The sequence below is a fragment of the uncultured Selenomonas sp. genome, assembly GCA_905372355.1.
Classification (GTDB): Bacteria; Bacillota; Negativicutes; order Selenomonadales; family Selenomonadaceae; genus Selenomonas.
Window position 1 is genome coordinate 1 of the sequence record CAJPOT010000004.1, and the last position, 113,877, is coordinate 113,877.

Consider the following 113,877-nt stretch of genomic DNA (forward strand, 5'->3'; position numbering starts at 1 on the left):
CCTCTGACCTTCGGGTTATGAGCCCGACGAGCTACCAACTGCTCCATCCCGCGATGTTTTGTCACACCGTAAACCATCGGCTGACAAGAAACAATTATACTATAGTGGAAGAGCTTTGTAAAGGGCGCAAAAGGAAAAAGTCGCCGAAACATGCGGCATCGGCGACTTTTTCATCAAAACCTCATCTCAATCACTCAAAAAGATAGGCGTACCTCTCCTTGAACTCGTCCTTTTCCATATGATAGGCATTGGCGAGGCCGGGATCGTCGAGATCCTCCTTTTCCATGCGCATCATGAAACCACGCGCAATTTTGTAGTGGACAGACTCGATATTGACCTTGCGCACCTTCGTCTTGCCCGTCTCAGGATCCTTGATCTCGTCGAAGAAGAGCGGCTTCGCCTGGTTGTCCTGCAGAGTGATGAGCGCCCCCGTCTCGCCGCGCATGAGAAACTGCACGGCCTCGTAGCCCAAGGAGCGTGCATAGTCGATGTCGTAGGCGATCGGCGTGGCACAGCGAAGCTCGTAGCCGATTTCCTTGTCCACGATGGCGATCTTGATGCCGATCTTCTTGACCTCGGCGAGTACCGCCTGCTTCAGTATTTCGCCGAAGTCCAGTTCCGCGTAGCGAATATGGCCATGTTCGTCGAGTACGAGATTGCCAAGCTTTTGGAAGTCCTCCTGCGCGATCTTCTCGATGACACCCTCGGCGATGACGGCGACGCCGTAGTTGTGCCCCGTCAAGTAGCGCTTGACAATCGATCCCGTGATGATGTCGACGACTTGCTGCAAGGGAATCGACTCCGCCGCGAACTCCTCGGGAATGATCGTCAGAGCCGCGCCTGCCGAGCGCCCCATACCGAGCGCCAAGTGTCCCGCAGTGCGTCCCATGGCGATCGTGAAGTACCAGCGGTTGTTGCTCGTACGTGCGTCCTCCATGAGGTTTTCAATCTCCTCCGTGCCGAAAGCGCGCGCCGTCTCGAAACCGAACGTCGGGATGCCCTCGGGCAGCGGCAGGTCGTTGTCGATGGTCTTTGGCACATGGACGACGTTGATCGTCTTGCCGATCTGACGCGCGTAATTCGACACCGCCATAGCGCTGTACGCCGTGTCATCGCCACCGATCGTCACGACGTGCGTAACGCCAAGTTCCGTCAAAGTATCGACAACTGTGCGCAGGTCGGATTCCTTCTTCGTCGGGTTATAGCGCGACATCTGCAGGATGCAGCCGCCTGTCAGATGGATGCGGTTCACGCGCTCCATGTCGAGGCGCACATATTTCTTCTCGCCGCGCGCGAGGCGCGAAAAACCATCGTAGATGCCGAGTACGTCCCAGCCATGGCGGTCAGCCTCGATGGTCACGGCGGAAATGACGCTGTTGATGCCGGGCGCCGGCCCGCCGCCACAGATAATGGCAATGACATTCTTGATTCCGATCATGAAAAAGCCCCCTCTTCCATTTCGCGCATAAATTTTATTGCTTCATATTGAACATACTTCCTTTATTCTGTCAAAAAAGCGAATTTCCTGCCGCAAACGAGGAGAAGTCGAAAGAAAGTTCCCACGCGAAAGAGAAGAGCGGCGGCATCGTCAGCCGTCGCTCTTTCGCATGTTCCAATAAAACTACCGTTTGCCGAGGTGCGAACGCCTGCCGGCGTTCGTCTTCGTACCGCTCTTGGAGCGTGCCGCAGGACGCCCCGCGCGCTTCTTGGCGACACGGCGTGCACGCTGCGCCGCCTTGCCGCGCTTGGGCGTCGGTGCGCTCTTCGCTGGCGCTGTACGCTCTTTGTCTGCATTCTCCTGCTTCGCCGCTGCCGCTTTCGCCGCTGTCTTCCGTCGTACGTTCTTGCCGCCGCTTCTCTCCGACTTTTCCTTGGTGAGGCGAGCTTTGATGCCCGCCTCAATGCGGCGCAGCTGATCGTACTGATGCGCATTGACGAAGGTGACGGCAAGCCCCTTTGCTCCCGCACGCCCCGTCCTGCCGATGCGGTGAATATACCACTCCGTATCCTGCGGCAGATCATAATTGAAGACGTGCGTGACGCCCTCGATGTCGAGTCCGCGCGCCGCGATGTCGGTAACGACGAGGATCTGCAGCTTCGCCTCGCGGAAACGGCGCATGACGAGGTTGCGCTGCGTCTGCGTGAGGTCGCCGTGCAGCTCGTCGACGAGGTAGCCGCGCCCCGCGAGTTCCAGCGTCACATGCGCGACCTTCTGCTTCGTATGGCAGAAGACCATCGCAAGGTACGGCTGATATTTGTTCAGCAGCTCACAGAGCTTGTCGAGCTTCGTATCCTCGCGCGTGTCGACAATGACCTGCTCGATATTCGCGAGCGTCACGCACTCGGGCTGCACCGTAATCTCGCGCGGCTCCTTCATGTAGCGGCGCGTGAGCGCCCGTATGCGCTCGGGCATCGTCGCCGAAAAGAGCATGAGCTGGTGATCGCCCGCCAGTGCTTCGAGCATCGTTTCCACATCCTCGACAAAGCCGAGACGCATGAGCTCGTCGGCCTCATCGAGGACGACCTTGTTGACCTGTGAGAGTTCGACCGAGTGGCGGCGCAGGTGATCGAGAAGCCTACCGGGCGTCGCGATGATGAGCTGCGGCTTCTGTCGGAGCTTGTCCTTCTGCCGCTCGATGTCCTGCCCGCCGTAAACGAGCGCCGTTCGTATGCCGACCGCATCCGCGAGCGTCTTGGCGACGCGCGCCGTCTGCATGGCCAGCTCGCGCGTCGGGCTGACGACGAGAGCCTGCGCGACCTGGGCATTTCCCTTGATGCGCTCAAGCAAGGGCAGCAGGAAGGCGAGCGTCTTGCCCGTGCCCGTCTGCGCCTGCACGATGGCGTCGCGTCCCGAACGCACGGCAGGAATCGCCTGCTCCTGCACGGGAGTCGCCTCGCGTATGCCCTGACGCGCGAGAGCGTCGACCAACACTTCCGGGCAGTGAAGTTCTGAAAAATTCAACTCGAAAGTACCTCCGTTCCCATCTCCGTGATGAGAATCGTCTTTTCCCACTGCGCCGAGAGCGAGCCGTCCTTCGTGCGCACCGTCCAGCCATCCTTCTTGTCGACCGTCACCTTGTACTTGCCTGCGTTGATCATCGGCTCGACCGTCAGCACCATGCCCGGCACGAGCAACATGCCTGTGTCGACTTCGCCCACATGCGGCACGAAAGGCTCTTCGTGGAAGTCCTTGCCCACGCCGTGTCCACCGAGCTGCGTCACGACGGAGCAGCCGTTGGCGCGCGCGTGCGCGTCGCACGCCGCACCGATATCGCCGAGGAAGTGCCACGGCCTGGCCGCCTCAATGCCGAGGTTCATGCACTCCTTCGCCACCTCGACGAGACGCGCCGCTTCCGGCGTCGTCCTGCCGCCGACGATGTACATGCGCGACGCGTCGGCATAGTAGCCGTCCAAGATCGTCGTGATGTCGACGTTCACGATGTCGCCTTCCTTCAAGATCGTTTTCTTCGACGGTATGCCGTGGCAGACGACGTCGTTGATCGAGATGCAGACGCTCTTTGGGAAGCCCTCGAAATTCAGGCACGCGGGAATGCCGCCGTGATCGATGATATAGTCATGCGCCGCCTTGTCGAGCGTCGCCGTATCGATGCCCGGCTGCACCATCTCGCCCATGAGGTCGAGCGCCCCATCATTGACGACGCCACTCTTTCGGATGCCCTCGATGTCCGCCGCATTCTTGATGATACTGTGCGGCGGACGCACCTGCCCGCGATAGATGTCGAATTTCATCGAGCGAATACGCTCATCGAAATCCATGTGGCATTTCTTGTACTTCTTGCCGCTGCCGCACCAGCACAAATCATTTCTCGTCATTTCATTGCTCCTCGCACGCATGACGCAAAGCGTCATGCAAAATCATGGCGCACCAAGGCTATGTCCAGTACACCCTTTAAAAAGTCCTTCCCATTATAACACATTCCGTCCTGCACTGCGAACCATTATCTCTAAAAAACAGATGCCGCAATCCCCTCTCGTGAGGGAAACTGCGGCACCGGATGAAAATGCTGCCTTTTTCACGCAAGGCAGGCGTCAAGTCGTCGCAACAGAAATATCAAGCTCGACGATATGACCGCCGAGATCCATATCGACGGCAAGGTAGCCATCACTGCTGATCTTGATCTGGAAGTCCTCACCGATGGAAAGCGACGGCGTGGAGATATCGACCTCCAAGCCGAGTCCTGCGATATGCGTCGCCGTGTTCGCCGTCAGCATGTTGCTGAGCTCGGAAATCGCACTCTGCGCCATCTCATCGAAGTTCTCGACGGGCATGCCCATCATCATCGTGGAGGCGATAAATTTCGCCGTATCCTCCGTCATGTTGTAAACGACATTGCCGCGAATCTGCTTCGTGAAGCCAACGATGACAGAAACGCCGAGACTCACGGCGTTCTTCTGCTTTACCGTGACCTTGGCACGCTTCGGCTCGGGGAAGCCGATCTGCGGCATGACAGCGGTGAAGGCGTCAATAAAAGGGTTGACAAGTTTTGCATCCATCTTTCTTTATTCCCCCTCCGCAAATCCAAGATTCAAGCAGATGTTTCCGATCTCCGTCTTCGCGACGACCTCGAACGAGGTGAGCTTCGGATTGGCAATGCGGATGTTCGCGCCGCTGATCGTCCCCGGCGGAGTCAGGCGCATTTCCTTGTCGCGGAAAATATCATTGACATTCGATACGCCGCGGCCGACGATGATGTTCGCCGCCTCCTCGACCGAATCGTTTATCTCGTCCTCCTCGATGTCGTCATGCTCATCCATCGCGAGCATGCGCAGAGCAAAGTGGCGCATGGTATCAGTATCCATGTGGACGACGGCGCGTCCTATGGGCGAACCCGTGAGTCCGATGATGACCGCGATGCCCTTGATCGTCAGATAGGGGCTTTCATCAACGGAAATCTCGATCTCGCTCTCCATGCCAAGAAGACTAAACAGACTGCGCTGAAGCCCTTGCGCAAACGTCGCCACATAAGAGTCGCGCAGCATCGTGACGGCGCTCCCCTTCTTCTGGCACAGGATGATCAGCATATCGACGATCTCATTGGGCTTCACAGGCTTCTGCAGGAAAGCGTGGATGCCCACCTCGCGCCCCTGCGTCATGAGGCTCGCATCCTTCATCGCACTGATCATGACGATCGTGGCTTCAGGATCGAAGGCGAGGATGCGGCGGCTCGTCTCAATGCCGTTGGCATCGGGCAGGTTCATGTCCATCGTCACAGCGGCCGGACGCGTCTCCTTATATTTCTCGACGGCCTCGGCAGCGTTGCTCGCTATGGCGCAGACCTCGAAGCCCGCCTTCTTGAGGATGCCCTCAAGCATCGCCTGGCTGACGCGCGAGTCGTCGACAATCATGATCTTGATTTTATTCACTAAGCTCACCCTATTCTTTCCGTCCAATAAGATATTGCCTGAAAAAAGAACATACTCCCTTATATTATCCTATCGGCCAAAGTCACTAAAAGATTAAGCACTTTCTCAACCTGCGCCCATGCGCGAGAGTATGACGCGGGCAACGTGCACGCCGCTCGCGCCCGCCTGCGAAAGGCCGCGCGTGACGCCGGCGCCGTCGCCGACGGCAAAGACATTCTTGAGGCGCGTTTCCAGCTCATTGGACAGCACGATGCGCGAACTGTAGAACTTGACCTCGACGCCGTAGAGCAGCGTGTCGTCGTTCGTCATGCCCGGTGCAACGGCGTTGAGCGCCTGCACCATCTCCATGATGTTGTCGAGATGGCGCTTGGGCAGGATCAGCGAGAGATCACCGGGCGTCGCATGAAGCGTCGGCTCCATGAAGCTGTGACTCATGCGGTGCGCGTTCGTGCGCCTGCCCTTGACGAGATCGCCGTAACGCTGCATGATGATGCCGCCGCCGAGCATATTGGAAAAAGACGCGATGCTCTTGCCGTACTTGTGCGGCTCGTTGAACGGCTCCGTGAAGTGATTCGACACCAGGAGCGCAAAGTTCGTATTGTGGCTCTGCATTTTTGGATCGCTGTACGAGTGACCGTTGACCGTCATGATGCCGCCCGTATTCTCCATGACGACATGACCGTGCGGATTCATGCAGAAAGTTCGCACGGAATCGCCGTAGCGCTTCGTGCGATAGACGAGTTTCGCCTCATAGACCTCCGACGTGATGTGGTCGAAGATCTCGTCGGGCACTTCGACGCGCACGCCGACATCGACCTGATTGTTCTTCTGCTCGACGCGCAGCCGCCGACACTCCTCGGAAAACCATTCGGCGCCCGAGCGCCCCGGCGCAACGACGAGATACTCGGCGGCGATGCGCTCGCCGCTTTCCAGTTCCAAGGCGTTTTCTCCCTCGCCGTCGGAAAGGATATTCCTGACGGGTTCATGGAAGCGGAACTCGACGTGATCCTTCATGTACTCATACGTTTTTTCGAGCATCTTCAAGTTGTTTTCCGTGCCGAGGTGGCGCACGCTCGCTTCCAAAAGATGCAGATCATGCTCCAAGGCGAGCTTGCCGATGCGGCTTCCCTTCGTGCTGAACACCTTCGCGGGAGCGCCGTGGCGCATGTTGATCGCATCGACGTATTCGATGAGACGCATGACCTCAGCGGAACTGATGTACTCGCCGAGCCAGCCGCCGAACTGCGTCGTGAAATTGTACTTTCCGTCGGAAAAGGCGCCCGCGCCGCCGAAGCCGCGCATGATGCTGCAAGGCTTGCAGCCGATGCAGCTCTTGACCTTGCCCGCCGCAATCGGACAGCAGCGATGATATATGTCGTTGCCGCTCTCTAAGACGACGATGGAAAGGCCTGGCTTCTTCTCCGCCAACTCGTACGCCGCGAAAACGCCCGCCGGACCCGCGCCCACAATGGCGACATCGTATTTTTTCACCTCGCCGCCTCCCATCCGCTCACTCTTCTACAATTGGTATTATATAGGAAGAAGTTCCTTTATGCAAGGGATTCGTTGCATAAAGGGCGGCTTTTCATTATAATAGGAAAGTATATCCGTAGAATTCATCCGTACTTCCTTTAGGGGGACTTATCTTGACAAACAACATGGCGATCATCATCGCATTCATCGTCTACCTCGGCCTCATGATGCTCATCGGCATCTACTACTATCGGCGCACGCGCTCCATGGCGGACTACATTCTCGGCAACCGCAAGCTCGGCGCATGGGTCACGTCCTTGAGCGCCGAGGCCTCCGACATGAGCGGCTGGATGCTCATGGGGCTGCCTGGCTTCGCCTACATCGCGGGACTCAATGCGGGCTGGATCGCCTTGGGGCTTGCGCTCGGCACCTATGCGAACTGGAAGTTCGTTGCCGCACGTCTTCGAAAATATACGGAGCTTGCCAACAATTCGCTGACGCTGCCCGATTTTCTGCAGAATCGCTACGAGGACAAGTCGAACCTCCTGCGCATCATTCCCGCCGTCTTCATCTTGCTCTTCTTCATCATCTATACATCGTCGGGCTTTGTCGCGGGCGGCAAGCTCTTCGAGACGATCTTCGCGCTTCCCTACACGCAGGCGCTGTTCCTCGGCGCTTTCGTCGTCGTCTTCTACACGCTCGCGGGCGGCTTCCTCGCCGTCTGCTGGACAGACTTCATCCAGGGCGTCATGATGTTCTTCGCCATCCTGCTCGTGCCCGCCGCCGCCTCCTATCTGCTCGGCGGTCCGTCCGTGACGCTCGCTGCCATCTACACGATGGAGCCGTCGTTCTTCAATCCTTTCCAGAAACCTGACGGTTCGACGCTCGGTTTCATCGAGTTCATCTCGCTCATGGGCTGGGGACTCGGCTACTTCGGTCAGCCGCATATCCTCGTACGCTTCATGGCAATCCGCTCATCCGCCGAACTCGGACGCGCCATGCACATCGCCATGACGTGGGTCGCCATCTCGCTCGCCGCTGCCGTCCTCGTCGGCATGGTCGGACGCGCCTACCTTACCGAGCCGCTCTTCGGCACGGCAACGGAGACGGTTTTCCTCGTGATGACGGATTCGATCTTCAACCCCTTCATCGCTGGACTCATCCTCTCCGCCGTCCTCGCCGCCATCATGAGCACGGCATCAGCGCAGCTTCTCGTCGCAGCTTCAGCCTTCGCACAGGATTTCTACCGTTCGCTGCTTCATAAGAACGCGAGCCAAGGCGAACTCGTCTGGGTCAGCCGCCTCTCCGTCCTCTTGATTGCCGCCCTCTCTCTGACGCTTGCCATGAATCCCGAGAGCCTCATCCTCGACATGGTCGCCTACGCATGGGCAGGCTTCGGCGCCGCCTTCGGCCCCGCATTGCTCGCCTCGCTCTTCTGGCGCCGCGCCACGAGAAACGGCATCCTCGCGGGTATCATCACGGGCGGCGTCACCGTCCTCGTATGGAAGCAGTTCGCTCTCTTCGGCCTCTACGAGATCATCCCGGGCTTCATCCTTGCCCTCTGCGCCATCTATGTCGTGAGCCTCTTGGATAAAGAGCCTGCAAAGAGCATCACGGACACGTTCGATGCTGTGGGAAAGAGCGAGATATAGATAAAACGCTGACTTATCTTTCATCATCGAGGAGGTTCCTTCATGCAGTACCTTTTTGTAATCGCGATCATCATCGCACTCATCCTAAGTGCAGGAATGTGGGTCGCAGCTCCATATTATTATTTTTTCCACTTCTTACACATTCCTATTTCCGTTGAATACGCATTCGTCCTCGGCATTGTTCTTGCCATCGTACCTGCGCATATGGCAAAAGAGAGAGGAGAAAGCTTTAAGAAATGGTATATTCTAGGATTGCTTTTTTCCATCTTACCTTGTATTTATCTCTACTATTATAAGACACCGAAATGGCAAAAATCGCAAGACAAATCCGCTGATATTGTTGCCGTTACCAATGGAGGAAATCCTAATTCTCTTAGCAGTCTGCAACACTCTTTAGAAAACATGATTGGTCTTAAGAGCGTCAAAAAGGATCTAACTTCCGTAATCAATGCCCAAAAAATTGACCAAATGCGAAGACAGCGAAATCTAAAAGTAAACAATCAACGATCTTTGCACATGGTCTTCACGGGAAATCCAGGGACAGGAAAGACGACCGTCGCCCGTTTACTCGCTCAAATCTATCGCGAACTTGGTGTATCACGCACAGGAAAGTTTGTGGAAACAGATCGCTCAAAGCTCGTCGGTCAATACATAGGACATACTGCAAAAATCGTTCAAGATACCGTACAGGATGCTTTAGGCGGCGTATTGTTCATCGATGAGGCCTACACATTGATTCCTGAAGATAGTTCGCGCGATTTCGGACCAGAAGCCATCGATACATTACTGAAGGAAATGGAAGATCATCGAGATGACTTGATTGTAATTGTTGCAGGTTACACAAAAGAGATGGAGCGATTTATCCATGCAAATCCAGGCTTAAAATCGAGATTCAACAAGTTCATCGAATTTCCCGACTATACTGGTGATGAAATGTATGAGATTTTTCAATTGTTCTGCAAGCAGCAGCAATGTTGCCTTGCAGACGATACTGAACCCTATCTGCGTGACTTCTTTCAACGTCTTTATCAAAATCGAGGAGATAACTTCTCTAACGGGCGCATGGTACGCAATCTTTTTGAGAAGGCTGAACGTGCTATGTCAGATCGTCTCGCACAAAACGTCAACCTCTCTTATATGACGAATGAAGAGCTCCAAACCATCCTTTTAGAAGATATCAAAGCGGCCTTCGAATAAGGATGACTCAAAGCAATTATTCAATCAAAGAACAAACGACATGTCTTAGGAACGACATGTCGTTTATTCTTTGATTGACATTTCAATGTTTCGCCGCATAGCGAGCCATGGCGATGCGGACGGCTACGCGGGCAGCAGGCGATGCAGTCGGGGCAGCGGTGCCGGCAATCTTGCCCTTGTCTTTTCCATCAGCATCATCGGTGTCGGCATCTTCCTTCTGCTTCTTTTCAGGCGGCAGAGGCAGAAGACCTTCTTTCATTTTCGCGATTTCCTCGAGCTTTTTCTGCTCTTCCTTCATCTTCTCGGTGGCCTCATCCGAGTCTTCCTGACGACCGCATTCGGCAAGCTTCAGAAGCGTCCACTCCAGATCTTCCGCCAAAGCCTGTGTGTCCTCAAGCCATATATTGAGTTTGGAAAAGCTGGCATCGAGTTCATCAAAGTCTCTCTGTTCTCTGCCCCGCAGCCCTAGAGGATCCTCTATACGCCGGCCTGCCATCCGCGCCTCCTCTCTTTTATTTATCTTCTCAATCATCTTTTCCACTTCTTCGTGGCTGGCTTCAAACCAATTGAAATCCTCGTCCTCATCCTTCGGCAAAGGCGCACACAGGCGGTCTTCCTCGACTTCTGCACGCGCTTCAGACACCTTCTTCTCCAACTTTGTTTTAAGGTCATAAATCATGGAGATCTTGTCGTCGTACGAGGTCGCGACGATGTGTGACAAGAGCTTTTCCTTCTCCTCCTTGAGCACCTTTCTTTCATCGTCGGTCAAAGTATCATCCTTGAGCAGTTCTTTGATGGCAACGATGCGCTCCTTCTCCGCCTTGACGACATCTCTCGTGTCCTCCACGCTTTCGATTCTGCCGCGTGCTGACATGTCGTCCCGCTCCTCGGCATCGCGCAGAATCTCCTTCGCATCCTTTTCCCCAAGCTGCAGAAGTCGCGCCTTCCTGCTGATCAGCACCTCAGCCGCGCTGCCGAGATGCGTCTTCTCCTTCTCCTTGCCCTTCAATGCCATGGCAGAGGATGGCGCAGATACAAAAGAAGCGCTCGCCTCGCGCCCGCGCACGACAGTTCCGATTCTCATGCCCATTTCCTCATCCCTTCCCTGTGCTGAGAAAACAATCTTCCGCTGTTCTTCTTTATTTCATCGAAAATTTCTTGTTGTTTCTTAAGCTGCAAACATGATACGATAGATGTACAGAAAGGAAGGAGCGAATCCTATGGCACAGGCAGTTGTAAATTTTTCTATGGATGCAGTCTTGAAAGAGCAGATGGAGCAAACATGCCATGCGATGGGTCTGACAATGGCATCCGCCTTCACGATGTTTGCTGCAAAAGTCACGCGAGAGCAGCGCATTCCTTTTGAAGTATCCGCCGACCCCTTTTACAGCGAAGCTAATATGGAGCGGCTGCGAAAATCCATCGCCCAAATGGAAGCAACCGGCGGTACAAATGACCATCTTACAGCAAACAAAAGGGGCTGTCGCACTTAGATCATGTGCGGCAGCCCCTTCTTTTCCATAGAGAAATATCTATCCTCGTCCCGAAATCATCAGGATTCTTCTCACAGAAGTTCTGTCATGCGCTTGAGCGGCTTCGACGTGTCGAGATGACCGGCCAGAGAGTCGACTTTCTTTCCTTCGAGGAGGATCTGCACGGACTTCACCTCGGGGAACTCGGTCAGGGTGTTGACGATGGAGCCGACGAGCATTTCTTCGCCCGTCGAGCCTCCTGCAAAGTTCTTGACGAGGTCTTCGCTGAAATCGACGGTAGCAATGCCGTCCTTGACAGCGACGCTCTTGAGCTTCGTCTTCTTGGGGATGATCGTGACGACGCCCTTCGCCTTCGTGCCCGAGAGCAGAGATTCCATCGCCGCCTTGTACTTGCCGTCCTGCGTCGTCTCGACCGTGCGCGTCTCGGCTACGAGCTTCATGCCGTTGTCGTCGGGATAGTAGACCTTGATACCGATCTTTTCCGCCTGCTTGGCCGCGCCGTTCTTCGTCCCCGCGTCCTTCTTGTCCGTCGCCGCCGGCTTGTCTGCCGCCGGCGTGTCCGCTCCCTTGGATTTGTCGTCTGCGCCGCAGCCCACAGCAAGGAGAAGCGTCAGAAGCATGAGGAGCGCGAGCATGGATTTCATGATTTTCATTCTAAAAAACCGCCTTTCTTTTCGCTTATCCGCCCACAAAGAAGCGGCTCAGCCCCTTTGCTATGGCAAATGCCATCTTGTTTTGAAATTCCTCCGAGGTCAAGAGAGCTTCTTCGCGTTCATTCGAGATGAAAGCAAGCTCGACAAGAGAGGCAGGTATGCTCGAATGCTTGAGCACGTAGAGGTTTGCCTCCTTCGCACCGCGATCCCGCAGGCCGCCTGCTGCAAGAAGCTCTTCCTGCAGGATGGCGGCGAGCCTGCCGCCCTCGATCGAGCCATAGTACGAATACGTTTCCGTGCCGTTCGCCGTCGGGCTGGAAAAAGCGTTGCAGTGGATGCTCAAGAACAGCTCCGCTCCCGGCGTGCGCTCGGCGACGTCGACACGCGCCTGCAGTTCCTGTCCGTTCGAAGCGTTCGGGCCGTAGACGTCGCGATCCGTCGTGCGCGTCATCACGACGTGCGCACCTGCACCTTCCAAGAGACGCTGCACCTTCTGCGCCACCTGGAGAGCCACATCCTTTTCACGCACGCCATTCGGGCCGACCGCGCCCGAATCGCTGCCGCCGTGCCCAGGATCAAGCACGATCGTATGCCCGGCGACGCCTTCGATGCCATCGGGTGCGACGAAGGCCGGCACAGGAGCAGCGACGGGCGTCATCACGTCGATAACGAGGCGATCCGGCTTCTTCGCGCTGCGATCGGCAGGCAGCGTGTAAACGGCGTAATTCTGCTCCTCCACCTCCGAAGCGAAGGAAACCATGATCTCCACGCCGCGCCGTCCCTCCTCGCGCAGCGTCATGAAGCGTCCGAGTGCGCCGTCGAGCGTCGCATCCGTGCGCATGGCGCCGAGTTTCGCATCCTGCACGGCCACGATCAGATGCTTGGGCTTCGACGAATCTTTCTGAACCGTATAGGAAACATCCGCACGACTCATGCCGATCTCGATGCGCAGCACGCTGCGTCCATCCTCCTCGACCACCTGATACTGGAGGTCATTGAGCTCAAGCGCCCGCGCGGCGAAAGCCTCGGGGGCAAAGAGTATGAGCGCCATAAGGAAAAGGCTGACGGACAAAAAAAATCGTTTGAACAAAAAAACCACTCCTATCGTCAATCTCATAAGAGCGTCAAGCTCCGAATTTCCATCTCACTTCTCAATCTCCCTTGAGGCTTCTTAAGAGCGACTCCGCTTCTTCACGCGCCTCTCTCGTACGCTCTTCGTCAAAGGAAATCTCCCAGCGGATGTAATCGCCCTCCGAAAGCCCTGCGGGCAGTTCATCCGCAGGAAAGACGACCTTCTTCTCTTCCTCTCCCACGAGGAGAACCGCCTTGTCCTCCTCGAAGCGATCGATGACGGCAAATGCCATTTACTTTTCCTCCTTCACGCTGTAGGTCTTGCCGTCCGAGGTTATGGCGATCGTGCCGCCTTGGTCGGTGCGATAGACCTTGATGTTGAACTTCTTGTATCTTTCGAGGACTTCCTTGTGCGGATGCCCATAGTCGTTGCCCGCGCCGCAGGAGATCGCGACGACCTCGGGCGCCGTCGCCTTCAAAAATGCCGCCGTCGACGAAGTCTTGCTGCCGTGGTGCGGCGCCTTGAGGACGAGGCTCTTGAGATCGGCCGCGCTGTGACGCGAGAGTGTCGATTTCTCCGTTTCCTTTTCTGCATCGCCCGTGAAGAGCATCGTGAAGTCGCCGTATTCGAGCCTGCCAACGATCGAGTTGATATTGAGGTTCGGCTTGCCGTTTTTCTTGCCGCCCTCCTTCACCATCTCGGCCGTCGGACTCAGAACGTGAAACGAGACGCCGCCGCCGAAGTCGAGCACATCGCCGTCGACGAGCGCCTTGTAGGGAATGCTCTTCGATTTGATGGTCTTCAGGTAGTCGCGGTAGAACTTCGCCGTCGTCGGCTCGCCGTTGTCATAGACCGCCTTGACCTCGCAGTTCTTGAAGAGGACGGAAGCGCCGCCCAAATGGTCGGCATGAGGGTGCGTGATGATGAGCTTGTCGACCGTCTTGATATTTTCTTTCTTGAGCGCCGCTTCGAGCTTCGGATGCTCGTCGAGGTCGCCCGTATCGATGAATATGGTCTGATCCGCCGTTCGTATGAGGATGGCGTCTCCCTGCCCGACGTCGAGCACCTTGACGTTTAGAGCGCCGCCCTTCGCCTGCGCCGCTTCCTGCGCCGCGTTCGGTGCTCCCATGCAGCCCGTCAGCAACGTGCAGGCAAAAACGAGTGCGGCGAGCATGCCCAGCATTTTCTTCATAAGGTTTCTCCTATCGTTCGTCTAAGCTGTCACACTTCAATCGTCCTGCAAGATGCAGTGTTCGATTCCCCACGCTGCGCCGTCTTCCAGCACCGTGGGCACGACGGTCTCAGCATGTGGCAGCAGCCTCTCGTTGGCGTTCCCCATGACGAGGGCGTGCGCGACAGTCTGCATCATCTCGATGTCGTTCTCGCCGTCGCCGAAAGCGTAGCTTTCTTCCACGGGAACGCCGATGTGCTCGAGTGCATGAAGGATGCCCGTGCCCTTCGATTCGTGCGCAGAATACAGCTCGAAGTTCCTGCCGTGCGCCGCATCGACGAGCCCCGTGACGCCCGGAAGCTGCAGAAAGTCCGCAAAGGACGTGCGCTCTGCAGCATAAAACTCCATCTTGTAGGTCACGACATCGCGCCAGGAAAAGTCGCGGCGAAAGAAGTCAAGCGGCACATCGAAGCTCTTGAAGAAGGCTTCCAGCCCCTTGCATTCCGCGCCCATGTAGGTGAAGTCCACGCTCTCCTGGCAGAAGTCCAAGCCCTTTTCCTGAGCCAGGCGCACGATGCGGCAGACGAGCGAAGGAGGCAGAGGCTTCTGGAAGATGATTTCACCGCCGACCATGACGACGGCGCCGTTCATGAGCACGAAACCGTCGAAGCCGAGGTCAAGCAGCCCCTGCTCGATGAAGCTGTACGGACGCCCCGTGGCAACGAAGGCATAGTGCCCCGCTTCCTGCAGACGGCGAATCGCCGTGCGCACCGCCTCGGCAGGCAGCGGCCTCTTGTGCGTGACATCGATGATCGTGCCGTCGAGGTCGAAGAAAACCGCCTTTCTCATTTCTCTTCGCCGACCTCACTCTTCTTCTCATGCGGCAGATCGAAGACGACGCGCATGATGAGGAACACGATCCACAGCGCCATCGAAACGAGATAGGCGATGTCGATGGTCTGCAAATTGTCATAGTCAAGCGTGGCCATGAGCCAAACGGCCACGACGAGGATGAACCAATCGAGCTTGCGTATTCTTCTCAGTTTTTCCATGCATTTCACCTTTCTCCTTGCTTTTCCTGTACGCTTTTGCATCGGAAAGCTCACGCGAATCCACCGTCAAGAGCCGCTTGCCGCCCAATTTCCGAGCGCCCTCCCCCTGCATGTGAAAAAGCCGCTCCCATGCCAAGCGCCTTGGCTGAAAGCGGCTGCCCTCTCTATTTCCGCTGCATCTGGGCATCAAGGGCGTCGTGCATACGATGATTGATCGTGCTCAAACCTCGGTAGACCGTCGTGATGTCAACCTCGTCCCCGCGGTTTTCCATGTAGCGCTCCAGCTTGCGCTTCACGCGCTGCAGAGCATTGTCGATGGACTTGACATGGCGGTCGAGATCGACGGCGATCTCCTGATACGACTTGCCGTCGAGGTAGCTCATGAGCACGCGCCATTCGAGATCGCTCAGGATCTCTTCCATCTTTTCCTCGATATCGACGAACTCTTCCTGACTGATGACGAGCTCCTCGGGATTTGAAACGCGTGCTCCCGGCAGAATATCGAGGAGTGTGCGGTCAGAATCCTCATCGTAAATCGGCTTGTTGAGCGATATGTATGAATTCAGCGGGATGTGCTTCTGGCGCGTCGCCGTCTTGATCGCCGTGATGATCTGGCGCGTCACGCAGAGCTCAGCAAACGCGCGAAAGGACGAAAGGCGGTCGTTGCGGAAATCGCGAATCGCCTTGTAAAGGCCGATCATGCCTTCCTGCACGATGTCCTCGCGGTCAGCGCCGATGAGGAAGTAGGAGCGCGCCTTCGCGCGAACGAAGTTGCGATACTTGTTGATCAAGTAATCCAGAGCGATGTTGCTGCAATTTTCCTTGATCCTGGAAATGACTTCCTCATCCGTCAGGCCGTCAAATCCTTCAAACCGTGTATCATTGCCGCTGTCTCTCATTTCCGCTTCCATAGCATCGACCCCATTCGTGTTGTTTTCCACTTCTGAAGAAAACGATGTCCCCCAGAGGGGCTGCCGATCCTTCGGCTTCCCCTCGACTGCTTTGATTATACTCCACAGATGCCCGAAACGTCAAGCGCGGCGCGGCTTTTTCCACCTTTAGCGCGTTTTGCTGCGCATATTTCTCATTTGTCCGTGCCTTTTCCCGTACATTTCAGCGGCTTCGCTTTCGCAGAGCGTCGAGCTTCGCCGCCGTGCGGCTATCGATGCGCGAGCCGACTTCGTTGCGCGAAAGGGGCAGCGTCACTTCGCCCAAGTACTCGTCGGCAATCTTTTTCTTCGTCTTCTTCACGCGCCGCCAAAGCTCCGCCGATGAGATGCGATAGGCGCCCGCGCCAAGGATCGCCGACTGCTCGGCGCCGTCGGAGGTCACGACGTGCACCTCGCGCGAGGTGCGCACGGATTCATAGGCAAGGCGCTCGATGCAGCTGTCCGCCGTCACGCCTTCGCCCGTGTAGATGACCTCGAAGTGCGGCGCGACCTGTTCTCTGTGCTCTTCGCCGCTTGCAAAGAGAGCATCAAAGACGACGGTCATATCGTATTTTTCGTAAGCGCCGTATTCCATGAGCAGGTGAAGCAAGCGGTCACGCGCTTCTGCAAGGTCGCCCGCGCAGGAGGCCAGCTCGGGCAGCGCATGGATGACGTTGTAGCCGTCGATGATGAAGTGTTCACGCTTCTTCGCCATCGCCTTACGCCCTTCCCAAGAGGCGCGCGCGTCTCGCCTCGTACATGAGGAGCGCCCCGGCGACGGAAGCGTTGAGAGAGTTGATCGCCCCATGCATCGGGATGCGCACGAGAAAGTCACACGTCTCCTTGACGAGGCGGCCGAGTCCCTTTCCCTCGCTGCCGATGACGATGCACAGAGGACCCGTCAAGTCGGCATGGAACATGTCCTCATCGCCCGCCATATCGGCGCCGACGAACCAGAGGCCGCGCTCCTTGAGGCGCTTCATCTCCTGAACGATGTTGCCGATGCGCACGACGCGCACATGCTCGACGGCGCCTGCCGAGGTCTTGGCGACCGTCGCCGTCAGCGCGCAGCCGCGGCGCTCGGGCACGAGCACGCCGTGCACGCCCGCCGCGTCCGCCGTGCGCAGGAGCGCGCCGAAGTTGTGCGGATCTTCGATCTCATCGAGCAGCAGGAGGAGAGGCGGCTCGCCCTTTTCCTCGGCGCACGCGAAGACGTCATCGAGCGAGGCGTAGGCGACGGGCGCAGCGTAGGCGATGACGCCCTGGTGGCGCATGTCGGGCGCGAGCTGGTCGAGCTTCTCTCGCTTGCAAGTGCGCACGGGCACGCCCTGCTCGCGTGCAAGCGAGAGAAGCGGCGCGAGCGCCGCCTCCTTCGCGCCCTGCGCGACGAGGATGCGATTGATGCCGCGCCCCGCCTTCAACGCCTCGAAGACGGCGTTCCTGCCGACGAGAATCTCATCGGCAGAAGGCGCATCGCGCCGCTCTTCCTGCCTCCCGCCGCACTTCAAGACCGTCCGCTCTTCCTTCGCAGGCCGTTTCTTCTGCTTCGTTTCCATCGCTTCGCACCATCTTCCGCTCTTCATTCAGCGCACTCCGGGCTTCACGATATACCTCGCGAGCCACGGCTCTTCTTCGACGAGGAGGTCGCGCATCTTGAGCATCATGTCGCGGATCTCCCACTGTGCGCCCGGCGTCGTCACGCGCTTTTCGTAGACGTCCATGAAGGAACGCAGGTTGAGCGTCGTCACGAAATTCGTGCATGCCGCGCCCGGCAGCACGAAGCGTGCGTCCTGCTTCGCCACGCCGATCGCGAGAAGATCGTCGTAGGCCTTTTGAATCACCTGCATCGTTTCCATATAGCGCACATACGCCGCTTCCTTCTCACGAATCGTCTCGGGCACGACGTGGGCGAAGATGCCGTCCGCCTGCTTTTCCGACTGCTCCGAAACGTAGCGCTGGCTCTGGACACTCAACGACACGCCGATGCGGTGGCGCGAATACTGCGCGAGAAGCGTGCGCGAGACGCCCTTGACGGCAAACGTCATCGAGCAGTGCTCGACGACCGAGAGGTGCTTGCTCGTCATGATGCGTTCCAACAGGCGCAGCATATCCGCCTCGCTCTTTTCCTCGGCCAGAAGCTCGATGGGCGAATCCGCGCTGTAGCAGGTACGCGCTGCCGTCCAGCACGTTTTGAGGTAATTCGGCGTCTTTGCAATCAACTGTATTTCCAAGGCTCTTTTCCTTTCATCTTCGTAAGACGTGCCGTCATTCAGCCGCCCCTTTCTTCACGCGCTGTCCGCGTTTAGCGGCAATCTCCGCCATCATGCCCTGCGCGATGGCCTGAAACGCCCATTCGGCGATCTCATCCAAACGCTCCGTATCTTTTTCCAAAAACAGCGTGCCAAGAAGCGCCTCGAAGCCCGTGCTCGCATGGTACTCGGCGACGCTCGCGCGGCGCGGCGCATGGCTCTTCGCGTTCCTGCCGCGGCGGAAGATGCCGCGCTCGCGCTCCGTCAGACGCTCCTCAATCGCGTGATATGCCTTCGCCTGCCAGACCGCCGAGACGATCTGCGCGGCGAAATCGCTCAGGACGTGCACCTGCGACTGCTCGAAGGATAGAAGGCGCGTGCGCACGAAGAGATGGAAGTAGGCGTCGCCGATGTAGGCGAGCACAAGGGGGCTGGCGAGGCGCACATCAATTCCTTCGTAGCGCTCGGCGATGCCGCCCTCGCCGTCGGGCGTGAACATTGAACCGACGATGGCGCGAAAGCGATCGAACCTCATGCGCGCTTCCACCGTGCGCCCTGCGGCGTATCCTCGATGACGACGCCGCGAGCCTTGAGTTCGTCGCGCAGATGATCGGCGAGCGCCCAATTCTTCTCCTCACGCGCCTTCTGGCGCAGATTGAGGAGAAGTTCCATAAGGCTGTCGACAAGCCCGTCCGCCGCCTTTTCTTCCTTTGCCTCGAAGATGCCGATGACTTCCGCCATCTCGGCGTAGACGGCACGAACCTTGGCGAAGTTCGCCGCGTCGAAGGCAGCTGCACCCGTCGTGACCTCGTTGTAATAGATATTGATTTCCTTCGATAGGGAGAAAAGGTGGCTGATGGCGAGCGCCGTATTGAAATCGTCGTCCATCGCTTCGTAGAACGCCGCCTTGGCTTCCATCGCCGCTGCCAAAAGCGACTTCGCGCTGCCTGCGCCCTCGTCCTTGCGCGACGAGAGTTCCGCGGCATTGTCCCACGAATTCTTGAGGCGCGCGAGGCTCGTCTTCGCCTCCGCCAAGCGCTCGTCGGTGAAATCGAGCGGACTGCGGTAGTGCGTCTGCACGATGAAGAAGCGCACGACCTCTCCCGCGTATTTCTCCAAAATGTCCTTGACGGTGAAGAAGTTGTTTTTCGACTTCGACATCTTCTCGTCATGGATCGTGATGAAGCCATTGTGCAGCCAGTAGCGAGCGAAGCTGTGGTCGTCGCCCGTGCATGCCTGCGCCTGTGCGATCTCGTTCTCGTGATGCGGGAAGATGAGATCGCTGCCACCGCCGTGGAAGTCGAACGTCTCGCCCAGATACTTCATCGACATCGTTGAACACTCGATGTGCCAGCCCGGACGCCCCTTGCCCCACGGACTGTCCCAAGATGGCTCTCCGGGCTTCGCCGCCTTCCACAGCGCGAAATCCATCGGATGATGCTTGCGCTCGTCGACGCCGACGCGTGCGCCCGCCTGCATGTCGTCCAAGGAGCGGCCGCTGAGCTTGCCGTAGCCCGCGAAGCGCTCCACGCTGTAGTAGACGTCGCCGTCGAGCGCATAGGCATAGCCCTTCTCGATGAGCTTTTCGATCACGGCGAGCACGTCCGCAATATGCTCCGAAACGCGCGGATAGGCGTCGGCGCGGCGCACGTTGAGCGCGTCGATCGCCTTGAAGTATTCCGCGATGTAGTGGTCGGCGAGCTCCTTCCACGTCTCGCCCGCCTCCTTTGCACGGCGGATGATCTTGTCGTCGATGTCCGTGAAGTTCTGCACGTAGCGCACGGCATAGCCCTTCTTCTCCAGATAGCGGCGCACGACATCCCATGTGACAAAGGGACGCGCGTTGCCGATATGCGGGTCGTTGTACGGCGTCACGCCGCAGCAGTAGATGCTCGCCTTGCCCGGCTCAAGGGGCTTGAATTCCTCTTTCTCGCGCGTCAGCGTATTGTAAACCCTCAGCATTTATTTTTCCTCCATTCGCTCCAAAGAAGCGACAGCGTAGGCGGATATGCCTTTCTCCTCGCCCGTAAAACCGAGCTTTTCTTCCGTCGTCGCCTTCACATTCACCTGATCCAGCTCCAAATCGAGCTTTTCGGCGATGTTCCGGCGCATTTCCTCGATGTAGGGCGCGAACTTCGGACGCTGCGCCACGATCGTCGCGTCGATGTTGCCGACGCAATAGCCCTTCGCACGAATCATTTCCGCGACATGCTCCAAGAGCTTCATGCTCGACACGCCTTTCCAGCGATCATCACTGTCGGGGAAATGCCTGCCGAGATCGCCGAGCGCCGCCGCGCCCAAGAGGGCGTCCTCGACGGCGTGCAGCAGCACATCGGCGTCCGAATGTCCCAGAAGCCCATATTCATGCGGGATGTCGACGCCGCCCACGATGAGCTTGCGCCCTGTCACCAGACGGTGCACGTCGTATCCCATGCCAAATCTCGTCATATCGTCACCTTCATTTCATCCGCAATTCCTGCAGGATGCGCCAGAAGCGACTCCGCCATCCACAAATCTTCAGGTGTCGTGATCTTCAAATTGCCGTAGTCACTCTCAACGACGAAGACCGCCTCGCCGATTCGCTCGACGAGACTCGCGTCGTCTGTGCCAAGAAAGCCGTCCTGCGCCGCCTTCTCGTAGGCGCGTTCCAAAATCTCACGGCGAAATCCCTGCGGTGTCTGCACCTCCCAGAGACTTGCACGCGCCGGCGTCGCCTCGACGCGTCCATCCTCACCGACAACCTTGATCGTGTTCTTCGCACGCACGGCAGTGATGGCCGCGCCCTTCTCACGCGCCGCAAAGATGACCGCTTCGATTGCAGCAAGGCTCACTAAAGGCCGCGCCGCATCGTGCACGAGCACAACGTCGGCATTTGCGGCGAGATGCGCCATGCCGTTCGCGATCGAATACTGACGCTCAGCGCCGCCTTGAACAACGCGCCAAGGCTTCAATCCCTGCGCCTTCTCCAGCATCCCCTCGACAAAAGCGATCTCATCCTTGGCGACGACGACGATCAGTTCGGCGACTGCAGGCACGGCGGAAAAGCGCCGCAGCGTGCGAAGCAGGATCGGCACGCCGGAAAGTTCCAGAAGCACCTTGTTTCTGTCCGCCTTCATTCGCCTTCCTGCACCCGCCGCCGGAAAAATCACGGAAACCATAAAGCCTCCTTGCATATACTGCTTTATAAACGCGCCGCCGATAAGTCGCATGACCTATCGGCGGCACTCTCATTCACCAATGTCTGGGCTTTGCAAAAATCATGCGTCCGGCTGCTGTCTGCAGCGCCGACGTGACCTCCACTTCAATCGTATTGTTGATATGGCGGCGGCCGTTCTCGATGACGATCATCGTGCCGTCATCGAGATAGGCGACGCCCTGTCCCGGCTCCTTGCCTTCCTTGACGACGGAAACGCGCATCGTCTCGCCCGGAATGACGACGGGCTTCACGGCATTGGAAAGCTCGTTGATGTTGAGGACGGGCACGTCGCGCAACTCTGCAACCTTGTTCAGGTTGAAATCATTCGTGATGAGCTTGCCGCCCACGACCTGCGCGAGGCGCACGAGCTTCGAGTCGACCTCGGCGATGTCGTCGAAGTCCTGGCTCGTGATCTCGACCTCCATCTTCGATTCCATGCGTATGCGCTGCAGGACATCGAGTCCGCGCCTGCCGCGCACGCGTTTCAACGCATCTGAGGAATCGGCAATATGCTGCAGTTCTTCCAAGACGAACTCAGGGATGAGCAATGTACCGTCAATGAAGCCCGTCTCACATATATCGGCGATGCGTCCATCGATGATGACGCTCGTATCGAGCAGCTTGTAGAGCTTGGACGATTTCTGTTCCTTACCGATTTGCCCCAGCGCTTCCTTTGCCTTCGCCTGCGCCTTCGCCTCGCGGCTCTTGCTGATCAGATTCGGCAGCGTGCCGAAAAGATCGCCGACTTCCTTGCGCTTTTTGATCGTGATATGAATGCCGAGATAGCCGAACACGATGCTGAAAACGACAGGAAAATATGCACCGACGAGCGGGATCTTGGAAAACGCCGCTCCCAATAAATTTGCAATGATAAGTCCGATGGCCAGCCCCGCTGCGCCTGCGATGACATCATGAATCGGCATCTTGTTCAGCTGCGTTTCGACCCAATAGGTGAAGCGCTTGAGCGTAGCCGTGAAAAGTGGCGTCGTGATGAAGCCGAGAACTCCGCCCAAAACAGCACCGACAAGAATGCAGACGAGCGAAGCGAGCGTCAGGCCGAAGAGTCCGAGATCCAGTTTGAGAACTTCCGTGCTCAGAAACAAGGTCAGAAGCGGACTGGCAAGTTGCATGAGCGCTCCGCCGAGAATGGCGAAGATCAGCGTGATGAAAAAACGCAATACTTTTTCGAGCAATAAACATCCCTCCCCATATAATGGAAATGACAAAGCCAAACAGATTTATCATACTAAATCTATTCGGCTTTGTCAAAAGAAATCACTCTCGAATCGCTGGGGTCTTCCCGGCAATCGTCAGCATCAGGCAAAATCGTTTTCCGCAAGGATGCCATCCATCCACGACTTGACTTCCTCGGGCGATTTGCTGCAGGCATAGACAAGCTCACTGACGATAATCTGCCGCGCGAGATCCAGAAGGCGCCGCTCGCCGCTCGAAATCTTGCGCAGGCGATCCTGCAGGACGAGATTTCGCGCGACAGCCGCCACATCGCAGATGTCACCGCTCTTCATGCGCTCAAGATTCGCATGAAAGCGCTTGTTCCAGCTTCCCGTCGCACGCTCGGGAGCCATCTGCAGAATGTCCTTGACCTCTTCGACCTGCGTTTCGGGAATCACGTCTCGAAGACCCATATTATCCACGTTGTCCGTCGGTATCATGACCTTCATGTTGCCCAATGGCATTTGAAGCACATAATAGGATTTGCCCTCGCCGAGCACCTCGCAATCCTCTATGCCGGAAATCACGCCCGCCCCATGCATCGGATAGACAACTGTGTCACCAACCTGAAGCAATGCTACACCTCCTGCCCTTTCCCCATGCAAAACGCACGGAATTAAAAAACTATCCGCATACATTATAGCACAAATCTTCATAAGTTGAAAGAAAATAAGTAGTTTATCATATCCCTCATTTTATGTCAATCAGGTTTTATCATATTTAGGATAATTCTCTTACATTATGAATCCAGATCATGTCCATGCCTATGCCCCAAGGCCGCCGCCCATTCGTGACTGATGAGTCCGCCATGGGCAAAAAGTTCGACGATGTGCGCATTCGTCTCACGAATCGCCCGCGCTTCTTCTTCCGTGCCGCCGTTTCGGATGCGGGCATGGTAAGATTTTTTCAGCTGACGGTTGATGCGGTAATACTGCTGTGTGCGAAAATACATGAGTTTTCCCCTCTCTTCTGCGCTTCTTACTAGCGCGGCAGTCGGCATGTCCTTCCAAGACGCACCGATAAAGTCAGTACTTCCCTTTTAGTATAGCAAACTACACGCACACGCGTCCACTTTTTGGACATTGTACGCCGCCCTTACATGAAAAAGCAGCCCGATCGACCAAGCGAAAATAAATTTTCTCCAAATGCTTGACAACCTTCTTTCCGAGGAGTATATTATGCTTCATCGAGGTTACAACTTAACAAACCACGATACGAAGAATACATCGCCAAAATTCTATGACGGGAAAGAGTATTCGTGATACGCTGTCTTACAGAGAGCCGCTCCTGTGCTGAAAAGCGGCAGAAAGCCTCGCGAAGAAAATCCTCCCCGAGAAGCAAAGCTGAAATCGAGTAAGCCGAGCCGTTCCTTCCGCGTTAGAGGAAGCGCGTATGACTGTACGCGGCAAGCGCCCGCTTCATGCGGGAATCTGGGTGGTACCGCGGATAATCCTCCGTCCCTTTCGAGGGGCGGAGTTTTTGTTTATCATCCTGCATTATTTTAGGAGGAATCATTATGGAAAATTTGGATCTCGCCCGTCTCAGACGAAAGCGCGACCTGCGCATCATCCTGCCCGTCTTCCTCGTGTCCATCATCGCCTGCATCGACCGCGTGAACATCGCCTATGCAGCGCTGACGATGACGCAGGATCTCGACTGGATCACGCCCGAAATCTTCGGTGCAGGCGCGGGCATTTTCTTCATGGGCTATCTGCTCCTGGAAATCCCCGGCGCACTCATCGCCGCCCGCTTTTCCGCCGCGAAGTGGATCGCACGCATCATGTTCACATGGGGACTTGTCTGCATCTTCATGGCATTCATGCAGACGCAGACGGAGTTCTACCTTTGCCGTTTCCTGCTCGGCGCCTCGGAAGCGAGCCTATATCCCGTCATCTACTCCGTGCTCTTCGCACGCTGGTTTTCCGAAAGGGAGAGAGCACGCGCCAATTCCCTCATGTTGACGTCACTTCTCATCTCAACGATCATCGGCGCGCCGCTCGCGGGCTTCCTGTTGCAGACCTCTTTCTTTGGCATGCACGGCTGGCAAGAACTGTTCATCTTGGAGGCAGGGCCCGCCCTCCTCTTCGCCGTATTTTTCTTCTACTTCGTCAAAGACAAGCCCGACCAGGTTTCCTGGCTCAGTGCAGAAGAAAAGGAATACTTAAACCGCCAGTACGAAGAAGAGCAAGCGCGTATGCAAAGCGTCAAGAAATACACGATCTTCCAGGCTTTCTCCGATCCCAAGGTCTTGAAACTCTGCTTCATCTACTTCATGTGGGTCATCGGCTTCTGGGGCTTCAACTTCTGGATGCCGACGGTGCTCAAGGGGCTTTCGGGCTGGTCAACCGGATTCCTCGGCGGCGCCATCGCCATTCCGATGACGGCGGCACTCATCGTGCAGGTCATCATCGGCAAAACCTCGACGAAGACGGGCGACAAGGTCTGGCACGTCGCGGGCGCTCTCCTCGTCGGCGCCGTCGGCCTAGGACTCAGCCCCTTTGCTGATGACATGTACACGGCACTCTTCCTCGTCTGCCTGTCCGCCATCGGCATCTACGCCGCCATGGGCGTCTGGTGGACGATCCCGACGAGCTTCCTCTCCGGCTCCGCCGCTGCCGGCAGCGTCGCCCTCATCAACTCCTGCGGCAATCTCGGCGGCTGGGTCGGCCCCTACATGATGGGCTGGCTCAAGACGGAGACAGGCTCCTTCGACACGGGCTACTTCCTCATGGCGCTCTTCATGTTCATCGCCGCGCTTACGGTGCTGACGATCCAATACCGCTGGAACGGGGCGCGAAAAACAGCACAGAGAGAAAGCGAACATCCGGTTCCTCTGCAGCAGGAAGCGTAAACCAACCAAACAAAAACCGCCCTTGCAGTCGAAAATCGACTTGCAAGGGCGGTTTCTTATGCAGCTTCTGCTACGCCCAAATTACTTGAGCTCGACCGTTGCGCCGGCCTCTTCGAGCTTCTTCTTGAGCTCTTCTGCCTCTGCCTTCGCGATGTTCTCCTTGATCGGAGCAGGAGCGCCGTCAACGAGCTCCTTCGCTTCCTTCAGGCCGAGACCCGTAGCTTCGCGGACAGCCTTGATGACGTTGATCTTCTTGTCGCCGGCAGCAGCAAGAACGACCGTGAACTCGGTCTTCTCTTCACCGCCCGCAGCAGCCGGAGCAGCGCCGGCAGCAGCAACAGCAACCGGAGCCGCAGCGCTGACGCCAAACTTCTCTTCCATATCCTTGACGAGTTCGGAAAGTTCGAGGACGGTCATGCCCTCAATGGCCTGCAGGATTTCTTCTTTAGTCATGATTGTACCTCCATAAAATTGTTTTCTTCAAATGTATTCAGCCTGCAAGCGGCGGACGTCTGCCCAACCGCTGCACTCTATAAGGTTCAGGCGGAAGCCTGCTCCTCCTTTTGCTTGCGGATCGCCTCAAGCACATAGACCGCGTTGCGGATGACTCCTTGGAGCACATTGACCGTACCCGCAATCGGAGACTGCATGCTGCCCAAGAGCTTTGCGAGAAGAACCTCGCGCGACGGCAGATCGGCCAAAGCCTTGACCTCAGCGACGTCGATGACGCGTCCGTCGAGAAGACCTGCTTTGAGCGTCAGGATGCCGGCTTCATCGAGCTTGTTCTTCTTCATGAACTCGCAGATGACCTTCGCCGGCGCCACAGCGTCGTCAGTGGAAACGGCAAGAGCCGTCGTCCCCTCCAAGTGATCGCAAAGTTCGTCGAGCCCGAGTTCCTTCGCGGCGATGCGCGTCATCGTGTTCTTGACGACATGATACGAAACGCCTGCCTCACGAAGCGCGCGGCGAAGCGCCGTGTCCTGCGCTACCGTCAAGCCTTTGTAGCTTGTAAAAACGGCTCCCTTCGCCGTCTGAAGCCTTTCCTTCAGCTCAGCGACAACCGCTTCCTTCTTTGCATTTACCTTTGCATTCATTCTTGCACCCCCTCTCAATGAGATTCAACAAAATAAAACGGCTCCCAACTGTATGCCGGAAGCCGCATCTTTTGAAGCAATGCGCCTGAATCCGACCTCGGCGGGCGAGCAACTTGCTCGTTAGATGGAAGATCCATACCTGCTGTCTACAGTCATCGTATGCTGTTTTATCGGATTAGGCTATCGTAGCAATCGGAACGCCGGGGCCCATCGTAGAGCTGACCGTGATCGCACGGATGTACTGCCCCTTCGCTGCTGCCGGGCGAACGCGGACGAGCGTGTCGATGAGTGCCTGATAATTCGCCTTGAGCTTATCGACATCGAACGAAGCCTTGCCGATCGGGACATGGACGTTGCCGGCCTTGTCCGTGCGGTACTCGACCTTACCGGCCTTAATCTCGCTGATCGCCTTCACAAGATCCATCGTGACCGTACCGAGCTTCGGGTTCGGCATGAGACCGCGAGGACCCAAGACCTTACCGAGGCGGCCGACCGTGCCCATCATATCGGGCGTAGCGACGGCGACATCGAAGTCGAACCAACCGCCCTGAATCTTCGTGACGATCTCGTCCGAGCCGACGTAATCAGCACCTGCATCCTCGGCTTCCTTGACCTTCTCGCCCTTGGCAAAGACGAGAACCTTTTTCGCCTTGCCCGTGCCGTGCGGCAGAACCATAGCACCGCGAACCTGCTGATCAGCGTACTTCGGATCAACGCCGAGACGGACGTGCAGCTCGATCGTCTCATCGAACTTTGCCGTCGCAGTTTTCTTCACGAGTTCCATAGCCTCAGCGACACTGTAGAGCTTTCCGTCTTCCAGAAGCTTCGCAGCATCCTGATATTTCTTGCCGTGTTTTGCCATTCAAAAATTCCCCTTTCGTGGTCATAGCGGTTTTTTTACAACGAAACCCCAAGGGATCAAGCCGAAGGCGCAGACCGATTGGCTGGTTTCATGTAAGGACGGCGTACAACGTCCAGGAAGTGGACATTTGTGCGCGCAATTTCCTGCCACGAGCATGAGCGTCTCGAATCAATCGACGATTTCGATGCCCATGCTGCGAGCCGTTCCCTCGATCATGCGCGTAGCAGCTTCGAGGTCTGCCGCATTGAGATCCTGCATCTTCGACTGCGCGATCTCCTGCGCTTTCGCGCGCGGCACCTTAGCGACTTTCGTCTTGTTCGGCTCACCGGAAGCTTTTTCAATGCCGGCAGCTTTCTTCAAAAGAATTGCGGCGGGCGGCGTCTTCGTGATGAACGTAAACGAACGATCCTCGAAGACCGTGATCTCGACCGGAATAACAAGACCAGCCTGTTTGGCCGTCCTCTCATTGAATTCCTTGACGAAAGCCATGATGTTGACGCCTGCCTGACCGAGTGCCGGGCCTACCGGAGGAGCCGGACTTGCCTTGCCGGCAACAACCTGCAGCTTGACGAGCTTTGCGACCTTCTTTGCCATACTTTTTAACACCTCCTTAAAAGGGGTTTATGCTGCTTCTCATATCGAGACACCGAGCGATTCCCTAGATTTTTTCAACCTCGTTGTACGACAGCTCAACCGTAGTCTCGCGTCCAAACATATCGACGAGAACTTTGACCATGCCCTTTTCTGGGAAGACTTCCGCCACCGTGGCAGCGAAATTCTCAAAAGCACCCGAATTGATATGTACGGCCTGCCCAACCTCGAGATCGATGTGGGTGACGGGCTTCTCTTCCTCCGTCCCCATAGATTTCAAGATATGCTTTACTTCTGCTTCCGACAGCGGAATCGGCTTCGTTCCCGAGCCGACGAATCCCGTGACACCCGGCGTGTTGCGCACAACGTACCAAGAGCGGTCATTGACGATCATCTCAACCAAGGCGTAACCGGGGAAAACCTTCTTCTTGACGAGCTTCTTCTTGCCGTCCTTGATTTCGGCCTCTTCCTCCATCGGGACGATGACGTTGAAAATATTGTCCTCCATCCCCATGGTATGGACGCGAGACTCAAGATTCGCCTTGACCTTGTTCTCATATCCGGAATAGGTATGGATCACATACCATTTCTTCTCAGACTCCATCGCGCCTCCAGCCTTCTATTGCAGAATAAGTTTAAACAGTCTTGCAAAAAACGTATCGCATACCCAAATCAGCGCACAGACGACAACGACCGCCACCCCCACGACACCGGTATACGTCACCAGCTCCCTGTGAGTCGGCCATGTCACCTTCTTCATCTCTGCCTTGACCTCGCCCAAGAAACGGAAGAGGTTGAAACCGCCCGAAGAAGACTGCGGCGCTGACGATCTTTCATCTGCCAAAGCATTCACACCCCGTATCATATTGCTGCAAGCCGCAGGGCTTACTTCGTTTCTTTATGCGGCGTATGCTTCTTGCAGAACTTGCAATACTTGTTGAATTCAAGCCGATCGGGATCATTCTTCTTGTTCTTGTTGGTCTGATAGTTGCGGTTCTTGCAAACCGTGCAGGCCAACGTAACGGCGTTGCGCATGTTTCAGCACTCCTTCCCTTCCATAAAATCACTAACATACTTTATCACACTTAATACCGAGTGTCAACAATATGCAAGGAAAAATCCCCGAACTTCCCACCAACATAACAAAAACCCCTCGCGGGGCTTGAAAATGGTGGCGGCACAGAGATTCGAACTCCGGACACTGCGGGTATGAACCGCATGCTCTAGCCAACTGAGCTATGCCGCCGTTATATGGAGCTGATGACCGGGATTGAACCGGTGACCTTATCCTTACCAAGGATACGCTCTGCCGACTGAGCTACATCAGCAAATCGACAACAATAGGATTATACACGATACACCTCGGCTTTGCAAGGGATTTGCGAAAATTTTCTTTTCCCTGACGCGAAAAACCGCAGCGCCATGAAGGCGCTGCGGCAAAAAGAGGAATTGTTCCTTAAAAATCGTCGTCCATGCCCGTCGTGTCGATGCCGAAGATCAACTTGTCGATCGTATGGATGAGCTGATTGATCTCAGGCTTCGAAATCTGGGCGCTTGCGCCAAGGTCATCGCCCTTGCGGCGCATTTCCTCGGAAATTAACGACGAGAATAGGATGAGCGGAATCGGACGCAGACGGTCGTCGTCGCGCACGAGCTTCAGCAGGCGATGTCCGTCCATCTTCGGCATCTCGACGTCGGAGATGATGATGCGCACCTTCTCGGAAATCTGCTCAGGCTCCGTCTTCTCTGCGATCTCTCTAAGGAAGTTCCACGCATCTTCGCCGTTGCCAAAGTCGCGCACGAACGTATATCCGGCGCCATGCAGCGTATCGACAAGAAGGTCGCGCAGGAGCATCGAGTCCTCCGCCACGACGATGTGCTGCGAGGCACGCCTCTGCTTGATATCTTCCGTCGTATCATCAACCGTCGTGAGTTTCTGGTTGATTTCGGGATTGATCTCCGCCATGATCGTCTCGAAGTCGAGCAGGAGGACGATCTTGCCTTCCATCTTCACGAGACCGACGACGCGCGACTGGTCGCCGACTTCCGGCGCCGGTTCCATGTTCTTCCACGAGATGCGGTGGATGCGCGAAACATTGTCGACGAGGAAGCCCATGTCGTAGCCGTTGATCTCCGTCACGATGATGTTCTGCGAGCGTCCCGCCGTCTGTCCGCTCATGACGCCGAGGCAACGCGGCAGATCGACGAGCGGCACAGCCCTGCCGCGCAGGGTGAAAAGCCCGTTGATGTACGGATGCGCCTGCGGCATCGTCGTCACGGGAAAGTCCGAGGCCTTGATGACCTCGCGCACCTTCGCGACGTTGATGCCGTAATCGACAGCGCCGATGTTGAACTCGATGATTTCAAACTCATTTGTGCCGGTTTCCAGCAAAATGCCCTTCTTCTCGTCTTTTCCTTCTGCCATGAAAAATCCGCCCCCTATTTCATACTTCATAAGACACAATTCGTTAAAAAGGTCTGAAATCCTTCTTTTATTTGCAGGGAATCACGGATTATTTTCGCGCTTCCCCTCGCCCTCCTCAAGCGAAGCTCCGTCTTTAAGAAGCGTCCAGCCGTCCTTCTCCTCGATGTTTCCCGCCTTAAGCAGATGTCCGAGAGCGCGCTTGAATGCCGCCTTGCTGATCTGGAATTTCGCCTTGATGATCTCAGGCGTCGTCTTGTCGCTGTAAGGCATCCTGCCCCTGTGCTCCTCAAGGTAGGCGAGGATGCGCTCAGCATCCGTGACGAGCGCCTTCTCCTTCGGCTCACGCAGGGAGCCGTTGAGTCTGCCGTCCGTGCGCACATAGGTGATGCGCACGGTGACCTCCTCGCCCACGCGCGGCCGCTCGCGCATGTCCTTGTGGGGAACGAACACGATGTAACGTTCGTTCGTGAAAATGAACGCGCCGCTCTCCGTGATGTTGTAGATCGAGCCGGATAGATGGGTGCCAACGCGCACATCTGTCGCGGGCTTCGAAGCGCGCCGCAATTCGTCCTCGACCTCCATCGTCACGGCAAGCCTTCCCGATTTGTCCGTGTAGAGCTTCGCCCAGACGACTTCGCCGATCTGCGGCCTGCCGCGCATTCCCGCATAAGGCAGGAAGATGCCGCGCTCAGCGCCGACATCGAGAAAAGCGCCGTCGCGGCTCACATTGATGACCGTGAGCCGTGCGACCTGCCCTTCCTTCATGCGCGGCGTCCTCATGCTCGCCGTCAGGCGGTGCTTGGGATCGAGGTAGAGGAACACTTCGACCTCTTCTCCGACGGAGAGTTCGCGCGTCTGCTGTGTCTTGTGCAACAGGATGTCGTCCGATGTACTGCCCGTCTCAGCGTCAAGGAACGCGCCGAAGTCGCCGAGACGCGCGACGCGAAGCTTGGCGACCGTACTCGGTCCGTACTTCCTGCGCTTTTCTTCCGCCATCATCTAGTCCTCATAATGCTCGACCGGCGCATCGCTCCATAGCCTTTCCAAAGCATAGAACGCGCGGCTTTCCGCCATGAAAACATGCGCGACACAATCGCCGTAGTCGAGGAGAACCCACTCGCCCTCGCGATAGCCTTCCTTGTGCAGATACGGCTTCTCGTGCTTCTCCAACATCTCATCTTCGATATTGTCGGCGATGGCGCGCACCTGCGTCGCCGTATTCGCCGAGCAGACGATGAAATAGTCCGCCGCTGTCGTGAGCTCCGCCATGCGCATGATGACGATGTCCTGCGCCTTCTTGTCGCTCGCAGCTCTGGCGATCGCCCGACTCATTTCTTCCGGTGTGTTGCTCAAAATCCATGCCTCCTACTGCTCTTCACTTATTATCGTCATTTTCTCCCTCATGCTTTACCAATTCTGGGAATAATTCTTCAATCTTTTGCCCGATCGCCGCGCGGTCCGGCAGCCAATAGCCGTCGTGTTGCACAGTGGGCAGAAGAAGCGTCGTCGGCGGCTCATCGCCGAGGTTCTTCAAGACCTTCGCAAGACGCGCCGAATCGAAAATCTCCGCACTCGTCGTCATGCGGTACTTAAAGATGTCCGCCACATCAGGCAACTTCGGTATCGTGTCGACCTGCAGGAACTTCTCGTAGAGCGCCTTAGCGAAGCGCTGCTGGCGGTGCAGCCTGCCGACCTCGCCGAGTTCCGAGCTGCGGTAGCGCAGATATTTCTGTGCCGTGTCACCGTCTAAGTGTTGAAATCCCTTGGGGATATGGATGGAAAGCCCCGCCTCGGGGTCGTCGTAGTTCATCTCGTCCTCGACGTAGAGGTCGACGCCGCCCAGGACGTCGACGAGATCAGCGAGAGCGTGCGTATCGAGCGTCACATACTGATGGATGGAGACGCCGAGAAGATCCGACAGCGCCTGCACCATCGTCGGAGCGCCACCGTGCGCGTAGAGATCGGTTGCACGTATCTCGCCGCCCTTCTGCGGCAGCTGTACGATCATGTTGGGCGGCACCGTGATGGCACGCAGACGACCCGTCGCATTTTCCATGCTGAGGAGCAGGATCGTGTCGGCGTGCTGCCCTTCCGTACCGTTCTCGTCCGCACCATCGTCAATGCCGAGCACGAGGACGTTCGTGTAGCCGTCAAACTTCGCATCGATGTGACGGTCGCGCTCCTGTCGCCGCTCCTCGTAGCCCTGGTAGACGGCGTCGATCTCCTGATAAATGCTGTGTCCGATGCCGTAGAGAAAGTAGCCTGCGACGGCGAGCACGGCGATGAATATGGTAAGGAAGAACATCAGCACGAGGAAGCGTGCACGCGCGATGCGGCGGCGACGCGCCTGCTCCTTGCGCTTCAAGCGGATGTTTTCCTGCGTGCGGCTCCTCTTTCTCTGCGTCATGGCGCATGACCCTCTTTCGCACGGGCGCGAAGGAGAATTTCGTTGCGTGCCGCCACCGTCGCCGGATGGATGAGCCTTCCGGACTGCAGGACGAATGCGATGGACTGGGAAAGCCCTTCGAGCACCATCGCATCGAGACTCGCCGTGCGCGACAGCGCACGCAGCTCCTCGACCTCAGGATAGTCGCGCTGCGGCTCGATCATGTCAGCGAAGTAGATGATCTTATCGAGCTTCGTCATGCGCTCGCCGCCGACCGTATGGCGCCAGATCGCCTGCTGAATCTCCGCGTCCGTCACGCCGTACAGTTCCTCCGCACGCCTTGCGCCCACGTAGGCATGAAGAAGGAGCGGCATTGCGCGCTCGACCTCGCCGTAGGCAATCGAGCGCCGCGCCGCCTCAGCGGGAAGATCCGCCGTCCGATATTCGCGCGCGCAGTCATGCAGAAGCCCCGCAATACGCGCCTTTTCCACGTCCACGCCGAAGCGCCCGGCGAGCATGGCGGCGGTGTCCGCGACGCCGAGGGAGTGCTCGTAGCGCTTCTTTTGCAGCCGCTGAGCGAGTTCTTCTTTCATCGCCTCGTAATTCATGAATACAGACCTTCTTTATAGATGTAGGCTTCGACCTTTTCGGGCACGAGATAGCGAATCGAGCGCCCCTCCTGCAGGCGGCGCCGGATGTCCGTAGAGGAGATTTCCAGCTCCGGAGCCTGCACGAGTCGTATGCGCGAGAGCGCTTCCTCGCCGAGATGCGTGCGCACCTCGTCCAGGGAGAGCGACGCCCCCTTGCGCCTCGCCGCCACGAAGCGGCAAAGGGAAAAAAGCTCGGCGACGCGATGCCATGTGAGGATGGCGCTGATCTCATCGCCGCCGACAATGAAATAGAAGTCCACGCTCTCGCCATGCGTTTCGACGAGATCACGCAGCGTATCGTAGGAATACGACGGACCCTCGCGCCGCATCTCCACGTCGAGCGCACGGAAGAAGGGATTGCCTTCCACGGCAAGCTGCACGAGACGCAGGCGGTGCGCAGCCGCCGCCACCTTCCGTCCGGGCTTGTGCGGCGGCTGCGCCGCGGGAATGAAGATCACCTCGGAGAGCGCCAGCTCCTCCCGCGCCGCCTCCGCGATGACAAGATGACCGAGATGGATGGGATCGAACGTGCCGCCCATGATGCCGACGCGTTTCTTCTCCTGTGCCACGACCTCACCCCGCTTCCTATGCGACAAATGAATGCGACGAACAGATTCAGCGAGAGTTCCCTTCGTGAATCAGCCGAAGAGAAAGAACGCCACGGCCAGCGCCGCCGCCATGCTCAGGAAGATGACGAGGACGGCACGCACGGCGTCATAGAAATCGTACGCGCCCTTTTCCGTCGCCAGATACTGCCTGATGGCACGCGCATAGCCGAGGAGGCGCTTCATTCGCGCACCTGTCCTTCGCCGTAGATCAGATACTTCATCGAAGTCAGCTCCAGAAGTCCCATGGGGCCGCGCGCGTGCAGCTTCTGCGTGCTGATGCCGATCTCCGCACCGAAGCCGAACTCGCCGCCGTCTGTGAAGCGCGTCGAAGCGTTGACGTAGACCGCCGCCGCATCGACTTCCGCCTGAAAGCGATGCGCATGTTTGACGTCATTCGTGACGATCGTCTCCGAATGACCCGTATTGTAGCGGTTGATGTGTACGATGGCTTCTTCTAGATCACGCACGACCTTGACGGAGAGGATGAGATCGCCGTACTCCGTCAACCAATCCTCCTCCTGCGCCTCCTTGAGCGAAGTGCAGACGGCACGCGCCTTTTCACAGCCGCGCAGCTCGACGCCCGCCGCTTCCATCGCCCGCACGAGACGCGGCAGGAATTCCTCGGCGATGCTTTCGTGCACGAGCAGTGTTTCCATCGCATTGCAGACCGACGGGCGCGAAACCTTCGCATTCAGAGCGATTTTCTCCGCCATGGCAAGGTCGGCGCTCTCGTCGACGAAAGTGTGGCAGACGCCGCTGCCCGTCTCAATGACAGGCACCGTGCTTCCCTGCACGACGGCGCGGATGAGACCCGCCCCGCCGCGCGGAATCACGACATCCAAGAGGCCGTCGAGGTGCAGCATCGCCTCGACGCCCTGCCGGTCGGCCGAGTCGATGAAGCCGATCGCGCCCGCAGGCACTCCCGCCTCCTGCGCCGCCTGCGCGAGAAGCGATGCAATCGCCGTATTCGAACGGATCGCGTCTGCGCCGCCGCGCAGCAGCACGGCGTTGCCCGATTTCAGGCAAAGCCCCGCCGCATCCGACGTCACATTGGGACGCGCCTCGTAGATGATGCCGACGACGCCGAGCGGCACGCGCACGCGACGGATTTCAAGCCCGTTGGGGCGCACCGTCGAGAAGTCGCCGCGCCCGATGGGATCGGCAAGAGCCGCCGTCTCGCGCAGTCCCTGCGCCATCGCGTGAATACGGCTCTCATCAAGCATAAGGCGGTCGAGGTAGGAGCGCTTGATCGCCTTCTTCATGCGCGCCTCTTCGAGATCTTCGGCGTTCGCATCCAAGATGAGACGCACCCGCTTTTCGAGCATATCCGCCATGGCATGAAGCGCCCTATTCTTGTCCTCAGGCTTCATGACTGCCAGAAGTCTCGACGCCTCCTTCGCCGCCTGTGCCTTTTCCTTGACCAACGCCTCAATGTCCATGATGAACCCCTCCCCATACTGAAGCCCCGACGCTATGCGGGGCTTCAGACCATCAGAACCATATTATCGCGATGGATGACCTCCTCGTGGATCTCGCCCTCGATGAGTCCTGCGAAATCGCGGCTCTTGCGCCCTGCAATCTTCTCGATCTGCTGCGCACTGTAATTGACGATGCCGCGCGCAATCTCCTGCTGACGCGCTGACAGCACGCGCACCGTCGTACCCGCCGCGAAGCCGCCCTCGACGGCGCGGATGCCCACTGCCAGAAGGCTTGAGCCATGCGTGCGCATCGCCTCCTCGCAGCCCTCGTCGACGATGACGTCGCCCGCGATGCGCTTGCCGAAGGCGAGCCAGCTCTTTCTGACTCGAAGATGCGACTCCTTCGCCGGGAATACCGTGCCCACAGACTCACCCGCAAGGACAGCGGAAATCACGTCATCCTTCGCACTCGGAGCGATGACAAACGTCGCGCCCGCATTCACGGCGATCTTCGCCGCCTCGATCTTCGTCGCCATGCCGCCCGTGCCGAAGGAAGAGCCGGCACCGCCCGCCATGCGCTCAATCTCTGGGGTGATCTCCGCGACCTCAGGAATCAATCGTGCTGTCTTGTCTTCCTGCGGATTTGCCGTGTAAAGCCCGTCAATATCCGAAAGAATGAGCAAGGCGTCGGCGTCGATAAGCGTCGCGACCGTCGCCGACAGCGTGTCATTGTCGCCGATCTTGATCTCGTCGACGGCGACGACATCGTTCTCGTTGATGACGGGCACGGCGCCCATGGCAAGAAGCTCCAGGAGCGCGTTGCGCGAATTGGCGTACTGGTGGTGACGCGCGGCATTCTCCTTCGTCAGGAGCACCTGCGCCGCCGTCTGTCCGTAGTCGGCAAAAAACTTTTTATAAAGCGTCATGAGGCTCGACTGCCCGATGGCCGCCAAGGCCTGGCGTGCGGGAATCTCCGCCGGCTTCTTCTGCAGGCCGATGCTGTCCATGCCGATGGCGATGGCGCCCGAGCTCACGAGAACCATCTCGCGCCCCGCGTTCTTGAGGTCGGCAATCTCGCGCACGAGGCGATCCATGCGCCGAAAGTCAGGCTTTCCCGAAGTGCGCACGAGCGTGCTCGTACCGACCTTGACGACGATGCGCTTCGCCTCGCGCAGACGTTCGCGTGCATTCATACATCATGCCTCCCTCGAAGAACCGCTGATACGTTCAGCCGCCTGTCTTCACACATTTGCGCTTCCCTTTTTACCGCTACTCGCGGTACTCGAACTCCATATCGCCGATATGAACCGTCATGCCTTCCTTGATGCCGCGCTCCTTCAAGAGCGCGTCGATCTTCTTCATGCGCCATATATACTGGAAGCGGCGCACCGCCTCGTCGTTGCCGAAGTTCGTCATGGCGACGAGTTTTTCCAACGCCTTGTTCGAGACGATGAAATCGGCGCGGTCGTTGCGCGTGATCGTCACGGCGTCCTCCTCTGCCGTTTCAAAGGACGCATCGTAGACGCGCACCTCTTCCGCCTTCTCCTGCGGCTCTTCCTTCAAGGTTTCGAGCGTCTCGCCCACATAGTCGATGAGTTCCTTCAAGCCTTGATGCGCGACCGCTGAAACGGCGAAGATGCGAATGCCCTCCTTCTTTGCGAGGGCTTCCAGACGAGGCAGATTCTCAGCCGCTTCGGGCAAGTCCATCTTGTTAGCGACGAGGATCTGCGTGCGCGAGGCGATCTTCTCACTGTACTTCTTGAGCTCCGCATTGATGCGGTAGTAATCCTCGACAGGATCGCGCCCCTCGATGCCGGAAGCATCGACAAGATGCAGGATGAGACGCGTGCGCTCGACATGGCGCAGGAAGTCGTGCCCGAGGCCCGCACCGTCCGCCGCGCCCTCGATGAGTCCCGGGATGTCCGCAATGACGAAATTCTTCTCGTAGTCCGTCTGCACAACGCCGAGCACGGGCACGAGCGTCGTGAAGTGGTAAGCGGCAACCTCGGGACGCGCCGCCGAAACCGCCGTGATGAGGCTCGACTTGCCGACGCTCGGATAGCCGACGAGTCCGACATCGGCGAGCAGCTTGAGCTCCAACAGAAGCTCCTTGCTCTCTCCCGGTTCGCCAAGCTCCGCAAACGTTGGCGCACGGTTCGCCGGATTGGAGAAGCGTGCATTGCCGCGCCCGCCACGCCCCGCCTTCGCAATGACGGCCTCTTGACCGACCTCCGTGAGATCGGCGAGCACCGCGCCCGTCGCCGCATCCTTGACGAGCGTTCCCGGCGGCACCTTGATGTAGCACGGTTCGGCGTTCGCGCCCGTCATATTCTTGATGTCCCCGTTGCCGCCGTCCTTGCCCTTGAACTTCCGATGATAGCGGAAATCGAGCAAGGTGTTCATATTGCGGTCGACGACGAAGACGATATCCGCACCGCGGCCGCCGTCACCGCCCGAAGGACCGCCCTTGGGAATGAACTTCTCGCGGCGGAACGCCGACTTTCCCTTGCCGCCGTCCCCTGCCTTCACGCTGATCTTCGCGCGATCGATAAACTGCATCGCTGCCTCCTTTCAAGAATGCCCTCGACGTCGTCCCTGCGCCCTTGATGCACATGCCTCAGCGCCGCAAAACCTGCGGCGCTGGAGCATGAGCGCCAAGCGCCCCGATCCTCAGATAGAAAAAGATACCTGCGTCGCAAAAGGCGCAGGTACTCTTTCTTGCAACATATTTAAGGAAGCGCCAATAAACTCAGCACCTCCTTAAGCCTTAAGCCGTCGGATAAACGCTGACCTGGCGGTTGTAGCGACCCTTGCGCTCAAAAGCGACCTTGCCCGCCACCTTGGCGAAAAGCGTATCGTCCTTGCCGATGCCCACGTTGTGACCCGGATGGAAATGCGTGCCGCGCTGACGCACGAGAATGCTGCCCGCCGTCACCACCGTGCCCGCGTGCTCCTTTACGCCGAGGCGCTTGGACTCGCTGTCACGGCCGTTGCGCGTGCTGCTCACGCCCTTCTTATGCGCGAAAAGCTGCAAATCAAACTTAAACATGGATCTCACCTCTCTTTGTATGAAATCTTTACGGCGTCGGGCTCGATCTTTTCGATCTCCTCCAACCCCAACCGCATTGTTTCCAACACAGCTTCGGTGAAATCGTCGGGCGCTTCCTTGAGCTTCAGGAAAAAGTCCCCGCTCGCGACACGATAGCTTACCTCGCGATGCAGATGCTTTCCTATGCCGAGAAGAGCTGTCTGCACGATGGAGGAAACTCCCGCACAGACGATGTCGGCGCCATATTCGCCGTTGTGCCCCTTGACCCGGCAGCCCGATATTTTCCCGTCTTGACGCTCGATCTCGATCTCGATCATCAAGCTTCAATCTTTTCGATAACGACCTTCGTGAAAGGCTGACGATGACCCTGACGACGACGGTAGTTCGACTTCGCTTTGTACTTGAAGACGAGAATCTTCTTGTCCTTGCCCTGCGCCTGAACCTTGCCCGTCACCTTCGCGCCCTCGACGAGCGGACGGCCAACCTTGACGGTATCGCCGTCAACAACCGTCAGAACCTCATCGAACGTCACGCCCTCGCCCTCTTCAGCGCTGAGCTTCTCGATGCGGATGACATCACCCTCGGCAACGCGGTACTGCTTGCCTCCGGTCTTGATAATAGCGTACATGAAAACACCTCCCTGCGTGTTACTCGCCGACTACGGTACGGCAAAGCCGTTTCAAAACCTCGCCGAGCGGTTGAAAAATGTTACGCGAAAGACGCACACATTTACCGTAAAATAATATCATAGGAGACGGGAAAAGTCAAACGCTTTAGATGACCAGACCCTAGGGAGATTCATCGGGAAATTTACAACAAGGAAAAAGATGCCGCCTGCTGCAAAAACATGCAGCAAACGACACCTTGCAACGATGAACTTCATCTATACTTCTTATATTTCTGCTCCAATTCCTGCTGCTTCTTAATCGTGGCAATCTGCGTCTCCAAAGCAGCAATCTGGCTCTTGTACTCCGCCTCGGTCTTCGTATTTCCTCCGCTGATAACATTTCCGGTCTTAGCTGCAGCAAGCTTGCGACGCAGCCTTTGAATGCGATCACGAAGGATATCGATCTGTGCATCAAAATAACTTCTGCCGCTCCGTTCATTGGCTCCCGTCAGATACGGAACTTCCGCATCACTCTTATCGAACAGCTCGTCAGCAAATTCACTCAGTCTGCGATCCTTTATCCAATGGAGACTATTCTCCCAGAAGAAGTCCTTCACTGAACGATGATTCTCATACGTATCGGTCAAACCGCGATCATAGCGGAATTCATTCCAAAAATCAAGCGCTGTCTTTCCCTCTTCTAAAGAGTCATACCCCCCTTTGCTCGCGCTTACACTCGGCGGTTGACCCACTGTGTTGTAAAGCCATCTTCTATGCTCTACAGAATCAATCAGCCCTCCTTTTGTGCCGCGCATCATCACCTGCCAATCGGCTTCCAACTGCTTATCTCCTGTTTGCAAGACAGCTTCATGAAGTTCATCAAACGTTGCATACTTCCCACGGACGGCATCTTCCCAGATATCGATATGCTCCTGATGCTTCGCCATAAACTGAAACGTGGTATTTCCCATTTTACAAAGCTTATCGCCAAAATAGCGATAAATTGCCAGACTACCATTGCCACCACGCGTTGTAACCGTGACGCCCGTATCCCGGCGCATCTTGTCGGCAAACTCAAACATATCCTCATCGTAGACATCGAATTTCCGATAGGTTTTCTCCCAACGATACGCCTCTGCCGCCGCCATCAACTCGTCGACATCCTTCTGGCTTTTCGTTCCCCCCTGCCCCATCATCTTGCTGTAGGCGCTCGAAAGCTGAAAATCGTCCCAAAATTCCCGTGCATAGGAAAGATTCTTCGCATACTCATCATGTCCAGCGTAGTGGGCAAACGAACGATGACAAATATACGATTCATCGAGAATATAGTCATCCGCCAAAGCAGTGCGATAATACGTCTGTTGTGCCTGCCCATAGACATGATTAGCGACAGCAAGAGCATCATCAAATGTATCGTAGAGCTTGTCCCAACCAAGCTCTACCGTGCAGGCAGGAGTTTTCTGATGCGTTGAACGCACGCTGGCGCGCAGGCGCGGATCGTCCGCGACCCAGTATGAGGTTTTTCCCGTCTGCATATTACAAGACCAGCGAACTCGTGTATATGCCTGTTTCCATGCCCCCACATCAAAGCAAGTCATGTCAATTCCCTCCCTGGCAAACGAACCCTTTCGTCTTTTTTATCGAATAATCTCTTTTTTTCTTAAACACACCTATTATTATAAGCCGAGAAACGGAAAATACTGGAAGGCGCTGACAAGTTCAGCACCCATCTTCGCACATCCGCGCTGTCCTCTCGTCGTCAACAGCTCCTTGATATAGCCCCTCGTCCGCAATGCAGCGCACCACGTTAAAAGCCCTTCCGCCGAAACGGAAGGGCTTTTGCTATGCAGTTGATCGAAACATCAGTCGCGTCCAAACTTGTCCTTCAAGATGACGTCGTGCGAGCCGCCCTCGACGATGCTCGTCGAGGAGACGAGCGTGATCTTCGCCTTGTCGCGCAGCTCACTGAGGTTGAGCGCACCGCAGTTGCACATCGTCGAGCGGATCTTGCTCAGCGAGATGTGGATGTTGTCGCGCAGGGAACCAGCATAGGGAACGTAGGAGTCGACGCCCTCCTCAAACGACAGCTTGCGGTCGCCGCCGAGGTCGTAGCGCTGCCAGTTGCGCGCGCGGTTCGAGCCTTCACCCCAATATTCCTTGTAGTAGGTGCCGTTGACCTTGACCTTGTCCGTCGGGCTCTCGTCGAAGCGCGAGAAGTAGCGGCCGAGCATCATGAAGTCCGCGCCCATCGCCAAGGCGAGCGTCATGTGATAGTCGTGCACGATGCCGCCGTCCGAGCAAACGGGGATGTAGACGCCCGTCTCCTTGAAATACTCGTCACGCGCGCGGCAGACGTCGATGACCGCCGTAGCCTGACCGCGGCCGATTCCTTTCGTCTCGCGCGTGATGCAGATCGAGCCGCCGCCGATGCCGACCTTGACGAAGTCTGCGCCCGCATCCGCGAGGAAGCGGAAGCCTTCGCCGTCAACGACATTGCCCGCACCGACCTTGACATCCTCGCCGAATTCCTTGTGGATGTACTCAAGCGTCTTCTTCTGCCACTCCGAATATCCCTCGGAAGAGTCGATGCAAAGGACGTCCGCACCCGCCTCAAGGAGCGCCGGCACGCGCTCGGCGTAGTCGCGCGTGTTGATGCCCGCGCCGACGATATAGCGCTTGCGCTCGTCGATCAGCTCAAGCTCATTCTCCTTATTGTCCGTGTAGTCCTTGCGGAACACCATGTAGCGCAGGCGCTGGTTCTCGTCAATGAGCGGCAGCATGTTGAGCTTGTGCTCCCAGATGAGATCGTTCGCCTGCGGCAGCGTGAGATTGGCATCTGCGTAAATGAGGCGTTCGAACGGCGTCATGAAGTCCTTGACGGGCGTGTCGAAGCTCATGCGCGTCACGCGGTAGTCGCGGCTCGTGACGATGCCGACGAGCTTGCCGTTCGGCGTGCCGTCCTCCGTGACCGCCATCGTCGAATGTCCCGTCGCGTCCTTGAGCGCCAAGACCTCGCCGAGCGTCGTCGTCGGCTTGATGTTCGAATCGCTGCTCACGAAGCCCGACTTATAGTTCTTGACGCGAGAGATCATCGCCGCTTCCTGCTCGGGCGTCTGCGAACCGTAGATGAAGGACACGCCGCCCTCGCGCGCCAAAGCGATCGCCATCGTGTCGTTCGATACCGCCTGCATGATCGCCGAGGTCATCGGAATGTTCATCTTGATCTTCGGCTCTTCTCCGCGACGGAACTTCACGAGCGGCGTCTGAAGCGAGACATTCGCCGGAACGCACTGCTCCGAGGAGTACCCGGGCACGAGCAAGTATTCACCAAAGGTATGCGACGGCTCTGTGAAATAATATGCCATTTTAACCCCTCATTTCTTCTAGCATCATTCGACCGTGACGGACTTCGCGAGGTTGCGCGGCTTGTCCACGTCGCAGCCGCGCGTGATGGCAGCGAAGTAGGCAAGCAGCTGCAGCGGCACGACCGTCAAGAGAGGAATCAGAAGCTCATCCGTCTCGGGCACGTGGATGACGTGATCGACGTACTTTTCGAGTTCCGTATCGCCCTCGGCGGCAATGCCGATGACAACGGCGTCACGCGCCTTGACTTCCTTGATGTTCGACAAGGTCTTCTCATAGACGCTCTTCTGCGTCGCGAGCGCGATGACGGGCACGCCCTCGACGATGAGCGCAAGCGTGCCGTGCTTGAGCTCGCCCGCCGCATAGGCCTCGGCGTGAATATAGGAAATCTCCTTGAGCTTCAGCGAGCCTTCAAGCGCCACATGATAGTCGAGACCGCGTCCGATGAAGAAGACGTCCTCGTTGAAGCCGTACTGCTTCGCAAACGTCTTGATCGGCTCGACGTCGCTCAGCGTCTCGCTGATCTGCGCGGGAATCTTTGTAAGTCCCTCGATCAAAGCCTCGCTGCGCTCCTTCGCTAGCGTTCCCTTGAGATCTGCCATGTAGACGGCGAGCATGAACATCAAGATGAGCTGCGTCGTGTACGCTTTCGTCGAGGCAACGGCGATCTCAGGTCCCGCCCAGGTGTAGAGCACCTGCGTGGCCTCACGCGCGATGGACGAGCCGACGACGTTCGTGACGGCGAGGCTCTTCGCACCGAGACGCTTGGCTTCCTTCAAGGCAGCGAGCGTGTCGCTCGTCTCACCCGACTGGCTGACGACAATCATCAGGGTGTTCTCGTCGATGATCGGCGAACGGTAGCGGAACTCCGACGCAACGTCGACCTCGACGGGGATGCGCGCGAGCTTCTCGATGTAGTACTTGCCGACAAGACCCGCATGATACGCCGTGCCGCAGGCGACGATGTAAACCTTATTGAACGAGTCGAGGAATTCGCGGCTCCAGCGCAGCTCGTCCATGACGATATGCTTGCCGTCCTTGGCAATGCGCGGCGACATCGTGTCGCGTACGGCCTTCGGCTGCTCGTGAATCTCCTTGAGCATGAAGTGCTCGTAGCCGCCCTTTTCCGCCGCCTCGGCGTTCCAGTTGACCTCGAAGACCTTCTTCGTCACGACTTCGCCGCGGCGATTCGTGATATGCACGCCGTCCGCCTTGACGACCGCCATCTCACCGTCATTGACGATGTAGGTGCGCCGCGTGCGCGCGATGATCGCGGGGATGTCGGACGCGATGAAATTCTCCCCTTCGCCGAGACCGATGACAAGCGGATTGTCCTGCTTCGTGCAGATCAGGCGGTCGGGATGCTCGCGCGACATGAATACGAGAGCGTAAGATCCTTCGATACGAGAAAGCACCTCGCGCACCGAGGCCTCGAAGTCGCCGTTGTAGACTTCCTCCAACAGGTGTGCGACGACCTCTGTATCCGTCTCCGACTTGAAGGAATGACCTTTTTCAATCAAATCTTCCTTCAGCGACATATAGTTTTCGATGATGCCGTTGTGCACAACGGCGAAATTTCCCGCGCAGTCTGTATGCGGATGTGCGTTGCTGTCCGACGGACGTCCATGCGTCGCCCAACGCGTATGACCGATGCCGATATGACCTGCCGGCTCATTTCCTTCGATGATTCGCTTGAGTTCGGCAAGACGCCCCACGCATTTTTCCACGCGGATCTTATCCTCGTTCAAGACGGCGATGCCCGACGAATCATAGCCGCGATACTCAAGCTTCGTCAGCCCCTCGATGAGAAACGGCGTCGCCTGACGCTTGCCGACATAACCAACGATTCCACACATAGGCAAAAACCTCCTAAGTTTCCGGCAGGCAAAACGCCTGCCATTCCATATTCATTTCTGTTCCTGCCCATCTTATGAACTGCCTTGTCCCCCTCGTCACCAAGGGGCTTTGCAGCTTTTTACGACCGATGCAGCCGAGAGGCATCCGCTGAATGTTCGACAACCTCTTCCTCGTCCCCTTGCAGTACGCTCCTGCAAGGTCTCGCGCTAAGGCATACGCCTTTTCCGTTCTCCCATGCTCCTTCCCATCACCGCGGCCGACAGGCAGACCGCTCATATTCAGCGCATGAAAGCATTTTTTCACGCACCGCATGATGTATATTTTTGCTATTTTAGTTTATCTGCCCTGATTTGTCAATAGGATTCACGCGCCCTCTTTTGCTGCTCGTGATGCACCGTTTCTTTAGGAAGCACTGATAAATTCAGCCACCCATCTTCGCACATCTGGGCGACCTCATTTTATCAGCGCTTCCTTTACATTTCATGAGGAACGTAGACAAAACATCTGCCTCCCTTTATAATAGAAGAAAGTCGCAGCTTGTCTGCGCCTTGGTTCATCAACTACAGCAAAGGAGCTGATCTCTTGAACAATCCCATGTTATCCAAAGTGAGCAGAGCAACGGACGCCGTCTTTTCGGGCGAAGCCGCAAGCTACAGCGGCATCGCCATAAAGAGCACGGGACTTGTCCTCATCGTCGCGGCATCTGCCGTCATCACTTGGCTCACGGGCTATGCAACGCCGACGACGACGATGGTCACCGCCGTCATGGGGCTTATCACGGCCTTGATCGTTTCCTTCAAGCCCGGCACGGCGGGGCTTCTCGCACCGCTCTACGCGATCCTAGAAGGCATGTGCCTCGCGTGCCTATCCGTGACGCTTGCGTTCATCTCGCCGAGCATACTCGTCAATGCCGTCATGCTGACCTTCGGCATCGCCATCGCCGCCGGACTCGTCTACGCGCGCGGCCTCGTGACGGTCAACTCGAAGTTCATGCGCATCACGATGATCGCTCTGACGGGCGTCGTCCTCACGTACATTGCGGAAATGGTGCTCGGCTTCTTCGGCATCCACTTCCCCATGCTGCACGACGGCGGCATCGTCGCCATCGCCATCGAGCTCGTCATCATCGGCGTCGCGACGCTGTGCCTTTTCATGGACTATGAGCTCATCAACCGCAGCGTGCAGGAAGGCCTGCCGAAAGACTACGAATGGTACTGCGCCTTCTCGCTGCTCGTGACCCTCATCTGGCTCTACGTCGAGATTCTCGATTTGCTGCGTATGCTATCGGGAAGAGACTGAACGCAAAGCAAAGCCCGCCTATTCCTCCAATACTTATCGAAGTGGGGAATGGGCGGGCTTTTTCGCATTTTCTCAAAACAATCCGCCACTCTTTGTCGACACTGGATAGAATGGCGTTTCGATGATATAATAAAGGCAAAGAAGGTGACATTGCATCATGCAGCAGAACGAAGACCTCCCGTCGGAATATCATGCGTCTGATTATCGAAATCCGACGTATGATCAACATGCCAAACGCCTGCTTGCACAAAGAACTATCATGGCACGCCTCCTCAAACGAACCGTGCCGGAATTCAAAGAAGCGACGATTTCCGATATTGCTGAAAAATATATTGAAGGCACACCGCAGATCAGTGAGATTCCTATTGACAGGGATATGACCAATGCGGTTGGAAACACCCCGCGCTCCCCAAAAGAGTTTCTCAGTTCCGCTACGGAAAATATCGGCATCACGGAAGGCTGGATTCGTTTTGACATCCTCTTTCATGCGCGTGTTCCGAAATCGGGCGAGCTCATCACCCTGATCATCAACGTCGAAGCACAACGAACTCAACGAAGCTCCAAACTCGGCTATGCACTCTTGAAACGAGCCATTTACTATGCGAGTCGTTTGATTTCATCTCAGAAAGAAACCGAGTTTACAGGCTCATCCTACGATGACCTCAAAAAGGTCTACAGCATCTGGCTTTGCATGGATTCGCCCGATGGCAAAAGCTCCATCAATCGCTACGATCTCAATGAGCATCATATTCTTCATGAATATAAGGCCAATCACGCGGATTATGACCTGATCAGCATCATCACAATCTATCTCGGCGAAGAGCAGCCACCCGATGAAGATTGGCTCATCCGCTTCTTACGTCTGCTGTTCAAAGACACACGAACACCAGCGATGAGAAAGAAGCAACTTCTGAAAGATGAATTCGATATGGATACAACTACAGATATAGAAGAGGAGATGAAAACGATGTGCAATTTGAGTACAGGCATCTATGAACAAGGCATGGAGCGTGGCATTGCCCAAGGCATGGAACGCGGTATCGCCCAAGGCATGGAGCGCGGTGCAGAAAACACCCGCAGAGAAACGGCTCTTTCCATGCTCAAAGAAGGCCTTCCCGTCGATATGGTTGCACGTATCACAAACTTGTCGATCGAAGAAATCAAAGCCTTGCACCAAAAGATGCCCAATTTGAATTGAAAAACATCGCCAACCATCGGCGAAGCAATAAAAATCCCGCGCACCTCAAAAGTGCGCGGGATTTTTATTGCCGTTTGCTGATTTTCCATCAGCGCTGAAAATCGCCACTCTTGCCGCCGCTCTTGGCGTCAAGATGCAGCGCGGTGATTTCCATGCGCTTGTCGAGCGCCTTGCACATGTCGTAGATCGTCAAGAGTGCGACGCTCACAGCGTGTAGCGCTTCCATCTCGACGCCCGTGACGCCGCGCGTCTTGACCTCGGCACGCGCTTCGACCGCAGATGCTTCGGGCAGAAGCTCGAAGTCGATGCTCACGCGCGTCAGCGGCAGCGGATGGCACAGCGGGATCGCGTCGCTCGTCTTCTTCGCCGCCATGATGCCGGCGATGCGCGCGACGCCGAGGACGTCGCCCTTCTTTGCCGTTCCGCTCCCAATCGCCTCGTAGACGGCGGGGCTTACGAGGATGCGGCCGCTCGCACGCGCGATGCGTTCCGTTTCCTTCTTTTCGCTGACATCGACCATGTGCGCGTTGCCCGCCGCATCAAAATGCGTCAATTCGTTTACCATGAAACGCACCTCATCCTAGCAACGGATTCCCGAACCCTTGCGGTCGTAGAAGTACCATGTGATGACGATGGTGCTGACCGTGAACGCGATGAGGATGTAGAAGGCGGGAGCGACGACGCCGTAGTTCGCGTAGGCGAAGCCGAAGAGCTTCGGGATGAAGAACGCGCCGTAGGCTCCGATCGCCGCCGTGAAGCCCGTGACGAGCGAGGAGTGGAACGGATTGTTGAAGATGTAAGGAATCATGCGGAAGGAAGCGCCGTTGATGAAACCCGTCGTCAAGAAGAGCAGCAGGAATGCGCCGAAGAACACAGGGAAGCGATGCGCCTCCACGCCGAAGAGCACGAGGAAGCTCGCGCCGAGCATGACGAAGAGCGAGATGAGCGTGACGCGCGAACCGCTGTTCATCTTGTCTGCCAGAAGACCGCCGACGGGACGGATGCCCGCGCCGATGAAGGGGCCGAGGAAAGCGGCATAAGAGAATGGCATCTCGGGGAACTCCTTCGCGACGAGCAGTCCGAGCGCCGCCGAAAAGCCAATGAAGGAGCCGAAGCCGCAGGTGTAGATCCAGCACATGAGCCACGTATGCTTGTTGCCGAAGATGGACATCATGCTCTTGGGGCTTTGCTTCGGCAGCGGCAGGTTGTCCATGAAGAGCCAGACGAGGACGAGCGTCAGCGCCGTCGGAATCGTCCAGAAGTAGCAGACATTCTGCACATACATCATGCCGTCAGGACCCGGCACGCCCTCGCCGAAGAACGAGGAGAGATTCCAGCCCAAGAGGATCGGCGTCGTCAGATAGATGAGCGATACGCCGAGGTTGCCGATGCCCGCATTGATGCCGAGCGCGAATCCCTTGTTCGCCTTGGGGAAGAAGAAGCCGATATTCGCCATCGAAGCGGAGAAGTTTGCGCCCGCGATGCCGATGAAAGACACGAGAAGGACGAACGTCTCATACGACGTTGTGGGATCCTGCAGAGCGCGACCCAAGCCGAAGAGCGGCAGCAGAAGAAGCGCCGTCGTGATGAAAGTGGAGTTCCTGCCGCCAATCAGCCCCGGCAGATACGTGTAAAACAGGCGTCCCGTCGCGCCGACAAGACCGGGCAGCGCCGCGAGCGTGAAAATCTGATCGTCCGAGAAGTTGAAGCCGATAAACTTGAGCTTCGCCGCGATCGTCGCCCAGAGCGTCCACGCAACGAAGCTCAGGACGAGCGCCCAAGTCGAGGTGTAGAGATTCTGCGTCGCGATACGCTTGCCATACTTCTCCCAAAAGCCCGCGTCCTCGGGATTCCAGCATGCAAGGATCTCCTTGCGCGATGGATTGGGACCGAGATTCTTCCATGCCATTTCATCAGCCATTGATTCAACACTCCTCATGAAAACAACTTAAATCTTCTTGCAACGAAAGCCTGCGAATGAGCCGATCGTCATGATGTCGACCTCGCCGTACATCGCCTGAAGCCTTTCCCGCAGGCTCTCCTCCGTCTCGTAGGGCGGCGAGAAGAAGCCGCGCCGCTCGCAGAACTGCTTGACGAAAAAATCGGTGCGCCGGCTCTTGCCGCGCACATACATCGAGCCGGAAAATATGCCGCCGCGCTTTAGGACGCGCTCCGTCTCGCGGTACGCCTTCTCCTTCTCGGGAAACGCGTGAAAGCCGTTGACGGACAATACGAAATCAAAAGTTTCATCCGCATACTGCAAATCGCCGACATCGCCGAGCGCAAAGTCTGTCGCGCCGAGAGAAAAGTTCGCCGCGTGCTTTTTCGCCGCCTCCAGCATCGTCTCCGAAACATCGAGGCAGGTGATCTGCGCCTCCTTCATCTTCTCATAATGCGGAAACGACAGCACGCCCGTGCCGACGGGAACTTCGAGCAGCCTGCCGCGAAAATCTGCGGGGAGTCCGCGATACGCCATCGCCAGAAACTCCGGATAGGAGGCGAAGCCCCAGAGCCAGCGGATGGCAAAGCGCCCCGCCCAACTCGTATTCGTCATCATGCCGTCGTATAGGCGCGCGATATTGCCGAGCTGGCGATACGCGCGCTGCACCTTGCGCTCTTTCTTTTCGATATCATTCATGCACTATGCGCCTCCCTTTCCGCTGTGGCCGCCGTCCCATGCGATTCGACGCAGATCGAATCCTTCCTCCCGCCCCATCAGAAAAAGGACGAGATGTGCGGCATCCTCCATAGCTTCGAGGTCAAGCTGCAAAATCCCTTCCGCCTGCCGCTCATGGCAAGAGGAGAAGAGCGCCGCGACGCGCTCGTCGAGCAGCGGCTCTTCCAGCTCGCGCCAGAGCGACAAGGCGGGAAATACGCCGTGCGAGCGCGTCTCGATGAGCACGAGATCGACGTCCGTCATGCGTGCGGCGGCGACTTCCAGCGAGAGCTTCTCCTGCGTGCGCTCGTAGAGCCAGAAGCCCACAGGCGCAACGACGGCGACGCTCGACGCGCCCGCCGCGCGGAAGCGTCCGCTGTCCTTCGTTCCGTCGTTCAGGACAATGCCGTGCGCATCGCTCTTGACGACGCCGACGCGCACGCCGCGCGAGGTCAAGAGCGGCAGGAGCTTTTCGACAAAGGTTGTCTTGCCTGTGCCCGATGCGGGAGCAACGATGGATACGAGGGGCACGCGGCGCACGAGGTTCGCCGCTCGGCCGCGCGCCAAGCGAAGGGCGGCGGGCGTGTTCACGTTGAAAAACCATGCGCCTGCGCGAACGGGAACTTCAAGCACGGGAAGCGCGGCGGTCGCTCGCCGAAGGCTGCGCTCGCCTGCCACCATAGCTGCAGAGAACACGTGCGCCGTTTCCTTGTGGTAGAGCGCGGCAAGCGGCTCGCACCGTCCTTCGGCGACGGGAACGACAGCTCGTGCCATACGCTCCGCCTTGGGCAGAAGTTCTCTCGCTGCGTCGAAGGAGAAAAAGGGCATATCCGCCGACACGGCGAAGGACCAAGCATGAGAACTCGCCGCAAGGCCGCGCGAAAGCCCCGCCACAGGCCCCTGCCCCGCCGTTTCATCGACGAGAATCCTCGCGCCATAACGGCTTGCCAAGTCCTGCAGGCGCTCGCTCCTTTCTTCGACGCACAGGAAGATTTCTGCAAATCCCGCAGCAGCCGCCTTTTTCAGCAGCCCCTCCAACAGCGGCACGCCGCCGACATCGAGCCAACGCTTGTCCTCGCCCATGCGCCGGCTTCTGCCGCCCGCGACGACGAGAAGCGTCACATCGGCGAGGCTCTGCAGCCTCACTTTCTCGCGCACTCGCTTGCGTCACCGCGCAGGATCTCGATGCCGTGCGCCAACTGCGGCAGGACGAAGCCGAGGCACTCCTCGACCGCCTTGGCGCTGCCTGGCAGATTGACGATCAGCGTGCGCTTGGCGATGCCTGATACGGCGCGGCTCAGCATGGCGCGCGGCGTCACCTGCATCGAGAGGGCGCGCATCGCTTCGGCAATGCCCGGCGCCTCGCGCTCGATGACGGCTCGCGTCGCCTCGGGCGTCACGTCGCGCTCGGAAAAGCCCGTGCCGCCCGTCGTGGCGACGAGCGCGACGCCGAGATCGGCGCATTCCTGCATCTCCTTCGCGAGCGCCTCCTCATCGTCGGGCAAAATCACACGCCGTGCGATGCGATAGCCCGCTTCCTCCAACAGATGCTGCGCCAAGTCGCCGCTCTTGTCCTCGCGCTCGCCGCGCGCCCCCTTGTCGCTCGCCGTGATGACGGCGGCATCAAGCGGCAGCTTGCCCTCGAAAAGGTGCAGCTCGTCGCCGGGCTTCAGTGTGCCGCCGTGCAGCACACGCGCAAAGACGCCCTCGCGCGGCATGATGCAGTCACCGACCGCCGCGTAGATGGCACAGTGTGCATGACACTCCTTGCCGATCTGCGTAATTTCGAAGATGACATCGCCCGCCGCGAGGCGCGTACCGACGGGAAGCTCACGGAAGGAGAAGCCCTCTGCGACGATGTTCTCGCCGAAATCGCCGTGGGAGACCGTCGCACCGCGTGCGCGAAACGCCTCGATCTCCGCCGCGCCCAGAAAGCTCACCTGCCGGTGCCATTTCCCCGCGTGCGCATCGCCGACGATGCCGTGCCCCACATGAAAGAGCGCCTTTTCCAGCGGCTTCTTCTTCGTGCCGCGCCGCTCGCTCGCGGCAATCGTTACAATCTTTCCCAATCCTCACCCTCCGATCTGGTACATGCGCCGCTTCTCCTCGCCCGCGCCGCCCGCCGCTTCAAAGTGATGCTCGCGCGGCTTTTCGGCAATCACCTGCCGCAGCTTCCTGAAGAGAGCCGCGTCATCCGCACCCGTGCGCAGAAGTGTGCGCAGGTTAAGCCCCGCATCCAACGCAAGGCACAGCTTCAGATAGCCCTCCGCCGTCAGCCGCACGCGATTGCACGAGCTGCAGAACTTGTGCTCCAGCGCGTCGATAAAGCCGAGCGCACCGCGAAATCCTGCCGGCCGAAAGCACGTGGCGGGACCGGTGAGCGCTTCTTTGACTACAGGAACGAGCGCACCGAAATATTCCTCCAAGATGCGGCGCACCTCAGCGGTCGGCACGCCCGTCAGCCCCGCCTCCTTCGCCATGCCGATCGGCATGAGCTCGATGAAGCGCACGTCGATCGGGTGCTCCTTCGCGAGGGCGGCGAGCGAAACAAGTTCCGCTTCATTGACTCCCTTAAGCGGCACGCAGTTGAGCTTCGTCTTGAGTCCTGCAGCGAGCGCCGCCTCCATGCCCTGGCGCACGACGGACAGAAGCGAGGCAGAACGGCGCGTGATGTCAGAGAAAGCGTCCTCCGTCAGCGTATCGAGGCTGATGTTCACACCGTTAAGCCCTGCGGCGCGAAGTTCCTCTGCGAGGTCGGCGAGGAGAACGCCGTTCGTCGTCAGAGCGACGCGCTCGATGCCCTCGACCGCCTTGATCTCGCGCACGAGATCGACGATGCCGCGCCGAAGGAGCGGCTCGCCGCCCGTCAGACGCACCTTGCGTATGCCGAGCTGCGCGAGAGCACGCACGACGCGCACGATCTCCTCGAAGGACAGAATATCTTCGTGGGAGAGCTTCTCCACGCCATCTGCCGGCATACAGTAACGGCAGCGCAAATTGCAGCGATCCGTCACGGAAATGCGCACATATTCGATTTTGCGGCGATAGAAATCAAGCATACGACGCCTCTCTTACCATGAATATCCGATAATCATACCCAAAGGGCGCAGACGCATCGGCAGACTCGCAATCAACGTGCAACAACGTCACAACAAGATGACATCGACCTCCGCACCCGCCGCAAGGGGCGGCGAGCCGGCGGGAATATCGACGAGCGCGTTGCAGCCGACGGCGGAGAAGAGCACGCCGGAAGCGTGCTTCTCAGGCAGATGCACCTCGCCCTGCGCATACTGCGCTCGCACGAAGCGCCTGCCGCGGCTCTCCTTGGAAAAGCCGTCCCGCAAGACGGCACGGCAACGCCTCGGCAGGAGTGCGGTTCGCGCCGTCAATTTTGCGAGCACGGGACGCACGAGAAGCTCGAACGTCGCCGAAGCGGCAAACGGATTGCCCGACAGGGCGATGCCGAGCGTGCGGCGCGAGTCGCCCGCCGCCGAAAACGTATAGCCGATTGCGGGCGCTCCAGGCTTCATCAGAACACGCCAGAAAAGGCGCTCGGCATTAAGTTCCTTGACGACGTCGTGCATGATGTCCTTCTTGCCCACGGAAACGCCGCCCGTCGTCAGAACGAGATCGGGCGGCTCGGCAGAACTCACGAGCGCACGCGCAACCTCCTCCGCATCGTCGGGCAGCGCACCGAGGATTTCTGCCTCGAAGCCCATCTCCTTAAGTCTTGCCGTGAGCAGGTAGAGATTGCTGTTGTAGATCTTGCCGGGGCAGAGCGGCTCGCCCGGCTCGACAAGTTCGTCGCCCGTGCTCGCCAAAACGATGCGCACGCGGCGCACGCAGGGAAGACGCTTCCTCCCCTGCCCTGCCAGGACGGCGATGTGCGCCGCCGTCAGACGATCGCCCGCCTTGGCGAGCACGGCGCCTTCTTCCACATCCTCGCCGCGAAAGCAGAAGTTCTCGTGATGCTTGAGCGCATAAGGCACGAGAATTTCCTCGCCCTCCACGCGCACGTCTTCCTGCCGCACGACGGTGTCCGCGCCCTCGGGCATCGCCGCGCCCGTCATCAGACGAAGCGCCTCGCCCGCGCCCACCTTGCCGGCGAAGAAGCTGCCCGCACACTCCTCGCCGATGACGCGAAAGCGCGCGGGAGCGTCCGCCGACGCCCCCTGCGTACAGGCAGCCAAGAGCGCATAGCCGTCGAGCGGCGAGCGGTCAAACGGCGGCTGGTCGAAGGCGGCGCAGCAGTCCTCGGCAAGCCTTCGCCCGAGCGCCGCAAGAAGCGGCACGGGCTCGGCTTCCGACAGCGGAATCTCGCGCACCTCGCCCAAAAGAAGCTCCTGCGCCTTTTCCAATGATATGTCCTGCATCGCTCCACCTACTCCCACTTGCCGAAGGTGCAGCGCGGATAGTGGCACGTCTCGCACGCGAGACACAGCCCGCCGAGTCCAAGGCGGCGGATCTCGCGGCGCGTCACGCGCTCGCCCGCCAAGATGCGCGGCAGCACGATGTCGAAGATCGTCGCCGCACTGTACATGACGCAGCCCGGCAGGCCGAGCACGGGCACCGTGCGCCCGTCGCGCTCGGCATAGGCGAGAAGGAACATCGCACCGGGCAGGACGGGAGCGCCGTACGTCACGACCTCTGCACCCGCAGCGCGAATCGCGGCGGGCGTGCGGTCGTCGGGATCGACGCTCATGCCGCCCGTGCACAGCACCATGTCCATGCCGAGGTCAAGAAGCTCCTCGATCGCCGCCTGCGTGTGCTCCAAGGCGTCGTCAGAAATGCGGTGCTCGTTGACCGAAAGCCCGAAGGCGCGAAGCTTCGCGGCAAGGACAGGCGTGAACGTGTCCTTGATCCTGCCGTGTGCAACCTCCGATCCCGTCGTCACGACACCGACCTTCAGCGAGCGGTACGGCAGAAGCCGAAAGATCGGCTCCTCGCCGACAGCTCGCGCCGCCTCATCCATCAAAGCCTTTTTCACGGCAAGCGGAATCACGCGCATGCCCGCGAGCAGATCGCCCTTCTTGACCGCCATGTACTGCGGCGCACAAGCCACCATGATGTCATCAAAATCGTTGAGCCGATGGAAGCGCTCAACATCGACGGCAAATACGCCGTCATGAAGAGCCCGAAGCTCGATCTTGCCCTCCTTCGGCTCAGAGGCTTCCATTCCCTCGTTCTGACAGAAGCCGCGCAGGATCTCCGCCGCTTCGTTCTCGTGCAGCAGCGTGCCGTCGTTTTCCCAGACGTAGAGATGCTCCTTGCCCAAAGAGAGCAGCACGGGGATGTCCGCCGCCTCGACGACATGCCCCTTGCGAAAGCGTGCACCCTTCCTCACGCCGCGCACGATCTCCGTGATGTCGTGACAGAGGATCTGCCCGACCGCATCTTCCACGGCGATTTCCTGCATCGCCAAGGCGCTCACGAGCGGCTCTCCTTCCTGCGATAGACGATGGGGCTGCGCGTCAGATAGAGGAACGGGAAGCTCAGGCAATGCACGAGACGCGTGAACGGAAAGAGGATTGCCGTCACCATCCACAGCAGCATGTGCGCGCGGAACACGAACGGCACGCCCTCCATCAGCGAAACGTCGGGAGAGAACGCAAGGAGCGAGCGGAACCACGGCGAAATCGTCGCGCGGTAGTCAAAGGCGAAGCCGCCCATAGCGTTCGACAGCGTCCCCGCGCAGCCCGTCAGGATGGCGAGGAAGAGCACGAGGTAGAGCCAGCGATCCATACACGACGTGTTGACCTGCATGTAGTCCTTGCCCAGAAAGCGGCGCTTCAAGAGCAGCAGGAAGCCGAGGAAAAACAGGATGCCCGCCGGTATGCCGCCCGCCAGCGCGATGATGTGATAGAGATGCTCATTGATTCCCGCCGCTTCCGTACAGACCTTTGGGATGAGCACGCCGATGATGTGACCGCCCAAGGCCATGAAGAGGCCGAGGTGGAACATCGGGCCGGCGATCTTCAAATCATTCTTCGAGAGAAATTCGCTCGATTTCGTCGTCCAACCGCGCTCCATCAAGACGTAGCGCGCTATCGTGCCGCCTATGAGCACGGTGAAAGCGATGTAGGGCAGTACGCCCCAAAAGAACTCATTCATGCTGCATCCCCTTCCCATCTCTCCGCCTGCATGAGCACGACGTCCAAAAGAAAAGCATAGGCGAGCTTCGCCTCGATGAAGCGGTCGCGCAGGAGCTTGAGCTTGTCCTTCATCGTGCGAAAGACCTCCGCCGCCTTCTCTTCGGGCAGGGCGGCGGCAAGCTCCAAGAGCGCCGGCAAATAGTCGGGAAGCTCGTTCTGCGTGTCGAAGCCGTTCTTGAGAAACAGCTGCTTGTAGACGTGCATCTCGCTCGCCTGCTTGCCGAAGTCCGTGCGATCCTGCGTCGTCAGATAAAGATTCGTGTTCGGCGAGAACTCGAAAGAGCGCACATATTGCTCTTCGTAAGCCTTATTGCCAAGCTCCTGCGCGTAGTCAAAAAGCTCTTCCAAGACCTCTCGCGCCTGCTTCGTCTCAATCTCTGCCGCCGCGGCGCGGTAGGCGTCGAAATCCTGCCACCACGCCTCGCTCGGGTACTCCAAAAGATATGCCGCGAGCTTCAGCAGCTTCTTGTACTCTTCCATCAGCAACCTCCCGGGCAGACATAGCCCGCGCTGCCCTGCAGCTCACGCAGACGCTCGTGCGTCTCCGCCTGCAGTCCCGCCGGAATGACGACGCGATCCTTGCGCTTGGCGATGGCAAGCAAGCGGTACATCTTCTCGTACTCCGCCTCATGCAGGGAAAGCTCTTCGGGAAGCGACTCTTTCGTTTCCTTGTAGCGCATGACCGTGCGCATTTCCAAGAGCCGCGCGAGCGTATTCTTGACGACGGCGACGTCGCCCGCCGCAAAGAGCTGCGCCAGATATTCGAGCGGAATGCGCATGTCCGCCGCGTCGGGCAGGTAGACATCCGCTTCCACATGCTTCAAAATCGGCGAGAGCGGCGGGATGTACCAGACCATCGGCAGCGTGCGGTACTCAGGGTGAAGCGGCAGAGCGATCTGCCACTGACGGATGATCTTGTCGACGGGCGAACGCTCCGCCGCATGAATCCACGCATCGGAAATGCCCGCCTCACGCGCCGCCTTCTGCACGTCCGGATCGTGCGGATCGAGGAAGATGCCGCGCTCGCTCGCAGGAATATGCGCGGCATTCTCCGTCTTCGCCGCCTCTTCCACCTTGTCCATGTCGTAGAAAATCACGCCCATGTAGCGGATGCGCCCGACGCAGGTGTCGGTGCAGACCGTCGGCAGGCCGTTTTCCAGACGCGGATAGCACAAGACGCACTTCTCCGCCTTGTTCGACTTCCAGTTGTAATAGATCTTCTTGTACGGACAGGCGGGCACGCAGTGACGCCAGCCGCGGCAGACGTCCTGCGAGATGAGGACGACGCCGTCCTCGTCGCGCTTGTAGATCGCGCCCGAAGGACACGCGGCGACGCAGGCGGGATTCAGACAGTGGTTGCAGAGGCGCGGCAGATACTTCATGAAGAGATCGTGAAATTCCAGCTTGATCTTCTCGCCGAGCTTCTTCAAATTGTGATCATTGCGCGCCGACTCGCCGCTCGCGAGATCGTCCTCCCAGTTCGGCCCCCACTTGATCTCCATGCGCTTCTGCGTGATCAAGGAGCGCGGACGCGCCACGGGCTGATGGTTCTTGCGGCCCGAATGGATCAGCGTCTCGTAGTCGTATGTCCACGGCTCGTAATAGTCGTCAAGCTCGGGCTGATCGGGATGGTAGAAGAGCTTCATGAGGCGCACCGCCTTGTTCGCGCCGGAGGCGAGCGAAAGCTCGCCGTCCTTGACCTTCCAGCCGCCCTTCCACTTCTCCTGATCTTCCCAATTCTTCGGGTAGCCGATGCCCGGCTTCGTCTCGACGTTGTTGAAGTACATGTACTCCGCACCCTCGCGGTTCGTCCAGACGTTCTTGCACGTGATCGAGCAAGTATGGCAGCCGAGGCATTTGTCAAGGTTCATGACCATCGCTATCTGCGCTTTAATCCTCAAGCCAATCGACCTCCTTCATCTTGCGCGCGACGACGTAGGCATCGCGCTGGTTGCCCGTCGGGCCGTAGTAATTGAATCCGTAGCTGAACTGCCCGTAGCCGCCGATCATGTGCGTGGGCTTCATCATGATGTGCGTCGGCGTGTTGTGCGTGCCGCCGCGCGTGCCCGAAATCTTCGAGCCGGGCACATTGATGTGGCGATCCTGCGCGTGGTGCATGAATACGACGCCGCGCGGCAGGCGGGGCGAAGTCACGACGCGCGAGGCGACGACGCCGTTGCGGTTGTAAAGCTCGACCCAGTCGTTGTCCTTGACGTCGATGTCGGCGGCGTCCTTCTCGTTGAACCACACAGTCTGCCCGCCGCGGAACAGCGTCAGGAGCTGCTGGCTGTCGAAGTACATGCTGTGCGTGCTCCACTTGTTGTGCGGCGTCAGATAGCGCAGCGTGATCTCCTTGCCCTCGCCGAGCTTCTTCTCGATCGGGCGGTTCTCCAAGATCGGGCGGTACGTCGCCATCGCCTCGCCCCACTCCTGCATGAGCTCGTGATCGACGTAGAAGCACTGGCGTCCTGTCACCGTGCGGAAAGGCACGAGCTCCTCGACGTTCGTCGTGAACGGCGTGTAGCGGCGATTGCGGTTGCTGCCCGTGAACGTCGGCGTCGTGATCGTCTGGCGCGGCTGCACGGCGACCTGATCGAACGTGAAGCGCTCGATCTCGCGGTCCTTGGCAAGCCGCGTGAGATTCGTAAGACCCGTGCGCTTCTCCATCGACTGCCATGCGCGCACGGCGACGGAGCCTTTCGTCGTCGACGAAAGCCCCATGACGGCGTCGGCGGCCTGGCGCGCCTCAAAGATCGACGGCATGCCGTAAGAAACGAAATCCTTGTTTTCAATGACGCCGTTGCGCTTTCGGATCTCCTCGTAGTCTTCCTTCGACTCCCACGAGAGACCATGTGCGCCCATGCCCTTCTCCACGTTGGGGCCGAGCGCGATCCACTTCTCGTAAACCTTCGTATAGTCGCGCTCCACCTTGACGAGATTCGGCATCGTCTTGCCCGGGATCGGCTCGCAGTCGCCCTTCTTCCAGTCGCGAATCCTGCCCTCAGGCTGCGCCGTCTCGCCTTCCGTATCGTGCTGCAGAGGCACGGCGACGACATCTGTGTACGGCTTCATGCCCGCTTCCTTGGCGACGCGCGAGACGGCCTCGGCGAGCGTGCGGAAGATGTCCCAGTCCGTGCGCGCCTCCCACAAGGGATCGACGGCAGGCTGGAACGGATGGACAAACGGATGCATGTCCGTCGAAGAAAGGTCAGTCTTCTCGTACCACGTCGCCGTCGGCAGCACGACGTCGGAATAGAGCGCCGAGCCGGCCATGCGGAAATCGAGGTCGATGAGCAGATCGAGCTTGCCCTCGGCCGCGCCGCCGGGCTTACTGATCTCCTGCTCCTCGCGCCAACGTATCTCCGTCGGACGCGTCGGGCACTTCTCCTCGGCGAAGAGGCCGTTCTTCGTGCCGAGCAGATACTTGAGGAAGTATTCGTGCCCCTTCGACGACGAGGTGATGAGGTTCGCACGCCAAATGAAGAGGTTGCGCGGGAAGTTCTCGGGCGCGTCGGGATCTTCCGCCGAGAAGTTCAGCTCACCCTTCTTGAGGCTTTCAGCGACGAACTTCTTCACGTCCTCGAAATCCTCATGACCCGCTGCCTTCGCCTCGTCGATGATCTTCTGCCCGCTCTTGTTGAACGTCGGGTAGAACGGCAGCCAGCCGAGACGTGCCGCGAGCACGTTGTAGTCGCCGGGGTGGCGGTAGCGCGGCTTGCCCGTCGCCGCGACAATCTCTTGCGTGTCGATCTCGTCGCTCCGCCACTGATCGGTGCCGAAGTAGAAGAACGATGTGCTGTTCTGCAAACGCGCCGCCGGCTGCCAGTCCGTCGCCGTCATGACGCGTGCCCAGCCCTCCGCCGGACGCAGCTTCTCCTGCCCGACGTAATGCGCCCAGCCGCCGCCGTTCCTGCCTTCCGCACCGATGAAGAGCAGGAGGTTCAAGATCGTGCGGTAAATGATGTCGGCGTTGTACCAATGGTTGATGCCCGCGCCCATGATGACCATGGTTCTGCCGTCCGTCTTGATCGAGTTGTCCGCCATCTCACGCGCCGTATGAATGGCAAGCTCAGGCGATATGCCCGTGTACTTCTCCTGCCAATGCGGCGTGTATGGCACATCATCCTCGTAGGACGCAGCCGCCTCGCCGCCAAGGCCGCGATCGATCGCATAGTTCGCCATCGTCAGGTCGTAGACCGTCGTCACGAGGCGCTCGCCCGCCGCCGTCTTAATCTTCTTTACGGGCACCATGCGCTTTAACAGCATTTCCTCGCGCTCCGTGCCGAAGTACGGCAGAGTGACTTCGACCGCGTCATCCTTGATGTCGAGGACGGAAAGACGCGCCTTGATCGCCTCGCCCGTGTCGCTGTCCTCCTCCTTGAGGTTCCACTTCGCCTGACGATCCCAGCGGTCGCCCATCGTGCCGTTCGGCACGACGAGCCTTTCCGTCATCTCATCCACAACGTAGAACTTGAAGTCGGCGTGCTTCTCGCCGGCACGTCCCATGTCCTTCGCATTGAGGAAGCGTCCGGGCAGGAAACTGCCGTCTTCTTTCTCGTCGAGGAGCACGAGGAACGGGAAGTCCGTGAAGCGGCGCACATAGTCGACGAAGAAAGGCACTTCCCTGTCGATGTAATACTCCTTCAGAATGACGTGCCCCATCGCCATGGCGAGGGCGGCATCGCTTCCCGTATGCAGGCTGATCCACGTGTCGGCGACCGTCGTCGACTCCGCGTAGTCGGGCGCGACGGAGACGACCTTCGTGCCCTTGTAGCGCACCTCCGTCAAGAAATGTGCGTCGGGCGTGCGCGTCAGCGGCACGTTCGAGCCCCATGTGATGATGTAGCCCGCATTGTACCAATCGCTCGACTCCGGCACATCCGTCTGGTCGCCCCAGACCTGCGGGCTTGCCGGCGGCAGATCGGCGTACCAGTCGTAGAAGGAAAGCCCCGCGCCGCCCATGAGTTGCATGAAGCGAAGCCCTGCGGCATAGCTGAGCATCGACTTCGCGGGAATGACGGAAAAGCCGAAGTTGCGATCCGGGCCGTACTTTTCCACCGTGTAGAGAAGCGACGAGGCGATGAGTTCCGACACCTCATCCCAATTCGAACGCACGAAGCCGCCCATGCCGCGCGCCGCCTTGTAGCGCTTCTTCTTCGCGGGATCGTCGGCGATGCTGCGCCACGCCTCAAGCGCCGTCTTATGATTCTTTCTCGCCTCGCGCCAAAGCTCAGCGAGATCGCTCCTAAGGTACGGGTACTTGATGCGCAGCGGGCTGTAGAGATACCACGAGAACGAAGCGCCGCGCGGACAGCCGCGAGGCTCGAAGTCCGGCATGTCGGGCGCGGTCTCCGGATAGTCGAGTGCCTGGTTCTCCCAAGCCACGAGGCCGTCCTTCACATAGATGTTCCAGCTGCACGACCCCGTACAGTTCACACCGTGCGTCGAGCGCACCCGCTTGTCGAATGACCAGCGGTCGCGGTACATGTTCTCCCAGTCGCGCCCGCCCTCATGAATCTGTTGGTGGCCGCTCGCCGTCCGCTCCTTCGGGATAAGATAACGGAACTTCTGGAAAATGCTGCTCACTTCTCCATCTCCCTCCTGAGGAAATCTCATTTTCTTAAAGAATACGGATATTTTCATCCGCACTTCTCTAACTTCTCTAATCCGATTTATTATAGCAAAATTTTCTCGGATTTGTCTTGTAACAAATATCACAGATGAAAAATTTTCTATCGAATATGGGATATGCAGTGATAAATATTACTGCAAGTCGCTTTTCTTATGCTATACTAAGATGATATGGTATAATGATTTTCACCGAAGAAAGGAGTTTTTCCATGAAAAAAATCGCCCTTCTCCTCTCGTGCCTCGCCCTCTTCGTTCTCGCGGGCTGCGGCACTGCACCGAGCGCTTCGGACGCGAAGAAAGATCCTGTCGAGCTGCAGGTCTCCGCTGCCGCGAGCTTGACCGACGCGATGAATGAGCTGGCGACCGAGTACGCGAAGGAGCATCCTCAGACGAAGCTCGTCTTCAACTTCGGCAGCAGCGGCGCCCTGCAGCAGGCGATTGAGAACGGCGGCAGCGCCGACCTCTTCTTCTCGGCGGCGCAGAAGCAGATGGATGCGCTCGAAAAGGCGGGACTTCTCGCTGACGGCACGCGCAAGAACCTCCTCGAAAACGAAGTCGTGCTCATCGTTCCCAAGGATGGCGGCAAGGCGATCACCTCCTTTGACGCGCTTGCGACGTCCGCAGCTTCGCGCATCGCTCTCGGCGAGCCGAAGGGCGTTCCCGTCGGCCAGTACACGGAGGAAATCCTCACGAAGCTCGGCATCCTCGACCAGGTGAAGACCAAGGCGGTCTACGGCTCCGACGTGCGCCAAGTTCTCTCGTGGACGGAGACGGGCGACGCGGACTGCGGCGTCGTCTACGCGACGGACGCTGCCGTTTCCGACAAGGTCAAGGTCGCAGCGAAAGCTCCGGCAAGCTCGCACAAGCCCGTCATCTACCCCGCCGCCATCTTGAAGGACACGAAGCACATGGACGAGGCGAAATCCTTCCTCGACTTCGTTTCCTCGGAAAAGGGCATGGCGATTCTTGAAAAGTACGGCTTCAAAGCCGCTGGCAAGTGATGGAGCTTGAAGTCAAAATCCGCAAGAAGCTGCGCGGCTTCGACCTCGCCGTGGAATTTTCCGTGCGCGACGAGGTGCTCGCGCTGCTCGGCGCCTCGGGCTGCGGCAAGAGCATGACCTTGAAGTGCATCGCGGGCATCGAAAAACCCGATGAAGGTCGCATCCTGCTCAACGGGCGCACGCTCTTCGACAGCGAAAAGGGCGTCAACCTCGCGCCGCAGAAGCGCCGCGTCGGCTACCTGTTCCAAGACTACGCCCTGTTTCCCAACATGACCGTCGCCGAGAACATCACGTTTTCGGCGCACGGCACGAAAGAAGAAAAGCGCAAGCTCCTCGAAAGGGAGCTTGCGCGCTTTTCGCTTGCGGGACTCGAAAACTCCTACCCCAAGGAGCTCTCGGGCGGGCAGAAGCAGCGCACGGCGTTCGCGCGCATCCTCGCCTCCGATGCAGAGTTACTGCTGCTCGACGAGCCATTTTCCGCGCTCGACAGCTACCTCAAGTGGCAATTGGAGCTGGAGCTCTTACACCTCTTCGACTCCTACGGACGCGCCGCCGTCCTCGTCTCGCACGACCGCGGCGAAGCCTACCGCCTGGCCGATCGCATCGCCGTCCTGAGCAGCGGCACCCTCGAATCGTTCGGCACGAAGCACGCGCTCTTCGAGCAGCCCGGCACACTCGCGGCGACTCTCCTCACGGGCTGTAAGAACGTCTCCCGCGCACGCCGCACGGCAGAGCATGAGCTCTTCGCCGAGGACTGGCAGATCACGCTGCACTCTGCCGCCCCCGTGCCCGAGAATCTCCGCTACGTCGGCATCCGCGCCCACTTCTTTTCCCTGCGCGAAGAAGCGGCGGAAAACACGCCGCGCATGGAAGCCATGCAGATCATCGAGGATGCTTTTTCCTACCTCGTCATGGCGAAGAAGGCGGATTCGGACGCTGCGCCCGTGCGTTGGGAGATTGAAAAAATCGCTTGGCAAGGGCTGGGGCAGAAAGAATTCTATCTGCATTTTCCCGCCAATCGGCTCATCTTGCTCGAACGATAGGAGGCGCACATGGAATTTTCTCCCTTTTGGATCACCTTGAAGACGGCGACGGTCGCCACCTTCATCTCCTTCTTCCTCGGCATCGCCCTCGCCTACGCCGTCCTCCATCTGAGGCGCTTCCAAGGCATTGCCGACGCCGTCATCACATTGCCCATGGTGCTGCCGCCAACCGTCGTCGGCTTCTTCCTGCTGCTCGTTTTCGGCAGGAAAAGCCCTCTAGGGCAAATGCTTCTCGACTTCGGTATGCCGCTCGTCTTCACATGGAAGGCGACCGTCATCGCCGCCGTCGTCGTCTCGCTGCCCCTCATGTACCGCACGGCGCGCGGCGCCTTCGAGCAGCTCGACAAGAACATTGTCTATGCGGCACGCACGCTCGGCATCTCCGAGTGGCGCATCTTCTGGCGCATCCTCGTGCCGAACGCCAAGCACGGCATCGTTGCGGGACTCGTGCTGACGTTCACGCGTGCGCTCGGCGAGTTCGGCGCGACGATCATGTTCGCAGGCAACGTCCCCGGAACGACGCAGACGATGTCCACAGCGATCTACGCCGCCGTACAGGCGAACGACTACGACCTCGCCTTCCAATGGGCGACGGCTCTCGTCCTCTTCTCCCTCGTCTTCGTCGCCGCCATGAACGCTTGGCTCGCGCGAAGCCGCGGCTAAAAAAATACGGACACAAAAAAAGCTTCCTGCTGCAACGACGTGCAGCAGGAAGCTTTTCTATTTCAAGTTGTTTGCGAAGGGATTGTGCCTTACATCATGCCCGGCATACCGCCGCCCATGCCCGGTGCGCCCATCGGCATCGGAGGCTCCTTCTCCGGCTTGTCCGCCACAAGCGTCTCCGTCGTCAGAACCATCGCCGCGATGCTCGCCGCATTCTGCAGGGCAGAGCGCGTGACCTTCGCCGGGTCGACGATGCCCGCGCCGATCATGTCGACGTACTCGCCCGTCAGAGCGTTGAAGCCCGTGCCATTCGCCGACTTCTTGACGTTCTCGACGACGACGGAACCTTCGAGACCCGCGTTGTTCGCAATCTGGCGAACCGGTTCCTCGATGGCGCGCTTCACGATGTTGATGCCCGTCTGCACGTCGCCCTCGGCGCTCAAAGCGTCAAGCGCAGGCAGGATGTCGACGAACGTCGTGCCGCCGCCGGCGACGATGCCCTCTTCGACCGCCGCACGCGTAGCGTTCAGAGCGTCCTCGATGCGCAGCTTCTTGTCCTTCATCTCGACCTCGGTCGCAGCGCCGATCTCGATGACGGCGACGCCGCCCGCGAGCTTTGCGAGGCGCTCCTGCAGCTTCTCCTTGTCGAAGTCCGAAGTCGTCTCCGCAACCTGCTTCTTGATCTGCTCGACGCGCGCGTCGATCGCAGCCTTGTCGCCGGAGCCGTCGACAATCGTCGTCTCTTCCTTCGATGCGCGAACCTGACGCGCCTGACCGAGATCCTCGATCTCGACGCTGTCGAGCTTCCTGCCGACTTCCTCGGAGATGACCGTGCCGCCCGTCAGGATAGCGATGTCTTCGAGCATCGCCTTGCGGCGGTCGCCGAAGCCCGGAGCCTTGACGGCAAGAGCCTTGAACGTGCCGCGCAGCTTGTTGACGACGAGCGTCGCAAGCGCCTCACCGTCGAGATCCTCGGCGATGATCATCAGTTCCTTGCCCTGCTTTACGACCTTCTCAAGAATCGGCAGGATGTCGGCAATCGCCGAAATCTTGCGATCCGTGATGAGGATGTACGGATTGTCGAGAACGGCTTCCATCTTGTCCGTGTCCGTGACCATGTAGGGGGAGATGTAGCCGCGGTCAAACTGCATGCCCTCGACGACCGAGAGGTTCGTGTCCATGGACTTCGACTCCTCGACCGTGATGACGCCGTCCTTGCCGACCTTCTCCATCGCCTCGGCGATCAGCTCGCCGACTTCCTCATCGCCCGAGGAAATTGCCGCGACCTGCGCGATCGCCGCCTTGCCCTCGACCTTCTTCGAGTTGCTCTTGATCTCATCGACGAGTTTCTTGACCGCCTGGTCGATGCCCTTCTTGAGAATCATCGGGTTCGCGCCCGCAGCGACGTTCCTCATGCCCTCGTGGATCATTGCCTGCGCGAGGAGCGTAGCCGTCGTCGTGCCGTCGCCCGCGATGTCGTTCGTCTTCGTCGCGACTTCCTTGACGAGCTGTGCGCCCATGTTCTCAAACGGATCTTCGAGTTCGATGTCCTTCGCAATCGTCACGCCGTCGTTCGTGATCGTCGGTGCGCCGAACTTCTTGTCGAGAACGACGTTGCGACCCTTAGGCCCAAGCGTGACCTTTACAGCATTTGCCAAAGCGTCGACGCCCTTGCCGAGCGCACGGCGCGCTTCTTCATTGAACAAAACCTGCTTTGCCATGGTAAAACCTCCCAATATCTATCGAATCTATCGAATCTGCGCTCTCTCAGACAAATCTCAGAGAACCGCGAGGATGTCGCTCTCGCGAACGATTAGGTAGTTCTGCTCGTCGACCTTGACTTCAGAACCCGAGTACTTCGAGAAGATAACCTTGTCGCCCGTCTTGACTTCCATCTGCGCACGCGTGCCGTTGTCAAGCATCTTGCCCGTGCCGACTGCGACGACTTCGCCTTCCTGCGGCTTCTCCTTCGCCGTGTCCGGCAGCACGATGCCGCTCGCCGTCTTCATATCGCCTTCCGAAACCTTGATGACAACTCTGTCGCCCAATGGCCTGATCATGTTTATCTTCCTCCCAAATCAACGGAATCGCTGACCAATCAGCTCTTCCTAAATTCTTTTTGTTAGCACTCGCGTTGCTTGAGTGCTAATCACAGTTCTTATATTACTCATTTTTCGACAAATAGTCAAGGACTTTTTTTGATTTTTTGACCTTTTAGGGAGAAATCTACTGAAACCGTTCAAGAAATCACGCCCATGAGCGCAGATCGATTGGCAAATTTTTCTTAATCTCGGCACGCAATGTCCACGAAATGGCGGTTTGTGCGTGTGCTTTGTACCAAAAAGAACGGCCTATTCTTCCCATCATCAAAATGCCGTCAGGCTTCCAAACTGTTCTCATTGAGCAGGAAATCATAGACGCTCATCAGCAGCACGCCCTTTTCATTATAGTGCGGCGCAGGCGTATTCTTCGTGATGATCATACGCTTGAAAAAATCGCCCGTCAGCATCAGCGAGCGCTGCTCCTGCTCCATCTTTGCGGCATCGGGCAACGCGTAGGCGGATTGGATATAGTACCGCTTCGATCCCTTGTTGCAGACGAAATCAATCTCAAGCTGTCTGCGAATGCTGCCGCCCTTTTCATTCCTGTCGTTCTGCACGATGACGCCGACATCCACATTGAAGCCGCGAACCTTCAGTTCATTGAAGATGATATTCTCCATGCTGTGCGTCTCTTCCAACTGTCGGAAATTCAGCCGGGCATTTCTCAGTCCCATGTCTGTAAAGTAATATTTCAAAGGAGTGTCCATATATTTCTTTCCCTTCACATCATAGCGCATGGCGCTGTCGATCAGGAAAGAATCACAGAGATAATCAATATATCGCTTGATCGTGCTGTTGCTGATGCTCTTTTTCTTGACAGATTTGAAAGTCGCCGACAACTTTTCCGGATTCGTCAGCGAGCCGATGGCAGAGGAAAGGATGTTCAAAATATCTTCCAGTTCCGCCTTGTTGCGAATGTTGTGCCTGCCGATAATATCGGAAATATACGTTTCTTCAAAGAGCGATTTCAAAAAAGCGATTTTCTGCTCCGCCGTCGTAAAACTCAGCACGAGCGGCAAACCGCCGTAGAGCATATATTCATTCCAGCCATCCTGCTTCGTACCGTTATAGACTGACATGAACTCTGCAAAGTTCAACGGATACAGGTGAATCTCGTCGCCGCGCCCACGGAACTCCGTGATCACATCCTTCGACAGAAAACGCGCATTGCTGCCCGTCACATAGACGTCCACATTCTTCATGCGAATGAGGCTGTTCAAGACGGCCTCAAATTCGTCCAGAAGCTGCACTTCGTCGAGAAGCACATAATACATGTCATCGCCCGTAATCCGTTCCTGCAAATGCGGGTACAGCACATCAGGATCACGAAACCGCTTGTTTTCAAAAGCATCAAATGCGATCTCGATGATATGCGCCTCATCAATTCCCTCAAAAAGCAGATGTTCCTTGAAAAGACTAAAAAGAAGATACGATTTCCCGCACCGCCGCAAACCCGTCACTACTTTGATCAAACCATTATGCTTTTTGCTGATCAGCGCATCAAGGTAGCGATCTCGTTTTATTTCCATACTCCATGCCTCCCATTGAAGATTTCTGCGGCATTACGCAAAAATCTTCAACAGTATGATGCATCGTCTATTCCTGGCGTGATTCCTCACCCCAGCACCAAGCCCACGGGGCAATGGTCGCTGCCGAAGACCTCGTTGTGGATCGTCGCCTCCTTGATCTTCGGCGCGAGGCGGTCGGAAACGAGGAAGTAGTCGATGCGCCAACCTGCATTCGTCTCACGCGCCTTGCGAAGATACGACCACCATGTATAGATGCCCGTCTTGTCGGGGTAGAGCGCACGGAACGTGTCGGTGAAGCCCGCTTGGAGAAGCTCCGTCATCTTCTCGCGTTCCTCGTCGGTGAAGCCTGCATTCTTGCGGTTCGTCTTGGGATTCTTGAGGTCGATTTCCGTATGCGCCACGTTGAGGTCGCCGCAGACGACGACGGGCTTCTTCGCGTCAAGCGCCAAAAGATAGTCGCGGAACGCCTCCTCCCAAGTCATGCGATAGGCGAGGCGCTCAAGGCCGCGCTGCGAATTTGGCGTGTAAACTGTCACAAAGTAGAGATCGTCGAACTCCAGCGCGATGACGCGTCCCTCGTGATCGTGCTCTTCAATGCCGAGGCCGTAGCTGACGGAAAGCGGCTCGATGCGGCTGAAGACCGCCGTGCCCGAGTAGCCCTTCTTCTCCGCACTGTTCCAATACTGCTTGTAGCCCGTAAGCTCCAAGATTGCCTGCTCCGGCTGCATCTTCGTCTCCTGCACGCCGAAGACGTCGGCGTCGAGCGCCTTGAACGACTGCATGAAGCCCTTGCCGAGGCAAGCGCGCAGACCATTGACATTCCATGATACAAAACGCATGATATTTCCCCCTCAGCCCTGCACGGGATCGCCGACGAAGTAGAGATAGAGGACGACGATGATGCCGAGCACGATGCGATACCAGCCGAACGCCTTGAAATCGTTGTTCTTGATGTAGCGCAGCAGGAACTTGATCGAAAGGATCGACACGACGAACGCCGTCGCCATGCCCACGACGAGGATCAAGATCTCGCTGCCCGTGTAGTGCCAGCCAAACTTGACCATCTTCAAGAGGCTCGCGCCGAACATGACGGGAATGGCGAGGAAGAACGTGAATTCCGCCGCCACATAGCGCGACGTGCCGAAGAGGATGCCGCCCAAGATCGTCGCGCCCGAGCGCGACGTGCCCGGCACGAGAGACAGCACCTGAAAGAGGCCGATGATGAACGCCGTCTTATAGTCGAGCCGCTCGATCTCGCGCACGCGCGGCGTGCGACGCTTATTGTACGTCTCGACGACGAGGAACATGATGCCGTAGAAGATCAAGGTCGCCGCGACGACAGGCGCCGTCATGAAGTGCTCTTCCATGAACTTGTTGAACAAGAGTCCGATGACCGCCGCCGGCACGCAGGCAAGGATGACCTTGTACCAGAGCTGCCACGTAGCGCGCTTCTCCCAGCTTGACTTCCAGCTTGAAAACGGATTGAGCTTCTCAAAGTTCAGCACGACGACGGCAAGGATGGCGCCGAGCTGTATGACGACGAGGAACATGTCCATAAAGGACTTCGACACGTCGAGCTTGATGAACTCATCGACAAGGATCATATGCCCCGTGCTGCTGATCGGCAGCCACTCCGTCAGCCCTTCGACAATGCCCAGAACAACCGTTTTCAAAAGCTCCATAATACTTAAATCCACACAGAATCCCCCTAATTCTCCTTATGAGATATTGAACGGGAACATTATACCACAGTTGCTGCGTCGTTGGAACAAAAAGGATTGCACTTTCCATTCGCAAACTTCTGAAATCACTGCCCGCCCATGAATCCTTGAATTATAAAAGATAATAAATATTATTTGTGAATCCGTACCATTTGTGCTATAATGGGAGCGATGAATTTGCGGGCAGAGTTCCCGCCCCTATATCGCAAAGGAGGATTTTTCATGCACAAGATGTTGAACCAGCTTCTTTCCGACCTCGTCGTCGAATATCACAAACTTCAGCACTACCACTGGTACGTCAAGGGTCCCGACTTCTTCCCCGTTCACGCGCAGTTGGAAAGCTACTACGACGGCGTGCGCGAAGACATCGACGCCATCGCCGAGAGCCTGCTGCAGATCAACCACGAGCCGCTGTCGTCCCTCAAGGACTTCCTCGCAACCGCGAAGATTGAGGAAGCGAAGCCCGGCTTCGTGACCTCGGACGAGATCCTCGCCGAAGTCGAGAAGGACTTCTCCTATATCTACGAGCAGGTGCGCAGCCTCAAGAAAGCTGCCGACGAGGCGAACCGCTACGTCACTTCCATGCTCATGGACGACCTCATCAAGAAATACGCCAAGTCGCTGTGGATGCTTCGTCAGGCTCGCATGAAGTAAGAGAAACCGCAGCATGAACAGTCAAAAATGGGCGATGCACGGATATGCATCGCCCATTTTTTCATTTCGTGCCACCCTTCAGGTCTTGAACTTGGCAGCCGCCGCATTGAGGTCGTGTGCCATATCGGAGAGACCGCGCGTACTTGCAGCGATCTCTTCTTACGCTTGCACGATCTTGCTGAAGTCAGCGACCTCGCGCAGGAGATCGTCGATCCCCTTCAAGAGACTCAGGCGATTTCTTCGAATTTTCTCGTCGTCTGCCATGACCATGACGGCGTCAAAAAAGGCGTTGATCGGCTCGGCGAGATCCTTGAAGTCGTCGATGGCGCCGACGAAGTCGTACGCCTCGATGAGGCTCTCAGCTGCACTCCTAGCGGAAGCGTAGGCCTTCATCAGTTCCTTCTCCTCGTCCGTCTCGAAGAGCGCTGCATCGACGTGCACTTCGCCCTTCTCCGCCTTCGCTGCGAGGTTCGCCACGCGCACGAAGGCCTGCACGGCGTCCGCCATACCGGGCGCGGCAAGCTGCTCTCTGACCGCCTTCGCCGCGAGCAGCACGCGGCGCACGTCGTCGACATTGCCGAGCACAGCGTCAGCGATGTCGTAGCGTATGCCCTCTTCGGCGAGCACGTTCTTGAGGCGCAGGCACATGAAGTCGGCGACGTCCGCCTGCATCTTCTCGCGCACCGCCGCATCCGTGATCTTGAGCAGATCCATCGTCCAGTCCACGAGGTCATGCAGGGATATGGCAACGCCCGCCTCAATGATGCTGTGCACCATGCCGAGCGCCTGGCGGCGCAGGGCAAAGGGATCTTGAGAACCCGTCGGAATCAGGCCGCGACTGAACGTCGCGACGATGTTGTCCATCTTGTCCGCGAGACTCACGACGAGTCCCGCACGCGTCTTTGGCTGCGCATCGCCCGCGAAGCGCGGCATGTAGTGCTCGTCGATCGCAAGAGCTACGTCCTCACCCTCGCCGTCGAGACGCGCGTACTCCTTGCCCATGACGCCCTGCAGCTCCGTAAACTCCGTGACCATTCCCGTCACGAGATCCGCCTTGGAAAGGAGCGCTGCACGCATCGCCGCTTTCTTCTCGGCATCATTCGCACCGATGGCATCAGCGATTTTTCCTGCGAGCTTTTCGAGACGCAGTGACTTGTCGTAGACCGTGCCAAGCCCTTCCTGGAACACGACGGTCTTGAGCTTTTCCAAATGCTCCGCAAGGCTCTTCTTCCTGTCCTCGTCGAAGAAGAACTGCGCGTCGGCGAGGCGCGCGCGCAGCACGCGCTCATTGCCGTGCTGCACCGTCTCAAGGTACTCTTTCCCGCCGTTTCGCACCGTGAGGAAGAGCGGCAGGAGCTTGCCGTCCGCCGACTTCACGGGGAAGTAGCGCTGATGGTCGCGCATCGGCGTGATGACGGCGTCAGGCGGCAGCGCGAGGTACTTGTCCTCGAAACTTCCCGCAAGCGCTGTCGGATACTCGACGAGGTAAAGCACCTCTTCGAGGAGATTCGGCGTGATTTCCGCCGTGCCGCCATGCGCCTTCGCCGCTTCGACGAGGCCCTCCTCAATCAGAGCCTTGCGCCGCGCGGGATCGACGATGATGAAGGCCTTCTCGCACGCCTCCTCGTAATGCGCGGCATCCTCAATCGTGAAGTCGCCCGTGCTGAGGAAGCGATGGCCGCGCGATGTATTGCCGCTCTTGACACATGCAAGCTCGAAGGGCACGATCCTATCGCCGTAGAGCGCGACGAGCCAGCGCAGGGGACGGATGAAGCGGAAGTCGAGGTCGCCCCAGCGCATGCTGTTCGGAAGCGGAAGACCTGAAATGAGCTCGGGCAGCATCTTTGCCAGCACCTTTTCCGCACTCTCTCCCTTTTCTTCGACGAGCGCATAGACGTAGCCGTCACGCACGACGAGATCCTGCGCCTTCAATCCCTGCCCGCGTGCGAAGCCTTCCGCCGCCTTCGTCGGCTTGCCTGCCGCATCGAACGCCACCTGTACGGAAGGACCGCGCTTCTCCTCGGCGACGTCCTCCTGCTTTTCTGCGAGTCCTTCGACGACGAGCGCGAGGCGGCGCGGCGTGCCGAGCGTCCGCACCGCGCCGTGCGCGAGGCGCAGTTCCTTCAGAGCCTTCTTCGCGTTCTCGCCAAGCTCCTTGAGCATTCCGGGCATCGCATGTGCCGGAATCTCCTCCGTACCGATCTCCAACAACAAATCCTTGCTCATGCTTTCGCCCCCCTCTTCAGCATCGGATAGCCGAGTTCCTCGCGCTGCTTCAGATAGCACTGGGCGCAGAGGCGCGCGAGTTTGCGCACGCGCCCGATGAACGCCGTGCGCTCCGACACGCTGATCGCGCCGCGCGCGTCGAGCAGATTGAAGGCGTGCGAGCACTTCAAAACGTAATCGTAGGCGGGATGGACGCGCCCCAGCTCAATGATGCGCACGGCCTCCTTCTCGTACTTGTCAAAAAGATCGAAGAGAAGCGCCTCATCCGACAGGTCGAAGGAATACGCCGACTGCTCGACCTCGTTCTGATGGAAGACGTCGCCGTATGTATAATCTGCCGTCCACTGAATGTCGAAGACGTTCTCGACGCCCTGGATGTACATGGCAAGACGCTCCAGCCCATAGGTGATCTCTGAAGAAACGGGCTTGACGTCCACGCTGCCGACCTGCTGGAAATAGGTGAACTGCGTGATCTCCATGCCGTCGAGCCAGACTTCCCAGCCAAGACCCCATGCGCCCAAGGTCGGCGACTCCCAGTTGTCCTCGACGAAGCGGATGTCGTGCTGCTTGGGATCGATGCCGAGGCTTTCAAGACTTTCGAGGTAAAGCTCCTGGATATTGTCGGGCGACGGCTTCATGATGACTTGGAACTGATGGTGCTGATACAGACGATTCGGATTGTCGCCGTAGCGCCCGTCCGCCGGACGGCGCGAAGGCTCGACATAGGCGACGTTCCACGGCTCGGGTCCCAAGACACGCAAGAAGGTTGCGGGATTCATCGTGCCCGCGCCCTTCTCCACGTCATACGGCTGCGCCAGGATGCAGCCCTGCTCGCTCCAGAACTTCTGCAGAGCGAGGATGATCTCCTGAAACTTCAAATCGAACAACTCCTTATCTTGCGAAACGGACAAAAAAACGCCCCGTCCCGCAACAAAAATGTCACAGGGACGAGACGCATCCCGCGGTTCCACCCTGATTGACGCCGCCGCACAACAAAGCATGCTACGGCAAACGCCCACCTTGAATTTATTAAACTGCTGCTCCAAAGCGCCTGTCACTCCCAAGAACCGCGCAAGAATCGTGCGCCGCTCTGACGGTCTTCCACTGCCACCGTCTCGCTGTACGGAAGTTCCTTTTCTTCTTCATCGCATGTTTAGGAAACGCTGATAAAAATGAAGTCGCCCAGATTTGCACAGATGCGCTGTATCTATCGAGGAGACAAACCGCAGGCGTAGCAGCGCTACGTCGAGGATTTGTCGACGACGAGAGGACAGTGCAGATGTGCGAAGATGGGTGGCTGAATTTATCAGTGCTTCCTTAGTTTAGCAAAGGATGCGGCGGCTTGTCAATGGCAGGAATGAATCTTCGTTCCAACGCCCGTTTCCCCACGCGCCGCCTTCCAACCGAGCGCCGCCTGCCTCGCACGGATGAAATCGGCGTAGATGCCGCGCTTTTGCAAAAGTTCCTCATGCGTGCCGCGCTGCACGATCCTTCCCTCAGCGACGACGATAATCTGCCGTGCGTTCCGCACGGTGTTGAGCCGATGCGCGATCATGATGACCGTCTTGCCTTTCGTCAGCGATTCCATCGCCCTTTGCAGACGGTCTTCGTTCTCGGGATCGACATTCGCCGTCGCCTCGTCGAAGATGATGATCGGCGCGTCCTTCAAGATGGCACGCGCAATGGAAATACGCTGGCGCTCACCGCCCGAAAGGCTCGCGCCACCGTCTCCGATCACAGTATCGTAGCCCTCAGGCAGCGCCTCGATGAAGTCGTGGCAGCAGGCCTCGCGTGCAGCGGCGACAACTTCCTCGTGCGTTGCCGTCGGCTTGCCGAAGCGGATGTTGTTTTCTATCGTATCGCGGAAAAGATAGACGTTCTGGAAGACGATGCTGATCTGTCGCATCAAAGATTCGAGCGTGTAGTCGCGCACATCATGTCCGCCGACCTTGATGCTGCCGTCTGCCACATCCCAGAAGCGTGCGATGAGATGGCAGAGTGTCGTCTTGCCCGAGCCGCTCGGACCGACGATCGCCGTCAAGGCGCGCTCAGGAATCGCCAATGAAACATCATCGAGAATCTTTCGCGTACCGTAGAAAAAGTCGACGTGTTCGAAGGAAACATCGTGATGCTCCGGCTCGATATCCGTGCCGCCCGAATCCATCTGCGGCAGATCCGCCGCCCGCTCCGCCTGCTCGATGGAGCTTGTCACAACGCGCAGAATCATCAGCATGCTTCCCGTCGATTCAATCTGCGAGAAAATCAGAAACGAGAGCACCAAACCCATGAGAGCTGTCAGAAGATCCATCGTACCTGCCTCGTAAGAAAACAAGGCGACGAACATGATCAAGACGCTGAAGAGGCGCAGCGTCGTCTCCTGCGCGATGGCGTACGGCGTGAAGATCCTTTCGATAGCGAGATTCGCTGCACGGCTCTCATCAAGGGCTTCGCGCACGCGCGTATCGCCCTTGCCACGCAGGTTGAACGCCTTGATGACGGGCATTCCCTCGATCTGCTCGAGAACCGCCTCGACCAGTTTCGCCTGCGCCTTCTGCCGCTTCGGTGCAAGGCTGCGCGACTTCTTTTCCACCGAAGAGGTCACGAGCAAGTAGCAGAGGACGCCGAGAATAAAGAGCACGCCGATGCGCCACTGCCAGAAAAGCAGCATGGGCATGAGGATCAGCGTATTCAGAAAGCCGCTCAAAAGGGTGACCAAGAGGCGCGGCGCCGTGTTCTCCACATCGTTCAGAACCGTCGTCGCAACACCCGTAAGCTCACCTGCGCTGCTTTCGTCAAAATAGCCCATGGGAACTGTCTTGAGCTTGTCGCCGATGGCGATGCGCTTTTGTGCCACCATGAAGTAGCCGGCATGGACGCGCTGCAGCTGCGAAAAATAATGGGCAACCGCCCTACCCGTCACGCTCAATGCGAGCAGTCCCAGAGAAGAAAGTGCCGCCTCCGCCGTAGCCCTTCCTTCGACCAAGGCCTGCAGGACGATGTAGATCGCCGTGATCTGCAGGATGTGAAAGAGTGCGTAAACGATGCCCAGAGCGAGTGACTTGTTGAGGTTTCCCCGCTCCTTTCCTGCAAAATGCCAAATCATCTTCAGCGCTTCAAGCATGGCAATCACCATCCTTTGCTCCGACATGCGCGTGCCACATTGCGCGATACGCTGTGCTCTTTTCAAGCAGCTCCTCGTGCGTGCCACTCGCCGCAACCATGCCCGCTTCTATGAGGAAGATCTTGTCGGCGTCCGTAATCGTCGACAGCCGATGCGCGATGATGATGACCGTCTTCCCCGCGATGAGGCGTGCGACCGCCCGCTGCAGGACCGCCTCGTTCTCAGGATCGACATAGGCCGTCGCCTCGTCGAGCACGACGATCGGCGCATCCTTCAAGACGGCGCGCGCGATGGCGATGCGCTGACGCTCGCCGCCCGATACATGACTGCCGCCCGTGCCGACGCGCGTGTCATAACCATGCGCAAGCCGCAGGATGAAGTCCTCGCATCCCGCAGCTCGCGCGGCGCGCTCGACCTCCTCGTCGGAGGCCTGCGGCCTGCCCATGCGAATGTTCTCACGAATGCTGTCGTCGAAGAGATAGGCGTCCTGCGCAACGAAGGAAACGAGATCGTAGAGCTGCGCGAGCGGAATATCCGTACTCTCCCTGCCGCCGATCTTCAAGCTGCCCGAATCTATATCCCAATAGCCGGCAATCAGGCGTGCGAGCGTCGTCTTACCGCTGCCGCTCTGTCCGACGAATGCGTTCAAGGTATGCGGTGCAAGCGCAAGGCTCACGCCATGCAGCACTTCCTTGCCATCTTGGTAAGAAAAGCGCACATCCGTAAGCTCGATGCCAGCATCGAGAAGCTCGACATCCGATGTGCCATGATGCTGTTCCTCCGCTCTCAGCAGCTTGTCAGCGGAAGCGACGACCGTCCCGACCTGCGACACCGTGTCAATAAACCCCATGGCCTCGATCAACGGCCCTGCGACCCCCAGCGAAAGGATCACCGCCGTCACGAACACCTCCATGCTCATGCACCCCTGCATGTAAAGAAGCCAGCCGCCGGGCAAAACCGTCAGAAGCGTCGTCGGCGCGATCGTCATCGCCAAGGAGATGGGAAATTGGCAGTCCTTCATCCACTGATAGAAATACGCGGCGTTCGCCGCGATGCTGCGCGAGAACTTCTCGTAGGACGCCGCGCCCTGGTTGAACGCCTTGATGACCTCGATGCCGCCGATGTACTCGACGATAGCGGCATTCATCGTCTCCGTCGCCGCCACCGACGCCTCGAAGCGCTCCTTGTAATCGCGCATGGCAAAGCTCAGGCAGAAGAGCCCAACAGGGATGGAAACGATTGCCAGAAGCGCCATGCGCCAATCAAGCACAAGCAGATAGCAGAAGATGCAGAAAGGGCCGACGAGATTCGCCGTCAGCTCGGGCAGAAGATGCGCGAGCGTGCGCTCCGTGCTCTCCACCTGATCGACGATGACATGCTTGACCTCGCCGACAGGCAGATCCGCGACCGTGCCGAGCGGCAGCTTCGGCAGTTTTTGCAGGATCTTCCAGCGAACTTCGCGCAGAATGGAGAACGCCGCCTTATGCGAGACGGAAAGCGCGTACGCATAGAGGATGCTGCGCAGAAGATAGCCGACAAACGCGGCGAAGCACAGCAGAAAAACCTCATCCCTTTGCAGCCCCCGTCCTGCCAGAAGCGCCGCGAGGAGTGACGATACGACGAAATACGGCACAAGTCCGCAGAGCACTGCCGTAACAGAAAGGAAAATCGAAAAGAGAAGCCTGCCATGCTCCTCTTCATCCAACTCCCACAGACGCAGCAAAGCGCTTTTCGCATCCATGTCCGCACCTCCTCAATATTTTCCATTTGGATTCCATGATAAGTTTAGCGAATCTTTAGATAATGATATGTAAATCTATTATCAATGATAATCTATATCGTTATATCATACTTCGCGCTGCAATTCAAGAATAAAGTTTTATTAACGCTTTTCTGCGACACAAAACAGCATCCGTCAAAGAAAAAAGGGCTGCCGCACAAATCGTGCGGCAGCCCTTTTCTTTGCAGCAAACCTCGCCTTACTTGCCGGCGAGCTTCTTGTAGCCTGCGAGCCTCATCTTGGCGTCGTTCTCCGTCTTCTCGAAGAGCGCGTCGGCAGCCTCGGGGAAGCTGCGCTTCAAGGAAGCGTAGCGGACTTCGCCCTGCAGGAATTCCTGGAACTTGCCAAAATCCGGCTCCTTCGAGTCGAGCGTGAACGGATTCTTGTCCGTGCCGACGAGCGTCGGGTTGAACCGGTAGTTCGCCCAGTAACCGCAGGCGTTGGCACGCTTGCCCTCTTCCTGGCTGCAGCCCATGCCGATGCGGATGCCGTGGTTGATGCACGGCGCATAAGCGATGATGAGCGAAGGCCCATGGTAAGCCTCGGCTTCCTTGATCGCCTTCAAGACCTGATTGTGGTCGGCGCCCATGTTGACCTGCGCGACGTAGACGTAGCCATAGGACATCGCCATCATGCCGAGATCCTTCTTCTTCGTCTTCTTGCCCGTCGCAGCGAACTCTGCAATCGCAGCCGCCGGCGTGGACTTCGAAGCCTGACCGCCCGTATTGGAGTAAACCTCCGTATCGAACACGAAAACGTTGACGTCCTCGCCCGAAGCGAGCACATGATCGACGCCGCCGTAGCCAATATCGTAAGCCCAGCCGTCGCCGCCGAAGATCCACTGCGAACGCTTCACGAAGTAGTCGCGCTCATCATAAATCTTGTTCAGAAGCTCGTCCGTGCCCTTCTCCTTTTCGAGAAGTTCCGTCAGCTTGTCAGCGCGCTCGCGCGTGCCTTCGCCCTCGGCCATGTTGTCCTTCCAGTCCTTCAAAGCAGCCTGGAGATCTGCACTTCCCTTGCCGTCCGCAAGCGCCGCATCGACATCGGCCGCAATGCGGTCACGGATCGCACGAACGCCGAGGAACATGCCAAGACCGAACTCTGCGTTGTCCTCGAAGAGGGAGTTCGCCCAAGCCGGGCCATAGCCCTTCTCGTTCTTCGTGTACGGCATCGCCGGTGCGCTGCCGCCCCAGATCGACGAGCAGCCCGTAGCATTCGAGATCATCATGCGATCGCCAAAGAGCTGCGTGAGGAGCTTCGCGTACGGCGTTTCGCCGCAGCCTGCGCAAGCGCCCGAGAATTCGAGCAGCGGCTTCTCAAACTGCGAGCCGATGACCGTATCCTTCTTCATCGGGTTCTTCTTCGGTGTGACCTTCGTCGCATCGACGCCATAGTCGAAGTAGACCTGCTTCGCCTTGAGATCGTCGTCGAGCGGCTTCATGTCGAGCGCCTTCGCCGGGCAGACCTGCGCGCAGTTGCCGCAGCCGAGGCAGTCCATCGTGGAGACGGCAATCGTGAAGTTGTAGTCCTTGATCGCCTTGGTCTTCTTCCACGGGAAGCCCTCCGGCGCCGCATCCTTCTCGGCGTCCGTCGTGAGCACGGGACGAATGGTCGCATGCGGGCAGACGTAGGAGCACTGATTGCAGCCGATGCACTTCTCGGCATTCCATACGGGAACATTGATCGCCGTGCCGCGCTTCTCGTAAGCCGCGCCGCCGACGGGGAACGTGCCGTCGACCATTTCCTCAGCGAACTGCGAAACCTTGAGACGGTCGCCTTCCTGACGGTTCATGACGTTCTGAACGCCCGTGATGAACGCCGGAATATCATGTGCTTCTTCCTTCTCGTCCTCAGCATTCGCCCAGTCCGCAGGAACATTGACGCGATGCAGAGCCTCGATGCCCTTGTCGATGGCGCCGTTGTTCATGTCGACGATCTTCTGACCCTTCTTGCCGTACGATGTGACGACAGCATCCTTGAGGTACTTGACAGCCGTTTCAATCGGAATGATGTTCGCGAGCTTGAAGAACGCGGACTGCATGACCATGTTGAAGCGGCCGCCGAGGCCGAGCTCCTTGGCGATTTCCACAGCGTTGACCGTGTAGAACTCGATGTCGTTCTTCGCGATGTAGCGCTTCATGTAGGCGGGCAGGTGCTTCGAGAGATCCTCCTCGCTCCAGACCGTGTTGAGCAGGAATTTGCCGCCGCGCTTGAGACCTGCGAGGAGATCGTACTTCGTCACATACGACTGCTGCGAACACGAGATGAAGTTCGCGTTATGAATGAGGTACGGCGAATTGATCGGAGACTTGCCGAAGCGCAGATGCGACATCGTGATGCCGCCCGACTTCTTCGAGTCATAGGCGAAATACGCCTGCGCATACATGTCGGTCTTGTCGCCGATGATCTTGATGGCACTCTTGTTCGCACCGACCGTGCCGTCCGAGCCAAGACCCCAGAACTTGCAGGCCGTCGTGCCTTCCGGCGTGAGATCGACGTCCTCGGGATACTCAGCGAGCGACGTATGCGTGACATCATCGTCGATGGCAATCGTGAAGCCGTGCTTCGGATCGTCCTTCTTGAGTTCCTCGTAGACCGAGAGGACATGATCGGGCGTCGTGTCCTTGCCGCCGAGACCGTAGCGGCCGCCGACGATGACAGGGTTCATGTCGGAGTTGTAGAACGCCGCCTTGACATCGAGGTAGAGCGGCTCGCCGATCGCGCCCGGCTCCTTCGTGCGGTCGAGGACAGCGATCTTCTTGACCGTCTTCGGCAGATACTTGAAGAAATGCTCGAGCGAGAACGGACGATAGAGATGCACGGAAAGAAGGCCGACCTTTTCACCCTTGGAATTGAGATAATCCACGGCTTCGCCGGCCGTCTGACAGATCGAACCCATGGCGATGATGATGCGCTCGGCATCCTTTGCACCATGATAGTCGAAGAGATGGTGCTCGCGTCCCGTGATCTTCGCGAGATCTGCCATGGCTTCCTCGACAAGCTCAGGCAGCGCTTCATAGTACTTGTTGGCGGCTTCCTGCGACTGGAAGTAGATATCCGGGTTCTGCGCCGTACCGCGGATGACCGGATGATTCGGGTTCAGTGCGCGTGCACGGAACTCCTTGACCGCATCCCAGTCGAGGAGTTTCGCAAGATCGTCAAAGTCGATGACTTCGATCTTCTGAATCTCATGCGACGTGCGGAAACCGTCGAAGAAGTTGATGAAAGGCACGCGGCCCTTGATGGCGACGAGATGCGCGACAGCGGCGAGATCCATGACCTCCTGCACGCTCGCCTCACACAGCATCGCACAGCCCGTCTGACGCGCTGCCATGACATCGCGCTGATCGCCGAAAATATTGAGGGAGGAAGTCGCCAGAGCACGGGCGCTCACATGGAAGACACCGGGAAGGAGCTCGCCGGCAATCTTGTAGAGGTTCGGGATCATCAGCAGGAAGCCCTGCGAAGCCGTGTACGTCGTCGTCAGAGCGCCTGCCTGCAAAGAGCCGTGCACAGCGCCTGCAGCGCCTGCCTCGGACTGCATCTCGATGACGCGCACCTTCTGACCGAAGATGTTCTTCGTTCCCTTCGCCGCCAGAGCGTCGACATGCTCCGCCATCGGCGAGGACGGCGTGATCGGGTAGATGGCGGCAACATCGGTGAATGCGTAGGAAATATATCCCGCAGCCGTGTTGCCGTCCATGGTCTTCATTTTTTTGCTCATGTTTTGAATTGCTCCCCTCTTTATAAAAAGATACAAAACACATAAATGTGGGTAATACCCGCTATGATCTATTATACACCGAACCATTCCTGTTGTAAATAAACAGCATGAGGAACAATTCGGAAAAATAGGAGAAAATCATCGATTGATTGACCTTGCGTCCACCTCCCGATATAATAGAAACCATTATGAAAACTGCACCAAGACCGCCAAGAAAGCTAGGAGTGGAATCGCTTGCATCACCTTCGCCGCCTGAGGCCTCTCGTGCCCGCACTCATCGTCCCTCTGATCCTTTGGGCGACCGTCATCGAAAGTGATGAAGCGCTCTATGCCAAGGCGCCGCTTCGCGCCATAACGGAGACGTCCATGCTGCATCCCTTGTCCTTCTCCCCCATTCTCGTGTGGGAGAAGAACGTCAACGCCACGCACTACGAAATCGAATTCTTCCGCGAACAGCCTGCCATTTGCTATCCCGATACGGCGTCCTCCGAAGCCGTCTGGCGCTCCGATGACGTCTATGCAAGCAGTTACAACCCGCCGCTCTTCCTCTTCGCTGCCGATCTCTTGGGGCGCGCGCCGCTCTATTGGCGCGTGCGCGCCCTCGACTTCGACGGCACGCCCGTGTCGCTTTTCAGTGCCGTCATGACGCTCTACACGAGCGCCGCCGTCGCGCCGAGCGTCATGACCGTGCCTCTTCCCATCGCCTCTTCCGAAATCACGGCGCCTCTTCTCTATCCCGTCTACCATTGGGTGCGCCCCTATCGTGCGCATGCCTTCGAGGTCGCGCTCTACGCAGAAGATCCGACGGAAAACCCCGACGCCGAGCCGATCGACACGATGACGACGCAGCTTTCTGAAATCTACGACCAGAAGCCCCGCATCACCCAAGGATTCTTCTACTGGCGCGTGCGCTCGCTCGACGAGGCGGGCGAACCCGCAAGCGACTGGTCTCCCGTGCTGAAGTTCCGCAACGACCCCAAGGACAACTGGGAAATCGCCATCTTCGGCGACAGTATCAGCCACGGCGGCGGCCATATCTCCTACGGACCCGCCGACCACGAATTCAGCTGGCTCTCCTATCTCGACTTTCCCGCCATCAACCTCTCGATGAGCGGCGATACGAGCGAGACAATGCTCGAACGCTTCGAGGCGGACGTCCTGCCCTTCCATCCGCGCTACCTGCTCATCCTGAACGGCACGAACAGCCTGCGTGCGGGCGTCAGTGCCGCCGAGGTCATCGCCGACCTTGAAGAACTCAAGGCACGCTGCCTCGCAAACGGCATCCGCCCCATCTTCCTCACGCTGCCGCCGATCAACCCCGAGAACATCGCACGCGCCTTTGACGAGCCGACAGCGGATGACTGGCAGACGCAATTCTCCCTCGTCAACGCCTTCCTGCGCACCGAGGTGCACATCGATGTGGCGGCGGCATTCTCCACCCATCCCCTGCTGCCGACGGAACTGGCTCTGGACGGACTGCACGAGGACGTGATCGGAAAGCAGCTCATCGCCCAGACGGTCAACCGCGCCTGGCCGGAAACGAAGCAGCAAGCTGACCGACTTCCCGCGCAGTAGGTTTTGGGGCGTGATGACAATATATTAAGGAGAATATATTGTATTTATCTCTCTTCCGATATAGAATAAGGAGTATAGATTCAAAACACACGGACATGCTCCGTTCCAAAAGAAAGGCGGTCATATTCATGCAGGCAATCGAAATCAAGAAAGGCATCTACTGGGTCGGCGCCATCGACTGGTCGATGCGCAGTTTTCACGGCTACGAGACGGGACGCGGTTCAAGCTACAATGCCTACCTCATCCTCGACGAGAAAATCACGCTGATCGACACGGTGAAAGAACCGTTCCGCGATGAGCTGATTTCACGCATCTCCTCCGTCATCGACCCCGCCAAGATCGACATCATCGTCTCGAACCATGTCGAGCCCGATCACTCGGGTTCTATCCCTGCGATCATGAAGCTTTGCCCCAAGGCGGAAATCTATACGAGCGATCCCAACGGCTTCAAGGGATTGACCGCCCACTACGGCGATCTTCCCTACCACGGCGTCAAGGCGGGTGACACACTGAGCCTCGGCAAGCGCACGCTCACGTTCGTGCCGACGCCCATGCTCCACTGGCCCGACAGCATGGTCACCTACTGCCCCGAAGAGAAGATTCTCTTCTCGAACGACGCTTTCGGTCAGCACCTTGCCGCTTCCAAGCTCTTCGACGATGAAGTGGACTTCGCCGTACTCATGGAAGAGGCGAAGAAATACTATGCGAACATCCTCATGCTCTACGGACGCCAGGCGCAGACGGCCTTGAAAGCGCTCGCAGGGATCGACATCGAGATGATCGCCACAGGACACGGCCGACTCTGGCGCTCCCATATCCCCGACATTCTCGCCGCCTACCAGAAGTGGAGTACGGGCGAGCTGGAAGATAAGGCCGTCGTCGTCTTCGACTCCATGTGGCATTCGACGGAAAAGATGGCGCGCGCCATCGCCGAGGCCTTCGCTGAAAAGGGTCTGCCCACACAGTTCTATGACATCAAGAAGACGCATATGTCCGACATCGTCGTCGACGTCCTTACGAGCCGCTACCTCGCCGTCGGCTCGCCGACCATCAACAATCAGATGATGCCGACCATCGCGGGATTCCTCTGCTACCTCAAGGGACTCGCACCGAAGGGACGCGAAGCCTTCGCCTTCGGCTCTTACGGCTGGGGCGGGCAGAGCATCAAGCTCGTCGAGGACGAACTCAAGGCCGCCGGCTGCAACATCTGCCTCGACATGATCCGCATCGCAAACGTGCCGAGCAAGAAGCAGCTCGATGAAGTCCGCGAGAAGGTCAAGGGAATCGAGATGAAATAACGATACAAAAACGCTGCTGAAAATGCTCAGCAGCGTTTTTCTTTATCCCACATAAAAGCGGCAGGAGTCCGAACTCCTGCCGCTTCAACATAAATCGTATGAAATTCCACCTCTACCGTCCGAGCATCGCAAGCATCGTGCCTGCGGCGACGGCGGTGCCGATGACGCCGGCTACGTTCGGTCCCATGGCGTGCATGAGGAGGAAGTTGCCGGGCCGTGACTTCGCGCCGACGACCTGGCTGACGCGCGCTGCCATCGGCACGGCGGAAACGCCGGCGGAGCCGATCAGCGGATTGACCTTGTGACCCGAAACGACGTACATGATCTTGCCGAAGATGACGCCGCCTGCCGTGCCGCCGATGAAGGCGACGAGTCCGAGCATGATGATGAGCAGCGTGTCGCGCGTGAGGAAGTGCTCCGCCGACATCGTCATGCCCGTACCCGTGGCGAGGAAAATCGTGATGATGTTGCACAGCGAATTCTGCGCCGTATCCGAAAGGCGGTCAGTGACGCCCGATTCACGGAAGAGGTTGCCGAGCATGAGCATGCCCAAAAGCGCTGCAATCGACGGCAGCAGCAAGCTGATGAAGATGGTCGCGACAAGCGGGAAGATGACCTTCTCGAACTTCGTTACGTCACGCAGCTGCTCCATGACGACCTCGCGCTCCTCCTTCGTCGTGAAGAGCTTCATGATGGGCGGCTGAATGAGCGGCACGAGCGACATGTAGGAGTACGCTGCGACAGCGATCGCCCCCAAGAGATTCGGCGCGAGCTTCGTCGCCAAATAGATGGACGTCGGTCCGTCAGCGCCGCCGATGATGCCGATGGCGGCGGATTCCTCGACGGAGAAGCCGAAGACCATGGCGAGACCGAGGGCTACGAAGACGCCGATCTGCGCCGCCGCACCCAAGAGGAGCGTATTCGGATTGGCGATCAGCGGGCCGAAGTCCGTCATCGCACCGATGCCGAGGAAGATCAGCGGCGGAAAGATTTCATAGGTGATGCCGAAGTTGATTGCCTTCATGACGTTCATCTCTTCGGCGAAGAAGCCCGTCTCCGGGAAATTCGCCAAGATACAGCCGAAAGCGATCGGGCCAAGGAGCAACGGCTCGAACTCCTTGGCAAAGGCCAGATAAAGAAGCACGAGTCCGACGAGAATCATGATGCCGTTGCCCATCGTGAAGTGGGAAAAGCCCGATCCTGCCCAGACGGCCTGCAGCGATACGATAAAAGCATTGAGGAATTCCATGATTTTGCCTCCTTTGCATCCGATGGTCTAGCGCAGGGCGCGGCCGGAGTTCTTCCAGCCATCGCGCGCCAGCGGGCGGATCGTGCGGATCGCGCCTGCCGAAAATCCCGCGAGCGTGACGGCCGCCGCAATCGCCGCGACAACCTCCGCCGAAAGGCCTTCCGGCTCGGGAGCGCGCACAGGCTCCGGCGCGGCAATCGGTGCTGCTGCAGGGGCTGCTACGGAAGCCGGGGTTTCCTTCTTGCGCGTCGGATCAACGGCATGGATCAGCCGAATCAGGAGACTCAGCGAGATCAGGACGATGAATACGACGGTCATGTTGATCAGCATGATGATCAAAGGATTCGTTGTTACTGGCTGTGACATACACTCACCTCATTCTTGATAGATGAAAATGCTGCGTCTTGCAAGGAAGTGTATCGTTTCCTTGCTCCTATTATAGATGAATTTTCAAAAAACTTAAAATACATTATACGAATAGCGTCCATAGCCGTCAGCTATTCCCCAATGAGACGATATAATTTTTCGATATAGATCCTCCGAAAGGCAGCTCTTTCCCCAAGCGTCCGCTTGTCGAGCCGCACGGAAAATCCCGCCTTCTGCAAGCGGCTCTTCCACGAAGCGGGCTCATCCCCTGCCAGATCGTGCGTGACATGGCGTCCGCCCGCCAGGAGGAGCGGGGCGAGCAGCACGCGCTTTTTCCCGCTCTTTTCAAGGCGATCGAGCACCATGGCGAAGTTCGGCACATCCGCCTCCTCCAGCACGCCGATGTGTACGGGAAGCCCCTCCTCATCGGCACGCTGCTGCAGCAGCGTGTAGACGGGATTGTGTCTGTGCGGCGAACCGTGGCCAAGGAGCACCGTCGCCTCTCCTTCCTGCGCTGCAAGACCGGAAAGGATCGCAGCCAAACCGTGCGCGATATCATCGTTTTCCGTACCGTCTGCGCGAAAGAATACAGGCTCGCCGACCTTGAGCACGTCGAAGCGCGAAGAGAGCGCTTCCGCTTCCTTGAGGATCTTGTTCTCGTATTCCTCGCCCGGCGTCAGATGCGTCGGCTGCACATAGACTTCACGCACACCCGCCCGGCAAAGTTCCTCCAAGCGTTCCGCCAGAGAAGCCATGTCGATTCCCGCCTCCTGCAGGCGGCGGCGGATGAAGGCGGACGTATACACCTCGACAACCGTGAACTCCGGAAAGGCCTCCGCGATCTCGCGCACGATTGGCACGAGGCTCTTCTCCCGCGCCTCGGACGCACTGACGCCGAAGCTCGTGACGACGATAGCAGGGCGCATCACCCCTGCTCCTTCTTGACGATGTCAGCGATGCGGCGGCAGATCGTCTCAAGCTGCGCCTGGTCAGGGCCTTCCGCCATCACGCGGATCAAAGGCTCCGTTCCCGACGGGCGCACGAGGATGCGGCCATCGCCGCCAAGCTCTTCTTCTCCTGCGCGAATGGCCACAGCAATCGCCTCATTCTCCTCCCAGCCTTCCTTCGAAGCGACGACGACGTTGACGAGAAGCTGCGGATAGCTCTTCATCAGGGCGGAAAGTTCCGACGCCTTACGCCCCGTGCGCTTCAGCGCTGCAAGCACCTGCAGGGCGGTGATGAGTCCGTCGCCCGTCGTGCTGAAGTCAGAAAAGATGATGTGCCCCGACTGTTCGCCGCCGAGACGGTAGCCGTGCTCGCGCATGTTTTCGAGCACATAGCGGTCGCCGACCTGCGTGATCTCCGCACGCCCGCCCGCTTTCTCGATCGCCTTGTGAAAGCCGATGTTTGCCATGACCGTCGTCACGACGGTATTCCCCGCGAGCCTTCCCTTCTCCATCATGTCCTTGGCACACATGACGAGGATGTGGTCGCCGTCGATGACCTCGCCCTTCTCATCCACACACAGGCAGCGGTCAGCATCTCCGTCGTGCGCGATGCCGATGTCCGCGCCATCCGCAAGCACCGTCTTCTGCAGCGATTCAAGATGCGTCGAGCCGCAAGCCTCGTTGATGTTGACGCCGTCCGGTTCTGCATGGATCACATGCACGTCGGCGCCCAGGCGGCGCAGGACGCGCGGCATGCAGTCGTACGCCGCGCCGTTCGCACAGTCGAGCACAATCTTCAAGCCGTTGAGCTGCACGCCTGCCGTGCTCTGCACGAAGTCGATGTACTCGCGCACATATTCCTTGCGGCGCTTGATGCGGCCGATGTTCTCACGCGTCGCACGCGGCAGCTTCTCGCCCGCCTCGATGCGGCGCACGAGGCTTTCGATCTCGTCCTCCACAGCATCGGGCAGTTTGTAGCCATCGCCGCCGAAAAATTTGATGCCGTTGTCGTAGAAGGGATTGTGCGACGCCGAGATGACGATGCCCGCAGCCGCCTTGTGTGTCCTCGCCAGATAGGCGATAGCGGGCGTCGGGCAGACGCCGACGATCTCGACGCGCCCTCCGGCCGAGCAGATGCCCGTCGCGAGAGCGGACTCGAAAAGGTTGCCCGAGATGCGCGTGTCGCGCCCAATGATGATCAAGGGATTTTGCTGCACCTTCTCGCCGAAGTACAGGGCTGCCGCCCAGCCGAGACGATATGCCAACTCCGGGCAGAGCGCCACGTTTGCTTCTCCGCGAACACCGTCCGTACCAAAAAGTCTTGCCATGAAATTCTCTCCTATTCTTCATCGCCCTTGGCGATCTTATTCCATAGACTCCCTTTGCTCCAAGAAAGCGATAGCCGCCTTCATGCCATCGACGGCAGCGCTCATGATGCCGCCCGCGTAGCCCGCACCCTCGCCGATGGGATAAAGCCCCAAAAGACCATGCGCTAGGAAGCTCTCCTTCTCGCGCACGATGCGGCACGGCGCAGAAGAGCGCGTCTCGACGCCCGTCAGAGGCACATCAGATGCGGAAAATCCCTTCATGCGCCCGTCGAAGGCGCGAAGAGCATCCTCGAGCGTATCCGTGACGAAGCGCGGCAGGCACTCGTGCAGATCGACAGGGCGCACGCCGGGCAAATATGTCGGCTGCACGAGGAAGTCTACCGCACCCTTTTGATGTGCAAGAAAGTCACCGACGGACTGCACGGGCGCACGGTAGTCTGCACCCGCAAGCTTGAAGGCGAGGCTCTCGCACTGCCTTTGAAATTCCATTCCTGCGAGCACCCCGATGCCGAAATCCTTCGGGCCAACCTGCACGAGAAGCGCGGCGTTCGCCACGCCCGAATCGCGCTTGTAGCAGCTCATGCCGTTCGTCGCGACGCGGGAAAGCTCGGACGCCGCCGCAACGACCTGCCCGCCCGGGCACATGCAGAAGGAATACGCGCCCCTGCCACGCAACTTGTCCTGATACGTGAGGCTATAGTCGGCGACAGGCAGGCGCACATTCCCAGCATCCTCTCCGTACTGCGCACGATCGATGAATTCTTGGGGATGCTCGATGCGCACGCCCACGGCAAACGCCTTCGCCTCCAGAAAAAGGCCGCGTGAAAGAAGCATCTCGTAGGTGTCGCGCGCCGAATGTCCAATGGCGAAGAAAGCTGCTCCGGCCTCCACGCGCTCCTCGCCGTTGACGATGAGCGCGTGGAGCGCGCCGTCTTTCAGCTCGATGTCTGTCACTTGAGCCAAGAAGCGAATCTCGCCGCCCAGGCGGCGGATCTCTTCACGGATGTTCTTGACGATGCCGCGCAGGAGGTCGGTGCCGACATGCGGCTTGTGCAGATACTTGATCTCTTTTGGTGCGCCGGCCGCCACGAAAGCGTCGAGCACCTCGCTCACGAGAGAATCGCCGATGCGCGTCGTCAGCTTGCCGTCAGAAAACGTCCCCGCGCCGCCTTCACCGAATTGGACGTTGGAACGCACGTCAAGCGTTCCCTTCTGCCAGAAGCGCTCGATTGCCGCATGACGCGCCTCGACGTCATAGCCGCGCTCTAGGATGAGTGGTGAAAGCCCCGTGCGTGCGAGCGTCAGCGCGGCAAACATGCCGGCAGGGCCGAAGCCCACGACGACAGGACGCGCCTCGCCCGGTGCGAGCGGGGAAAAGCGTGCAAGGTCGAGCTTTTCCTCCTTTTCAGCAAGCGCAACATGACGGTCGCGCCGCAAGCGCGACAAAAGCTTTTTCTCACTGCCCTGGATGCGCACATCGAGCGTATAGAGGAAGGCGAGCGGCGCTCCACGGTAGCGTCGCGCATCGAGTGCCCTGCGCACGATGCGCACTGCAAGAATATCGTCTGGAGAAATACCCAAACGCTCAGCGGCAAGAGCTGCAAGCGGGCGTTCGTCGCTCAAGGGGACAGCATAGCTGCTGATTCGGATCATGGCGCGTCCGCTCCCTTTGCCTGTGCCTTCGGTTTCAGCTCGACCGTGACCGTGACCTCTCGATTGGAAATCGCAACACCATTGGGTATGGCAAGATGTACTATCTTCTTGCCGCTCTCCTTCATGTCCGAGATGACGATCTTCTCCGTGTCGATGCTCGCCACCTTGCTGATGAGCGCGGCCTCGCCTGCGATCTCGATCTTCGCCGGCTCAACTTGCACCTCGCCCAGAGTGAATCCCTCGGGCAGAGCATCGTCAAGGACGGGGCGAACACTGACGATCTTGCGCGTCAGCCCGCGCGCAAGCTGTACGGAAACCTCAACCGTACGCGCGAGAAGATCCACATCGTCGACTGCCTTGCCGTCGCTGTTGATCGGCGTCAACGGCACCTGCAAGGTGAAGTCGTCACGATTTCCCGAAAGGCCGACGTAGCCGATGACGCGGTCGACCTCCGCCACGCGCGACTCGGGGCCCTCGATGACCGTGGTGTTCGCCGACTGCGAAATCTTGCCCACGGTGTAGCCAGCAGACGCCGAACCTGTGACAATGAGATCGATGCGAACCGCTCGCCGCACGATCTTGTCCAAGGTGACCGAAACGGTCTCCGGCTGCGCGTCGACGAGTTCGAATCCCTGCGGCAAAACGGCCTTGACTTTAACCTCGTGCTCGCCTGAATCAAGTCCGTCAAGATCAGCGTAAGCCTTGAATCCTTCCGGCTCTGCTGAAACAAAGAAGGAGCGCGCGCCGCGCACCTTGAGTTTCACACTTTTCTCCGACTGCGTGATCTTGTATCCCTCAGGCGCATTGCGCAGCTCAACGGCAACAGTGAAGCTGCCCTCGATCTGCGGATTTTGCTCGTTCATGACGAAAAGCCAGAGCACGACGGCGACAACAAGGGCGATGATTTTTGCCGGGAGGTTGCGCTGGACGAGCGCACGCAATCGTGTCATCATTTCCCCTTCCTCCAATTCAACACCATGTCCTTGATGCCTGTCGTCTTGGGCGTGAAGATAGGACGCAAGTAGGATTTCAGGTGTTCCGAACTCAGGCGGCGCACGATCCTGCCGTTCTCCGCGACGGAGACCGTACCTGTCTCCTCACTAACGACAACGATGAGGGCATCACACTGCTCAGAAAGGCCGATGGCAGCGCGATGGCGCGTGCCAAGTTCCGTGCTCAGCGTGCGATTTTCTGTCAAGGGCAGAAGGCATCCCGCCGCGATCAGGCGCTTGCCGCGTATGACGGCGGCACCGTCGTGCAAAGGTGTATTCGGGATGAAGACGTTCATGAGAAAGTCTGCCGTGATGAGACCGTCGATCTGGACGCCCGTAGCGCTGATGTCGTTAAGTCCCATCTCGCGTTCAAAGACGAGCAAGGCGCCAATCTTACGCGAAGACAGGAGCATCACCGCCTTATCAAGCTCATTGACGAGTGAGCGCGCCTCACTGTCATCGAGAAAAAGTGATTTGCCGAAGAAGCGTCCCTGTCCCAGATGCTCAAGCGTACGGCGAAGTTCCGGCTGAAATACAATGGGAAGCGCGACGAAGAGCAAGGTCAGCGTCTGCTGCAAGAGCCAGTAGATGACGTGCAGCGACAGCCAGTTGCAGACAATCGTGAGCCCCAGGAGCACGAGCAGCCCCTTCACCAATGTGATGGCGCGCGTATCCTGCAGCATCACATAGAGTTTGTAAAGAATCAATGCCACGATTAGGATGTCAAGAACGTCCAACAAGCTGATCGTCGACAAGATTCCTTGAAAGTGAATCGGAATATGGAACGGCATAAACAAAACCCCTAGAAAAGCATCCCATCATAGTTGAACATAAAACCTATTTCTTCTCGTGTGCAGGGAAATCCTTTCGAGAAAACGAATTTGCCCAAAAGACCCATTTCAAACCAAGGTGCACAGTGCACACGGTAGATTCTCCAAAATATCGGAGGCGATGAGTCCATAGCCCTTCTCCTTCGCCGCCAGATCTCCGGCAAGACCATGGATGTAGACACCTGCGAGCGGCGCAAGCCCCGCCGCCGTCTGCTTCATAAGCCCGGCAATCGCACCTGCAAGCACATCACCCGCACCTGCCGTCGCCATACCCGAATTGCCCTTCGACGTGAGGAAGACCTGTCCGTCGGGATAGACGATGATCGTGCATTCGCTCTTGACGACGAACACGGCATGATACTCGCGTGCGGCTTCACGAGTCATGTCAAGAAGCGACGTGCGCAGATCGCTGACAGCGAGTCCCAAAAGGTGTGCCATCTCGCCGAGATGCGGCGTCAAGATCGGCACGAATGCGAAACCCTTGAACGCGTCCGTCTTGCCGCAAAATGCGTAAATGGCATCGGCATCCAGAATCAAAGGCTTCTTGACGGCGGCGCAGAAATCCTGCACGAACTTCTGCGTCTCCTGCGCCCTGCCAAGCCCCGGACCGATCAGCACGGCATCGAAGCCTTCCGCCAGCGCCAGCGCCTCGCCGAGCGCCGCGATGTCAATCGCACCCTCGTCCGTCTCGGGAAGAGGTTTCGTCATGACCTCGGTCAATTTTCCCGCCATCATCTCCTGAAGACTTCTCGGCAAAGCCAACACAGCAACGCCCGCGCCGCTTCTGAGAACGGCAGAAGCGGCAAGCGCCGCCGCGCCTGTCATGCCGCGCGAACCCGCAATGACGAGGATGCGTCCGCAAGAACCCTTGTGCGCATCGAGCGGACGCGGCAGCAGGACCGGCGCTACCGTCACATCATCAAGGTAGGTCTGGCGGATCGTATCGTCTTCGAGCAAGACTTTCGGTATGCCGATGTCATCGACGAGCAGTTTTCCCGTCGCCGTTTCGCCGGCGCCAATCATATGCCCGAACTTCGGCAGCCCGAAGGTCACAGTGAGATCCGCGCGAATCGCCTCGGGAGAAGCGTTCCCCGTATCTGCCTCGACACCCGTCGGAATGTCGACGGCGATGACCGGCTTGCCGTGACCATTGACCATGCGCACGACACGCGCGGCCGCGTCGCGCAGATTGCCCTTGAATCCCGTGCCCAGGATGCCGTCGACAACTCCATCGACGAAGCGCAAAGTCACTTGCAGTTTGTCCCAATCGCGCTCCGTTTCGAGAACATGTACGACGACGCCCATCTTGATGATGATGTCACGGTTGAGCGCCGCACTCTTCGTCAGATGCGCAGGACTGCCCACGAGGAATATGCTGATCTGCGCACCATGGTTCATCAGATGCCGCGCAGCGACGAAAGCATCGCCGCCATTGTTGCCGCTTCCCGCGAGCACACAGATCCGCTTGCCCGAAACGCCGTCTAGGTATTCCTCAAAAGCAGCGGCGACTTCGCGTCCCGCATTCTCCATCAGCAGAATCTCCGGTACGCCGTATTCCTCGATAGCTCTTTTATCGATCTTCTTCATCTCATCTGCCAAAGCGATCTTCATGCTTCTCCCCCTCCAGAATACATTGTGCGACGGCATATTCCTTGGCGTGACTCAAGGAAAGATGTATGCGGCGCACGCCCCTCTCCTCTGCGAGCGTCGCAAAGAACCCGAAAAGATGTACCTCGGGTGCGCCGAGCGCATCGGGCACGATCTCAACATCCAACAGCGTTCCTCGGCGCAATCCCGTACCAAACGCCTTCAAGACGGCCTCCTTACCAGCCCAGCGCGCTGCATACGACGCCGCACGACCCGCACCGCGTCCATCACAGTAAGCTCGTTCCGCCTGCGTGAAAACGCGTGCAAGGAATGCCTCTCTCCCCATCGCTTTTTTCATACGCTCGATCTCGATGATGTCCGTGCCGACTCCCAAAACCATCGCATCACCCCAGCTCACAATCCCCGCCCATCGCCAAACTGCACGGCGAGTCAGACGTTCCACAAGAAAAGCCGGCTTTATGCGGAAAGAGATAAAGCCGGCTTTCATCCACTATTCTACTGTTCCTGCCGCGCAGGTGCAGGCGCCTGCGGCTGCTCCACATTGCCGGGCGCCGTCGGGCGCATCGGCGTGATGACGGGATTCATGCCGCCGCCCGAAAGGTTGGGCGAAATGTCGGGCAGTTCAGGTTTTGCCGTCAGTGTTTCCGTCGATGAACTGTCGGGATTGAACTGGTACGTCCTGGCAATCAGAACCTCGACGCGACGGTTCTGTGACCTGCCCTCGTCCGTCTTGTTATCCGCGATCGGACGATATTCGCTATAGCCGATGGAACTGAAGCGTGCCGGATTGAGCGACGCATTGCTCGCAAAAAGGAATTTCATGAAATTCAGGGCGCGCTGTGAACTCAGTTCCCAGTTCGACGGGTAGCGCGCCGTAGAAATCGGCACATTATCCGTATGCCCCGAGATGACGACGCGCTCGGGAATCTTCGCGAGAAGGCCTGCGACGACAGGGCCGATCTTCTGCGCCTCACCTACGAGTTCCGCCGAGCCCGAGGGGAAAAGCGCCTTTTCCTTGATGCGGATCATCAAGCCGTCATCGGTCATCGTCGTGTTCAGCTCACCTTGCAGGCCGTTCTGCTTGATGTAATTATCAAGTTCCTTCTGCACCTCTTCCAAAGCCTTCGCTTCTTGAATGTAGGCGCTGTTACCCTTGTCTTCCGTCGCCATGCGTTCAGCATGGCGGCTTTCGCTCGGCCCCATCTGACTGAAGAACGAAGGCCCGCCCGTATTGAAAGCCGCTGTGAACGCCTGCGCCATCTGCGCCATCTTGGCCGAGTCCGTAGCGGACATGGCATAGAGGGCGATGAACGTGGCAAGGAGCAGCGTCATGAGGTCGGAGTAAGGCAGAAGCCAAGCCTCGCCCGCTTCTTCTTCATGCGGTGCATGCCGCTTCTTTCTTGCCATGCCTTACGCCTCCTTCTTCAGTAGATCGCGCTCCGACTGCGGAATGAAGACCATGAGCTTCGCCTCGATGGCCGTCGGTGAATCACCTGCCTGTAGAGACAGGATGCCCTCGACGATCATTCGCTTCTGACCTATCTCAGAATCTGACATGATCTTGAGTTTATTTGCCCACGGAAGCCAGAGAACGTACGCCGTATAGATACCGAGGATCGTAGCGACAAACGCGGCCGCGATGGCGTGACCGACGACGTTAACATCCGACAGGTTGCTCAGAGCTGCGATCAGACCGATAACGGCACCAAGAACACCGAGCGTAGGCGCGTAGGTACCGGCCTGCATGAGCATCAGACGCCCCAGGGAGTGACGCTCCTGCATGACAGAAATCTCAGCGTCGAGAACGTCGCTGACAAAGTCCGGATCCATGCCGTCGATGACCATGCTAAGCCCCGTTTTGAAGAACGGATCGGAGATGTCCTCGACGCGGCTCTCCAGTGCCAAGATACCTTCACGACGCGCAATCTGCGAAAGCTCGATAAAAAGCTGCAGAAGCTCACCCTTCTGATGCGAAGGCGGCGCCTGGAAAGTCATCTTGATCAACTTCGGCAGCATCTTCATCTCATCCATGCGGAAAGCCGTGAAAAGACAGGCAAACGTGCCGAGGATGATGATCATGAATGCCGCCGGATTGTTCAATGAACTGATTGGCGCGCCCTTCAGAACCATACCGCCGAAAATGGCGATGAGTCCCGACAACAGTCCGATTAGCGTTGATTTTTCCAAAAAAATCCCCCTCTTCCCTAATGGCAGAGACGCAGGGCGTCTCCTGCAACGCCGTCTGCCCACTTGCATCCAGCACCCGCAAACGATGCAGATGATTTTTGCGGCGTCTTCATCCTTGCTTGCGACCGACGGAATACGTCGGATAGAGCATCTTGGCTGCCCTTCCTCTCGCACGAAGCCCGCTCGACCTGTGCAGGTCATGACCGTCAAAACTTCATGGCAAAAGTGCAGAGCACAATCCACTGCTTAATATATATCGAAATAAATGCAAAAAAAATTCATGACTGGCTAAAGGACTTTGCCACTATTTTTCTTTGAACTTCCATCCTCGCGAATCTCAAGCCGGTACTTTAGGAAATGCTGATAAATGAAGTCGTCCAGAGGTATGAAGACGCGGGACAGAATTTATCAGTGATTCCTTTACAGTGTACACTAGATTGGTGTCGCTGTAAAGGAACATTTTCAAAAAAATTACATCTGTTTTTAATCATAAAAAATAAATTTTTCTTATTGTATCATAGATGATTTTGAAGTATGATAGATTTAACGAAAATAATTCATTTTTATGGACGACAGGGAATGGGTGGCGATCAAGCATGGAACTAAGACAACTCGAATACTTTCAAATGGCAAGCCGACTGAAAAACATCACGCGCGCCGCTGAAAGGCTTCGCGTATCACAGCCGAACATCACCGTCGCGATCAAGAAGCTTGAGGCGGAACTTGGCATCCAGCTCTTTGACCGCAGTCAGAAGCAGCTGTCTCTGACGCCCGAGGGCGCTGTATTTCTGACCCGCATTGAGCTTGCGCTGCGCAATATCCAGGACGCCGTGCTCGAAGTCAACGATTACAAACAGCTGCAGAAAGGCACGATCAAGATCGGCATCCCGTCGATGATCGGCGCCTACCTCTTCCCCAAGATTTTCTCCAGCTTCCAAAAGAAATACTCGCATCTCGACGTCTATCTCTACGAAGAAGGCTCGATGCGCATCCGCGAGCAGCTCGAGCGCGATGAGCTGGACTTTGGCATCGTCATCCTCTCCAATGCAGCGGCGAGCCTACAGACGCTTCCCATGGCGAAGAGCCAGATCGTCGCGTGCCTGCCCGAGCAGCACCCACTTGCCAAAAAAAAGGCCGTCTCCCTGCACGACATCGAAGACGTGAACCTCATCATGCTCAAGGACGGTTCCTTCCTGCGAAAGCTCCTGCTCGACACCTTCAAGCAGGAAAGCATCACGCCCGACATCGTGCTCGAATCGAATCAGATCGAGACCATCAAGGGGCTGATCGCGAGCGGTGCAGGCATCGCCTTCCTGCTCGACTTCATCGTCGAGGAAACGCCCGGGATCGTGACGCTGCCCTTTGACAAGCCCGTCTTCGTCGATGTCGGGCTTGCCTGGAAGAAGGATCGTTACGTTTCCAAGGCCGCGCAGGCTTTCATCGACTTCTGCCAGAACACGCTGAAAAAAGAAAAATGATGTGCTTTCAGACGGCCGCTCCGAAGAGGGCGGTCTTTTTTTCAAAAATTTTATGGGAATTTACGGGAAATGTGCTACAATGGTAGCCGTAAACTCTGACGGACTCGAACTGTATCCGCCCACCTTGCATGAAGCAACAGGAGGAATCACCATGGCTTACATCAACGAAAACTATCTGAAACTCGCCGGCAGCTATCTCTTCCGCGAGATCGCACACCGCGTCGCTGACTATAAGGAAAAGAATCCCGCAGCCGACGTCATCTCGCTCGGCATCGGCGACGTGACGCAGCCCCTGCCGCCCGCCTGCATCGCCGCCATGCACAAGGCGGTCGACGAGATGGCTGCAGCCGAGACCTTCCGCGGCTACGGGCCCGAGCAGGGCTACGGCTTCCTCATCGAGAAAATCATAGAAAACAACTTCCCGGGACTCGGCATCGAGCCGGACGAGGTGTTTATTTCCGACGGCGCCAAGAGCGACTGCGGCAACATCCAGGAAATCTTCAGCGAAAAGGCGAAAATCGCCATCACCGACCCCGTCTACCCCGTCTACCTCGACACGAATGTCATGGCGGGACGCACGGGCGCACTGCAGAAAAACGGACACTTCTCGGGCGTGGTCTACCTGCCCTGCACGGCGGAGAACGGCTTCCTGCCCGAGCTGCCCACGGAGCATGTCGACATCATCTATCTTTGCTCACCGAACAACCCGACGGGCATGGCGATGACGCGCGAGTCTCTCTCCCGATGGGTCGCCTACGCGCGAGAGAACGAGTCCGTCATTCTCTTCGATGCCGCTTATCAGGCCTTCATCACCGAGGACGATTTGCCGCACTCCATCTTCGAGATTGAGGGCGCGAAGGACGTTGCCATCGAATTTCGCTCCTTCTCGAAGACAGCGGGCTTCACGGGCACGCGCTGCGGCTACATCGTGCTGCCGAAGAGCGTGCAGGGCAGGAGCGCCGACGGCACGAAGAAGAGCCTCAACCCGCTCTGGAATCGCCGCCACACGACGAAGTACAACGGCACATCCTACATCATCCAGCGCGGCGCAGAGGCCATATTCACGCCCGAAGGGAAGCGAGAGACGGCGGCTGCCATCTCCTACTACCTTGAAAACGCCCGCCTCATCCGCGAAGGCCTCGAATCCATCGGCCTTGAGGCATACGGCGGCGTAAACGCGCCCTACATCTGGCTCAAGACGCCGCACGGACTTTCCTCGTGGGACTTCTTCGACCGACTTCTCACAGGCGCGAATATCGTCGGCACGCCGGGCGCAGGCTTCGGCCCATGCGGCGAAGGATATTTCCGCCTCACGGCTTTCGGCGACCGAGAGAATACGAAGCGAGCAGTCGAGCGCATCAAGCAAAAGCTGACCTTCTGACGAGAGGAGAAAGACATGCTCAAACCCCGCCTGCACGAACTCTGCATCTGCCGTCCCATATTGGAGGATGCGCTCATCGGAAAGTTCCTGCGCTTTCTGGAAAATCCTGAGAACACTTCGCACGCTTACGATTTCACCGCAGGGCTCATCGAGAAGGCGGAATTGCTCGGCCTTTTCGGAAATATCCTGCGCTCCTATTTTCTCCATGTGCTCGCTCATGTGGAAAACACCTTCGCATGCACGGTGGAACAATCTTCCGGCAATGTCGGCAAAAGTCTTCGTCTCGCCTTCGTGCGCGATATGGAAATCCTCGCCGACGTCTTTCACGAGCCGCCGAGCGCCATGCTGCCATGCGACCTCCTTGACAACTACGAACCGACGAAGCGCTGCACGAGCGAAGCGTCCTCCTTCCTCCACGAACGCATGGCATCTGCGGCATCGGCAGAGGAAGTCTCAGACGCCTTCCTCGATTTTTACCGGCGTTACGGCTGCGGCGAGATTTCGAGCTGCAAGGCGTTCTCTTGGAACGACAAGGAGCACAAGCTTCAAGGCGTCGAGCACTTCGAAGCGCTCCCTCTCACTGACGTCATCGGTTACGACCGCCAGAAGAAGCAGCTGACAGACAATACGGAAGCCTTCCTTGAAGGGCGTCCTGCCAACAACGTCCTTTTGATCGGCGCGCGCGGCACGGGCAAGTCCTCCTCCGTCAAGGCTCTCGCTCACGAATACTATGGTCGCGGTCTTCGGCTCGTGCAGCTCACGAAATCGCAGCTCGGCGAACTGCCGCGCATTCTCGCGGCGCTTCGCCGATTTCCCTCCAAGCGCTTCATTCTCTTCCTCGACGACCTCTCGTTCGAGGCATTTGAGACGGAGTACAAGTATCTGAAATCCGCCATCGAAGGCGGTGTCGAGGCGCGTCCCCAAAACGTACTCATCTACGCGACATCCAACCGCCGCCACCTCATCAAGGAAAGCTGGCGCGACCGCGATCAGGCGCAGGACGAACTCTATCGTCAGGACAGCGTGAACGAGACAGTCTCCCTTTCCGACCGCTTCGGTCTCATCATCACCTTCCTCGCCCCCAACCAAGAGCAATATCATGCCATCATCGCCCACTACCTTGAAAAAGAGGGCGTCCGCCTCGCCCCCGAGGAGCTTCGCATCCTCGCGCATCGCTGGGAGCTTGAGCACTCCGGACGCAGCGGCCGCACGGCGCAGCAATTCGTCGTGCACTATCTAGGACAAATGCGGAAATGAAGAATCCCCTTCGCCTCTCTCAAAAGAGTCGCGAAGGGGATTTTTTCCTGCGGGGCGCACGGAGCAATGCTCCATAGCCTCGGCTTTATCTGCGATCGTAAGTGCAGTAGCCGTTCTCGTCACAGTAGGGGCCGCTCTGTTCGCTGTCGCGATAGTATCTGCTGCCGCAGCAATTATAGCGCTGCACGCCTGCCGTATCTTTCGCCGATGACATCGAAGCCGCAAAAACAGGAGCCGCACTCACCGCAAGCATAGCCAGAAGGGCGGCGCAAAGCATCTTCTTCATGGAATCACCTCCTATTGCCATTATACCATGAAAACATCTTCATTACAAGGGAAGCCACGATGCGCGACAAAACGGGACAGCCTTGCAGCTGTCCCGTTTTGTATATGTATCCTTTTCAGATTCCCGCAGCTTTCTTCAAGGCGTCCGCCTTGTCCGTCTTCTCCCACGGCAGATCGGCATCGGTGCGGCCGAAGTGGCCGTAGGCCGCCGTCTGCTCGTAAATCGGGCGGCGCAGGTCGAGGTTGCTGATGATCGAGGCCGGACGCAGATCGAAGTTCTCGTGCACAAGCTTTTCGATCAGAGCTTCGTCCACTTTGTTCGTGCCGAACGTATCGACCATGATCGATACGGGACGCGCGACGCCGATGGCGTAGGCGAGCTGGATCTCGCAGCGATCGGCGAGTCCTGCGGCGACGACATTCTTCGCCACATAGCGCGCGGCGTAGGCAGCGGAGCGGTCGACCTTCGTGGGATCCTTGCCCGAGAAGGCACCGCCGCCGTGACGTGCCATGCCGCCGTAGGTATCGACGATGATCTTGCGGCCCGTGAGGCCCGAGTCGCCCTGCGGGCCGCCGATGACGAACTTGCCTGTCGGGTTCACGAAATACTTCGTGTCTGCCGTCAGAAGTTCTGCCGGAATGATGACCTTGATGACCTTTTCAATCATATCCTTGCGGATCGTCGCCAGATCGACTTCCGGATCGTGCTGCGTGGAGATGACGACGGTATCGACGGCGACGGGCTTGCCGTCCTCATAGCGCACCGTTACCTGCGTCTTGCCGTCGGGGCGCAGGTAGCCGAGTTCGCCGTTCTTACGCACCTCTGCAAGGCGACGTGCCAGACGATGTGCGAGTGCAATCGGCAGCGGCATGAGCTCAGGCGTCTCGTTCGCCGCATAGCCGAACATCATGCCCTGATCGCCCGCGCCGATGGAGTCGGCGACATCGGACTCACCCTCCTTCGCCTCAAGCGCCTTGTCAACGCCGAGTGCGATGTCGGCAGACTGCTCATCGAGCGATACGAGAATGCCGCACGTCGCTGCATCGAAGCCATACTTCGCACGCGTGTAGCCGATCTTCTCCACAGTCTTGCGGATGATGTGTGGGATGTCGATGTAGCACGAAGTCGAGATCTCGCCGACGACATGCACCTGCCCCGTCGTCACCAATGTCTCGCACGCCACGCGCCCCTGCGGATCTTTTGCGAGGATCGCATCGAGAATGGCGTCAGAAATCTGATCGGCCATCTTGTCGGGATGACCTTCCGTCACCGACTCGGAAGTGAACAACATCGTTTTGCTCATGGTATGCTCCATTCCGCCGCTGCCGCCTGCGGCAAATATCTGAAAAACAAGGTGCGACCTTCCCTGTCCGGCGGCCTCAAAGCGCCGCTTTCATGAAATCGTCCGCGAAACGTCTTCAGCAGAAGCCGATTCGCAGCATACATCATCCATCAAAAAAGACTCTCTTCCTACGAAAAGAGAGTCTTCCTTCGCTCCCATCTCATAGGCAATACCTATAGGAATTGGCACCTTTTTGGCCTACGCCAACGGTTGCCGCAGTTTCATAGGGCCAGTCCCTCCACTGCTCTTGATGAGTGATATTCGATTCGGCTTTATTATACGAGAAAACATTTCAATTGTCAACTATTTTTGTAGGGATTCGATGCGGTCGAGGAGAACCTCTGCCACCTTCTGCTTGCTCATCAAAGGAACTTCCTCGACGGAGCCGTCACGCGCCACGATCTTCACGAGATTCGTCTCCGTATTGAATCCCGCGTCGGGGCACGTCACATCGTTCGCCACGATGAGGTCAAGATTCTTCTTTTGGAGCTTCGCCTTCGCATAGTCGAGGAGATTCTGCGTCTCTGCCGCAAACCCCACAAGGATCTGCTTCTCCTTTTTTCGGCCGCCCAGTTCCAGCAAAATATCGGGATTCTTCTCCAAGACAAGCGTGAGTTCAGCGTCGTTCTTCTTGATCTTCTGCGCTTGCCGCGTCTTCGGGCGATAGTCGGCGACGGCGGCCGCCTTGATGACGATCGCAGCGTCCTCGGCTTCCTGCAGCACGGCATCGCGCATGGCGAGCGCCGATTCCGTACGCAGGACGCGCACACCGTCGGGATCGGCGAGCGCGACGGTGCCGCCCGCGACAAGCACGACGTCAGCGCCGCGCCGCGCCGCCTCCTGCGCGATGGCATAGCCCATCTTGCCGCTCGAACGATTGCCGATGAAACGCACGGGATCGATGGCTTCAAGCGTGCCGCCCGCCGTCACGAGCACTTTCTTGCCGGCGAGCGTCTTGCCGCGCGCGCCCGCTTCTTCCAGCTCGCGCACGATGTCCTGAGGCTCAGGCAGACGCCCGACGCCCGAGACGCCACAAGCCAAGTATCCCGCTGCCGGCTCGATCTTATGCCAGCCACGCGCTTGGAGCTTTGCCATATTTTCCTGCGTCACGGGATTTTCATACATCGCGCTGTTCATCGCCGGAGCGAAGAAGATCGGCGATGTGACAGCAAGCAGCGTCGTCGTCAGCATGTCGTCGGCTATGCCCGCCGCCGCCTTGGCAATGATGTTCGCCGTAGCGGGCGCGATGAGCACAAGATCCGCCAGACGCGCCAGAGCGATATGTTCGACGTTCCAATGCGCAGGCTCTTCCCACATGTCGAGCGACACGGGCTGTCCCGTAATCTCGCGAAATGTCAGCGGCGTGACAAAATGGGCGGCCTCTTTCGTCATGACGACGTGAACCTCCGCCCCTTTCTTGCGCAGGCGGCTCGCAATCTCCACCGCCTTGTAGGCGGCGATGCCGCCCGTGACGCCTAAAAGGATCTTCCTGCCCGCAAGAACCATTACTTTATGCCGCCTTTGCTGCGTCGATAAAGGATGTCGCCTTCAGAAATCTCCTCCAGAGCAATCGTCACATCTTTCGAGGACTTCGCCACCACCTTCGGCTCATCGCCGCTCAAAAGCTGACGCGCACGCTTCGCCGCCAAGACGACGAGCGTGTAGCGGCTGTCGACTACCTCCAAGAGTTTGTTGATCGAAGGATCTGCCATGCTCATATCGGATCTTCCCTTCCCTTTTCTATTTCGTCAAAAAGCTCTCCATTGCGTGCGACAAGGCGCCTCTCCGCCGCAAGGATGGCGCAGACGGCATCGACCGCGCCATCGACCTCGTCGTTCGTGACGACGTACTTGTAGCACTTTCCCGCTTCAATCTCATCGATCGCCGCAGCGAGGCGCTTCTGCAAGACGTCCTCCGTCTCCGTATCGCGCCCGCGGATGCGCCTTTCCAGCTCGGCGAGCGACGGCGGCAAGATGAAGATGTAGACGCCCTCAGGAAACTTCTCGCGCACCTTCATCGCGCCCTGCGTGTCGATCTCAAGCAAGATGTCCTCGCCCGCCGCGAGCTTTTCCTCCACCTTTTTCAATGGCGTTCCGTAATAATTGTCGTAGACCCTTGCCCATTCGAGCAATTCGTCCTTTTCGATCATTTTCTCGAACGCCTCGACCGAGAGGAAATAGTAGCTCTCGCCGTCGACCTCGCCCGCACGCGGCTTTCGCGTCGTAGCGGAAACGGAGTAGGCAAGCGGCGTCTTTTCCAAGAGCGCCTGACAGATCGTGCCCTTGCCCGCACCCGACGGGCCGGAAACGACGACCAAAAGTCCTTTTCTCATTTTCCGTCCTCTCTTCCTTTCGTTTCCGGAGTGTCTGACTCAAGAACGCGATGCGCCACGGTCTCCGGCTGCACGGCAGAAAGAATCACATGATCACTGTCCATGATGGCAACGGCACGCGTCCGTCTGCCGTAAGTGGCGTCAATGAGCCTGCCGCCGTCGCGCGCCTCCTGAATGATGCGCTTGATTGGCGCCGATTCAGGGCTGACGATCGCCACGACGCGGTTCGCCGAAACGATGTTGCCAAACCCGATATTGATGAGCTTGATGTCCATATTGACCCCTCACTCGATGTTTTGCACCTGCTCGCGCAGCTTCTCGACCTCACTCTTGATCTCGACGACAAGTTTCGCCGCCTGCGTGAAGTTCGCCTTCGCACCAATCGTGTTCGTCTCGCGATTGATCTCCTGAATCAGAAAGTCGAGCTTCCTGCCGATGGGCGCTTCCTCCACCTCGATCGTCTCACGGAACTGAGCAATGTGGCTCTTGAGGCGCACGACCTCCTCGTTGTAGCTGATGCGATCAGCGTAGAGCACCGTTTCCTGCAGGATGCGCATCTCATCAATGCCCTGCCCCTTGAGCATTTCGCTGAGGACGTTCCTCAGGTGCGTGCGGTAGCGCTCGACGATCTCCGGTTCGAAGGCCGAGAGTTTTTCGATTGCCTCGGCAAGGAAATCGAGGCGCGGCTCGAAGTCGAGGCGCGTATGCTCGCCCTCCTTCTTTCGCATTTGGGCGAAATGCTCCAAAGCGCTTTCCAAGGCGTCAAAGACGAGCTCGCGGGCGTCAAGCACATCGCGGCTCTCCTCGTGCACGCGCAGGACGTCGGGATACAAGGCTATTTTACATACATCGGCGGGCGGTGTCAAATGCAGGAAATCGCCAAGTTCATAAAGCGCCGTCTGATAGGCGCGTGCCAAGTTCTTGTCAACGACGATGGTCGCTTCCTTTTCACGCTTGTCATGAAAGGCGATGTTCACATCGATCTTGCCGCGCGCCGAGAATTTCTTGATGGCATGGCGCATATCGTTCTCAAAGACATTGAGAGCGCGCGGCATGGAAAACGATATGTCCAGATACCGCTGATTGACCGATTTCACTTCCACATGAACCTTGTAATCCTCATTCTCCCGGCCCGCCGCGCCGAACCCCGTCATGCTCTTCATGCCAACAGCCCCCCATTCCTGCTCATTCAGGGAACCGCCAATCTCCTCAGCGTTTCCTTCATTTTGTTATATCAAGGTATTCTACCACACTTTTCGCCTCTTCGACAAGGCTTTATGCCTCCGTACGGTCGACGGGTACGGCATGAAGCAGGAGGTCGGGATTGTTCTCCGTGATCCAGCCGAGCGCCCATTCGTTGCTCACGAGCAGCACGGGATTGCCCCGGCGGTCGCGCACAAACATGCCGCGGTCTGCGCCGCGCAGAGTTGCGGGCGTGATTTCGCGCCCATCGGCGAATGTCATCCAACGCGCGACTTCGTAGGGCTGCATCTGCAGCACGATATCGACATTGTACTCGTTCTTCAGACGGTATTCGAGCACTTCAAACTGCAGCGTGCCGACCGTGCCGACGATGTAGGCGTCCGCGCCCGCGCCCTCCTGCATGAAAAGCTGGATCGCGCCCTCCTGCGTGAGCTGCTCGACGCCCTTGACGAACTGCTTGCGCTTCATCGTGTCCTTCGCCGAGACGCGTGCAAACTTCTCGGGCGGAAACACGGGAAAATCTTCGTACTTGAACTTGTGCGAGGCGTCCGTCAGCGTATCGCCGATCGAGAAGATGCCGGGATCGAAAAGCCCCACGATGTCGCCCGGAAACGCCTCGTCGATGATCTGCCGATCCTGCGCAAGAAACTGCTGCGGCTGCGCGAGCTTGATCAGCTTTCCGCTCTTTTCGTGCCAGACGCTCATGTTGCGCTCGAACGCGCCCGACACAATGCGAATGAAGGCGAGGCGATCGCGGTGCGCGGGATTCATGTTCGCCTGGATCTTGAATACGAAAGCCGAGAAGCGCTCGTCCGTCGGCTCGATGATGCCATCGGACGAAGCGCGAGGCGCAGGCGCGGGCGCGAGTCGCAGATACTCTTCCAGAAAATTCTTGACGCCGAAATTCGTCATGGCAGAACCGAAGAACGTCGGCGTCAATTCGCCGCGATCGACCTTCTCGCGGTCGAAGTCCTCGCCCGCCGCATCGAGAAGCTCGATGTCGTCGGCGAGCGTCCGGCGCTCCTCTTCTGTCAGCTGTGCCATAAAAGCCTCGTCGTCGATCGAGCCGCAGACGGAGACGCGTTCCGTCTGCCCGTGGCTCATATCGGCAGCGAAAAGCTCGACCTCGCGCTTCGCGCGGTCATAGACGCCTTTGTAATTGCCGTCCGTACCGACCGGCCAATTCATCGGATAAGAGCGAATGCCCAAGACATCTTCCAGCTCCGCCATGAGGTCGAGCGGCGCCTTGCCAAAGCGGTCGAGCTTGTTGACGAAGGTGAAGATTGGAATATGGCGCTCGCGGCAAACCTTGAAGAGTTTCTTCGTCTGTGCCTCGACGCCCTTCGCCACGTCGAGAATCATGACGGCGCTGTCGACCGCCATCAGCGTGCGGTACGTATCCTCGCTGAAATCCTGATGCCCGGGCGTGTCAAGGATGTTGATGCGGCAACCGCCGTAGTCGAACTGCAGCACGCTCGACGTGACGGAAATACCGCGCTGCTTCTCGATCTCCATCCAATCGGACACGGCATGGCGCTGCGTCTTGCGCGACTTGATCGATCCTGCGAGATGGATTGCCCCACCGTAGAGCAGGAGCTTCTCCGTCAGCGTCGTCTTTCCCGCGTCCGGGTGCGAAATGATGGCGAACGTGCGCCTCTTCTCTATTTCCTTCTTCAATTCTTCCTGCGACAAAATACATCCTCCCACACCGTTGTCATTTGAAAAAAAGACTGCTGCAGAATCTCTGCAGCAGTCTTGCCTATCGTTTTGGAGGCGACACCCAGAATCGAACTGGGGAATGAGGGTTTTGCAGACCCCTGCCTTACCGCTTGGCTATGTCGCCGTATGGAGCGGAAAACGAGGCTCGAACTCGCGACCCCCACCTTGGCAAGGTGGTGCTCTACCACTGAGCTACTTCCGCATGAAGTGGCGACCCGAAGGGGACTTGAACCCCTGACCTCCGCCGTGACAGGGCGGCATTCTAACCAACTAAACTACCGGGCCATCCATCGCCTTCCGTAAGGTCGGCAACAAATAGTATTATACAGAGCGATGGGGGGCTTGTCAAGGAATCTGAAAGAAATATTTCAACCTTCCGCTTCCCGTGAGTGCCTGCGCTCGCGTTTTAGCTAATTGCTCGACGCAAACCCGCATAGCCTTTCAGAAATGACCGAGCAAAAGCAACTGAATCATAGTTGCATACAGCACCCCATTCTGCTATAATCTCCTTGAGGTGAAACCATGCCTACAAAAGATATACTGCTTGAAAAGATCTGCAGGAAACCCTCACCCGCGAATTTCACGGTGCGTGAGCTTGACGCCTTGATGAAGAAATGCGGCTGTGAAAAATTCCAGGGCGGAAGAGGCTCCGGCATCGGTTATTTTCATACGGCAAGCAAGCGCATCCTGCAGTTTGACGGCCCGCATCCCAGAAAGGAACTTTATCGGTATCAAATCAAGAAAGTCCTTGCGTTCTTGAAAGACATCGAGGAATTTTAAGGAGGATTCATCATGAATCTGTTGGAATACAAAGGCTACCATGCGAAAATTTCGTTCGATGCACAAGACGCCCTCTTCATAGGCGAAGTGTTCGGCATCAACGACTCTCTAAACTTTCATGGCGCGAGCGTCGCCGAACTGAAAGATGCTTTCCATCATTGCATTGACAATTATTTGGATGTCTGCAAAAAGCTTCAAAAGAATCCCGATAAGGAATTCAAAGGCACTTTCAACATCCGCATCCCGAGCGACCTTCATCGAAAGTTGGCGCTGGAAGCGACGAGGCACGATGTGTCTTTGAACCAATTTATCAAGGATGTCTTGACGCAGGCAACGACGGTGCCTCAGGCATGAGCTGTTTCTCTCTAGGGAAAAACCATGATGCTTCCATAAGACAAGAGCGCACTCCCCAGAAATCGGGAAGTACGCTCCTTCTATCTTGGGACGATGGTGAAAAATTCGCCGTCGTTCCTTTTTTAGTTGTTGAAGATATTCCTCAGCGCCTGCTTGTTGACGTCGCGGTTGAGCTGTGCGAGGTGCTTCGTGAGCTTGATCTCCTTCGGGCAGGCCTTCTCACAGTTCTGGCTGTTGCCGCAGCTCGTGATGCCGCCCTTGCCCATGAGGGCTTCGAGGCGCTTCGGCTCGTCGAACTTTCCGAGCGGATGGAGGTTGAAGAGCAGCGTCTGCACCGTCGGCGCAGGTCCGATGAAGTCGGACTGCGGGCCGACGTTCGGGCACGCCTCAAGGCAGCAGCCGCACGTCATGCAGTGCGAAATCTCATACGTCGTCTCCGCCGTGTAAGGATTCTGCAGCGGAGCATCGGGGTTGTCCCACGAGCCGTCGATCTCGATCCAGCCATGGATGCGCTTCAGGCTCTCGAACATGACGGAACGATCGATGAGGAGGTCGCGGATGACGGGGAAGGTGCGTGCCGGCGCGAGCGTGATCGGCTGCTCAAGCTCGTCGACGAGCGAGCAGCAGGCCTGACGCGCCTTGCCGTTGATGACCATCATGCAGGCGCCGCAGACCTTCTCCAGGCAGTTGCACTCCCAGTTGACGGGTGCGACCGTCTTGCCGTCGACCGTCACAGGGTTCTTCTGGATCTCCATCAGAGCCGCGACGACGTTGAGGCCGGGACGATAGTCGACATCGAATTCCTGCTTGTAGGGGCTGGCGTCAGGGCCATCCTGGCGCTCTATGATGAATCTTACTTTCTTCTGTTCTGCCATTTGCTATCTCCTCCTCTTACTCTTTCTTCGCTACCGCGTAGTTACGCGCACGCGGCTTGATGAGCGAATGATCGAACTCGTCGTAGCTGACGATCGGCTCTTCCGTCTTCGGGTCGTAGTCGACGATGGAGATGCGCATGAAGTTCTTGTCGTCACGCGGCATGAAGACGAGCTCGTCGCCGTCCATCATGCGCTTGCCGTTCGCGTCGAGGGCGATCTTGGCATGAGCGCCGCGGCTCTCGTCGCGGCAGCGAGCCGCCTTCGTGATGCACATCGCGTAGAGGATCATATTGCGCAGCTGGCGCACGAACATGGCTTCCTGGTTCGCCCAATGACCGCGATCCGTCAAGCCGATGTTGTCCCAACGCTTGAGGATTTCCTTGAGCTCCACGAGGCACTGGTCGAGGCCGTTGTTGTCGCGCTCGATGGAGACGTACTTGTACATGAGGTCGCCAAGCTCGTGATGAAGCTTGTGCGCGTTCTCGGGGCCGTCCATCTTGAGGATGCCTTCAAACTGGTCGACGACCTCCTGACGAGCCTTGTCAAGCTCCGCCTGCGTGAGGGCGTCGCCAAGCTCGCCGGACTTCGCCATACGCATGGCTTCAGGGCCGGAGACCGTGCCGGAGTAAGCAGCGGAAAGGAGCGAGTTCGCACCGAGGCGGTTCGCGCCGTGATACTGGTAGTCGCACTCGCCCGAGGCCATAAGTCCCTTGATGTTCGTATGATGCAGACGGTCGACCCAGATGCCGCCCATCGAATAGTGGACGGACGGGAAGATCTCCATCGGCACCTTGCGCGGATCTTTTCCGACGAAGTCCATGTAAATTTCGAGGATACCGCCGAGCTTGTGCTCCAGGTAATGCGGATCGATATGCGAGAGGTCGAGGTAGACGCGGTTCTCGCCGTTGATGCCCAGACCCATGTGCACGCAGACCTTGAAGATAGCACGCGACGCGACGTCACGCGGCACGAGGTTGCCATATGCCGGATACATGTCCTCAAGGAAGTACCAGGGCTTACCGTCGCGATAGACCCAGACGCGTCCGCCTTCGCCGCGGCACGCCTCGCTCATCAGGCGGTTCTTGTCGGAACCCGGAATCGCCGTCGGATGAATCTGGATGAACTCGGGGTTGCCGATGTGTGCGCCCTGCTGATAGACAGCGGATACGGCCGAGCCGTTGCAGATCGTCGAAGCCGTGCAGCGGCCGAACACCTGGCCTGGGCCGCCCGTCGCGAGGATGACGACGTCGGCGGGAAACGACTTGATCTCCATCGAGTTCATGTTCTGCGCGACGATGCCGCGGCAGATGCCGTCCTTGTTCTTGATGATGCGGATAAATTCCCAGAACTCATACTTCTTGACGCCACCCTTGACTTCCCAGCGGCGAACCTGCTCGTCGAGTGCATAGAGGAGCTGCTGACCTGTCGTCGAGCCGGCAAAACAGGTGCGCTTGTTCTTCTGACCACCGAAATTGCGGAGGTCGAGGTTGCCTTCAGGCGTGCGTGTGAAGGGAACGCCCATGCGGTCGAACATCTTGATGAGCTTCGGCGCCGCCTCGACCATGCCCTTGACCGCGACCTGATCGGCAAGGAAGTCGCCGCCGTAGACCGTATCATCGAAATGTTCGTAAACGCTGTCATGCTCGCCCTTCGAGTCCATGCAGGCGTTGATGCCGCCCTGCGCACACAGCGAGTGGGAGCGCTTTACGGGGCAGTAGGAAAACAGGTCGACTTCGCCGCCGAGCTCACAGACCTTGATGGTCGCCATGAGACCCGAGAGACCGCCGCCTACAATAATGATTTTCTTCTTTTCAGCCATGTAGGTTCTCTCCTTATCTATACATCACAATCAATCGATCAATGCATGGGAACGAAGTAGCTCACCATGAAGGCAATCGTCACGAGGCTCAGAGCCACGCAGAGCAACATGGAGAGAAGCCCCGCCGTCTTCTGGGCGCGAGGCCCCTTGACGACGCCCCACGTCATGAGGAAGGTCGTAATGCCGTTCGTGAAATGGAAGATCGCTGCGAGCATGCCGATGAGGTAGAGGACGAAGACGATCGGGCTGCCCGTGACGTAGCTCTGGATCAGTTCATAGGTGATCGGCGTGCCGAGGACACCCTTGACGTAGCAGCGCAAGTAACCGACGTGCCATACGAGGAAGACGAGCAGGAACCATGCCGTCCAGCGCTGGAAAGCAAAATTCCAGTTGTTGAGGTAGCCATACTTCGTCGGGTTGTTCTTCGCCTGCATGCAGATGTAGATGCCATAGATCGCATGGAAGAGGAACGGGATGGCGACGGCGCCGACCTCAAGTCCGAGGAAGATTGGTTTCGGAATCAGCTCCATCATGGCGAGCTTGCCATTCAGGGCTTCAGCACCGCCCAGAGCCGAAGCATTAGTGAGGATGTGCTCCATGAGGAATCCTCCGAGTGCCAGCAAGCCGACCAGGGAATGCAGGCGGCGGGCGTAAAAAGTTGTGTTAATCATTCTATACCTCCTATAAATTCTTTGCGCCCCGCATCGTGCGGGGGCGGATTACAGGAAGCGCCGATAAGTTCAGCGCCTCCCATGAAAGCGCCAAACAGGCGCTTTCTATAACTTACGATACGGCGCCTGGCCAATCTCGTAGAAGTTATTCCCCTCGCAGTCGATGCCGACGATCGCCGGAAAGTCGACAACGGTCAGACGAGCCACAGCCTCCGGGCCGAGTTCCGGATAGGCGAGCACTTCGTACTTCTTGACGGACTTGGCGATCAGAGCCGCCGCGCCGCCGACGGCGACGAAGTATGTCACGCCGTTCTTCTTCATCGACTCGATGACCTTCGGGTCACGCGATCCCTTTCCGATCATGCCCGTGATGCCCTGTTCAAGCATCGTCGGCGTGTAGGCGTCCATGCGGCCGGCAGTCGTCGGGCCGCACGAGCCGATAGGATCGCCGGGCTTCGCAGGCGTAGGTCCGAGGTAGTAGACGATTTCATTCTTCCAGTCCACGGGGAGCTTCTCGCCGCGTGCCAGAGCTTCGCACATGACCTTGTGCGCCGCATCGCGTGCGCTGATGATCGTGCCTGTGATGAGCACGCTGTCGCCCGCCTTGAGCTTCTTGGACTGCTCCACGGTAAACGGTGTTTCGATACGAATCTTTTCAGCCATTTTTCTTATCCTCCCATCCCGAGCAATTAAAGGACGCGATCCTTGTGGCGCATCGCATGACAGCAGATCGTGACGGCCACGGGCAGTCCCGCGATGTGCGTCGGGCCCCATTCGATGTTGACGGCGAGAGCCGATACGGAGCCGCCGAGCTGAGGGCCGATGCCCGTCTTGTTGATCATCTCAAGAAGCTCGCCTTCGAGCTTCGCGTACTCGGGCATGGGGTTGCGCTCGTTGATGGAGCGCACGAGCGCCTTCTTCGAGTAGTAAGCGGCGCGGTCCATCGTGCCGCCGATGCCGACGCCGACAACCATGGGAGGACAGGGATTGCAGCTTGCGTGCAGGATGATGTCGAGCACGGCCTTCTTGACGCCTTCGACGCCATCCGCAGGAACGAGCATCTTGACGCCCGACTTGTTCTCGCTGCCGAAGCCCTTGGGTCCGACCGTGATCTTGAGCTTGTCGCCCGGCACGATGCGCGTGTAGATGACGGCAGGCGTATTGTTCTGCGTGTTCTTGCGGTTGAACAGAGGCTCGGCGACGACGGACTTCCTCAGATACCCTTCCGTATAGCCCTTGGCGACACCGGCATTGACCGCCTCTTCGAGATCGCCGCCTGCGATGTGCAGATCCTGACCGATCTCAAGGAAGACGATCGTCATGCCGGTGTCCTGACAGATGGGGCGATCCTCGGCCTTGGCGATCTCCGCATTGCGGATGATCTGGTCGAGCACGTCGCGCCCTACCGGCGACTCCTCTGCCTCGCGTCCGCGCTTCAAAGCCTCGTAGACGTCGTCCGGCAGATAGTAGGCAGCCTCTTTGCACATCTCGGCAACGGCTTCCGTAATCTGTTTCGCTTCGATTGTACGCAAGATAAACCCTCCCATAAGAAATTGTAATACTCACATAGCTTCATCATATCATATTTTCATCGCACATTCAACACCGAAACCCTTGTGTTTCTTGAGTTTCTGCAGAGAAAAAGATGAATCCCGTTCGCTTTTTTGCATGCCGAAAACCGGCGAAAAAGTGACCGGAATTCCCTTCCAATATTCCTTTCGTGCACTTGCCAGCAAGCCCTCTGCCGTCAAGCTCTTCCCAAGCGGATGAGTTCGACCTGCGGCGGCTTCCCCGTCTCAAGCTCGGCGAGCATGAAGGAAGGACGCGCCTCATCGCGCGGACGCGCCACGCTTCCGGGGTTGAGGACATGAACATCTCCCGTGACCTCCTGCGCCACATGCGTATGACCGTAGACGGCAATGTCCGCCTGCGCCTCCTTCGCCGCTGTCACCAGCATTTCAAGCGTCGAACGCACGCCGTAGATGTGACCGTGCGTGAGAAAGATGCGGTGTCCTGCCGCTTCGACAACGATCTCGTCGGGCGTCTTGCCGTCGGGCCAGTCCGTGTTGCCCGCGACGTTTTCCACGCGCACCGCCGAGACGAGCGCGAGGTACGCCGCATCGGGAACGCAGTCTCCCGCATGAAGCCAGAGGTCGACCTTGCCCGCACGTTCCACAGCGCGATCGATCGCGCGGCGGTCGCCGTGGCTGTCGCTCATAATGCCGATCTTCATGTGAGATGCTCCTTCATCTGCGCCGCCATGAGACGAAGCGCTGCGCCGCGATGGCTGACCGCCTGCTTTTCAGAAACCGTCAGTTCCGCCAGCGACTTGCCGCTCGCGAGATAGAAATACGGGTCATAGCCGAAGCCGCCCGCACCGCGCGGCTCTTGGCGCACGCGTCCGACACACGTCCCTTCAGAGATGAGTTCCGTGCCGTCCGTGTCGTGCAGGACGAGCACGCAGCGAAAAGCGGCAGCAGATTCGACAGCCCCCCTCTTTTGAAGCTCTGCCACGAGCTTCTCGTTGTTCGCCGCATCATCGTGCCGCCCCGAGTAACGCGCCGAGTGAACGCCCGGTGCACCGCCCAAGACTTCGACCTCCAGTCCCGAGTCGTCAGCAAGGCACGCGCATCCCGTCCTTTCTGCATAAAAACGCGCCTTGATGCGCGCGTTCCCCTCGAAGGTCGAAGCGTCCTCAACAGCATCGGGAAGCTCCCCAAAATCCTTGAGGGTCAAAAGCTCTACGGGGAGCTTTTGAAAAGCTGCAAGGATTTCCTTCACCTTGCCCTCATTCTTCGTAGCGACTACGATCTTCTTCATCCGATTCGCCCCACTTTCCAGACGAGCTCGCCGCCAAGCGCGTCCTTTTCTCTTGCTATCAATTCGTCGATGCCCTTTTCCGCCAGCGCGAGGAGCGCCTCCATCTCCTTGCGTGAGAAGGGCCGCCCCTCGCCCGTGCCCTGCACCTCGACGAAGTCATAGGCGCCCGTCATCACGACGTTCATATCGACGAGCGCCGTGCTGTCCTCCTCGTAGCAAAGATCGAGGATCGGTTCGCCGTCCTTCGCGAGACCGACGCTGACCGCCGCGAGGAAATCTTTCACAGGGAACGCCTTACCCTTCTCATAGAAACTCGCGCACGCCTCTACGAGCGCGACGAAAGCGCCCGTGATCGCCGCCGTACGCGTGCCGCCGTCCGCCTCGATGACATCGCAGTCCAAGGCGATCGTGCGCTCGCCGAGCGCTGCAAGATCAACGACGGAGCGCAGCGAGCGGCCGATGAGACGCTGGATCTCCTGCGTGCGCCCCGACTGGCGGCCTTGGCAGGCCT

The 113,877-nt window shown here is 58.0% G+C and carries 113 protein-coding genes, 5 tRNA genes, 1 riboswitch and 1 other annotated feature (1 of these 120 only partly in view); of the genes, 17 read left to right on the forward strand and 101 right to left on the reverse strand.

Going from position 1 to position 113,877, the window contains the following annotated elements; all coding sequences use genetic code 11:
- Positions 1-190: 190 nt before the first annotated feature.
- The 6 genes from pfp to QZ177_RS03110 all read right to left on the reverse strand — a co-directional run bounded on the left by pfp (position 191) and on the right by QZ177_RS03110 (position 6,891).
- Positions 191-1,438, reverse strand: coding sequence for a diphosphate--fructose-6-phosphate 1-phosphotransferase (gene pfp, locus QZ177_RS03085; protein ID WP_009646823.1), 1,248 nt, complete (start codon positions 1,436-1,438; stop codon positions 191-193).
- A 183-nt stretch (positions 1,439-1,621) separates the two neighbouring features.
- Positions 1,622-2,962, reverse strand: coding sequence for a DEAD/DEAH box helicase (locus QZ177_RS03090; RefSeq protein ID WP_294175498.1), 1,341 nt, complete (start codon positions 2,960-2,962; stop codon positions 1,622-1,624).
- Positions 2,959-3,834 (reverse strand): type I methionyl aminopeptidase, encoded by an 876-nt coding sequence (gene map / locus QZ177_RS03095; RefSeq protein ID WP_294175499.1) that lies wholly within the window; start codon positions 3,832-3,834, stop codon positions 2,959-2,961. The genes QZ177_RS03090 and map overlap by 4 nt, the downstream gene beginning before the upstream one ends.
- A 216-nt stretch (positions 3,835-4,050) precedes the next feature.
- On the reverse strand, positions 4,051-4,515 hold the full coding sequence (locus QZ177_RS03100; RefSeq protein ID WP_006192820.1) for a chemotaxis protein CheX: 465 nt from the start codon (positions 4,513-4,515) through the stop codon (positions 4,051-4,053).
- Between the two features lie 6 nt (positions 4,516-4,521).
- Complete coding sequence (locus tag QZ177_RS03105) at positions 4,522-5,385, reverse strand: response regulator (RefSeq protein ID WP_294175500.1); 864 nt, start codon at positions 5,383-5,385, stop codon at positions 4,522-4,524.
- 105 nt (positions 5,386-5,490) lie between these two features.
- Positions 5,491-6,891 (reverse strand): NAD(P)/FAD-dependent oxidoreductase, encoded by a 1,401-nt coding sequence (locus tag QZ177_RS03110; RefSeq protein WP_294175501.1) that lies wholly within the window; start codon positions 6,889-6,891, stop codon positions 5,491-5,493.
- A gap of 140 nt (positions 6,892-7,031) precedes the next feature.
- Between QZ177_RS03110 and putP the strand changes: the two genes are divergently transcribed.
- Positions 7,032-8,510 carry a sodium/proline symporter PutP gene (gene putP / locus QZ177_RS03115; RefSeq protein WP_294175502.1) on the forward strand — a complete coding sequence of 493 codons (1,479 nt, stop codon included), beginning with the start codon at positions 7,032-7,034 and terminating at the stop codon, positions 8,508-8,510.
- Between the two features lie 42 nt (positions 8,511-8,552).
- The gene (locus QZ177_RS03120) at positions 8,553-9,707 is read left to right on the forward strand and encodes an AAA family ATPase (protein ID WP_294175503.1); all 1,155 of its coding nucleotides are present in this window, start codon (positions 8,553-8,555) and stop codon (positions 9,705-9,707) included.
- An 82-nt stretch (positions 9,708-9,789) separates the two neighbouring features.
- On the opposite strand, the gene QZ177_RS03125 is transcribed toward QZ177_RS03120, so the two are convergent.
- A complete protein-coding gene (locus QZ177_RS03125; protein WP_294175504.1) occupies positions 9,790-10,791 on the reverse strand; it encodes a hypothetical protein in 1,002 nt (333 codons plus the stop codon).
- A 136-nt stretch (positions 10,792-10,927) separates the two neighbouring features.
- On the opposite strand from QZ177_RS03125, the gene QZ177_RS03130 reads away from it, so the two are divergent.
- Positions 10,928-11,200 carry a type II toxin-antitoxin system RelB/DinJ family antitoxin gene (locus QZ177_RS03130; protein WP_294175505.1) on the forward strand — a complete coding sequence of 91 codons (273 nt, stop codon included), beginning with the start codon at positions 10,928-10,930 and terminating at the stop codon, positions 11,198-11,200.
- Positions 11,201-11,271: 71 nt separating this feature from the next.
- Here the strand turns inward: QZ177_RS03130 and QZ177_RS03135 are convergent, their stop codons facing one another.
- From QZ177_RS03135 to QZ177_RS03215, 17 genes are all read right to left on the reverse strand, one after another.
- Complete coding sequence (locus QZ177_RS03135; protein ID WP_294175506.1) at positions 11,272-11,853, reverse strand: GerMN domain-containing protein; 582 nt, start codon at positions 11,851-11,853, stop codon at positions 11,272-11,274.
- Between the two features lie 25 nt (positions 11,854-11,878).
- Positions 11,879-12,952, reverse strand: coding sequence for an N-acetylmuramoyl-L-alanine amidase (locus tag QZ177_RS03140; RefSeq protein ID WP_294175507.1), 1,074 nt, complete (start codon positions 12,950-12,952; stop codon positions 11,879-11,881).
- Positions 12,953-13,004: 52 nt separating this feature from the next.
- A complete protein-coding gene (locus QZ177_RS03145) occupies positions 13,005-13,217 on the reverse strand; it encodes a DUF3006 domain-containing protein (protein ID WP_294175508.1) in 213 nt (70 codons plus the stop codon).
- A complete protein-coding gene (locus QZ177_RS03150) occupies positions 13,218-14,117 on the reverse strand; it encodes a ComEC/Rec2 family competence protein (RefSeq protein WP_294175509.1) in 900 nt (299 codons plus the stop codon).
- Positions 14,118-14,153: 36 nt separating this feature from the next.
- Positions 14,154-14,945, reverse strand: a complete 792-nt coding sequence (locus tag QZ177_RS03155; RefSeq protein ID WP_009646827.1) for an HAD family hydrolase — start codon at positions 14,943-14,945, stop codon at positions 14,154-14,156.
- Complete coding sequence (locus tag QZ177_RS03160; RefSeq protein ID WP_009646850.1) at positions 14,942-15,148, reverse strand: hypothetical protein; 207 nt, start codon at positions 15,146-15,148, stop codon at positions 14,942-14,944. The genes QZ177_RS03155 and QZ177_RS03160 overlap by 4 nt, the downstream gene beginning before the upstream one ends.
- 164 nt (positions 15,149-15,312) lie before the next feature.
- On the reverse strand, positions 15,313-16,059 hold the full coding sequence (gene sigH / locus QZ177_RS03165; protein WP_006192838.1) for an RNA polymerase sporulation sigma factor SigH: 747 nt from the start codon (positions 16,057-16,059) through the stop codon (positions 15,313-15,315).
- Between the two features lie 202 nt (positions 16,060-16,261).
- Positions 16,262-16,792 carry an NYN domain-containing protein gene (locus QZ177_RS03170; protein ID WP_264918733.1) on the reverse strand — a complete coding sequence of 177 codons (531 nt, stop codon included), beginning with the start codon at positions 16,790-16,792 and terminating at the stop codon, positions 16,262-16,264.
- 4 nt (positions 16,793-16,796) lie between these two features.
- Positions 16,797-17,660 carry a 23S rRNA (guanosine(2251)-2'-O)-methyltransferase RlmB gene (gene rlmB / locus QZ177_RS03175; protein ID WP_294175510.1) on the reverse strand — a complete coding sequence of 288 codons (864 nt, stop codon included), beginning with the start codon at positions 17,658-17,660 and terminating at the stop codon, positions 16,797-16,799.
- The gene (thyX, locus tag QZ177_RS03180) at positions 17,661-18,308 is read right to left on the reverse strand and encodes an FAD-dependent thymidylate synthase (protein ID WP_294175511.1); all 648 of its coding nucleotides are present in this window, start codon (positions 18,306-18,308) and stop codon (positions 17,661-17,663) included. It abuts the gene before it with no gap.
- Positions 18,309-18,342: 34 nt separating this feature from the next.
- Positions 18,343-18,861, reverse strand: coding sequence for a ribonuclease III domain-containing protein (locus QZ177_RS03185; RefSeq protein WP_009646865.1), 519 nt, complete (start codon positions 18,859-18,861; stop codon positions 18,343-18,345).
- Complete coding sequence (gene cysS / locus QZ177_RS03190; protein WP_294175512.1) at positions 18,858-20,288, reverse strand: cysteine--tRNA ligase; 1,431 nt, start codon at positions 20,286-20,288, stop codon at positions 18,858-18,860. Before cysS ends, QZ177_RS03185 begins: the two co-directional genes overlap by 4 nt.
- Positions 20,289-20,774, reverse strand: a complete 486-nt coding sequence (gene ispF / locus QZ177_RS03195; RefSeq protein ID WP_009646847.1) for a 2-C-methyl-D-erythritol 2,4-cyclodiphosphate synthase — start codon at positions 20,772-20,774, stop codon at positions 20,289-20,291.
- Positions 20,771-21,484: a 2-C-methyl-D-erythritol 4-phosphate cytidylyltransferase gene (ispD, locus tag QZ177_RS03200; RefSeq protein ID WP_294175513.1), complete on the reverse strand. Its 714-nt coding sequence runs from the start codon at positions 21,482-21,484 to the stop codon at positions 20,771-20,773. Before ispD ends, ispF begins: the two co-directional genes overlap by 4 nt.
- Positions 21,485-21,557: 73 nt before the next feature.
- On the reverse strand, positions 21,558-22,715 hold the full coding sequence (locus tag QZ177_RS03205; protein ID WP_006192847.1) for a PIN/TRAM domain-containing protein: 1,158 nt from the start codon (positions 22,713-22,715) through the stop codon (positions 21,558-21,560).
- Between the two features lie 123 nt (positions 22,716-22,838).
- Entirely contained in the window at positions 22,839-23,330 is a 492-nt protein-coding gene (locus QZ177_RS03210) for a CarD family transcriptional regulator (protein ID WP_009646831.1), read from the reverse strand.
- Between the two features lie 164 nt (positions 23,331-23,494).
- Positions 23,495-23,707 (reverse strand): hypothetical protein, encoded by a 213-nt coding sequence (locus QZ177_RS03215; protein ID WP_294175514.1) that lies wholly within the window; start codon positions 23,705-23,707, stop codon positions 23,495-23,497.
- A 278-nt stretch (positions 23,708-23,985) separates the two neighbouring features.
- Positions 23,986-24,220, forward strand: a binding site (T-box leader).
- 51 nt (positions 24,221-24,271) lie between these two features.
- Between QZ177_RS03215 and QZ177_RS03220 the strand changes: the two genes are divergently transcribed.
- A complete protein-coding gene (locus QZ177_RS03220) occupies positions 24,272-25,606 on the forward strand; it encodes an MFS transporter (protein ID WP_265070040.1) in 1,335 nt (444 codons plus the stop codon).
- A gap of 81 nt (positions 25,607-25,687) precedes the next feature.
- Here the strand turns inward: QZ177_RS03220 and rplL are convergent, their stop codons facing one another.
- The 25 genes from rplL to glmS all read right to left on the reverse strand — a co-directional run bounded on the left by rplL (position 25,688) and on the right by glmS (position 44,515).
- Entirely contained in the window at positions 25,688-26,059 is a 372-nt protein-coding gene (gene rplL / locus QZ177_RS03225; protein WP_009646830.1) for a 50S ribosomal protein L7/L12, read from the reverse strand.
- A gap of 86 nt (positions 26,060-26,145) precedes the next feature.
- On the reverse strand, positions 26,146-26,700 hold the full coding sequence (gene rplJ, locus QZ177_RS03230) for a 50S ribosomal protein L10 (protein ID WP_009646856.1): 555 nt from the start codon (positions 26,698-26,700) through the stop codon (positions 26,146-26,148).
- Between the two features lie 175 nt (positions 26,701-26,875).
- The gene (gene rplA / locus QZ177_RS03235; RefSeq protein WP_009646821.1) at positions 26,876-27,562 is read right to left on the reverse strand and encodes a 50S ribosomal protein L1; all 687 of its coding nucleotides are present in this window, start codon (positions 27,560-27,562) and stop codon (positions 26,876-26,878) included.
- Positions 27,563-27,730: 168 nt separating this feature from the next.
- Complete coding sequence (rplK, locus tag QZ177_RS03240) at positions 27,731-28,156, reverse strand: 50S ribosomal protein L11 (protein WP_006192855.1); 426 nt, start codon at positions 28,154-28,156, stop codon at positions 27,731-27,733.
- Positions 28,157-28,220: 64 nt separating this feature from the next.
- Positions 28,221-28,757: a transcription termination/antitermination protein NusG gene (gene nusG / locus QZ177_RS03245; RefSeq protein ID WP_009646860.1), complete on the reverse strand. Its 537-nt coding sequence runs from the start codon at positions 28,755-28,757 to the stop codon at positions 28,221-28,223.
- A gap of 15 nt (positions 28,758-28,772) precedes the next feature.
- A complete protein-coding gene (secE, locus tag QZ177_RS03250) occupies positions 28,773-28,997 on the reverse strand; it encodes a preprotein translocase subunit SecE (RefSeq protein ID WP_232208275.1) in 225 nt (74 codons plus the stop codon).
- A 41-nt stretch (positions 28,998-29,038) separates the two neighbouring features.
- Positions 29,039-29,188: a 50S ribosomal protein L33 gene (gene rpmG / locus QZ177_RS03255; RefSeq protein ID WP_006192858.1), complete on the reverse strand. Its 150-nt coding sequence runs from the start codon at positions 29,186-29,188 to the stop codon at positions 29,039-29,041.
- 134 nt (positions 29,189-29,322) lie between these two features.
- Positions 29,323-29,399, reverse strand: a tRNA-Met gene (locus tag QZ177_RS03260).
- A 6-nt stretch (positions 29,400-29,405) separates the two neighbouring features.
- Positions 29,406-29,481, reverse strand: a tRNA-Thr gene (locus QZ177_RS03265).
- 128 nt (positions 29,482-29,609) lie between these two features.
- Positions 29,610-30,578, reverse strand: a complete 969-nt coding sequence (locus QZ177_RS03270; protein ID WP_294175515.1) for a chemotaxis protein — start codon at positions 30,576-30,578, stop codon at positions 29,610-29,612.
- 81 nt (positions 30,579-30,659) lie between these two features.
- Positions 30,660-31,577, reverse strand: coding sequence for a S1-like domain-containing RNA-binding protein (locus tag QZ177_RS03275; RefSeq protein ID WP_294175516.1), 918 nt, complete (start codon positions 31,575-31,577; stop codon positions 30,660-30,662).
- Positions 31,578-31,910 (reverse strand): ribosome silencing factor, encoded by a 333-nt coding sequence (rsfS, locus tag QZ177_RS03280; RefSeq protein ID WP_294175610.1) that lies wholly within the window; start codon positions 31,908-31,910, stop codon positions 31,578-31,580.
- Positions 31,911-31,953: 43 nt separating this feature from the next.
- Positions 31,954-32,985, reverse strand: coding sequence for an LCP family protein (locus tag QZ177_RS03285; protein ID WP_294175517.1), 1,032 nt, complete (start codon positions 32,983-32,985; stop codon positions 31,954-31,956).
- Positions 32,982-33,572, reverse strand: a complete 591-nt coding sequence (gene yqeK / locus QZ177_RS03290; protein ID WP_009646805.1) for a bis(5'-nucleosyl)-tetraphosphatase (symmetrical) YqeK — start codon at positions 33,570-33,572, stop codon at positions 32,982-32,984. Before yqeK ends, QZ177_RS03285 begins: the two co-directional genes overlap by 4 nt.
- Positions 33,569-34,183: a nicotinate-nucleotide adenylyltransferase gene (gene nadD / locus QZ177_RS03295; RefSeq protein ID WP_294175518.1), complete on the reverse strand. Its 615-nt coding sequence runs from the start codon at positions 34,181-34,183 to the stop codon at positions 33,569-33,571. Before nadD ends, yqeK begins: the two co-directional genes overlap by 4 nt.
- 69 nt (positions 34,184-34,252) lie before the next feature.
- Positions 34,253-34,405, reverse strand: coding sequence for a hypothetical protein (locus QZ177_RS03300; RefSeq protein WP_009646818.1), 153 nt, complete (start codon positions 34,403-34,405; stop codon positions 34,253-34,255).
- The gene (locus tag QZ177_RS03305; protein WP_009646844.1) at positions 34,402-35,661 is read right to left on the reverse strand and encodes a glutamate-5-semialdehyde dehydrogenase; all 1,260 of its coding nucleotides are present in this window, start codon (positions 35,659-35,661) and stop codon (positions 34,402-34,404) included. The genes QZ177_RS03300 and QZ177_RS03305 overlap by 4 nt, the downstream gene beginning before the upstream one ends.
- Before the next feature lie 44 nt (positions 35,662-35,705).
- Entirely contained in the window at positions 35,706-36,833 is a 1,128-nt protein-coding gene (gene proB, locus QZ177_RS03310) for a glutamate 5-kinase (RefSeq protein WP_294175519.1), read from the reverse strand.
- Positions 36,834-36,909: 76 nt separating this feature from the next.
- Entirely contained in the window at positions 36,910-38,199 is a 1,290-nt protein-coding gene (gene obgE / locus QZ177_RS03315) for a GTPase ObgE (RefSeq protein ID WP_294175520.1), read from the reverse strand.
- 208 nt (positions 38,200-38,407) lie between these two features.
- Complete coding sequence (gene rpmA, locus QZ177_RS03320) at positions 38,408-38,689, reverse strand: 50S ribosomal protein L27 (RefSeq protein ID WP_006193088.1); 282 nt, start codon at positions 38,687-38,689, stop codon at positions 38,408-38,410.
- Between the two features lie 5 nt (positions 38,690-38,694).
- Positions 38,695-39,006 carry a ribosomal-processing cysteine protease Prp gene (locus QZ177_RS03325; RefSeq protein WP_006193089.1) on the reverse strand — a complete coding sequence of 104 codons (312 nt, stop codon included), beginning with the start codon at positions 39,004-39,006 and terminating at the stop codon, positions 38,695-38,697.
- Positions 39,006-39,317, reverse strand: a complete 312-nt coding sequence (gene rplU / locus QZ177_RS03330) for a 50S ribosomal protein L21 (RefSeq protein ID WP_009646866.1) — start codon at positions 39,315-39,317, stop codon at positions 39,006-39,008. Before rplU ends, QZ177_RS03325 begins: the two co-directional genes overlap by 1 nt.
- Before the next feature lie 251 nt (positions 39,318-39,568).
- Positions 39,569-40,894 carry a hypothetical protein gene (locus QZ177_RS03335; RefSeq protein ID WP_294175521.1) on the reverse strand — a complete coding sequence of 442 codons (1,326 nt, stop codon included), beginning with the start codon at positions 40,892-40,894 and terminating at the stop codon, positions 39,569-39,571.
- Positions 40,895-41,158: 264 nt separating this feature from the next.
- Positions 41,159-42,661: an IMP dehydrogenase gene (locus QZ177_RS03340; RefSeq protein WP_009646802.1), complete on the reverse strand. Its 1,503-nt coding sequence runs from the start codon at positions 42,659-42,661 to the stop codon at positions 41,159-41,161.
- Positions 42,662-42,685: 24 nt separating this feature from the next.
- A complete protein-coding gene (gene glmS, locus QZ177_RS03345; protein ID WP_294175522.1) occupies positions 42,686-44,515 on the reverse strand; it encodes a glutamine--fructose-6-phosphate transaminase (isomerizing) in 1,830 nt (609 codons plus the stop codon).
- Between the two features lie 595 nt (positions 44,516-45,110).
- Here glmS and QZ177_RS03350 point away from each other — a divergent pair.
- A complete protein-coding gene (locus tag QZ177_RS03350; RefSeq protein ID WP_294175611.1) occupies positions 45,111-45,815 on the forward strand; it encodes a Bax inhibitor-1/YccA family protein in 705 nt (234 codons plus the stop codon).
- A 157-nt stretch (positions 45,816-45,972) separates the two neighbouring features.
- Positions 45,973-47,013: a nuclease gene (locus QZ177_RS03355; protein WP_294175523.1), complete on the forward strand. Its 1,041-nt coding sequence runs from the start codon at positions 45,973-45,975 to the stop codon at positions 47,011-47,013.
- An 88-nt stretch (positions 47,014-47,101) separates the two neighbouring features.
- Here QZ177_RS03355 and moaC read toward each other — a convergent pair whose 3' ends face one another.
- From moaC to QZ177_RS03415, 12 genes are all read right to left on the reverse strand, one after another.
- Positions 47,102-47,578, reverse strand: a complete 477-nt coding sequence (gene moaC / locus QZ177_RS03360) for a cyclic pyranopterin monophosphate synthase MoaC (RefSeq protein WP_294175524.1) — start codon at positions 47,576-47,578, stop codon at positions 47,102-47,104.
- 15 nt (positions 47,579-47,593) lie between these two features.
- Positions 47,594-48,934, reverse strand: coding sequence for an MFS transporter (locus QZ177_RS03365; RefSeq protein WP_294175525.1), 1,341 nt, complete (start codon positions 48,932-48,934; stop codon positions 47,594-47,596).
- A 27-nt stretch (positions 48,935-48,961) separates the two neighbouring features.
- Positions 48,962-49,651 carry a class I SAM-dependent methyltransferase gene (locus tag QZ177_RS03370; RefSeq protein ID WP_294175526.1) on the reverse strand — a complete coding sequence of 230 codons (690 nt, stop codon included), beginning with the start codon at positions 49,649-49,651 and terminating at the stop codon, positions 48,962-48,964.
- Positions 49,652-49,654: 3 nt separating this feature from the next.
- A complete protein-coding gene (gene mobB / locus QZ177_RS03375) occupies positions 49,655-50,827 on the reverse strand; it encodes a molybdopterin-guanine dinucleotide biosynthesis protein B (protein WP_294175527.1) in 1,173 nt (390 codons plus the stop codon).
- Positions 50,812-51,738, reverse strand: coding sequence for an MOSC domain-containing protein (locus tag QZ177_RS03380; RefSeq protein WP_294175528.1), 927 nt, complete (start codon positions 51,736-51,738; stop codon positions 50,812-50,814). The genes mobB and QZ177_RS03380 overlap by 16 nt, the downstream gene beginning before the upstream one ends.
- A gap of 3 nt (positions 51,739-51,741) precedes the next feature.
- Complete coding sequence (gene moaA / locus QZ177_RS03385) at positions 51,742-52,728, reverse strand: GTP 3',8-cyclase MoaA (protein ID WP_294175529.1); 987 nt, start codon at positions 52,726-52,728, stop codon at positions 51,742-51,744.
- An 87-nt stretch (positions 52,729-52,815) separates the two neighbouring features.
- A complete protein-coding gene (gene glp, locus QZ177_RS03390) occupies positions 52,816-54,042 on the reverse strand; it encodes a gephyrin-like molybdotransferase Glp (protein ID WP_294175530.1) in 1,227 nt (408 codons plus the stop codon).
- 8 nt (positions 54,043-54,050) lie between these two features.
- Positions 54,051-55,085 (reverse strand): molybdopterin-binding protein, encoded by a 1,035-nt coding sequence (locus QZ177_RS03395; RefSeq protein ID WP_314596274.1) that lies wholly within the window; start codon positions 55,083-55,085, stop codon positions 54,051-54,053.
- A gap of 11 nt (positions 55,086-55,096) precedes the next feature.
- Positions 55,097-55,780: a respiratory nitrate reductase subunit gamma gene (gene narI / locus QZ177_RS03400; protein ID WP_294175532.1), complete on the reverse strand. Its 684-nt coding sequence runs from the start codon at positions 55,778-55,780 to the stop codon at positions 55,097-55,099.
- Complete coding sequence (gene narJ / locus QZ177_RS03405) at positions 55,777-56,301, reverse strand: nitrate reductase molybdenum cofactor assembly chaperone (protein WP_009647024.1); 525 nt, start codon at positions 56,299-56,301, stop codon at positions 55,777-55,779. The genes narI and narJ overlap by 4 nt, the downstream gene beginning before the upstream one ends.
- Positions 56,301-57,722: a nitrate reductase subunit beta gene (narH, locus tag QZ177_RS03410; RefSeq protein WP_009647033.1), complete on the reverse strand. Its 1,422-nt coding sequence runs from the start codon at positions 57,720-57,722 to the stop codon at positions 56,301-56,303. Before narH ends, narJ begins: the two co-directional genes overlap by 1 nt.
- Positions 57,712-61,407: a nitrate reductase subunit alpha gene (locus QZ177_RS03415; protein ID WP_294175533.1), complete on the reverse strand. Its 3,696-nt coding sequence runs from the start codon at positions 61,405-61,407 to the stop codon at positions 57,712-57,714. Before QZ177_RS03415 ends, narH begins: the two co-directional genes overlap by 11 nt.
- 254 nt (positions 61,408-61,661) lie before the next feature.
- Here QZ177_RS03415 and modA point away from each other — a divergent pair, with 254 nt between their 5' ends.
- The 3 genes from modA to modB are packed head-to-tail and all read left to right on the forward strand — an operon-like array spanning position 61,662 to position 64,159.
- Positions 61,662-62,453: a molybdate ABC transporter substrate-binding protein gene (gene modA, locus QZ177_RS03420; protein WP_294175534.1), complete on the forward strand. Its 792-nt coding sequence runs from the start codon at positions 61,662-61,664 to the stop codon at positions 62,451-62,453.
- Positions 62,453-63,496 (forward strand): ATP-binding cassette domain-containing protein, encoded by a 1,044-nt coding sequence (locus tag QZ177_RS03425; RefSeq protein ID WP_294175535.1) that lies wholly within the window; start codon positions 62,453-62,455, stop codon positions 63,494-63,496. Before modA ends, QZ177_RS03425 begins: the two co-directional genes overlap by 1 nt.
- A gap of 9 nt (positions 63,497-63,505) precedes the next feature.
- A complete protein-coding gene (modB, locus tag QZ177_RS03430; RefSeq protein ID WP_265070076.1) occupies positions 63,506-64,159 on the forward strand; it encodes a molybdate ABC transporter permease subunit in 654 nt (217 codons plus the stop codon).
- An 89-nt stretch (positions 64,160-64,248) separates the two neighbouring features.
- On the opposite strand, the gene groL is transcribed toward modB, so the two are convergent.
- The 5 genes from groL to QZ177_RS03455 all read right to left on the reverse strand — a co-directional run bounded on the left by groL (position 64,249) and on the right by QZ177_RS03455 (position 69,472).
- On the reverse strand, positions 64,249-65,880 hold the full coding sequence (gene groL / locus QZ177_RS03435) for a chaperonin GroEL (RefSeq protein WP_009647022.1): 1,632 nt from the start codon (positions 65,878-65,880) through the stop codon (positions 64,249-64,251).
- A 57-nt stretch (positions 65,881-65,937) separates the two neighbouring features.
- Positions 65,938-66,219, reverse strand: a complete 282-nt coding sequence (gene groES / locus QZ177_RS03440) for a co-chaperone GroES (protein WP_006193124.1) — start codon at positions 66,217-66,219, stop codon at positions 65,938-65,940.
- Positions 66,220-66,536: 317 nt separating this feature from the next.
- The gene (locus tag QZ177_RS03445; protein ID WP_009647044.1) at positions 66,537-67,790 is read right to left on the reverse strand and encodes an ATP-binding protein; all 1,254 of its coding nucleotides are present in this window, start codon (positions 67,788-67,790) and stop codon (positions 66,537-66,539) included.
- 86 nt (positions 67,791-67,876) lie between these two features.
- Complete coding sequence (locus QZ177_RS03450) at positions 67,877-68,629, reverse strand: exodeoxyribonuclease III (protein ID WP_294175536.1); 753 nt, start codon at positions 68,627-68,629, stop codon at positions 67,877-67,879.
- 12 nt (positions 68,630-68,641) lie between these two features.
- Complete coding sequence (locus QZ177_RS03455) at positions 68,642-69,472, reverse strand: undecaprenyl-diphosphate phosphatase (protein WP_294175612.1); 831 nt, start codon at positions 69,470-69,472, stop codon at positions 68,642-68,644.
- Positions 69,473-69,733: 261 nt separating this feature from the next.
- On the opposite strand from QZ177_RS03455, the gene QZ177_RS03460 reads away from it, so the two are divergent.
- On the forward strand, positions 69,734-70,165 hold the full coding sequence (locus QZ177_RS03460; RefSeq protein ID WP_265070078.1) for a DNA starvation/stationary phase protection protein: 432 nt from the start codon (positions 69,734-69,736) through the stop codon (positions 70,163-70,165).
- Positions 70,166-70,324: 159 nt separating this feature from the next.
- On the opposite strand, the gene glyS is transcribed toward QZ177_RS03460, so the two are convergent.
- The 5 genes from glyS to nifJ all read right to left on the reverse strand — a co-directional run bounded on the left by glyS (position 70,325) and on the right by nifJ (position 81,016).
- Positions 70,325-72,391, reverse strand: a complete 2,067-nt coding sequence (gene glyS / locus QZ177_RS03465) for a glycine--tRNA ligase subunit beta (protein ID WP_294175537.1) — start codon at positions 72,389-72,391, stop codon at positions 70,325-70,327.
- On the reverse strand, positions 72,388-73,269 hold the full coding sequence (gene glyQ / locus QZ177_RS03470) for a glycine--tRNA ligase subunit alpha (protein ID WP_294175538.1): 882 nt from the start codon (positions 73,267-73,269) through the stop codon (positions 72,388-72,390). The genes glyS and glyQ overlap by 4 nt, the downstream gene beginning before the upstream one ends.
- Before the next feature lie 467 nt (positions 73,270-73,736).
- Positions 73,737-75,512: an ABC transporter ATP-binding protein gene (locus QZ177_RS03475; RefSeq protein ID WP_294175613.1), complete on the reverse strand. Its 1,776-nt coding sequence runs from the start codon at positions 75,510-75,512 to the stop codon at positions 73,737-73,739.
- On the reverse strand, positions 75,505-77,253 hold the full coding sequence (locus QZ177_RS03480) for an ABC transporter ATP-binding protein (RefSeq protein WP_294175539.1): 1,749 nt from the start codon (positions 77,251-77,253) through the stop codon (positions 75,505-75,507). The genes QZ177_RS03475 and QZ177_RS03480 overlap by 8 nt, the downstream gene beginning before the upstream one ends.
- A 238-nt stretch (positions 77,254-77,491) precedes the next feature.
- Positions 77,492-81,016, reverse strand: coding sequence for a pyruvate:ferredoxin (flavodoxin) oxidoreductase (gene nifJ, locus QZ177_RS03485; RefSeq protein WP_294175540.1), 3,525 nt, complete (start codon positions 81,014-81,016; stop codon positions 77,492-77,494).
- A 234-nt stretch (positions 81,017-81,250) separates the two neighbouring features.
- Here nifJ and QZ177_RS03490 point away from each other — a divergent pair, with 234 nt between their 5' ends.
- Both QZ177_RS03490 and QZ177_RS03495 read left to right on the forward strand, forming a co-directional pair.
- On the forward strand, positions 81,251-82,591 hold the full coding sequence (locus tag QZ177_RS03490; RefSeq protein ID WP_294175541.1) for a GDSL-type esterase/lipase family protein: 1,341 nt from the start codon (positions 81,251-81,253) through the stop codon (positions 82,589-82,591).
- A gap of 128 nt (positions 82,592-82,719) precedes the next feature.
- The gene (locus QZ177_RS03495) at positions 82,720-83,889 is read left to right on the forward strand and encodes an FprA family A-type flavoprotein (RefSeq protein WP_294175542.1); all 1,170 of its coding nucleotides are present in this window, start codon (positions 82,720-82,722) and stop codon (positions 83,887-83,889) included.
- A gap of 112 nt (positions 83,890-84,001) precedes the next feature.
- On the opposite strand, the gene QZ177_RS03500 is transcribed toward QZ177_RS03495, so the two are convergent.
- From QZ177_RS03500 to motA, 11 genes are all read right to left on the reverse strand, one after another.
- Positions 84,002-85,138 carry a sodium ion-translocating decarboxylase subunit beta gene (locus QZ177_RS03500; protein WP_294175543.1) on the reverse strand — a complete coding sequence of 379 codons (1,137 nt, stop codon included), beginning with the start codon at positions 85,136-85,138 and terminating at the stop codon, positions 84,002-84,004.
- Between the two features lie 27 nt (positions 85,139-85,165).
- Positions 85,166-85,504: an OadG family transporter subunit gene (locus QZ177_RS03505; protein ID WP_294175544.1), complete on the reverse strand. Its 339-nt coding sequence runs from the start codon at positions 85,502-85,504 to the stop codon at positions 85,166-85,168.
- A 131-nt stretch (positions 85,505-85,635) separates the two neighbouring features.
- A complete protein-coding gene (locus QZ177_RS03510) occupies positions 85,636-86,430 on the reverse strand; it encodes a sirohydrochlorin cobaltochelatase (protein WP_294175545.1) in 795 nt (264 codons plus the stop codon).
- Positions 86,430-87,779, reverse strand: a complete 1,350-nt coding sequence (glmM, locus tag QZ177_RS03515) for a phosphoglucosamine mutase (protein WP_009647053.1) — start codon at positions 87,777-87,779, stop codon at positions 86,430-86,432. Before glmM ends, QZ177_RS03510 begins: the two co-directional genes overlap by 1 nt.
- 36 nt (positions 87,780-87,815) lie before the next feature.
- Positions 87,816-89,432, reverse strand: a complete 1,617-nt coding sequence (locus tag QZ177_RS03520) for an FAD-dependent protein (protein WP_264918673.1) — start codon at positions 89,430-89,432, stop codon at positions 87,816-87,818.
- Positions 89,429-90,385 (reverse strand): CdaR family protein, encoded by a 957-nt coding sequence (locus QZ177_RS03525; RefSeq protein WP_009647045.1) that lies wholly within the window; start codon positions 90,383-90,385, stop codon positions 89,429-89,431. Before QZ177_RS03525 ends, QZ177_RS03520 begins: the two co-directional genes overlap by 4 nt.
- Complete coding sequence (cdaA, locus tag QZ177_RS03530; protein WP_264918672.1) at positions 90,382-91,215, reverse strand: diadenylate cyclase CdaA; 834 nt, start codon at positions 91,213-91,215, stop codon at positions 90,382-90,384. The genes QZ177_RS03525 and cdaA overlap by 4 nt, the downstream gene beginning before the upstream one ends.
- A 108-nt stretch (positions 91,216-91,323) precedes the next feature.
- Positions 91,324-92,865: an NAD(P)H-hydrate dehydratase gene (locus QZ177_RS03535; RefSeq protein WP_294175546.1), complete on the reverse strand. Its 1,542-nt coding sequence runs from the start codon at positions 92,863-92,865 to the stop codon at positions 91,324-91,326.
- The gene (gene acpS, locus QZ177_RS03540) at positions 92,843-93,241 is read right to left on the reverse strand and encodes a holo-ACP synthase (protein WP_294175614.1); all 399 of its coding nucleotides are present in this window, start codon (positions 93,239-93,241) and stop codon (positions 92,843-92,845) included. Before acpS ends, QZ177_RS03535 begins: the two co-directional genes overlap by 23 nt.
- Positions 93,242-93,357: 116 nt before the next feature.
- Entirely contained in the window at positions 93,358-94,269 is a 912-nt protein-coding gene (locus QZ177_RS03545) for a flagellar motor protein MotB (protein ID WP_009647057.1), read from the reverse strand.
- A gap of 3 nt (positions 94,270-94,272) precedes the next feature.
- Positions 94,273-95,049 (reverse strand): flagellar motor stator protein MotA, encoded by a 777-nt coding sequence (gene motA / locus QZ177_RS03550; RefSeq protein ID WP_009647037.1) that lies wholly within the window; start codon positions 95,047-95,049, stop codon positions 94,273-94,275.
- Positions 95,050-95,645: 596 nt separating this feature from the next.
- On the opposite strand from motA, the gene QZ177_RS03555 reads away from it, so the two are divergent.
- From QZ177_RS03555 to QZ177_RS03565, 3 genes are all read left to right on the forward strand, one after another.
- Positions 95,646-96,527, forward strand: coding sequence for a LysR family transcriptional regulator (locus tag QZ177_RS03555; RefSeq protein WP_294175547.1), 882 nt, complete (start codon positions 95,646-95,648; stop codon positions 96,525-96,527).
- 151 nt (positions 96,528-96,678) lie between these two features.
- Positions 96,679-97,908, forward strand: a complete 1,230-nt coding sequence (locus tag QZ177_RS03560) for an LL-diaminopimelate aminotransferase (protein WP_294175548.1) — start codon at positions 96,679-96,681, stop codon at positions 97,906-97,908.
- 15 nt (positions 97,909-97,923) lie between these two features.
- Positions 97,924-99,165 (forward strand): ATP-binding protein, encoded by a 1,242-nt coding sequence (locus QZ177_RS03565; protein WP_294175549.1) that lies wholly within the window; start codon positions 97,924-97,926, stop codon positions 99,163-99,165.
- Between the two features lie 85 nt (positions 99,166-99,250).
- Here QZ177_RS03565 and QZ177_RS03570 read toward each other — a convergent pair whose 3' ends face one another.
- The 11 genes from QZ177_RS03570 to QZ177_RS03620 form a co-directional block, all read right to left on the reverse strand.
- Positions 99,251-99,451: a conotoxin LiCr95 gene (locus QZ177_RS03570; protein ID WP_264918669.1), complete on the reverse strand. Its 201-nt coding sequence runs from the start codon at positions 99,449-99,451 to the stop codon at positions 99,251-99,253.
- Between the two features lie 115 nt (positions 99,452-99,566).
- A complete protein-coding gene (gene metK / locus QZ177_RS03575) occupies positions 99,567-100,754 on the reverse strand; it encodes a methionine adenosyltransferase (protein ID WP_264919881.1) in 1,188 nt (395 codons plus the stop codon).
- A 191-nt stretch (positions 100,755-100,945) separates the two neighbouring features.
- A riboswitch (SAM riboswitch) is annotated at positions 100,946-101,050 on the reverse strand.
- A gap of 46 nt (positions 101,051-101,096) precedes the next feature.
- Entirely contained in the window at positions 101,097-102,299 is a 1,203-nt protein-coding gene (gene coaBC, locus QZ177_RS03580; RefSeq protein WP_294175550.1) for a bifunctional phosphopantothenoylcysteine decarboxylase/phosphopantothenate--cysteine ligase CoaBC, read from the reverse strand.
- On the reverse strand, positions 102,299-102,511 hold the full coding sequence (gene rpoZ, locus QZ177_RS03585) for a DNA-directed RNA polymerase subunit omega (RefSeq protein WP_006191407.1): 213 nt from the start codon (positions 102,509-102,511) through the stop codon (positions 102,299-102,301). The genes coaBC and rpoZ overlap by 1 nt, the downstream gene beginning before the upstream one ends.
- Positions 102,508-103,125 (reverse strand): guanylate kinase, encoded by a 618-nt coding sequence (gene gmk / locus QZ177_RS03590; protein WP_294175551.1) that lies wholly within the window; start codon positions 103,123-103,125, stop codon positions 102,508-102,510. The genes rpoZ and gmk overlap by 4 nt, the downstream gene beginning before the upstream one ends.
- A complete protein-coding gene (gene remA / locus QZ177_RS03595) occupies positions 103,122-103,400 on the reverse strand; it encodes an extracellular matrix/biofilm regulator RemA (RefSeq protein ID WP_294175552.1) in 279 nt (92 codons plus the stop codon). Before remA ends, gmk begins: the two co-directional genes overlap by 4 nt.
- Before the next feature lie 9 nt (positions 103,401-103,409).
- Entirely contained in the window at positions 103,410-104,288 is an 879-nt protein-coding gene (locus QZ177_RS03600; protein WP_294175553.1) for a YicC/YloC family endoribonuclease, read from the reverse strand.
- Between the two features lie 112 nt (positions 104,289-104,400).
- Positions 104,401-106,020 (reverse strand): peptide chain release factor 3, encoded by a 1,620-nt coding sequence (locus QZ177_RS03605; protein WP_265070096.1) that lies wholly within the window; start codon positions 106,018-106,020, stop codon positions 104,401-104,403.
- Positions 106,021-106,096: 76 nt separating this feature from the next.
- A tRNA-Cys gene (locus QZ177_RS03610) sits at positions 106,097-106,171 on the reverse strand.
- Between the two features lie 3 nt (positions 106,172-106,174).
- A tRNA-Gly gene (locus tag QZ177_RS03615) sits at positions 106,175-106,249 on the reverse strand.
- Between the two features lie 6 nt (positions 106,250-106,255).
- Positions 106,256-106,332 (reverse strand) — tRNA-Asp (locus tag QZ177_RS03620).
- Positions 106,333-106,569: 237 nt separating this feature from the next.
- Here QZ177_RS03620 and QZ177_RS03625 point away from each other — a divergent pair.
- Entirely contained in the window at positions 106,570-106,827 is a 258-nt protein-coding gene (locus QZ177_RS03625; protein ID WP_294175554.1) for a type II toxin-antitoxin system HicA family toxin, read from the forward strand.
- Between the two features lie 12 nt (positions 106,828-106,839).
- Positions 106,840-107,181 carry a type II toxin-antitoxin system HicB family antitoxin gene (locus tag QZ177_RS03630; protein ID WP_294175555.1) on the forward strand — a complete coding sequence of 114 codons (342 nt, stop codon included), beginning with the start codon at positions 106,840-106,842 and terminating at the stop codon, positions 107,179-107,181.
- A 122-nt stretch (positions 107,182-107,303) separates the two neighbouring features.
- Here the strand turns inward: QZ177_RS03630 and sdhB are convergent, their stop codons facing one another.
- The 8 genes from sdhB to rph all read right to left on the reverse strand — a co-directional run.
- Positions 107,304-108,056, reverse strand: coding sequence for a succinate dehydrogenase iron-sulfur subunit (gene sdhB / locus QZ177_RS03635; RefSeq protein ID WP_009645588.1), 753 nt, complete (start codon positions 108,054-108,056; stop codon positions 107,304-107,306).
- A gap of 16 nt (positions 108,057-108,072) precedes the next feature.
- Positions 108,073-109,875: a succinate dehydrogenase flavoprotein subunit gene (gene sdhA, locus QZ177_RS03640; protein WP_294175556.1), complete on the reverse strand. Its 1,803-nt coding sequence runs from the start codon at positions 109,873-109,875 to the stop codon at positions 108,073-108,075.
- A gap of 38 nt (positions 109,876-109,913) precedes the next feature.
- Positions 109,914-110,546 (reverse strand): succinate dehydrogenase, encoded by a 633-nt coding sequence (locus tag QZ177_RS03645; protein ID WP_294175557.1) that lies wholly within the window; start codon positions 110,544-110,546, stop codon positions 109,914-109,916.
- Between the two features lie 105 nt (positions 110,547-110,651).
- On the reverse strand, positions 110,652-111,209 hold the full coding sequence (locus QZ177_RS03650; RefSeq protein ID WP_009645610.1) for a Fe-S-containing hydro-lyase: 558 nt from the start codon (positions 111,207-111,209) through the stop codon (positions 110,652-110,654).
- A gap of 26 nt (positions 111,210-111,235) precedes the next feature.
- A complete protein-coding gene (locus QZ177_RS03655; protein ID WP_009645595.1) occupies positions 111,236-112,078 on the reverse strand; it encodes a fumarate hydratase in 843 nt (280 codons plus the stop codon).
- Between the two features lie 215 nt (positions 112,079-112,293).
- Positions 112,294-112,779, reverse strand: a complete 486-nt coding sequence (locus tag QZ177_RS03660) for a metallophosphoesterase (protein WP_294175558.1) — start codon at positions 112,777-112,779, stop codon at positions 112,294-112,296.
- Positions 112,776-113,366, reverse strand: a complete 591-nt coding sequence (gene rdgB / locus QZ177_RS03665; protein WP_265070102.1) for an RdgB/HAM1 family non-canonical purine NTP pyrophosphatase — start codon at positions 113,364-113,366, stop codon at positions 112,776-112,778. The genes QZ177_RS03660 and rdgB overlap by 4 nt, the downstream gene beginning before the upstream one ends.
- On the reverse strand, positions 113,363-113,877 hold the 3' portion of the coding sequence (gene rph / locus QZ177_RS03670; protein WP_294175559.1) for a ribonuclease PH. 232 nt of this gene lie beyond the right edge of the window; the window shows 515 of its 747 coding nt (coding positions 233-747); its start codon lies off the right edge, out of view; it ends in the stop codon at positions 113,363-113,365. Before rph ends, rdgB begins: the two co-directional genes overlap by 4 nt.

Coding starts and splice junctions, on each gene's coding strand:
- pfp (WP_009646823.1), bottom strand. CDS start 1,438: ATGATCGGAATCAAGAATGTCATTGCCATTATCTGTGGCGGCGGGCCG.
- map (WP_294175499.1), bottom strand. CDS start 3,834: ATGACGAGAAATGATTTGTGCTGGTGCGGCAGCGGCAAGAAGTACAAG.
- QZ177_RS03100 (WP_006192820.1), bottom strand. CDS start 4,515: ATGGATGCAAAACTTGTCAACCCTTTTATTGACGCCTTCACCGCTGTC.
- QZ177_RS03110 (WP_294175501.1), bottom strand. CDS start 6,891: ATGGGAGGCGGCGAGGTGAAAAAATACGATGTCGCCATTGTGGGCGCG.
- QZ177_RS03120 (WP_294175503.1), top strand. CDS start 8,553: ATGCAGTACCTTTTTGTAATCGCGATCATCATCGCACTCATCCTAAGT.
- QZ177_RS03125 (WP_294175504.1), bottom strand. CDS start 10,791: ATGAGAATCGGAACTGTCGTGCGCGGGCGCGAGGCGAGCGCTTCTTTT.
- QZ177_RS03130 (WP_294175505.1), top strand. CDS start 10,928: ATGGCACAGGCAGTTGTAAATTTTTCTATGGATGCAGTCTTGAAAGAG.
- QZ177_RS03135 (WP_294175506.1), bottom strand. CDS start 11,853: ATGAAAATCATGAAATCCATGCTCGCGCTCCTCATGCTTCTGACGCTT.
- QZ177_RS03145 (WP_294175508.1), bottom strand. CDS start 13,217: ATGGCATTTGCCGTCATCGATCGCTTCGAGGAGGACAAGGCGGTTCTC.
- QZ177_RS03150 (WP_294175509.1), bottom strand. CDS start 14,117: ATGAAGAAAATGCTGGGCATGCTCGCCGCACTCGTTTTTGCCTGCACG.
- QZ177_RS03155 (WP_009646827.1), bottom strand. CDS start 14,945: ATGAGAAAGGCGGTTTTCTTCGACCTCGACGGCACGATCATCGATGTC.
- QZ177_RS03160 (WP_009646850.1), bottom strand. CDS start 15,148: ATGGAAAAACTGAGAAGAATACGCAAGCTCGATTGGTTCATCCTCGTC.
- sigH (WP_006192838.1), bottom strand. CDS start 16,059: ATGGAAGCGGAAATGAGAGACAGCGGCAATGATACACGGTTTGAAGGA.
- QZ177_RS03170 (WP_264918733.1), bottom strand. CDS start 16,792: ATGGCGAAGAAGCGTGAACACTTCATCATCGACGGCTACAACGTCATC.
- rlmB (WP_294175510.1), bottom strand. CDS start 17,660: ATGAAGAGCGGAAGATGGTGCGAAGCGATGGAAACGAAGCAGAAGAAA.
- QZ177_RS03185 (WP_009646865.1), bottom strand. CDS start 18,861: ATGAGGTTCGATCGCTTTCGCGCCATCGTCGGTTCAATGTTCACGCCC.
- cysS (WP_294175512.1), bottom strand. CDS start 20,288: ATGCTGAGGGTTTACAATACGCTGACGCGCGAGAAAGAGGAATTCAAG.
- ispF (WP_009646847.1), bottom strand. CDS start 20,774: ATGACGAGATTTGGCATGGGATACGACGTGCACCGTCTGGTGACAGGG.
- ispD (WP_294175513.1), bottom strand. CDS start 21,484: ATGGTTTCCGTGATTTTTCCGGCGGCGGGTGCAGGAAGGCGAATGAAG.
- QZ177_RS03215 (WP_294175514.1), bottom strand. CDS start 23,707: ATGTATTTTCGCACACAGCAGTATTACCGCATCAACCGTCAGCTGAAA.
- QZ177_RS03220 (WP_265070040.1), top strand. CDS start 24,272: ATGGAAAATTTGGATCTCGCCCGTCTCAGACGAAAGCGCGACCTGCGC.
- rplL (WP_009646830.1), bottom strand. CDS start 26,059: ATGACTAAAGAAGAAATCCTGCAGGCCATTGAGGGCATGACCGTCCTC.
- rplJ (WP_009646856.1), bottom strand. CDS start 26,700: ATGAATGCAAAGGTAAATGCAAAGAAGGAAGCGGTTGTCGCTGAGCTG.
- rplA (WP_009646821.1), bottom strand. CDS start 27,562: ATGGCAAAACACGGCAAGAAATATCAGGATGCTGCGAAGCTTCTGGAA.
- rplK (WP_006192855.1), bottom strand. CDS start 28,156: ATGGCAAAGAAGGTCGCAAAGCTCGTCAAGCTGCAGGTTGTTGCCGGC.
- nusG (WP_009646860.1), bottom strand. CDS start 28,757: ATGGAGTCTGAGAAGAAATGGTATGTGATCCATACCTATTCCGGATAT.
- rpmG (WP_006192858.1), bottom strand. CDS start 29,188: ATGCGCAACGCCGTTACGTTGGCCTGCACGGTTTGCAAGAACCGCAAC.
- QZ177_RS03270 (WP_294175515.1), bottom strand. CDS start 30,578: ATGGCAGAAGGAAAAGACGAGAAGAAGGGCATTTTGCTGGAAACCGGC.
- QZ177_RS03275 (WP_294175516.1), bottom strand. CDS start 31,577: ATGATGGCGGAAGAAAAGCGCAGGAAGTACGGACCGAGTACGGTCGCC.
- rsfS (WP_294175610.1), bottom strand. CDS start 31,910: ATGAGTCGGGCGATCGCCAGAGCTGCGAGCGACAAGAAGGCGCAGGAC.
- QZ177_RS03285 (WP_294175517.1), bottom strand. CDS start 32,985: ATGACGCAGAGAAAGAGGAGCCGCACGCAGGAAAACATCCGCTTGAAG.
- yqeK (WP_009646805.1), bottom strand. CDS start 33,572: ATGAATTACGAGGCGATGAAAGAAGAACTCGCTCAGCGGCTGCAAAAG.
- QZ177_RS03300 (WP_009646818.1), bottom strand. CDS start 34,405: ATGAAGCGCCTCCTCGGCTATGCGCGTGCCATCAGGCAGTATCTGGCG.
- QZ177_RS03305 (WP_009646844.1), bottom strand. CDS start 35,661: ATGGACATTGAGGCGTTGGTCAAGGAAAAGGCACAGGCGGCGAAGGAG.
- proB (WP_294175519.1), bottom strand. CDS start 36,833: ATGAATGCACGCGAACGTCTGCGCGAGGCGAAGCGCATCGTCGTCAAG.
- obgE (WP_294175520.1), bottom strand. CDS start 38,199: ATGCAGTTTATCGATCGCGCGAAGATCAGCGTGAAGGCAGGGGACGGC.
- rpmA (WP_006193088.1), bottom strand. CDS start 38,689: ATGTTTAAGTTTGATTTGCAGCTTTTCGCGCATAAGAAGGGCGTGAGC.
- QZ177_RS03325 (WP_006193089.1), bottom strand. CDS start 39,006: ATGATCGAGATCGAGATCGAGCGTCAAGACGGGAAAATATCGGGCTGC.
- rplU (WP_009646866.1), bottom strand. CDS start 39,317: ATGTACGCTATTATCAAGACCGGAGGCAAGCAGTACCGCGTTGCCGAG.
- QZ177_RS03335 (WP_294175521.1), bottom strand. CDS start 40,894: ATGACTTGCTTTGATGTGGGGGCATGGAAACAGGCATATACACGAGTT.
- QZ177_RS03340 (WP_009646802.1), bottom strand. CDS start 42,661: ATGGCATATTATTTCACAGAGCCGTCGCATACCTTTGGTGAATACTTG.
- glmS (WP_294175522.1), bottom strand. CDS start 44,515: ATGTGTGGAATCGTTGGTTATGTCGGCAAGCGTCAGGCGACGCCGTTT.
- QZ177_RS03350 (WP_294175611.1), top strand. CDS start 45,111: ATGTTATCCAAAGTGAGCAGAGCAACGGACGCCGTCTTTTCGGGCGAA.
- QZ177_RS03355 (WP_294175523.1), top strand. CDS start 45,973: ATGCAGCAGAACGAAGACCTCCCGTCGGAATATCATGCGTCTGATTAT.
- moaC (WP_294175524.1), bottom strand. CDS start 47,578: ATGGTAAACGAATTGACGCATTTTGATGCGGCGGGCAACGCGCACATG.
- QZ177_RS03365 (WP_294175525.1), bottom strand. CDS start 48,934: ATGGCTGATGAAATGGCATGGAAGAATCTCGGTCCCAATCCATCGCGC.
- QZ177_RS03370 (WP_294175526.1), bottom strand. CDS start 49,651: ATGAATGATATCGAAAAGAAAGAGCGCAAGGTGCAGCGCGCGTATCGC.
- moaA (WP_294175529.1), bottom strand. CDS start 52,728: ATGCTTGATTTCTATCGCCGCAAAATCGAATATGTGCGCATTTCCGTG.
- glp (WP_294175530.1), bottom strand. CDS start 54,042: ATGCAGGACATATCATTGGAAAAGGCGCAGGAGCTTCTTTTGGGCGAG.
- QZ177_RS03395 (WP_314596274.1), bottom strand. CDS start 55,085: ATGCAGGAAATCGCCGTGGAAGATGCGGTCGGGCAGATCCTCTGTCAC.
- narI (WP_294175532.1), bottom strand. CDS start 55,780: ATGAATGAGTTCTTTTGGGGCGTACTGCCCTACATCGCTTTCACCGTG.
- narJ (WP_009647024.1), bottom strand. CDS start 56,301: ATGGAAGAGTACAAGAAGCTGCTGAAGCTCGCGGCATATCTTTTGGAG.
- modA (WP_294175534.1), top strand. CDS start 61,662: ATGAAAAAAATCGCCCTTCTCCTCTCGTGCCTCGCCCTCTTCGTTCTC.
- QZ177_RS03425 (WP_294175535.1), top strand. CDS start 62,453: ATGGAGCTTGAAGTCAAAATCCGCAAGAAGCTGCGCGGCTTCGACCTC.
- modB (WP_265070076.1), top strand. CDS start 63,506: ATGGAATTTTCTCCCTTTTGGATCACCTTGAAGACGGCGACGGTCGCC.
- groL (WP_009647022.1), bottom strand. CDS start 65,880: ATGGCAAAGCAGGTTTTGTTCAATGAAGAAGCGCGCCGTGCGCTCGGC.
- groES (WP_006193124.1), bottom strand. CDS start 66,219: ATGATCAGGCCATTGGGCGACAGAGTTGTCATCAAGGTTTCGGAAGGC.
- QZ177_RS03445 (WP_009647044.1), bottom strand. CDS start 67,790: ATGGAAATAAAACGAGATCGCTACCTTGATGCGCTGATCAGCAAAAAG.
- QZ177_RS03450 (WP_294175536.1), bottom strand. CDS start 68,629: ATGCGTTTTGTATCATGGAATGTCAATGGTCTGCGCGCTTGCCTCGGC.
- QZ177_RS03455 (WP_294175612.1), bottom strand. CDS start 69,472: ATGGAGCTTTTGAAAACGGTTGTTCTGGGCATTGTCGAAGGGCTGACG.
- QZ177_RS03460 (WP_265070078.1), top strand. CDS start 69,734: ATGCACAAGATGTTGAACCAGCTTCTTTCCGACCTCGTCGTCGAATAT.
- glyS (WP_294175537.1), bottom strand. CDS start 72,391: ATGAGCAAGGATTTGTTGTTGGAGATCGGTACGGAGGAGATTCCGGCA.
- QZ177_RS03475 (WP_294175613.1), bottom strand. CDS start 75,512: ATGCTTGAAGCGCTGAAGATGATTTGGCATTTTGCAGGAAAGGAGCGG.
- QZ177_RS03480 (WP_294175539.1), bottom strand. CDS start 77,253: ATGGATGCGAAAAGCGCTTTGCTGCGTCTGTGGGAGTTGGATGAAGAG.
- nifJ (WP_294175540.1), bottom strand. CDS start 81,016: ATGAGCAAAAAAATGAAGACCATGGACGGCAACACGGCTGCGGGATAT.
- QZ177_RS03495 (WP_294175542.1), top strand. CDS start 82,720: ATGCAGGCAATCGAAATCAAGAAAGGCATCTACTGGGTCGGCGCCATC.
- QZ177_RS03500 (WP_294175543.1), bottom strand. CDS start 85,138: ATGGAATTCCTCAATGCTTTTATCGTATCGCTGCAGGCCGTCTGGGCA.
- QZ177_RS03505 (WP_294175544.1), bottom strand. CDS start 85,504: ATGTCACAGCCAGTAACAACGAATCCTTTGATCATCATGCTGATCAAC.
- QZ177_RS03510 (WP_294175545.1), bottom strand. CDS start 86,430: ATGCGCCCTGCTATCGTCGTCACGAGCTTCGGCGTCAGTGCGTCCGAG.
- glmM (WP_009647053.1), bottom strand. CDS start 87,779: ATGGCAAGACTTTTTGGTACGGACGGTGTTCGCGGAGAAGCAAACGTG.
- QZ177_RS03520 (WP_264918673.1), bottom strand. CDS start 89,432: ATGATCCGAATCAGCAGCTATGCTGTCCCCTTGAGCGACGAACGCCCG.
- QZ177_RS03525 (WP_009647045.1), bottom strand. CDS start 90,385: ATGATGACACGATTGCGTGCGCTCGTCCAGCGCAACCTCCCGGCAAAA.
- cdaA (WP_264918672.1), bottom strand. CDS start 91,215: ATGCCGTTCCATATTCCGATTCACTTTCAAGGAATCTTGTCGACGATC.
- QZ177_RS03535 (WP_294175546.1), bottom strand. CDS start 92,865: ATGAAGATCGCTTTGGCAGATGAGATGAAGAAGATCGATAAAAGAGCT.
- acpS (WP_294175614.1), bottom strand. CDS start 93,241: ATGGTTTTGGGAGTCGGCACGGACATCATCGAGATCGAGCGTATGAAA.
- QZ177_RS03545 (WP_009647057.1), bottom strand. CDS start 94,269: ATGGCAAGAAAGAAGCGGCATGCACCGCATGAAGAAGAAGCGGGCGAG.
- QZ177_RS03555 (WP_294175547.1), top strand. CDS start 95,646: ATGGAACTAAGACAACTCGAATACTTTCAAATGGCAAGCCGACTGAAA.
- QZ177_RS03560 (WP_294175548.1), top strand. CDS start 96,679: ATGGCTTACATCAACGAAAACTATCTGAAACTCGCCGGCAGCTATCTC.
- QZ177_RS03565 (WP_294175549.1), top strand. CDS start 97,924: ATGCTCAAACCCCGCCTGCACGAACTCTGCATCTGCCGTCCCATATTG.
- QZ177_RS03570 (WP_264918669.1), bottom strand. CDS start 99,451: ATGAAGAAGATGCTTTGCGCCGCCCTTCTGGCTATGCTTGCGGTGAGT.
- metK (WP_264919881.1), bottom strand. CDS start 100,754: ATGAGCAAAACGATGTTGTTCACTTCCGAGTCGGTGACGGAAGGTCAT.
- coaBC (WP_294175550.1), bottom strand. CDS start 102,299: ATGGTTCTTGCGGGCAGGAAGATCCTTTTAGGCGTCACGGGCGGCATC.
- rpoZ (WP_006191407.1), bottom strand. CDS start 102,511: ATGAGCATGGCAGATCCTTCGATCAACAAACTCTTGGAGGTAGTCGAC.
- gmk (WP_294175551.1), bottom strand. CDS start 103,125: ATGAGAAAAGGACTTTTGGTCGTCGTTTCCGGCCCGTCGGGTGCGGGC.
- remA (WP_294175552.1), bottom strand. CDS start 103,400: ATGGACATCAAGCTCATCAATATCGGGTTTGGCAACATCGTTTCGGCG.
- QZ177_RS03600 (WP_294175553.1), bottom strand. CDS start 104,288: ATGAAGAGCATGACGGGGTTCGGCGCGGCGGGCCGGGAGAATGAGGAT.
- QZ177_RS03625 (WP_294175554.1), top strand. CDS start 106,570: ATGCCTACAAAAGATATACTGCTTGAAAAGATCTGCAGGAAACCCTCA.
- QZ177_RS03630 (WP_294175555.1), top strand. CDS start 106,840: ATGAATCTGTTGGAATACAAAGGCTACCATGCGAAAATTTCGTTCGAT.
- sdhB (WP_009645588.1), bottom strand. CDS start 108,056: ATGGCAGAACAGAAGAAAGTAAGATTCATCATAGAGCGCCAGGATGGC.
- sdhA (WP_294175556.1), bottom strand. CDS start 109,875: ATGGCTGAAAAGAAGAAAATCATTATTGTAGGCGGCGGTCTCTCGGGT.
- QZ177_RS03645 (WP_294175557.1), bottom strand. CDS start 110,546: ATGATTAACACAACTTTTTACGCCCGCCGCCTGCATTCCCTGGTCGGC.
- QZ177_RS03650 (WP_009645610.1), bottom strand. CDS start 111,209: ATGGCTGAAAAGATTCGTATCGAAACACCGTTTACCGTGGAGCAGTCC.
- QZ177_RS03660 (WP_294175558.1), bottom strand. CDS start 112,779: ATGAAGATCGGCATTATGAGCGACAGCCACGGCGACCGCCGCGCGATC.
- rdgB (WP_265070102.1), bottom strand. CDS start 113,366: ATGAAGAAGATCGTAGTCGCTACGAAGAATGAGGGCAAGGTGAAGGAA.